We start from the raw sequence: 114,199 nt of genomic DNA on the forward strand, positions 1-114,199 counted from the left end.
TTGCGGTGGCCTTTGCCTCTGCCGCGGACGCTTCGGCATGGGACATGGCTGCAACCACGATTGCGCCTTCCTTCAGGATCAGAAGCTGTCTGGCAACGCGATGCGGGTCTGACAGCCCGGCGTCGCGTGCAAGCTTCTCGAAGTGATCGACCAGCAATCGCTTGTGTTCATATGCCTGCACGTTGATGGCATGTTCGCGTTCCTGGAACTCCGCACTCGCCTTGATGAACATACAGCCCTTGAAACCGTCCTCGACAAACCATTCACCGAGTGCGTCGAACATCGCCAGCAGCTGGTCGCCCGGCGTCTCCGCCAACTCCTCCATCCGCCTGTAGAGCCAATTGCGAAAGTTCTCGTCCCGCAAACGAAGCACGGCCAGAACCAGCTCTTCCTTGGTCCTGAAGTGTTTGTAGATTGATGTCTTGGACACCCCCGTTTCCTTGGCCACCAAGTCCATCCCGGTGGCGTGAAATCCGTTTCGATAAAACAGAAGCAGTGCTTTTCGAATCAATTCGGCGCGCTTGTTTTGGCTCATGAGGCTTCTCCGGTTAACTGATCAGTAAATATTTTTCATGCACAAAGAAGTCAAGCAACACACTATACATGAATGGTTTTTATTCAAAATCACTGCAACGCAGGTGTACCCTCGCACGCCACTTAGCTAAAATTCCCTTGATTTCATTAACAGATCGGTCCACATTCATCTCACGACATTAACCGACCTGTTAACCTCGGGAGCCTCGCCATGAAAAAACTCCATATTGCCTTGCCCGCTGTCTTGGCCTGCGCCGCGTTTGGCGTGGCCGCAGCCATTGGCTCGATGGAGACTGACGGGCTTGAAGGCTCCGGTGCCGACTGGCTGGCCCAATACAAGCCGTACATCGAGGATGGCGAAACCATGGTCACCGGTCCCCACAAGGTGTTTGGCCCCGAAACCAACGATCTGGTTCCGCAGCTGCGAAAGCGTGGCATTGACAAGGTCGTCCTTGCCGGAATGTCGGCCAACCTGTGCACCGAGAGCCACATGCGCGAACTTCAGGAACAGGGGTTCGAGGTCATGGTCGTGACCGATGCCACGGCGGCAGCACAACTACCCGATCTTGATGGCTATGCCGCCGCACTCACCAACTTCCGCATGATCGCAAGCCATTTCGCCGACACGGACACCGTTGTCTCCGCCCTGCGAAACGCCCACTGATCCCCCCGGGGTTCGCCCCGTTCCCAACCGGCTGATCCTCTGCCTCCCTCGTCGCCGGTTGGGAAAAAACCGACAGGAAAACAATATGCCAGATCGCCCCCCCTTGCCGCCCTTCACACACCAGTCCGCCCTGAAAAAGGTGCGCGCCGCCGAAGACGCCTGGAACAGCCGCAACCCCGATATTGTCACGCCCGCCTATTCCGACGACAGCCGCTGGCGAAACCGGGCTGAATTTCTCTCCGGCCACGACCAGATTCACGCGTTCTTGACCCGCAAATGGTCGCGTGAACTGGACTACCGCCTCATCAAAGGATTGTGGACATTTGCGGACAATCGCATCGCGGTGCGCTTCGCCTATGAATGGCACGATGATAGGGGCCAATGGTTTCGGTCGTTTGGCAACGAAAACTGGGAGTTCGCACCCGATGGCCGGATGCGCCGCCGGGTCGCGTCAATAAACGACCTGTCGATCCGCGCACAGGACCGCCTGTTTGACTGGCCTCTCGGGCCGCGACCCGAAGACCATCCCGGCCTTGAGCAACTCGACCTTTAGGAGGTGTCACATGGCTGTATCCTTTGCAAAACTCGCCTTCACACCGGACGTACGCGACCAGCAGGACCGCCTCGGGTCGGGCCACTACGCCAAGTTTCTGTCGCCGGATCGGGTCGGCGGCTCCTGCCTTGGCGCTGACGAGACGGCGTTCATTCAGGCGCGTGACGGTTTTTACCAGGCCACAGTATCCGCAACCGGCTGGCCCTATGTGCAGTTTCGTGGCGGCGCTGCAGGCTTCCTGCGGGTGCTCGACGACAAAACGATCGCCTATGCCGACCTGCGCGGCAATCGCCAGTACATCAGCCTGGGCAATCTGTCCGGCAACGACCGCATTTCACTGATCCTGATGGACTATCCGAACGCCCGGCGGCTCAAGATCTGGGGGCGTGCAAAGATGCTTGAACCGATCCCGGCGGACTGGGCGGACCAGAGCGCTGAAGGGATCGCCGCCAAGGCAGAGCGGCTTGTGGTGATCCATGTAGAGGCCTTTGACTGGAACTGCCCGCAGCATATTCCCCGCCGTTTCACGGATTCTGAGGCTCTCCGAAAAGTCGAGGAACTTGAGGCCGAGGCAGCCGAGCTCCGCGCCGCGCTGATGTTGGCGCATGTTACGCCGACGCGCCCCACCTAACCCTTCAACCGCGGGCCGCCTGTTTTAGAACAGGGCTGCAAAACAGCTGCTCCATCAGGGCGTCAGGTCACCATACCGGAGGCCGGGGGCGCACTTGTTTCGGTCGCGGAAAGCGCCCGCGGCACTGCCTGATCAACCTGCGAAATGCGATGTTTGCCCGTGCCGGGACATAGCTGCTGGCCGCTATCTTTCGGCGGGCAGCGTGCCAGCTCCTGAATGGTCGGCTGTCATGGCCCCAAGATCACAGAGACCGGTCTGAGCCATAGCGATGCTCATCTCTTCGCTCAACACATCCCACAATTGCGCCAACCCGGCCTCTCCGCCCGCGGCCATTGCAAATTGCAGGATTCGACCGAAGAAAGTGAAATCCGCGCCGGCGGCCATTGCTTTCAAGGCATCCTCTCCGGACCGAAGCCCGCTGTCAAAGAACAGCGGGTAGTCCGGGCCAAGCGCTGCGCGCATCGCAGGCAGCATGGCAAAGGGCGACGGGGCGCTTTCCAATTGGCGGGCACCGTGACTTGAGACCTGAATACCATCAACGCCTGCGGCTTTCAGGGCCACGGCGTCTTCGACATCCAACACCCCCTTCACAACCAGATTGCCTGACCAGGTATCCCGCAACCGGTTCAGCGTGTCCCACGTTGCGCGGGCCCGGCTTTCGGTGCGGTCGAATTCAAATCCGTCCATCTCGAAATTCGCCATTTGTGGCTTGCCGTGCAGCAGCGCGGAAACGGACCAGCGGGGATGCAGCGCAAAGTCGATGAACTGGCGCGGGCCGATTTTAAACGGCATCTTGAAGCCATGCCGTAGTTCGCGCGGGCGGCGCCCTACCTCGGGGACATCCACGGTCAGGACAAGCGTGTCGTAGCCAGCGTTCTTGGCCCGATCGACCAGCTTGAAGGTTCCCACGCCGTCGCCGCTGAAATAAAGCTGGAACCACGCATTTCCCTGAGCCACCTCGATGATCTTTTCCATCGGTGTCGAGGCCACGGTGGAAACACCGTGAGGCACTTGATATCTGGCCGCAAGCCGCGCCAGCATCAGGTCAGCACCGGGGGCAGAGAGGTTGCACATGCCCATCGGCGCAATCCCGAACGGGCGCTTGGTCAGCTTGCCAAACACGGATATGCCAAGCGCCCGCGCGCTCACATCCCGCAGGATGCGGGGCCGCAGGGTTGCCTGATCGAGGGCGGCACGATTGCGTGCCGCACCAGTTTCCTGCCCCGCGGCCCCGTCGATGTAATCGAACACCATCCACGGCAGACGACGGCGTGCCAGCCGGCGGGCGTCCTCGGCGGAGTGGATGGCGTCGGCGCTCATCAGGCCTGAACGGCCTTCATGAAGCGATCCCTTATCACGACCGGGTCCATGGTGATCACCGGCAGCTTGATATTGCCGCTGTCACACTTGCAGACGATGATCGTCATCTCGTCACTGTCGATGGCGCTTTGCAGAACGGGCCCAAGGTCCTTGTCCTGCACCTCGATCACGTTATCGCAGCCGCAGGCTTTGGCCACGGATGTCAGCGATGTCTTGCGCCCCGCATAGGTCGGCTGGTCGCCGGTGGACCCATATGATCCGTTATCGATGATCAGCAGGGTGTAGTTGCCCGTCGCGTTATTGGCGATGGTTGGCAGGGTGCCCAGATTGGTCAGAACCGAGCCGTCCCCATCGATGGAAATGACAGGTTTGTCCTGTGCAAGGGCCAGACCGAACCCGATTGAGGATGACAGCCCCATCGTGCCCAGCATGTAAAAGTTGGTTGGCTGGTCGTCGATCATATGCAATTCCTGGCTGGGCAGGCCGATATTGCAGACGACAAGGTGATCACGGATGATCGGCGCAATTTCTTTAAGAATTTCAGAACGGATCATTGGTCGCCATAGCCTCCCCAGAAGTTGGCATCCGTCAGGATCGCCACGGGTTTGTTGCACATGAAGGTGTATTTCAGGATCATGTCGAACTCTTCGACATCCGACTGCTTGTGGAAATGGTACGTCGGGATATTCATCTGGGCGAGCAGCGCCTTGGTGTGCACTGCCATTTCCACCTGACAGGCCACCGGCTCACGCAGTTCCCCCCGGTATGAGATCAGCATCGGCAGCGGCATCCGGTAATACTGGATCAACGTGGCGAGCGTGTTGATTGTCACCCCGATGGCCGTGTTCTGCATGATGATCGCCGGCCGTTTGCCGCCCATCCATGCACCCGCGCAAAGCCCCATACCCTCGTCTTCCTTGTTGGAAGGGATGTGGAAGATATCGTCACGTTGATCGATCTCCTCGATCACACCGGCCAGCTGTTTGCATGGCACTGTGGTGATGAAAGAGACATCATTCGCAACAAGATCGCCCGCGATCTTCTTGTCGATATTCATAGTGAGGTTGCCTTTCTGATAAGACGCCAAAAGCGCCTGTTTGGGAATTAAGAGGTTCGGTGCACGTGCACAGCGCAGGGCGCGTGGCGAACGACACGTGATGCGGTCGAGCCCAGAAAGTAGTCGCTGAGCCCGGGCTTGTGAGATCCGATAACGATACAGTCAAATCCATTGGCTGCCGCGTAATCGATAATGGTGCGGGCTGTATGACCGGTCACAAGTTCACCGGAGACACCGCTGACGTCTTTCAGTTTTTCGTTAAGCTGGGCGCGGGCCCGTTTTAGGCCCTCCTCGATGGCATTCTCGTCTAGATAGGCTTTCACCGATCCTTGCGGCGCCTCGTGGACGTGAAGGGCCGCGATCTCGCCGCCCTCGGCGCAAAGCGCTTCCGCGATTTTCAGTGTCTGGGGCGAAATGCCGTGATCGAGCGCCATCGGAACCAGAATTTTCTTGTACATCGTCGGTCTCCCGTTAGTGGATTTACTTCAGCCCCAAGGGGTCAGGATGATTTTCGGAGCAGCCACCTGACCTGCGCGCAGGTCCCTGAAAGCGGTGAACCCGTCGGACAGGGCGCGGGTTTCGAACCAGTTCAGGGGTCCCAGCCGACCGTCGAAGATGGCCTGTGCCGTATCGCGAAAATCCTGCGCGGTGTAGGTATAGGTGCCAATAAAGGTGATTTCCTGCAATGTCATTCGGCGAATATCCAGTCCTCCCAAATCCTCGCCCAACCCAACATGTGCGATCACCCCGCCCGGCGCTGCCAAGGCCGAGGCCACCTCGCGCGTTGCGGCATAGCCAACCGCGTCGATGATCAGATCATAGGCGCCATCCGCTTTTGCCACCGCTTTCTGGCCGCAGTTTTCGGCAAGGAAGGCCCGTCGAGCGTCGTTCGGTTCCGCAATCGTGATGTCCGTGACCCCCATGGCCCGCAGCGCCAGCGCCGCCGCCAGTCCGATGGCACCCCCGCCGATCACCAGCGCCGGCACATCCGGCGCGGTGACCAGCGCACCCAGGGCAAGGCGCGCGGCATGCCAGCTCACGGCAAGGGGTTCCGCCAGGGCCGCTTTTGACAAGGGCACATCGTCCGGGACCGTCACAAGATTGCTGTCCGGCATCGCGATGTATTGCGCAAACGCCCCTTCGCGGGGCGGCATGGAGATGATCTGCCGGTCGGCACACAGGTTTTCACGCCCCGATCTACAGGCCCGGCATGTACCACAATTGACCAAAGGGTTGACCGTGACACGCGCGCCGTCGCGCGGCCCGCCCGCAATCACACCAGCGGCTTCGTGACCAAGAATAAGCGGTGCCGGACGCCGTGCATCATGCCCCAGATAGGCATGCATATCCGAGCCACAGACGCCAACGGCCTCGACCTTGATCAGGTGTTCGCCATCACGCACCAGGGCATCGGGCACATCGCGGAATGCCAACTGCTCCACACCCTCGTAAACCAGAGCTTTCATTTTGCCGTAAACCCCCCATCAACCATCAGGATTTGCCCGGTCACATAGCTGGATGCATCGGAACATAACAACAGCAAGGGTCCATCGATATCTTCCAACCGGCCATTACGCCCGACGCAGGTCTGGCTGGCATTGCGCGCCGCCCGCTCTGGGTCTTCGAAAACAGCCTGTGTCAGTTCGGTAGGAAAGAACCCGGGCCCGATGGCATTGACCGTGATGCCATGCGGGGACCACGCTTCGGCCATAGCGCGCGTCAGTTGCCCGATCCCGGCTTTGGTTGCCCCGTAAGCAATGCCGCCGGGAAAGGCCCGCGTGGTCTGAAGCGAAGCGAAATTTACGATCCGGCCCCACCCCTTGTCTTTCATTGTGGGCACCATGGCCTGACTGATGAAAAATGGTGCCGACAAATTGAGCGCGAGTGTCTGGTCCCATCCCTCGTCCGTCACCTCATCGGCGGCCTGGCGTGTGTTGATGCCCGCGGCATGGACCACGATGTCCGGCGGACCGAAGGGCGCCGACACTGCATCGCGCAGGGCACCAACCGCTGCACGGTCCGCGACATCCGCGGTTACCGTCGCCGCGCGCGCTCCGATTTCTTCGGCCAGGCTGTCCAACGGGTCCTGTCGCCTTGCGACACCGACAACACGCGCACCGGCACCGGCAAGTGCCAGGGCGGCACGCCGTCCCAACCCGGAACTTGCCCCGGTGATGCAAGCCACCCGACCTGTGAGGTCGAAAAGCGAGCGTGGATCAGCCATCTGCGGACAGATCGAAGTTTTCGCCCGGGAAGTATTTCGCCAGCCGAACGTCGGCCGCGCGAGCGTGACCTTCCATACCCTCAAGGCGGGAGATACGGGCCGTCGCTTCCGCCACCGCCTTGGACCCGTCGCGCGTGGCCTGCTGCCACGTGACGATTTTCATGTACTTGTGAACGCTGAGGCCCCCGGTGTAGCTGGCGGCCCCGGACGTCGGCAGAACGTGGTTGGTGCCGGTTGCCTTGTCGCCGTAAGACACGGTGGTCTCTTCCCCAAGAAAGAGCGAGCCATAGCACGTCAGCCGGTCGAGCCACCAAGGAAGATCCCCGGCCTGCACCGTCAGGTGCTCAGGTGCGTATTCATCCGAACAGGCCGCCATGTCTTCCCGGTCCGCGCAGACAATCACTTCGGCATAGTCACGCCACGCGGCAAAGGCGTTGTCGCGGTTCACTTGTGGCAGATCGTCGATCAGGCCCGGCACAAGTTCCATCACCTTTTCGGCCAGCCCGCGATCATCGGTAACCAGCCAGACAGGCGAGTTGTAGCCGTGCTCGGCCTGGCTGACGAGGTCCGTCGCGACAACATGCGCATCCGCCGAGGCATCAGCCAGAACGAGGCTGTCGGTGGGCCCAGCGATCATGTCGATACCAACGCGGCCAAACAGAATGCGCTTGGCCTCGGCCACGAACTGATTGCCCGGCCCAACCAGAATATTCGCCTTCGGCAGGCCGAAAAGGCCGAAAGACATGGCCGCCACGCCTTGCACGCCACCCAGCGCGAGGATCTTGTCCGCGCCGCAGATATGCGCTGCATAAACGATGGCCGGTGCAACGCCGGTATCGGGCCGCGGCGGCGAACAGGCGGTGATATGGCCACAGCCCGCCACCTTGGCGGTGGTCACGGTCATGATTGCACTGGCAATGTGGCTGTAACGGCCTCCCGGCACGTAGCAGCCTGCGGCATCCACGGGGATCACCTTCTGCCCGGCGGTGAAACCCGGAACGATTTCCATCTCGACATCCGATACGGTCGACTTCTGGATTTCGGCGAAGCGGCGCACGTTGTCGTGGGCAAAGCGGATGTCCGCCTTGAGTTTTTCCGGAACAAGCGCGCAGGCCGCCTCGATCTCCTCTGCGGTCAGCATGACATTGCCGTCGTATTTGTCGAACTTGGCCGCGTATTCCATCGCCTTCGCATCACCACCCGCTTCAATGTCGTCGAGGATGGATTTCACCGTCTCATGCACCTGGGTTGCATCCGATTTGGCGGTGAGGGTCGCTTTTTTCAGGTAGTCGCGTGTCATTGTAAGGGGCTTCCTACTTATAAATATCGGGCAGTAGTGTTGTCGAGATGGCCGGGACATAGGCGATCAGAAGGACGACAACAAACATGCACAAGACGAAGGGCACGGCTCGGGCCGCGATTTTCAGGATACTTTCACCGGTAATACCGGACACCACAAAGAGATTCAGCCCCAGAGGCGGCGTGATGAAACCCACGCCCAGAGCTGTAATCATCATAATGCAGAATTGGATCTCATTCATACCGATATTATCGGCAAGTGGTTTCAGGATCGGTGCGAGGATGACGATGTTCGGGGTTGTCTCCATTACACAGCCGGCAGCGATCAGGATACCGATCATCAGCAGGATCAGGAGCCACGGCTCGTCCGTCAGCGAGGTGACGGATGTAACAAAGCCCTGCGGCACGCCCATGATTGCCAGCGCTTCGGCCAAGGGCGCCGAGAAGGCGATGATTGGCAGGATCACGCCATTCACCTTGGCAGAGCTGACCAGCATGGCCGGGAAATCCGCCAGCGACAGGGTACGCAGGATGAACCCCATCGCGATGGTCACAACAACGGCGGTCGCACCCGCTTCTGTCGGCGTCAGGCGCCCAGAGAAGATGCCGTAGAAGATGATGCCGGGCACGATGAAGGCATACCAGCCCGATTTCAGGGACCGGCCCAGATTGGCGAACCATTCGCCCGCCGTCATCATGCCGCCGCCTTCATAGTTGTAGATGCGGTTCACGATCAGGTTGGTGATCAGGATCGAAAGCAAGATGGCAAGACCCGGGATCAGCGCGGCAAGAAACAGGGTCGAGGCCGATATGCCCAACACCAGACCAATGATGATATAGGCGATCGACGGAGGGATAAGGATGCCGGTGCAGGCACCCGCCGCAACCAGCGCGCAGGCGTAGGGTCGCGGGTACCCGCTTTCGACCAGGCGGTCGATTGTCATGCGACCGACGGCTGCGGCCCCTGCCGCGTCAGACCCGGAGATTGCCGCGAACATGCCGCAGACCAATACCGTGGCCGAACCAAATCCGCCCTTGGCGAAACAGGTGAGCGCTTCGGCCACATCCAGAAATTTTCGCGACAACCCGGTGCGCACCAGCACGTCACCCGTCAGGATAAAGAGCGGTACAGCAGTCAGCGCGAAAGCATCAATGCCCGCAAAGAGGCTTTCGCCTACAAGGCTGAGAGGCAGATCGCCCGACATGAAGAGCATTGTGATGGCGGCAACACCGATGGCAGCCCACACGGGCACCGCCAGTGCGATGAGAGCCACGAACAATATGACGGGCAGATAGAAATCCCACCCCAGTTCAACTGTTTGATTAACTGTATTCCAAAGCATTTCAGGTATCCTTAATCAAACAGCTTGTCGCCCTCAAAAACGGGCTTGCCGTCGATGAGGGATCTTAAATCGCGCCGGAAAGACTGCAGCAGCCGCCAGATCATCAGCGCAAAGCCAGCAGGGACGGCCATCAGGAACCAGACCTTGGAAACACGCAGCCCGTCGGTGACGGAGCCAAATTTGGCGGAGACATGCACCGCTTCGTAGGACCAGTAGAGTGCGATGACGGCGACAAAGAACATCACCATGTCGCCAAAGATGTAAAGCAGCGCCTTGGGGCGCGGTCCGAGGTAGTGCATCAGAACATCGATGCGGATGTGGGCGCGCTCCTTTACGGCTGCGGCAGCGCCGATCCATGCCAGATAGATGAAGGAATACCGAACGATCTCTTCGCCCCAGATCGACGAGTAGGCAAACAGCTCTCGTCGCAGCACTTCGATCGCCATCGTGATGACCAACATCACGTAGAAGACCAACAGCAGCCAGCGCTCGGCGTCGCGGTCAATTGTTTTCAGTATTCCCATCTCTTTCGCTCCGGAACCCGGCATCATGATACCGCCCGGCCGAAACCGGCCGGTGGCGTGTGATGCAATTTGAGGAAAGGCCGGACGTCGACAACCGACGTCCGGCAGATCAGATTATGCGTCGTGTACGTAGTATTTGCCTTGCGTGCTCGCAGCTTCCTCGAGTTTGGCGAAGGCATCCATCGACCCGGCGAGGTCTTTCTTGAACTCGTCCCACTCGGGCCGCTGGTAACCGCCCGCGGCCTGCCACTCGCCCAGCTGGTCGTCGCTGAGGCTGTGGAATTCAACACCGGCCTTGGCCAGCTCCGCCATGGCGTAGGCCCGGGCTGACGGCACCTTGGACAGGTTCTGGTGCGCGGTCATCTCCGCCCCCCACATGATGCCTTCCTGCACGTCGGCCGGCATCGAGTTGAACCATTCGAGGTTGCACGAATAAACCTGGCTGTCGGGGACCGCCTGTGTGAAGGTCACATGGCTCAGGATATCCTTGAAACCGAAGACAAAGAGCGCACCCACGGATGGATCGAGCGCATCCGCTACCCCTTGCTTGATGGCAGAGGGCGTTTCACCCCAGGCGACCGGTGTCGGGTTCGCGCCGACCATGCGATAGTACTGCTGCAACATCTTGGAACCGGGTACGCGGAATTTGATTCCAGAGAGGTCCGACGGGCTGAGAACAGCACCGGCGCCACCCTTGCGCACAGCGACAACACGGGGATCGATATTCACGTAGAACAGGGCCTTGAAACCCGCGGCCTCGATCTTGGGATGGACTTCGCTGTTCCAGTGGTCGGAGTTGACAAGGTTCGTGAAACGCTGGTTGGAGCCACACAGGTAGGGCATGTTGATCAGGTCAACGGTCGATGCGAACGGAGCGAAGTTGGACAGCGAGTGCTGCGCCGCCTGAATCGTCCCACCCTGCACTTTCTGCACAAGCGAGCCACCTGCGCCCAACTGGCCACCCGGTGCCAGCTTGACATAGACTTTGCCACTCGTGGCGTTCTGAATGTTTTCCTTGAGATCCAGCTGCATGATCGGGTAGCTGCGTGACGCACCCAGCACGTAGGCCGTGGCAATCGTCATCACGTGGTCTGCGGCCTTTTCGCGCTCGCGCTCTTCATTCGCGGTCTGCGCGGCAGCTTCAGACGACCAAAGAACGCCGCCTGCACCCGCGACAACAGCCGCCGTAAATGCGCCGCTGGCACTCAGCTTAAGGAAGTTGCGGCGCTCGGCAGAGGCAAGCTCGCGTTTCTCATTATCCATTCAGTAATCCTCCCGGTGGGTAAATTTAGCTGCCGTTCTTGTTGTCGCGGTCAGCTTCTCTTTTCAGAATCGCAACAACGAACAGGATCGCGGCCACGAACAGAACCAACATTTCACCTACGTCACCCAGAAATGCGCTGCCTGCAAATGCGCCCAGAACAACGTTTGCAAAGTAGATCACAAAGACGACGATGGAAGCTGCAAGAAACATGGCCGGGTCCTCCCGAGGCGGTCGATTCTGACCTTAGTGTAAACGCTTACATTTTAAATGCAAGCGTTTACACTTGATGTGCCGCCGTTATCCTTTAGTTTCAGCGGCAAGCCCTTTACTAAGCAACTGAGCACAAATCGAAATATAGGTTCGGAATGACAGACACCGCCGCCCCTCCCACATTGGACGACGTTGCACGCCTTGCTCGTGTTTCGACGGCAACGGTGTCACGGTGCATCAACAGCCCTGACCGGGTCGCCGCTTCAACCCGCGCCCGCGTGGAAACCGCAATAAAAACATTGGGCTACACGCCAAATTTCGCCGCGCGTTTCATGGCCGCCAAGAGGACGTTCACGATCGGCGCGATCATACCCACCATGGAAAACGCGATCTTCGCCCGCGGTCTGCAGGCTTTTCAGGAAGAGCTGCACCAGCGTGGGTACACCCTGCTGGTTTCTAGTTCTGCATATAAGGCGGAAGCTGAAGAAGAGCAGATCCGAACCCTTGTCGCACGTGGGGCAGATGGGCTCTTGCTGATCGGACATGACCGTGATCCGCAGATTTACGATTATCTGGCGCAACAGCACGTACCGGTCCTGGTGGCATGGTCTTACAGTGAAACAGCGCGTGTCCCCTCGATCGGCTTTGACAACCGCGCGGCCATGCGCAGTCTGGCCGAACGCATGATCGCCCTTGGGCACAAACGGATCGCCATGATCTCGGGGATCAGCGAGCAGAATGACAGGGCCCGATTGCGTATTGAGGGCGTCAAGGATGCCATGGCGGCGCATGGGCTTGATCCGGAACGGCTGGCCCCGGTGGAGCTGCCGTATGATGTACACAGCGGGGCGGCTGCATTTGTGGACCTCATGTCGCATAGTCCGCGCCCCAGCCTCGTCCTGTGCGGAAACGACGTCCTGGCAGTCGGCGCGCTGCGCGGGGCACACCAGCTGGGACTCAAGGTCCCAGAAGACGTTTCCATCACCGGCTTCGACGACATCGAATTGGCCCAGGTTGTCACACCTGAACTGACAACGGTGCATGTCCCCCATCGCGAGATGGGACGAAAGGCAGCTCAGGAACTTGTCGGCATGGTGGAGGAAAAACGCCAGGGTGTGTCCGAGAAACTGGAAACAACCATCATGGAGCGTTCTTCGGTGAGCATCCTTCGGGATCAATCCGAGTAATATGCTCCGGCAGTAAGTCATCACGCTTGCTGACAGAACCGCCGGGCACCGGGACATAAGCGGGTGGTATGCGTGTCATTCAATCTTTGTCCATCGGCGCAAAGCTCGGTCACGGAGCGCCGGGCCCAGACCCCGGGCTGCGCGACACGCACTTTCCGCTGGGCCGTTATCATCATTTAAAGGGCTCTTCATAAAGCGATAGACGTCTGGCCAACAACGGACGGCAGATAGTCTGGTTCCTCGAAAGCCTACTTGCAAGCAGGGTCGAAAATGCGGGCTGATATCACCGCGTATCATGACGCTCTCGCCCGGCTGCTTTCGGATCGCTCACATCATGCCATCTTGGGGTATTGGCGCGACCTGTGGACATCGCGATGCCCTTCAATGATGGAAATATCGTTGGGTGGACACCATCGAGAGGCTCAACTTGGCGAGTTGGCCTTGCCCCCCATAGTGGATTGTATGACAGGGGAAACTCGCGCACAAACGCAGGTTGAAACGTTGGGGAGTTTATTCCCGTCCCAGTCTGTGATTTACGAAGATGGAAAACTTGAGGACCACGAAGATGAAGTTCGATCTTAAAACCATGTCGCGAAAGCAACTCGAAAAGCTCCGCTCCGACGTCGATGCCGCCCTTGAAAAAACGATCGAAAGAGAACGAAAAGCAGCGCGCATTGCCGTCGAGAAAGCGGCAAAGGCACACGGCTTCACCCTCGCGGAAATCGCAGCAGATGCAAAACCCGCCAAGACAAAGCGTAAGGTTTCAACGAAAGCCAAGGCGACGTCCCCTGCGAAATATGCGAACCCCGAGGACAAGTCTCAGACCTGGAGCGGCAAGGGACGCCAGCCGGTTTGGTTCAAGACGGCACTCGCATCCGGAAAAAAAGCCGAGCAACTGTTGATCTGAGGATCGGCGGCCCAAGCGGCCCTCCGCGACTCTATTCTTCGCAGTTCCGCAGCGTTCGCATTGCTGCTAATCGTGCATCGCCGATCGGCGAGTGCGAGTCTTTATTGGGTGAGAGTGCGGCTTTCCACATCTGCGGCTGCGTGTGAAGTTGTCGATGGAAATGACGTGCCGACGGCGGGCCGTGACGGTCTTGCACGCGAACCGGCGCATTAAAACCGGTGAAGTCGCTGCTGCTGCTTGGGCAAGTCGCGGTTATTGGACCTGCGCGACCTGAAGCAGTTTCCGGGCACGCCACAGGCTCATTCAATAGCCCATCGGCGACCGCCCCAGCAGACGCAAAGCCATGTTTCGCCCGGCGCGGAGCACCGGATACAGCAGGCGGGACCGAGCCTCGTTTCGGAAAACGGCATATGTAAAACGGTTAAAGAGACCGGACCGGGAACTCATCAGGGCCAGACGGTGCAGGCTATCCGCGCCATGAAAAAAAGCGCCATCCATGTGCAGGACGAACCCTTCGTCCAACTGGTAACCGAGGTCCCGCACATGCGCCACCTCCGGGCCGCCGTCCCGGGCATTGATAAGGCGAAGCTCACCCATCACCGCCCGCAGACGGGCCATGCGAACGTATTGTGTGCAAAACGGACACTCGCCATCATAGATCAGATATGCGTCGCTCACTGCGGGCTCCCATACGGGCAAGGGGCAAAACACGCGGCCCCGGGTTCGCACTCAAGATAGGTCACCGAAGGCCTCAGGTGAAGGGACCGGAGGCCGGGCGGTGACTTTACCACCGGCAAACTGTCCTCTGTCCGCATGCTGCGCGTTGGCGAGACAGATAAAACCCTGCTAACGTTCCAACTGTCTGCGGTTGCAATGCGTCACCGTTGTGCGGGGAGATTAAATGCGGATGTTTCGTATTCGGGCGGCGAGCGAGATTGAGCCAAGCCACTGTTTTCTGGTGTTCTATACGGTTGCGCTGCTGGCGGACGTCGATGACATCATCCTGCGCGCTTCGGGCCTGATCATCGCGGCTTTGTGCCTGTGGGTAGTCCTCTGCCTGAACAGGATCAGCTTTCTCGTCTTGCTCTTGGCCACGACTGCCCAATTCGTGATTTTCGAACTTCCCGATACCGAAAACCACACGAATCTGCTGATTTTTACCAATATCAGCATGATCCTGTGCATCCTGTACTCATACACGCGGGCGGATCGGGGCAACATGGATGTATTCGCGGCGGCAGCGCTTCCGATTGCGCGGTTGTCGATTATCGCCGCGTTGTTTTCCGCCGGGCTTCACAAATTCAACTATGACTTCATCAACCCCGCTGTGTCCTGCATCCGGCAGTTCGGGGGCGACATATTCCAGGTCTTCACAAGCGATTTTTCCGGGTTCGGACCCGCGCCCCTGACCGTGCTTCTGGGAATGCTGCTGGTTGTTGCGGTACTGCTCTGGCTGCAACGTCCGCATCTCGCCATGCCACCTGTGGACTGGCCGGGCTTGCTGCCGCCACTGGCGATCATCCTGCTTGGCATGGTGGGCCTTGCCTTCCTCTCGGGCGGGCTCGGCACCAGCGCGTATGACTATCTCATTTTCGTGATCGCGGTGGCCGTTCTCAGTTGGCAACTGGTCGAGGCCCCGCTCTTGCTTTTGCCAAAATTCCAATGGTTTGCCTTGTGTTTTTCCTTGCTGGTCCACCTGCAACTCGCCGTGCTCAGGATCGTCGATTTTCAGGCGATTGCGATCGCGCTTATCATTGCCTTTGTGCCCGCAACGGTCTGGGATGCATGGAAACGCCAGGCACTGGCGCGGATCGGTCCGTTTCAGGTTCATCGCCTGCGTCTGTTCTTTGCGATGAACCTTGCAGGCACGGCGATCATGTTCGCGCAGGGTCTCGACCTTATCGACTGGCCGCGACCACTGACCGCGTGGGGGCTCCTGTTCATTGGCGGGCTGCTGGTCATGCTCTGGCCGGTGATCAGTGACCTCTTTTCGCCGGCGCGCGGTTGGAGATGGGAGGGTGTGCCGGTTCTCCAGGGACAGGTGCCGACATGGCTTTATGTGATGCCGGTGCTTGTTTTGATGTTTGGCCTGACATCACATATGGGCCTGCGGACGGCGGGCAACCTGTCGATGTACAGCAATCTGCGGACCGAGCTTGGGCAGAACAACCACATCATTCTTGGTGCCAGCCCGTTGAAATGGGCGGGCTATCAGGAGGACGTGGTTCATATCATCGATATCGGTGACACCGCGACCATCAGTGGCGTGCTTGACCGCTGGGGTCCGCTTGAAGGCAACTACCTGCCTGTCGTTGAGTTTCACAAGCTAATGTGGCGATGGCGCGAACGCGGTGAAACCGTCCCGATGACCGTCGAATATGCGGGGGTCACCACGACCTCGGACAATCTGCCGCTCGACCCGGCGTGGCGGGTGGACAACTGGGATTGGGAGATGCGCGTGATGGATTTTCGCGTCATCGAAAGCGGAGACGGCCCGAACCACTGCCGCTGGTAGATGCGACGAGACGCTCAGTCGTTTGGCGTGACATCAAAGCGTTCGCGGATCGCGCGCCCCATTATCTGACCAAAGTCTTTGGTGACCTGCACAAGTTCTTCCTCAACCGCATCACCCAGTCGCTCGAACCGCAGAGCGGTGGCCCGCTTCAGAACAAATGCGTCATGTTTGCCCAGAAGGCCGTTCTCAAGGGTTTCCGGGAGTTCCTGCCCGGCAATCAGCCCATGGGCGGAGAGAAACCGGTTGCCCAGCGGCGAGACAAAACCGTGAAGACGGATGGAGCGAAGCCGTCCCTCGACGATCTCCGCCGGGGCGAAACCCTGATAGTTCACCCGACGCTTTCCATCGAACAACCCCAAAAGCCAGTTCCCGGCGACATCCCGGAACACGTCGGGTACCGCCTCCCCGCTGTCGGGGAGGCCAAGCGCCGCGCGCGCTTCGGCTTCTGTATCGAAGCGGCCGATGACCACCGCGCGGCCCTTGTCGATCTCGGCGAGTTTGACAACAAGGTTGGGCCAGCGATCCCCGCGATGTGGTGGGATGAACAGCGACCGGCCCCATTCCACCGTGGCAAGCCGGGTGTCGATGCTGTCCACCAGCCGGGAATACCAGACCTGCACCAGCTCCTTGTCGTGCACCCAATGCATCATCGGGGTCATGAATACCGGGCGGTAGATCACATGCAGGCTGTCTCTCGGCAAGGGATCGGGCATCCGTGACACAAGACGAACACCGGGGATGGGCGGTAGTGTTCCATAGCTTTGAACCGGCTCGATCTGGACGCCCAGTTCTACCGACGCCAGGCGCACTTCCTCTAACTGTGCCTCTGACCAGCGCCGCGCATAGAGAGTGATTGTACGAAATCCGTGCTCGTCGGCAACTTCGGCCAGACCAGAGAGCACCGGGTCAATCGGCTCCGGATAGATGGCGCGCCGCATTTCGCGCATCGCCGGTCCGATGTTGTTTTCGATCAGGTAATAGCGCCCGTCGAACCGGTTGAGATCGATGCCGAGATGGAGGCCGATCAGAGCATTGCGTTCAGGGTCATGCCAGTAGTTCCGGTAAACGGGCTTTTCGCGGAACCTCAGGTCGGTCTGCAGCGCCGCAAGATGGGCGCGTCCGGGATGTTGGGGCCAGTGTCCGGCGCCGGCGCCTTGCAGAAGGTCATTCAGGAAATTGCCCGCGCGAAATAGATGTTTTCCCCACCCCCCTCGCGTCAGCCCGAACCGCATGAGCGGAACGTCGAGCCGTTCGCGCCAGGCCTGCGCCAGGTCCACGCGACGTGCAATGGAGCGGCTGATCCGCGGGGGCAAAGGTCGCTGATCTGAAAACTCGAATGGCACAGGTATTGCTCGGCACTCCGCTTGCAGGGGCAGGCTATCACGCCGCCGGGTGAATTGCGCGCGAAAATTTGTCTGGTCAGATGTCGCCGCTCTGCGCCGCTGTCGATTTGTGGCGCAAGGACCGCCATGCAGCGCGGATTTCACGAACCGTTGCAGGCGCAGCAATGGGCAGCGCCACCCCAAACGCGGCCGCGCCAATCACCACAGAGGCAATCAGCCGCCAGAGCGGCAGAACGTCTGCGAGGATCGTGTACTGCGCCAGCAGGACCGTCGCTGCCATGACCAGCGCCGCAAGCAGGTTCGGCAGGACGCTCCGGCCCGCCGCCTGAAGGGTGAAACCCGTGGTTCGCCGTAACTGACGCAGATGCAGGGGCAGCATGACGTAGGATCGGCACAGGAGAATCGCAACGGCCCCGGCAGCCGTTGTCACAGGCAGAACCACCAGAAGCGTGCCAAGCAGCGCGGTCGACGTCAGTGCGAGGCGTGCGACGGTGCCCGCCTTGCCGAAGGCATACTGTGCGCCCATGTTGACCCGCATTATGGCCATGGCAGGGATCGCGAGGGCCATCATCTGAACGAGCGGGATGGCGGGCATCCACTGCGCGCCCAGAGCGAGAGGCACGAGATCGCCGGCCACAAGGCAGAAACCGATGGCGGCCGGACAGGCAACGCTTGTCAGCAGGGTAAGACCAATCCCAAGCGCATTGCGTAACCGCGGCAGATCGCCCCGGAGTTCGCGCACGGATGGCAGTACAGCCTGACCGGCGGGATTGATCAGCAGGCTGCGCAGCAGGCCGCGAAGATCGACCGACAATGTATAATGCCCCACCGCTTCAGCGCCGGCGCGGCTGCCAATGAACACGCGGATCATGTAGAAATCGGCGAATTTGCTCAATTGCGCAAGGAGCGCATTGGGAACGAAGTCGCGAAGGCCTGACAGTCCTGCCCGCGACACCTGAAAGCCCGGCCGCCAGCCAGCGTGCCACACAAGACCGGCGGTCATGAAGAGCCGTGAGACAAGCTGGTTGGCGACCAGCGCCCAAACCCCGGCGCCCCCAAAGGCAAGCGCTATGCCCGCCATACCTCCGGCTATGGCCCCGGCATTGGAGGATAACGCGATCGCGCGAAAGTCAAAGCGCCGGATCAGGATCGCGCGCGGCACCGTTCGCAGGGCGGCAAGGGGATAAAGCGCCAGCAGCCAGAGCGCCAGTTGGGCGATCTGGGGCGTGTCGAACAAGGCCGCGTGATAACGCGCACCAATCGCCATGCCGCCCGCCACGAGAACCGACACCGAGAGCACGAGCCAGAATACGCTGTCGTAATGCGTCTGGGCGACCGTATCGCGCCGAACAAGCGCCTGTGTCCAACCGCCCTCGACAATCAGGAAGTCAGCGAGGATCGTCAGGGTCAGGGCAAGCGCGACAAGGCCGAAATCCGCCGGGCCCAGAAGACGCGCGAGCACTATGAAAACCGCGATCCTGACGCCCTGATTGACAAGCGTCTTCGAGACGCCCCAGAACGCGCCGCGCATCGCAAGTTGCAGTGAAAAAACAGGATCTTGTGGCATCGGTCACGGTGTTCAGTTCAGGCATTGTACCTGTCCGGCCCATGTCAGACCAGCCTCAAGCCCGCAAAAAAGTCGAAATCAGCCAGTCACTGTGCCCTTATGGCCGGTATGTCGATAACGAGGATCGGCATGACACAACCGGGCACAGCGGTCAGGTGGCCGCGGTCGATCCGACTTTTCACAGCCTTGCCGACCGGATGCGCGCGCTTTTTCCGGACGCGCAGAATCCCTATGGGTCTCGGCAGACCGAGGGGGTCGACGGCGGCGTGTTGCCCTGCAAGCTCGTTTGTTTTGTTTTCCGGTTGTTCGGCAGAGAGCGTCCGGGACATCCCACACGCAGCGCTTTGATGCCTGCACCTGATACTCCCGCGCGGCCGTTTTCTGGGTGCCCCACACGCCACCGCCTGCCGTCATCCATCGTTCCGGCCTTATCCGGGCCACACCGCCCAAGAGTGGGGCGCGCAATGTGTCCGGGGCAAGCGCGACCATGTATCAGCTCTCATTCTGCCGGCCCGGGTGGCAGACAGTCCAGCTATCTTCGGCGCAGGCATACTACTGCCGACTCTGTGACCCGGCGATCACTGCGCCCCGGTGTCAGGGCGGCAACGGCCCGAACATTATGCTTGCGCCACTGCCGCGATGCCCAAAGGTTTCTTTTTTGGAACCAGAACGTTGACATGGTCACCCGCACTCCCCACCATTGGCCCGGAGGGGAAGCCCGGGGGATTGCTAAGCTGCGGTATCGACTGCGAACCGCATGCCGTTCCAACCCGGGATCGTTTTTGTGTGAGGGTGGTCGCATCGACACGACAATTGCACATTGCCGCGATCGGCCGGATGACTGAGCGTCGCCCGGCCATTGTCATCGGCGCTCATGCAAACGGCACGGGCGTTATCCGGTCGCTTGGCCGGTGTCGCATCCCTGTCTATGCGGTTCAGACGCTGCGTTCGGATATGGGCCACTATTCGAAATACGTAAAGCAAAGCTTCTCGCTTCTGGAAATTGCGTCCGACCCGGATGTTTTGGTGGATTTTCTGGAGAGCCATCTGGACCTTTGGAAAGGAGCTGTGCTGATCCCCACCAATGACCACGCGTTAACCGGAATGGCGAAAAACCATGCCCGGCTGTCAGAGAATTTCCGGCTGACATGTCCGCCCTGGGAGATCGTCGAGCGCGTGATCGACAAATCGCAAACCGTCGCCTCGGCGCGGGAGGTGGGTATTGCGGTGCCCGAGGTTTACGGAAAGGCAACCGCCGATTTTCAAGGCGCGTCCGAACTGGACTATCCGGTTCTTGTGAAACCCATCCAAGGGCATCAGTTTGCCCATGTCTTCAACAAAAAACTGTTCCAGGTCGAGAATGCAGAAGAACTCGCCGGGGTTATCGCAATGGTGGAAGCGGAAGGTTTTGACTGCGAGATCGTGGAATTCGTCGTCGGGCCGGAAACCGCGATTCAGCACTTTCAGGTGTTCATCGATGCGAATGGTGCGCCGCGGGGGGCTTTCACCTATCGCAAGCTGCGGCAGGAACCCCCTGTTTTCGGGGTCGCGCGGGCCTGCGAAACCTACGACGCGCCCGAGCTTCATGACCTCACGCTCGCGCTGCTGGAGCGGATCGAATGGCGGGGCATTGCCAGCGTTGCCTTCAAGCAGGACATCCGCAATGGCCGTCACTACCTGATGGAAATCAACGGACGCAGTCCGCTCAGCCACGGTCTGGCGCTCAAGGCGGGTCACAACTATGCGCTTATGGCCTATTGCGAGGCGGCGGGCCAAGAGATGGAAGGCGACAATCCGAACGGCTGGCAGGGTGTCTGGATCCACCTGCATGCTGATTTTTTCTCGACCGTCAAAAGCCTGAGACGCGACGATTTCAGTTTCCGGGAGCTTTTGGCAAGTTACAGGCGCCCCAAGACATTTGCCGTCTGGTCACGTGACGATCCAAAACCGTTTGTTCAGCAATGGTGGTGGTCCCTGAAGAAAACCCCCAGATGGCTGGTCACCCAGGCCAGCAAAATCGGCGCTTTCGCGCGCGATGAACGCGGGAGCTTTCCCGGTCGTCTGCTGGAGCAGACAGGCGCGGATTGCGCGCAAGGGGATGCCGCGCTGAGTGCGTCACTTGCACGGCGCACGCGCTTCGCAGATTCCTGCCGGCTGGGGATTGACCGGATCAGGATGAAGCTGCGCCTCCCCCGCCGTATGGCGGAAATCCAATGGGGGTATTACGGCGCCGTGACGGCCTTCGACATCATCGAAGCGCTGCGCACCCTTGGCCCGGTGCCCAGTCCCGGACGGCCGCACGCGGCCGCGCTGGCGTCATCCGCACGGCTTGATCAGACGCCCGAGTACCGGGCCTATTGGTACGACCGTGATAAACATGCGTTGGTCGGCACCCTGGTTGGTCTTGATCTGCATCGCTTCAACGGGCGGTACTATGCGCTTGAGTGCAATCTCACCGCGGGCCTGATGCCCGAGCGACGGGTGTTGTATTCCGAAGACATCGATCCCTTCATCGTGGGCCTGGCCGAAATGGCCAAGCGCCAGAAGTTCAAAAAAATCGTCCTTCACCGCCGGTCGTGGCGGACTGAGCACTTGCGCGAATTCGAAGCGGCGGCCAAAGCCTATGATATCGAGATCATGCCCTGCTCAGCGATGCACGAGACCGGCGACCCCCTTGTCAATCCCATGATAGGCTTGCCGCGCGATCTGGAGCGGGACACGCTTTACGTTGTCTCAACCGCGTTGAGTGAAAGCGCGACCTTCCAGTTTTTGCATCAGAAAAGCCAGTTTGACCGCTGGTTGCCCGAGGCCCTGGACCGGCGCGTGGCCAAGGGCGGCAGGTTGGCACCTGTTCCGGGCGGTCGCGGGCCGGAGGTACCGGTTTTAACAGACGATCCGCGCTGGCCAAACCTCGTCGTCAAACTCGCGAATTCCGACGAGGGCCGCGATATTCTGTTTGGCCGCTTCACATCCCCGGTGGCCGCGCGGCGCGCACTTGGGCTAAGCGCCGACGGGGCCGGGGTTCCGCGCCAGTTCCTGCGGGGCCCGGTCCGGAACATCGCGCAACGGGTTTTCCCCCACGCGCTCTCCGCCGTTTTTCAATCCTTCGTGCCGCCGGAAGATGAAGACGGCTATCCCAAGATGATGCGCATGGAAGCCTTCATTTCGCCTTTGGAGGATCTGTTCCTGTCAGCGCATGGCACGGTCGGGGGGGAGTTGATACCCACATCCATGCCGGTGGATCAGCCCGTGATGAAATCGCCGCTCAACGTCAGTGTGCCGCCCGGCAGGTTCGTCAGGCTTGATCCTGGTACAGAGGCGGAACTGGCAGATGTCGCCCAGGAATTCGGTGGCTGTGCACGCGCGGCGATCTCCGGCAGATTTCATATCGTTCCGGACGACTGAGCCATGCCCATGCCGCCGACGGCGATTATTCTCGGTGCCCGGTTCCCTGCGCTCGGCATTATCTCGTCTCTCTCGGCAGAGGGCATCCCCTGCGTTGTCTGCGAAACCCGGCGGCTGCAGGCGGCTTGGTCGCGGCGGGCGTCGTTCCGGCGAATGCCGGATCCAAGGTCCGATCCGGAAGGTGCCGCGGCACGGGTCGCCGACATTGCCCGGGAAGTCGGGCGCGATGGGCAGGTGCCTGTCCTGATCCCGACCGACGACCATTTTGCTCAGCTTCTTGCCACATTTTCAGAACAGCTCGCCCCGGTTGCGACCATCTGTGGCGCTGCATCGGACGCGGTTGCGCTGATCACCGATCAATTGCGCTTTGCATCCTGGGCTTTGGAGCGCGGTCTCGATGTACCGCGCTCCGTGATGGCCAGCGCTTTCGAGTGCCAGCTACCCTTCCCAATCATCGTGAAACCGCTGAATTTCTCGTGTTTTCTTGCGCTGGACGCAGAACTGCCGACGGGCGTGCGGCATTCGGATTTGCGCTTCCGCAAGATCGAAAGCGCCGAAGACTGGGCAGACTTCAGAGCGCGACACGCCGGGATACTCGAGCATTTCGTGGTTCAGGAGTTTGTGCCCGGCAGCAGCGAGGACATGTACTCGATCGGCATCTATGCAGACCGGACCGCCGCGGTACGGGGAATTTTCGTAGGCCGAAAACTGCATGGGTTTCCCGCCGCTTACGGGAATACGATCCTTGGGCAAAACGATGAGGTACCCGACACGCTTCTCGACGAGGTAAGATGGATCGTGTCACAGCTTGGCTATAACGGGATTGCCGAGTTCGAGTATCGGCGAGAGCCAGGTTCGGACCGGTTTCGGTTGATAGAAGTGAACCCGCGCGCATGGAGCTGGATTGCCGCCACCAAAGCGTCACAGGCTGACATCCCGCTAATGGCCTATCAGGATCTGACGGGAGCGCGGATCGTGGATGCCGTGGATAATTCTGATCCCGGACGCATCAAGGCGGTGCGCGCCTTTCCGGATCTGATCAACGTCCTGTGGCGTTACCGTGCGGATGCGCCGGATTGGGTTATGTCGCCTCTCGCCTGGAGAAGAAAACTCAAGGCACGAAATCTGGTCGTTATGGAGTTTAATGGCTTCGACCCCCTGGTGTCGCTCTATTGCGCGGCTCTGGCAATTCGGGACCTCATTAAGAATGAGCGCTAGGGGCCGCCCTTTCCGACCATCGTGTCCGCAGCGGCCCCGGGAAATCGACGCGTGGGTAACCGGTTTATACTGTCACGAAATTGCGCCAACCTGAGAATAGATCCGCCTCGCCGCGCGTAATGCAAGTGTAAGCGGCGTATCTGGCGCGGCTCAAGCATTCGCAAAGGATTCCAATATGAAGTTAATTACCGTGCATCTCTTGCCGATGGCGACCGCAGCCTGACACTGCCCGGATCCGGATGCAAGCACGGCAATTGAGGCACAGACGAGAATTGCCACAGATCGCTGAGCGGTTCGTGTCAGAGCCGTCACGCGGTGGGAGCCCGACCCTTTCACCAACCCGCATCAGCAATTGCCCGCCGAAAATGCCAGCAAAGGAATATCCATCTACTGTTACCGCGATCATCATGATTTGACCGCATCAGATTTTAGCGACAGACATTTTCATAGTGGAGCCCGGCTTCGGAAGCGCAATGACATTCGACCAGTTCAAGACCGAGATGATAGGCCTTTTGCCCCGGTTGCGCCGGTTCGCCCGCAGCTTGACGCGGTCCGGCCCGGATGCCGACGACCTGCTGCAGGACGCATGCACAACCGCGCTGCAAAGGTGGCAGCAATACGACCCGGCCCAACCGCTTGATCGTTGGATGTTCAGGGTTGTGCGGAATTTGTGGATCAGCGAAATCCGCAAGCGAAAGGTGCGCCATGGCGAGGGTCAGGTGCCTGCCGAGGAAGCTACCGAGTTGCGCGCCGAAGATACCGTGAACGAAAGAATCGCCGCTCAACAGGTGCGCGGGAAGGTAGAGGACCTGCCCCAAGATCTGTCGCAACCTTTGATGCTGGTCTGCGCGGAGGGCTACAGCTACCGCGAAGTATCGGAATTGCTGGGTATCCCGATAGGCACGGTAATGAGCCGCATCCATCGCGCGCGCAAGTTGCTTGTCTCCAGCCTGTCGGCGCCGGGGTGTGTTGCGAAATGACAGACATATCATTGAAACTCAGCGCTTATCTGGATGGTGAACTGGATGTTGCCGAAGCCGCAGCCATTGAAACCCGCCTTGCAGCGGACCCCGAGGCACAGGCCGAACTGGATGCGCTGATCAGCGCCCATGCAGCCGCGCAGGAGCAATACGACGCTGAACTCAGCCACCCGGTGCCGCTGACACTGGCTAAAAAGATTAAGGCGGCCCGGCCAACTTCAGGTCCGCGGCCCTCTCGCCCGATCTGGGGAACACTGGCGGCAAGCCTTGTTGTGTTCATGATCGGCGGCGTCGGCGGATATCTCCTCAAGGATCAGACAGCGCCGCCCCGGACGACCGGATGGCTCAGCGATATCGCGGATTACCATGGTGTTTACGCCAGCCAGACGCGTCACCTTGTCGAAGTCGGGGCAAATGAGGCCCAGCACATCGAGACATGGCTGGGAAAAACGGTTGGCGTGAGCTTCACGATTCCTGACTTGTCCGGGTTCGACCTGACGTTTGAAGGGGCGCGTCTGCTGGTTGCAAATGGAAAACCCGTCGCCCAGCTGATGTATCGCCAAGGGGATGGCACGGTGATTGCATTGTGTTTGCAGCGCAGCGGCGCGCCAACGGCTGGGGCACCGACATTCACGGATCGCACCATCAACAACTTTGATTTCGTGACGTGGAGCGCAGGCAATGCCGATTACGTCGTGATCGGACCAAGGGGGCTGCCCGGGCTGAAAGCAATGGCAAGTGAGGCATCCTTGGCGCTCTGAATATTTTTTATTTATTTTCAAATGACTAAACATTTTTTTACATTTCAGAAACACCCGCCTGGACGCCAGGAACTCTCTCAAACGATGCGGGGGCAATGGCGCGACGCGACCAAACGCGCGTCTCGGGTGGCTGCCGGTCGCTGGCGGAGCGTGCAGGTGCTGTTGACCAAGAGTGCATTGAAAGAAGGAAATTGATACGTATGAGCCATCTGCTTTTCTCCAATCCGGCGCAGATGCGCGGTCCAGCCACCTCCAAACAGATCGCATCCCTGGACCCGGAGCAGGACTACGAAGAAATCGCACGTTTTCTCTATGCATATGAGTTTTCATGGGACATCGAACGCGCCCTCGAATTCGCGTTGTTCCGAACCTACGGCATACCTGCCATCTCCGGGTTACTGGCAAAAACCGGAGAATTCGAAACCCGGCCGCGCAAACGCTATGACGACACCGAACTGATCCTCGCCGAAACCATTGAAAACGGGCTCGACAGTAGGCGGGGCAAGCGGGCAATCGCTCGGATGAACGCCATGCACAATAGGTTCAGGATCGACAATTCTGACATGCTCTATGTGTTGTCGACTTTCATCTGCGAGCCGATCCGCTGGCTCGACCGTTATGGCCGACGGCCCATGACCCCGCGGGAGCAACGCGCATGGTTTCTGTATTACCGGGGTCTCGGGGAGCGCATGGGAATCAAGGGTATCCCCATGGAGCTCGAGACCATCATGTATTGGAACGAAGCATACGAGGTCACCAACTTTCGATTTGCCGAGACGAACCGACGGATTTCGGAGGCGACCATAAGGCTGTTGTTGGGCTTTTACCTGCCCCGGTGGCTCTTTTGGGCGGGCAGGCCCGCTGTCCGCGCGCTTCTGGATCCGGCCTTGCTCGACGCCATGGGGTTGCGCCCCGTGCCAAGGTGGTTCAGTCGGGTGACGGTCGCAGCCCTGCGCATGCGCGCGGGTATTCTGCGGCTGTTGCCGCCCCGGCGGAAGCCGCGATTGCTGACGCAACGCCCTCGACCGACCTATCCGGAAGGCTACCGGATTGAAGATCTGGGCACGTTCAGGGTTATGGAGGCCGCCTCCCAAAAGTCCTGCGCCCATGATCCGCACTAAGTACGCGGGAAGGCGTGCCACGCCTTGCACCCGAAGCCTGCCCCTTGTTCTCTCAGCCAAATCGCGGTCACCGCGGTGGGCCGGGCGTCCACACACTCCAAACGGTCACCCTGCACCGAATTGGCCCGCGCATCGTCAAGACCCTTTATGACAAGGTTGCCGATGCGTGGCGATCACGACCGGTCGCTACCCGTCCCACGGCCCTCTTTGCCCGCTGCAACCTCCCGGCCACGGCTCACGGCGTGATGGCAATTTTCAGGACGCCGTCTGATTGCTCGGCGAAGAGTTCATATGCTTTTTCAATGTCATCCAGCCGGTAGCGGTGCGTCACCAGCCGTGTTGTGTCCAACCGGTTGGATGCGACGATGTTCATCAGGCGGCGCATCCGCTCCTTGCCGCCGGGGCATAGTGTTGTGCGGATCGTGTGATCGCCAAGACCCGCCGCGAAAGCATCAAGCGGTATCTGAAGATCACCGGAATAAACGCCAAGGGAGGACAAAACGCCACCGGGCCGCAACACGCGCAACGCCGCTTCGAATGTCTGTTGCAGACCCAGAGCCTCGATAGCGACATCCACACCGCGACCGTTGGTGATGCGCCGGATGGCCTCAACCGCGTCCTCCTTGTGAAAATCGACAACAACGTCCGCACCCATTTCCTGTGCGGCTTGCATCCTTTCGGGAACGGTTTCGACCGCAATGATCTGCGATGCCCCCATCAGTCGCGCGCCTCCCGTGGCGCAAAGCCCGATGGGCCCCTGTGCAAACACAGCAACGGTATCGCCGATCCGTATGTTACCTGATTCTGCGCCCGAAAACCCGGTGGACATAATGTCGGGACACATCAGCACCTGCTCATCGCTCAGATCATCCGGGATGGGCGCAAGGTTCGCCATGGCGTCCGGCACATGCAGGAACTCCGCCTGGCATCCATCAATCGTATTGCCAAAGCGCCAACCGCCGATGGCCTCATAACCATGCGGCGCCGCCCTGCCGCACTGTGCATGGTGTCCGCTCAGGCTTGCGTTGGACCAGCCGCACGGCGTTATCGCACCGACAATAACGCGCTGACCCTCCTGATATCCCGTTACTGCCGATCCCAGCTTGTCAATCACGCCGACCGGTTCGTGCCCGATAATAAGACCGGGTGCGACCGGGTATTCGCCTTTCATTATGTGGATGTCGGTACCGCAGATCGTCGTGGTGGTAATCCGGATCAGCGCATCGAGAGGCCCGATGTCCGGAATGGGCCGATCGTCAAGCGCAATGCGTCCGGGTTCCACGAATATCGTTGCTTTCATCATCTTGGACATGCGTTCACTCCTTTGGGATGGGGTCCTGCAGAAAGGACCACGAAAGAACCCGGCGGGCTTGACATCGGTCAATGTCTCCAAGGTGTTTTCCGCAGGCTTCAGCAGATGCCTGCCGCGTCGTTTGGGGGTCTTTGGCCGGGCCGCGCGGGAGTGCTCTGCACGTCCCCGCAATCACAGACCCGGTCGGCGCGCCTCGGACAGACATGGGGCGACGGCACGTGGTCGAAATGAAATTGTTGGCGTGTGGGGCAGAGTATCGTACTCTGTTTGCATTCAATTTTCGCATCGTCCCGAAGCAGATTTCTTGATGAGACCGACCGATGTATTTGACCAAGACAGAGCTTTCCGAACTGATTGCGCAACCCGACGAAGACGACGAAGCTGTGTTCGACGCCCTCGTCTCAACGATCCTCGAGAGGTCGGAGCAACCCTTCAGCGACAGCGCAAAAAAGCAGATCAGGGCGGCTCTGCTCAACCCGGAATTCGGCTACGTGGAAGACTTCAGAAATGCCCGGTTGATGGGTACCATCCTGCAGACCGCCGCAACACAGGCAGGTCGGACAAAAAAATCGACAAACGTCCTGCTTCAGCAACTCGCTCACGGCCCGATGACCGATGCTGCGGCGGATATGGGTTTAGACCTTGATCATGTGCTCAGCATCCAAGGGTCTGCATCCCGGATGATGCAGGGCGTCTCGAAGGCGGCGATGGCCAATCAGGTAGATGCCGTGACGATGGTGATCAACGCGTTTTCATCCTGGATTTCACCGCTCAGTCCCCTGGTAACCTTCACCCTGACCCTGCAAAGCGGCACCAGCGACACGCTCGTCGATCACGCCTTTCCCAACAATCGCAGTTGGAAGCGCGGCGGGAAATCCAACGCCAAGGGCGTTGCCAAGATGAAACTGAAGCCGCAGACCTATATTTTCCGCGGGATCTACAAAGGCGCGCCCAAGCCGGTGCTCGATCACACGAAAATTCCGGTATCGCACAGTAATAACAGCAACTCAGTCGCATTTTAGGCCGCGGATATGACCACCGATCCTGCCATTCTGATCGAACAACTGGGGCCGCTGCAAGGCACGTGGCTGATGATGTTGGCGATCCTCAGCCTTGCCGCTTTGCTCTTGATGACATTCGACTTTCTCGCCCCGCTTCTCGACAGGGGGGCGTCACGGTTGCTGGGGATTTTCACCGCCGTATTTTCAGCTTTGGCAATCGCCTATCTGTACTGGCAGGTTCACGAGAACCCGTTTTGGCTGGACTTGAACAGATGGGTGCTCTGGCTGTCGGGCGCGGCGATAATCGGGTTGCTGGCATACTTCATCATCGCCGGAGTGTTGAGCGTCGAAGATGCGACCGGGCGGAAAACCAATCGTGGGTTTCGGCTGGAGCCCGATTCCCGGGCGGTTCTCAACGGCACCTATACTGGTCAGGACGCGCGGCGCATATTGGAAGTGCCGCCCGCAAATGAACGCGAGTACTTTCGCTATTCCGGCAATGATGAGCGGTTTGTGTGGACGCGGGGGTCTCGTCTGGCATCCTCTTTTCTGGTGGGCGCTGCTTACGTTTTCGCAACGGGTGCGCTTATCCTTGCGATTGGCGTACAGGCCATCGCCATGTCCCGTGGGCCGGTCAAGATCACCATTGGTGACGTCGTTCAGTTTGACACCGGTGAGGCGCGTGTGACGGACACAGGCAAAGCTGTGTTGCAAACCGTCGCAGACGATATTCGCCGGTTCCGGGCCAGCCGCGTCATGATCACCGGTTACGCGGATTCGCGCGGTGACGCGGCTTCCAACCAAAGCCTGTCCGAGGCCCGTGCCAGAGCCGTTGCAGCCTTTCTGCGCGCGGCCGACACGGGTGCAACATACATCACGCGAGGCAAGGGAGAGGACACGGCAGCAGGCGCGGAGGAAGGCCTGAAAGGCGAAGCCCGTGCGTTGGCACAGGCCTGGAACCGCCGGGTTGAATTCGAAGTCCGTCCCTGACGGCCCCGCAGGCAGGCATCGCGAAACGATGGTGTGGCGTTCGTCGTCAACCGTGGTGCACCGATCAGTGAAAGGGGCGCGGTGATGTCAGTGCAGGCGCATATGCCCTGCGTGACCCCGCCGCCGAAAGCCCGCCGCTTTCACTCAACCCATACCCGACTTCGCTGCAAACCGACGCTCCAGGATCTTTCCGAACGCGCGGGCTGCATCATTGGCCGTGCTGCGCATCGGCACAAAGTAACCGAACTCGATCTTGAGGTCCTGCTCCCATGGCACCAAGGCAATCCCGTCCGACAACTCAGGATCAAGCGAAACCGGATCGGCAAAGGTAAAGCCGAGCCCGCGATGAACCAGACGGTAGGCCGCCGCCCCGACAGAGACCTCATGCGTTATGCTCAACGGTGTGTTGAGACGCTCCATTTCGCGGTCGATCAGCCGCCGTAAAACCGTCGTCTCGTCGAGTGCGATGTAGGGAACTCCCTGAAGGTCCCTGATGCCCAAAACCTCGCGGGTGGCAAGCGGATGATCGCGGGCCAGGGCAACGCAGAGCCGCGTCGCCCCCAACCTCTCGGGATCAAGATTTTCCACCGGCAATGGCAGCGCCGAGACGCACAGATCGAAACGGTGGTTCATGATGCGCCGCGCCAGATCGCGTCGCAAATGGATTTCCAGCTTGACCGGCTGTGCGGGCAGAAGCGCGGCGAACTCTCCCAAGGCAGGCAAAACCAACCCATTGGCGATGCGTGTCTGAGAAACGATGCGCAGCGGCTCGCGCAGGTCCGAGGCCATCTGATCGAAGAAGGTCGGCAACTCATCGATTTGCGCCAATATGCGCAGCGCTTCAGGGTAGAAACGTTCTGCATATGGCGTGGGGATCAGGCGTTTCTGGTCGCGCCGGAAAAGGGTGATGTCGAATTCCTGTTCCAGCAGACTCAGCTGGCGACTTGCCGCGGACTGGCTCAGATGCATCCGGTCGGCCGCACGGGCCAGGGTTCCCTCTTCCATCACATAGGCAAATATCTTAAGGGCGCGCAGGTTCATTGTTCTGATTATTCGATTTATACATCTGATAATTGCGTTTTTTCTACGACGAAATCGGAGATAGGGTCCAGAGAGTTTAGTCTCGACGCGCCAAGAGACGCGCTCAAGTCTGTGGGAGGACACCATGAAACGACGCGACTTTATCAACTCCGGGCTGTCAGCGACGGCGGTGCTCGCCGCCGCTCCGGCTTGGGCGGAATGGACACCACGGCGACCGATCAACGCCATCCTGCCATATTCCGCAGGTGGTGGCACCGATGCGCTGGCACGGGCAGCGGCCGCCGCCGCCGACGGCATTCTGCCGGTACCCCTTGTGATCGTGAACAAGCCGGGGTCATCGGGGATCACCGGGGCAACCGAGGCAGCCGCTGCCCGCCCCGATGGCAGCACCGTCATGGTCACCTCGGCGGGTTCTTTCCTGCTGACGTCCATGCTGCGCGGCACCGACGTAACCCCTTTCGACAGCTTCGAGATCATTGCACAGATCGGCAACCTGACGCCCGCCGTTATCGTGCCCGCAAACAGCCCGTTCCAATCCGTCCAGGATCTGGTTGAGGCCGCAACGGCGACCCCGGGACGCCTGAGATGGGCGCACAACGGGCGCGGCGGGTTCCACCAGGTGGCGGGTCAGAGCTTTCTCAATCGCAACGGGCTTGAGGCACAGGACGTTCCGTTCAAGGGCGGCGGGCCAACCCGCGCTGCGGTGATCGGCGAACAGGTCGATTTTGCCTTTGTCGGTATTCAGCAGGCGGCTGGGTTCGAGAATGAGTTGCGTGTTCTGGCGCTTGTCGCACCGGAGCGCGACGCAATCCGCGGTGACGTGCCAACCCTTGCGGAACTGGGCTTTGACTATGTCGCCGTATCGTCGCCCATCGTATTCTTTGCGCCGAAGGGAACAGACCCAGAGATCATCGCGGGGATGGAGGCCGCATTGAAGGCAATCACGGAGACCCAGCAATTTGCCGACCTGATGCGCGAACGCGGCAATGTGCCCGCGTTCCTCAACGGTGCGGATACCGCAGCACGCCTGCGGCAGATGCAGATCGACACACAGCCCGTGATTGACGCGCTGAAGTCGCAGGGCTGAGGCGGTGACGCCCGGGGGCTCCCCTGCGCCGCGGGCTGTGGGCATCGCGCTGATCCTGCTTGGGGTCGGCGCGGCGGCCACCAGCATGGGGATTTCGCTGGATCAATATGGTCGCTGGGGTGCGCGGGTCTTCCCCCTCGCCGGGTCACTTTCACTGATCGCAGTGGGCGCTGCCGAGCTTTGGGGGGCCCGCAAGGCAGCGCCGCTTGATCACCGCCACGTCCCCGCGATCTTCGCCCTTCTGCTGGTGTCGTTTGTCTATGTCTGGACCCTGTCGGCCTTCGGCTACCTGATCAGCACAGCGCTTGCGGCACCCGTGGTGTTGTGGATCTTCGGCGTGCGCCATCCCATGGGCCTTGGTGCGGCCGCAGTCCTGTGCCCCCTCGCCTATCACGCGATCTTCTTTGAGCTTCTGGGCGTGTTCCCGCCGCTGGGCCGCTGGTTCGACCTGCTTGACGTGCTGGGGGGGTACTGACGCGGTGGATATTTTCGCTGGCCTTGCAACCGTTCTGAGCGACCCGATCCTGCTGGGGTGGGTTTTCCTGGCCGCCGTCGTCGGGATGATCGTCGGCGCCATTCCCGGACTGACAGCATCGGCAGCCATTGCAATGCTGCTGCCCCTGACCTTCTACATGGAACCGCTGCCGGCCCTTGCCTTCCTCTATGTCATCGGCAAATCAGGGCGTTACGGTGGATCGATCGCAGCCATCCTGTTTAACACGCCCGGCACCGCAGCGTCGGCGGCCACCCAGATCGATGGCTACCCGCTGGCCCGGCAGGGTAAGGCCGGCAAGGCGATGAAAACCGCCACGCTCTCCTCTGTCATCGGAGATTTCACCGGAGAAATCCTGCTGATCTTGGGTGTGGCATGGATCGCCGCACTCGCGCTCAAGCTTGGACCACCCGAACTGTTTGCGGTTTTCTTCGCTGCCTTCATCGTGATCGGCTCGGTGATCGGCAAGTCGGTCACACGGGGGCTTGCCTCCGCCGCGCTGGGGGTGCTGGTCAATATGATTGGCCTCGACCCCATCAGCTCCACCGAGCGCTTTACCTTCGGCAGTTTCGATCTGACAAACGGGATCAGCCTTGTGCCGCTGATGATCGGGATCTTCGTGTTGGGCGAGGTCTTTGCCCAGATCGAGGCGCGCGGCACTAAGACCGCGTTGGTTCCCGATGGCGATGATGCCGCGCGCAACAGCCTCAGCTGGTCAGAATACAAACCCTGCCTGCCGCATGTGATCCGCTCGTCCTTTATCGGCGCATTCATCGGGATGCTGCCGGGCCTGGGGTCGGCCATAGCGGCCTTCGTGGCCTACGGTGAAGGCAAGCGTCGCGCTACAAATTCCAGCGATTGGGGCAAGGGCGCGCTGGAAGGCGTCGCCGCCCCGGAGGCCGCGAACAACGCGGTCAGCGGACCATCCATGGCGCCCCTGCTGACCCTTGGTATCCCCGGATCAACCATCGGCGCCATCCTCATCGGGGTCTTTCTGATCCACGGCATCCAGATCGGTCCAACTCTCTTCCTCACAAGCCGTGACCTGATCTATGCGCTCTTTGCCTGCGGGCTGATCGGAATCCTGATGTATGGGCTGATCGGTTACTATGGCGCGGCGCTGGTCGGTCGCTTCATCACGCGCATCCCGACACAAGTGCTGTATCCGATCATTTTTTTGACATCCTTTGTCGCCGCCTATACCTCGCGGGGAAATCTCTTTGATGTCTATGTCATGGTGACGGCGGGCTTTGCCGGGTGGGCCATGCGCAAGCTTGATTTCAATCCGGCCGCCTTTGTCATTTCATTCGTTCTGGCCGGCGGCGCGGAGGAGACATTTCGGCAGGCCCTGCTGCTCAGTGACAATGGCATGATGATCTTTGTCACACGTCCCATCGCCCTGCTCTTTCTGGTGATCGGCATCGCTGCGCTTGTCCTGCGCGTGCGCGGTCGGAGACGGCAGGCGCGCGATCATGCGCTGGAGGACGCCTGATGCCAGCCCCGCTTACCGGCATCCGCGTCATCGATTGGACCCATGTTCTGGCGGGACCGGCCTGCGCCTATTACCTCGGGTTGCTCGGGGCGGAGGTCATCAAGCTGGAGCGGCCCGGTCGCGGGGACGCGATGCGCCACCGTGGTGGCTCTGACCGGGATCGCGCGGGCAATGGCAGGAGTACAGCCTTCCTGACGCAGGGTGCCGGCAAAAGATCCCTGGCGCTTGACCTGTCGACAGCAGCCGGGCGTGACGTCTTTGGGCGGCTTCTGAAATCAGCTGATGTTCTTGTCGAAAACCACCGTCCGGCCACGTTGGAACGGCTGGAGGCGACCGAGGCCCGGACGCGCACCCTCAACCCCCGGCTGATCCACTGCGCCATGACCGGGTATGGCCGCAATAACGAGATGGCCAACGCCCCTGCCTATGACGTGAACATTCAGGCCATCAGCGGCCTGATGTCGCTTACCGGAACGGGTGAGACGGGGCCGACGCGCACCGGTGCCCCCGTTGTTGATTATGCCACGGCTCTGGCGGGCGCGCTGGGTGTGCTGGCCGCACTCCTGGCCCGACGCACCAGTGGCAAAGGTGCCTTTGTCGACGTCTCGATGCTGGAGACGGCCTTTGCGCTGATGGGGTCCACCGTCGCGGATTACCGCTTGACGGGTACCCGGCCAAAGCCGCGGGGCAACGCCGCCAACAGCCGCTCACCCTCCTCCGGCACCTTTGCGTGCAAAGAGGGCCACATCAGCCTTGGCGTGAATGAAGAGGCGCAGTTCCGCGCGCTTGCCGGGGCCCTGAACAAGGAAGACTGGCTGTCCGATCCGCGCTTCGCCCACGGGACTGCACGAGATCGTCACCGCGCGGCACTGGAGGCGGAACTGACCGCGATCCTGCGCAGCAAGACGGCGGCGGATTGGGAGGCCAGACTGATGACCGCGGGCGTGCCCTGTGCCCGGCTGCGCACCTTGCCTCAGGCCCTTGAGCTGCCACCCGCAGCACAGCGACACTACGCGGAGCGCGGTGCAGCGGGGTTTGCGGGATTGCCCTTTCTGCTCGATGGCGATGCCGGCAGCGCTCGAAACACTGAGCCCGGGCGCGTCGGGGCTGACACATACGACATTCTCAGTGCACTGGGATATGACGACGGCGAGATAGACGCGCTGATTGCGGCAGGCGTTGCCGAATGCCCGGGGTCACCGCACAAATGATCCACATGGGCTTGTGTTCGGTGCGTTACAAACCATTCGGAGCTGATGACTTAAACCATTTTTCACCGAAGGCACGCGGACAAGGCGGGGGCCAGACCGCGCCCGGTGTGCGCGCCGGATCATGGCACCCGGTCACGGACCGGACATATGTCTGCCAATGCGAGTGAGCACTGAAACACGTTGATGTCTTGGCCATCTGTCGCGGAAGGGGCTGCTTGCGAGGTGCCCTCTCCCCGCGAAGCAGGCTGCTGACATGAAAGCATTCTTATTCTAGGGTTGACCAGACTGATCACTTAACGGAGGCGGCGCACACCCTTGCGCACTGGGACATACTTGCCAAAAGACGCCAAAACGCCTTTTGAGAAATGGTACGATGATCTGCATTCTGTGTGTGGTCATTACGATGGGGTTCCCCACAGGCGCCAGCAGGATGTGAACGGGCGCGTCGATCTTCATCGTTTCGGTCTTCTGGATGTTGCCGATGTGTCCGGGGATGTCGCGATGATTTCGCGGGACCGGGCCGGTATTCGGCGCGACGAAAGCGAGTATATTTTCTTTGTGCTCGACGTCGCGGGCATTATGAACGTCGATCACAGGGACCGGCAAAGCGCCCTGCGACCGGGCGACAGCATCCTGCTCGACAGCACCCGGGAAGCCTCTCTGCATCTGGCGCAGTCGTCAAGTCGGCTGCTGTCGGTACATCTGCCGCGCCAGAGCTTTCTGTGCCGGCGTCGGGGCGGTCTGGAACTGGGCAAACGCCTGCCGCGGGATCATCCGCTTGCGAGCGCTCTGATCCGCCGCATAAGGCCGCTGGCAGCCGGCACTAGCGACGAGACACGCCTCATCAGCCCATCGCTGCTTTACGATACGATTCATGCCGCATTTTCAGGTGCGGGACGCGCGATCTCGGACATCGACCTGACGCATGACGCGGACAGGTTCGAGCTGATCACCGACCTGGTCGACTGTCATCTGGCTGACGAATGCCTCACGCTGGACTGGCTTGCGGCACAAGTCGGGTTATCTGCCCGACAGCTTCAACGCGTGCTGCGGGATCATGATACCAGTTTCACCACCATGGTGCGTGAAAAGCGGTACCGCTACGTGACCGAGCATCTGCAGCAGCACGCTGATCCTCATGGCCGGATAGCAGAGATCGCCTTTTGTGCGGGATTTCGGGATCTGTCGAATTTCAACCGCGGTTTCAAAGCCTTCTTCGGCATGTCCCCCCGGTCGTATCACCGCACGCGGCAAGAGGCCGCCCGGCGCATGGCGTGAAATACAAAGAACGCCTGAGTGGTTTCTGCTATCCTGACGTGTAGCCGTGATCTGCATGGAACCAGGAGGAGAACGAGGCTTGGCGGACAGATCGTTACCGCATCCGCTGCCACCCGCACGGTGGGGGGCGCACAGCAAGGTATCCGGCAATGCCAGCCAGCCATGACCACGGCACACCAGATTTTAGATCTTACGGGAGGAACATCATGAAGCACATGTACTTGGCCTTAAGCACACTCTTGATCGCGGGCGGCGTTTCCGCGCAGACGATCACAGAGGATGACATACGTCAGGCAACCAGGGGGATCGATACGCAGGCCATCATTGCCAACGCGGGCGAGACGCGGAACTGGCTCAACTACGGGCTGGATTACGCCGAAACCCGCCATTCGAAACTGGACAGCATCGACACGAGCAACGTGTCAGAGCTGGGACTGGCATGGTCGCACGACATGCAGTCGCGGCGCGGGGTAGAGGCGACGCCCATTGTCGTGGACGGTATCATGTATGTGACCGCCTCGTGGTCGGTTGTGCACGCGTTGGATGCGGTCACCGGCGAAGAGCTGTGGGTCTACGACCCGGAGGTGCCGCGCGAATACGCTCACAAGGGGTGCTGCGACGTGGTGAACCGCGGCGTGGCGCTCTATGAAGGGGCGGTGTTCGTTGGCGCCTATGACGGGATGCTGCACGCAATTGACGCGGCGACTGGCGAACGCCTGTGGGTGACCGACACGATAGAAAACCGCGAGATGTCCTATACCATTACCGGTGCTCCACGGGTGATCGATGGTCGCGTCATCATCGGCAACGGCGGTGCGGAATTCGGCGTACGCGGCTATGTCAGCGCCTATGATGCGACGTCCGGAGAGATGGACTGGCGCTGGTACGTGGTGCCCGGCGACCCTGCCAAACCCTATGAGGATGCGTCGATGGAAGCGGCCGCCGAGACGTGGGATCCATCGGCGGAATACTGGAAGGCCGGCGGCGGCGGCACGATCTGGGACGCGATGGCCTACGACCCGGACCTGAACCTGCTCTATGTCGGCACCGGCAACGGCTCGCCGTGGAACCGGCATTTGCGGTCGCCGGGCGGGGGAGATAACCTTTATCTTGCCTCGATCGTGGCGCTCGACCCGGCAACCGGAGAGTACCAGTGGCACTATCAGAATACGCCCGGTGATACGTGGGATTACACTTCGACGCAGCACATCATCCTTGCCGACCTGACCATCGACGGCGCAGAACGCAAGGTGCTGATGCAGGCGCCCAAGAACGGGTTTTTCTACGTCATCGACCGCACTAACGGCGCGTTTATCTCTGCCGAGCCCTTTGTCGAGGTGACATGGGCCACCGGGTATGACGAGAACGGCCGCCCGATCGAAGCTGAAGGCGCACGGTCCAAGACAGAACCATGGGAGACGATCCCTTCCGCCTACGGCGCGCACAACTGGCACCCGATGAGCTTCAACCCCGAAACCGGGCTGGTCTATATCCCGGCGCAGGGCGTGCCGCTGGTGCAGTCGACGGACCCCGCGTGGGAATTGAACAGCCACAAGCCGATGTCGACGATGTCAGGCGTCGGCTGGAACCTTGGCTACCTGTTCAACGCGGTGGCACCAGAGGCAACGCCTTTTGGTCATTTGTTGGCATGGGACCCCGTGGCGCAGAAGGAGGTCTGGCGGGCGGAATATGTCTCCCCCTGGAACGGTGGTACACTTACGACAGCGGGCGGGCTGGTCTTTCAGGGTACCGCCGATGGACGGTTTATGGCCTATGACGCGGCCACGGGCGAGGTGCTGTGGCAAACTCCCGTCGGATCGGGCGTTGTAGCCGCACCTGCAACCTGGGAGCACGAGGGCGAACAATATGTCACCATCGCGGTGGGCTGGGGCGGCGTCTACGGCATGATGCAGCGCGCCACGGACAAGGTGGGCCCGGGCCGGGTCTATACCTTCAAGGTGGGTGGCAAGAGCGCGCCGCCCGACACGGTGTCGACGGAGCGGCTGGAGCTGGTATCCGGTGTGCCCTATGACCCGGACCATGTGGGCGACGGGCTTGCGATATACGTGTCGAACTGCTTGTTTTGTCACGGTGTACCGGGCGTCAACAACGGTGGTGCCGTACCCAATCTGGGATATTCCGCGCCCGAAGTCCTGACAAACGCGAAAGACATCGTGCTTGACGGCGCGATGGTTCAGGGCGGCATGCCCGCTTTCGCGGATAAACTGAGCGAGGATGATCTTCAAAAGGTCATCGCCTTTGTACAGGGGACGGCTGACGCGATCCGTCCCAAGTAAGCAATGTCAGTGTCCGCACAGCCCGCACCCCGGTCAAACCCGACCTGGGGTGCGGGCTTACGTTTCTTTTGAAGATACACCTGAAGTCCCGCAAGACACCGGGCGGTCCATGAGGCTGCTGCGCGATGGTCGCGCCGACAGGATGGTACGCACACCCGCGCACATGCAGGCATCACGCCCCACCCCGTGCCCTCATCGACGAGAATCGCCGGAATAGGTATCCGGGTGCCCTTGCCGGCAAGCCGGGCCACGCCAAAGGCCATTGCGCCCCGATCTGTTTGCAACCGGCAAGTAGTACCCCATGAACGCCAAAGGATTTTGGGGCGGCGCACCGCCAAAAGTGCCTGTACCTGCCGCTTGCCCGATATTAAAGCTTGCAATAATTCCAAAATATCTCATCATTCGAGAAAGTGTCTCACTAAATGAGAGATTTCCAATAGGATGCATCTCGAACGTCTGATAGGTCTTCTGGAAGTCGTTGCCGTGGCGGGGCGACCCGTTTCCGTTACAGAAGTGCAAAAAGCGACACGCCTGCCCAAGCCGACATGCTACCGGCTGATCCAGTCACTGGCGGAGCAGAAGCTTCTTGACCAGCCGTCCGACGACGGCAAATTCGTCATCGGCGAACGCCTGATCCGGGTCGCGCTTCTGGGGAAATCCGACGTCGATGTGCGGCGCTGCGCGGCGCCGCTTTTGAAGGCGGCGGCCATCAGCTTCAACGAGACCGTTTTTCTGGCCCGCCTGCGCGACAGCGTGGTCGAGATTATCCATGTGGAGACCCCCGATGATCCGGCGCGGGCGTTCATTCATCCCGGTCTGGGGGTGCGTCCGATGCATGCCTGTTCCTGTTCCAAGGCAATCGCCGCGTTTGCAGAACCCGCGTTTCAGGATGCCATTCTGTCAAGCGGTATGAAACAATACACGGAACACACGAAGGTCACGACGGACGACCTGCGGGCCGAATTCGCGTCAATCGTGGCGCGCGGGTATGCGGACTGCGATCAGGAAATCGACCTTGGCATTGCCAGCGTGGCGGCACCGATTGCGATCGGAAACATCGGTGCCACGTTCAGTGTCGGCGCTGTCGGGCCCATACGCCGGTTCACCAAGGAAAACCGCGGGCGGATCGGTCAGAAGCTGACTGGCCTGTCCACCAAAATCAGCGGTGCCATTCAGCTTTGCAACGTAGCGGAGGTGTAACTGAACTGCTGAAATCCATGACCCTCAAACGGGTCAATCACGCAAGACCAAAACGGGCATTCATTTCAATTTGGGAGGAAAGACATGAACCTGAGACCTGATCCAACTTTTCACGCTTCGCCAAAGCTCGCGATGCAGGCACCAGTGGAGAACTATGCGTTTACGGTGATGCTCAGTCCGGACGGCTCACAATCGGACGGTATTGCCGTCGTCGATCTCAAACCGGACTCGGACACCTACGGACAGATCGTGCATCAGGTCATCGTCCCCAACAAGGGCGATGAGTTTCACCACTTTGGCTGGAACGCCTGTTCCTCATCGCTGTCGCCCCTGTCCGGCCACGCGTTTCTGGAGCGCCGGTACCTGATCGTGCCCGGCATCAGATCGTCGCGCATTTACATCATCGACGCCAAGGAACCGCTCGAAGCAAAGATCCACAAGATCATCGAGCCCGAAGAGGTGTTTGCCAAGACCGGGTATTCACGCCCGCACACCATCCATTGCGGCCCCGAGGGCATTTACGTCTCCACCTTGGGAGGTGGCGGCGAAGATGGCACAGATGGCCCGCCGGGCATCTTCATCATGGATTGCGAAACCTTCGAGATCATCGGCCGCTATGAAATGGACCGGGGCAAACAGGATAAGCACTACGATTTCTGGTGGAACCTGCCGCAGGACTACATGGTCTCTTCTGAATGGGGGCTGCCGCCACAGTTCGAAAAGGGCGTGGTACCGGAGGACTTGCTTTCCAACAAGTACGGCCACTCGATCCACTTCTGGGATCTGCGCGCGCGCAAGAACATCCAGACCATGGATTTTGGCGAGAACTACCAGATGGCGCTGGAAATCCGGCCTGCCCACGATCCGACCAAATCCTACGGGTTCTGCGGGGTCGTGGTGGATACAACCAACCTTCAGGGCGCGATCTTCACATGGTGGCGCGATGATGACGGCACGTGGAAATCCAAGAAAACGATTACAATTGATCCGCGTCCGGAAGACCCCGAAAACCTGCCTCCGCTGCTTCAGGGCTTTGGTGCGGTGCCGCCGCTGGTCACTGATATCGACCTCAGCCTCGATGACAAATATCTTTACGTTGCCTGCTGGGGACTGGGCGAAATGCACCAGTATGACGTGAGCGACCCGATGAACCCCGTGCTTGCGGGCAAGGTGGAACTGGGCGGCATTGCGCGTGGCACCAAACACGTCAATGGCAAGGATTTTGCCTATGGCCCGCAAATGGTTGAAATCAGCCGCGACGGCAAGCGGGTCTACTGGACGAATTCGCTGTATTCCACTTGGGATGACCAGTTCTATCCGGACAATGAGGGCGGCCAGATGGTGATGGCAAACGTCGGCGAAGATGGCGGTCTGACCCTGGATAAAGACTTCTACATCGATTTCCCAAAAGGTCTGCGTGCGCATCAGATCAGGCTGGAAGGCGGCGATTGCTCGACCGACAGCTTCTGCTACCCGTCGGTCTGAATGGCGCCCGACGTGACATCTTTGACGGCCCTGTGGTGGGCCGTCATTTTTTCTGGCTTCTACCACGGCATCAACCCCGGCATGGGCTGGCCTTTGGCGGTTTCCGCCGCGTTGATGGAGCGTCAGCACTCCGGGCTGCCCAAGGCCCTTGCCTTGCTTGCACTTGGGCATTTCCTCGCCATGATCGGGATCCTTCTGCCCTTCTCGCTCATGATCTTGCTCGTTGCATGGGAAGTCGAGATCCGCATCGGAGCCGGGCTTCTGGTGATTGCGATGGGGGTCTATCTGGTGATCAACCGCAGGCACCCCAAGATCTTGGCGCGTATCCACCCCGCCCGCCTCGCACTCTGGTCGTTTCTTGCCGCCATGGCACATGGGGCGGGTCTGATGCTGGTTCCAATCTACCTGGGGCTTTGTGCAATTGGCGCCGACGAAAGCGGCCATCTGGCCGCGCAGGCGCTGATGGGCAACAATATCATCACGGCATTCAGCGTCGCGCTGGTCCACACCCTGTCCATGACCGTTGCCGGTGGTGTTATTGCCTATGCGATCTATGTCTGGCTCGGCCTGAAGTTCCTGTCGCGGACATGGTTCAACCTTGACCTGGTCTGGGCCTTCAGCCTGATCGTCGTCGGTGTCTTCGGCATCTATTTTGCCTATTCCGGTCACTAGGATGGCATATGTCGGCGGCATGGCGGCAGCGCGCCGGCGCCAGATCAGCAATCGATCCACCTCCTGTGATGAAAACCCGTATCGCGCCATCATCTCGCGGTGCCTTGGGCTGCCGATGTGGGCGTCGAGTATCCGGTTGACGTCGCGCAGCAGGTCGTGATCGGACTTATTGACCGCGAAAGCCCCAAACGCCGGTGGTTTTTCATCGTCATGGATCATCACGACATCGAGCGGCAAGGAGCCGTTTCGCTGCATAAACCCGACATGCGCATGCGCCACGCTTGCATAGGCATCAACCCGCCCTTCGACGACTGCCGCTGCTGCATCGCGATAGGCATCGAAGACATGGATACGATCACCGGACACGCCGGACGCGGTCGCCGAAGAGCGCTGAAACTGGTCGCGGATCACAGCAAGACGCGCATGGGGGGTTTCGGCGACAGACCGATACCCTGCCAGTCCCAGCGGGTTACCCCGCGCCACCAAAAGCCCGTCCGGCAGCGCCCAGATCGCGCGGCTGAACAGCACCGATTTCCGGCGCTCCGCCGTGACGAAGAGCCCGGTGCACATCCGCCACTTTCGCGAAGTCAGGCCGGGGACAAGCTCGGCAAATTCGGTTTCGATCGGCTCGAACGGTAACATGCCGAGTTCTTTGCACACATGCAAAGCCAGTTCGACGTCGCACCCCACGACCGCCCCGGTGGGATCTACATCATTGAAAGGTGGTTCTATCAGATAGGCAAATCTCATTGTTTCTCGCACTTCCGCTTCCGCGCTGACAAGCTGCCTGCAATGACAGCAAAGCCACCTCACCGGCTCACTGAACCGAGATGACTTTGCCGGTACCGGCCCCTTCGACACTTCGTGCATAGGCCAGACCGACGCGATGTGAGGACACGGGTTCGTGGCCGGGAAACCAGTCGCCATATCGTGCCACGGACACGTCCAGCAAGCCCGGAGACACCACGTTGATCCTGATCCCACGGGGCATTTCCACTGCCGCGCTGACGACAAACCCGCCCAGTGCACCATTGGCCAGTGCGGCACCGGAGCCCATCCGGATCGGGTCGCGGTCCAACACACCACTTGTCAGGGTGAAGGACCCGTTATCGCTGAGGCGCGTCAGGCCAGCCAGCACCACGTTAACCTGCCCCATGGCCTTGTGGGCAAGGCCCTCCATGTAGTGTGCCGGCGTAAATTCCATCAGCGCGCCGAAATGAACATCCCCTGCCGTCACAACGACCGCGTCCAGCGGTGCGGTTCTTGCGTACATCGCGTCAATCGATGCGGGGTCGGTCATGTCAGCGATGATATCGCCAGAGCTGCGACCGACCTTGATCAGCCGGTGGCGTCGCGACAGTTCACAGCAGGCCGCTTTGCCGATATCCCCTTCGGCCCCGATAACCGCGATCTTCATGGCGTGCCCTTTTCAAATTCTTCATAGATCGCAAGCTTATGCGCGAGGACTACCTCGCACCGGTCAAGCTCTTCGCGCCGCTTGGCCAATTGTTCGGCATGGGCCATAAGCACCGCTTTGCGGGCTGGCACGGTTTGGCCGCCCTGCGCATAAAGCGTGGCGAAACGGCGCATGGTTTTCAAAGGCATGCCGGTTTGCCGCAGCCAATAGAGCAGCGTCAGCCAGTCGATGTTCTCAGGGGTGAACCGCCGCTGGCCGTCCGACCCGCGATCAATGCAGGGGACGATCCCCGACTTCTCGTAATAGCGGATCGTGTCAATGCCCAGCCCGCTGATCGCCGCAGCTTCGGAAATGCGCATGTGCCCCTCCCGGATGACTATGTGATGACCCGAGGCCTACCAACCTGAAGCTACATCAGGTCAAGATGTTTTTAGTGCAAGGCCATCAATCGGAAGGAGGCGTCAGTGCCTGTCGTGACCAAAACACGACCGCACGGGATGGCGTGCACAACAGGATTTACGCCCCGTGATGTTCCGGCGCCCCGCATTCCCGGCGCAGCCCGGAAAGGCGGGGATACGCGCAAAGACCGCAGTATTCATGCAGGATGGTGACGGGATGCCTGAACCGTCAGCTTTAGCGGTATTTGGGTGAGGTGATTACTCCATTGACTGCGATTGCGCACCCGTCGGGCCCGCGCAAATCGGGGCAAACTGCACAAGGCCCGCCCCAAAGACCTCGTCAGGTCCTTCCTCTCCCAGATCCAAAGCCGTGGCGCGCAGGAAATCCTTGACCTCGGCCACCGTCAAATCGGGCCGCTCTGACATCAGCATCGCCGCCGCCGCCGTCGCAAAGGGAGTGGCAAAAGAGGTTCCGGTTTTGGTTCGGACCCCGCGAACCGACGCGGCGGTCCAGACATCAACGCCCGGGGCTGCCAGATCCAGATGCGGGCCGCGGCCCGCGCGGCGATATACCCTGCCGGAGGCATCTACTGCCGTGACGGTCAACACCGGCCCGTATGCGCCCGGAAACACCGGTGCTGCACGCGCGCCCCCATTGCCGGCGGCTGATACGATCAGGATCTGGTCGCTGTACAGGCGCATGACCATGCGCTCCAGCAAACTGTTATGAGGACCGGCAAGGCTCATGTTGATGACATTGACACTGGCAGCGGCCAGGCGATCCATTGCCTGCACGAGGCTGAAGACATCGCTGCGTTCATCGCGCCCGTCGGCATGAAAAGCATCAACCGCGACGAGCTGGGCGTCCGGCAGCAACCCATGTGTCCGACCGCCGCGCGACGCGATCAGGATGGCCGCAACCGCAGTGCCATGCTGCGCACCCGAGGCTGCCTTGTCCCCGCGCTTGACGTCGAGCACGGACAACCGGCTGTCGGCAAACGCCTCGTGATCCGGGTTGACGCCAGTGTCGATCAATCCGATTCGCGCCGTTGGTTGCCCGCAAGACGCCAAGGCAGGGATCGGCGGTGCCCAGGCAACCTGCTCGAAAGAGGTGCAGTGTAAACCTTCACAGGATGGGGTGATGCCCTCGCTGGTCCGGTAGAAGTGATTGAAATCAGCAGCCTGACCCGATGCCAACTGGCGAACCTCTTCAAGCGCCGCTTCCGGGGTGGTACCCGATGGGATCTCCAAACGCCTGATCGTGGTGCCGAGCGTCGCCACCTCCGCCGCACCGCGTTCCTCGAAACCGCGCGCAATCAGAGCCTGCAGATCGCCTTGCGACAGATCGAGGACCACGATTTCATCCTCGGCACGGGTGGCCAAAGGTCCGGCGGCTGGCGGCTGCGCCCCGCGCGGGCGCGGCGTGCGACCCAGAAGCAGATCCAATAGGCTCCCGCCTGGTCGGGTTCGATCGCGGGTGCCGTTGCCGTCTGAATTTCCGCTACGGTCCGGTTTGTCGTCGTCATCCCTGTCATCATCTCCATCATCCCCATTGTCGCCATCGTCATCCGCCATGGCCACCGACAAGAACGGCCCCTTAACCGAGACAAGCGGCAATGTCGCGATGACCAATAGCGCCAGCGCAAGCCGAAACAGAAACCTTGCCATCTTCAACCTCTCCATGTGGGCCACAATCGGCGCATTTCGGCACTCGGGTGTGGTACCTGATTGCACCACGGCTCCGGGATACCGTAAGGATAACGATGCGGACGGCATAATATTCCACACCTTGAAGCAAGAGCACAGACAGACGATGTCAGACAAGTTTGCAGATGACATCATCGCGTTTCTGCCCAACCTCAGGCGCTTCGCGCTGTCGTTGTGCCGCGCCCCGGACACGGCGGATGATCTGGTTCAGGTCACGGTTGAGCGAGCCTTTGCTGCCCGGCATCAGTTTGACCCGACCACCCGGCTCGATGCATGGTTGTTTCGGATTCTGCGCAACGCATGGATCGATATGACGCGCCGGGCCAGAACACGCGGAACCCAGATCGACATAGAAGACGCGCCGGACGCCAGCACGGTTGACGGCACCCGGATCACTGAAACAGCATTGATGTTGCGCTCGGCCAAGGCGGCAATCGAAACCCTGCCGGACAACCAGCGTGACGTCATCATGCTGATCTGCGTCGAAGAGATGAGCTACAAGGAAGCAGCGGAGATCCTGGCATTGCCGGTCGGCACCGTCATGAGCCGCCTGGCAAGGGCGCGGCTGGCAATTGCCAATAAATTGGGAATAAAAACCGGCGAGCCGCGTTCTTCTGGCAGTCAAGGAGACAGCTGAGATGCAAAAGCCTGAATTCACGGATGAAGAACTTATGGCCTATGCCGACGGTGAACTGCCCGAGGACCGCGCCGCGGCGCTGGATCTGGCCTTGATGAACAGCACCGACCTGACTGACCGCCTTGCCCTCTTCATGGACACCAAGGCCGCCGCAAAAGAAGCGATGGAACCCCTGCTGCGTCAGCCTGTGCCCGACCATCTTGTGGAGACGGTGCGCGCGCTGTCAGCCGCGGATCAGCAGGCGCGCATGTCATCGGACGACACGGTTGTTGCGTTTCCTCAAGACACCGCTGCCCCGGCGCAGAGCCCTGTCTGGAAATTGCCGCTGGCGGCGGGTCTCGCACTTGCGGTCGGTCTGGGCGCCGGGCTGATGCTGTCTCCGGACAGTTCGACCGGGCTGGGCAGCATCGAAATCGCCGCCCTTGCCGATACCCGGATCATCGCGGCATTGGACACCCTTCCCTCGGGCGAGGATGTCGTGCTGCCCGATGGCGCCCGTATCGCGCCGATCGCTACTTTCTTCGATGGCGCCCGAACCCTGTGCCGGGAGTTCGAATTTGACCGCGCCGACGGCACGACTGTTGTGTCTGTCGCCTGCCAGAGAAATGGACAATGGGATGTGCAGATGGCGATTGCGGCCGCCGCCGCATCAGACACCGGGTATGCCCCGGCGTCGTCGCTGGATACTCTGGATGCATATCTCTCCGCCAATGATGCCGGGCCACCCCTTGATCCTGATGCCGAAGCTGCAGCCCTGTCCACCCTGCGCTGACACAGCCAGAAAACCCCGCCACCAATGAAAGCCCGCGTTCTGAACGCGGTTTTTAATAATTACAAACAATACGTTAAACGTTCATCTTCCGTTCATGACCATTTATCGTATGGTTCATTCCCCCAACAGGATACAGACAGTCTCCCCCCTTAGATTGATCCTCGGAACACAAACCCATGAGGATGATGACCATGACAATCCATAACTATGATTTCGATCTGACGATGCTGCACCTTAATGCGAAATGGGCATTCACGACCCGGCGCGTCAATCACGACGATGTCGCGGGTCTTGATCCTGCCGTGGCGCTCGGCGTGGCCGGCGATCTGGTCCTGTGCGAGATCACTGAAATCAACCAGCACCAGAAAATCCAGCTGTCGAGCGGTCGCGCCGCCACCAGTTATCTGGGCGACAGGGTCGTCTTGTGTATCGGGGATCGTTATGCGCCGGATCAGTTTGAAGGTGCCGCCCGGATCACGGCCAGAGGGGCCGACCTGCTGGCAGGTGGCGGTGTCGTCGGCACAATGGAAAACGCGCATGCGCGGATGGAGGAACCAACAAAGCTGCGGCCTGTTGGACTTCTGACCGACCGCAGCGGCGAGGTGATCAACATCGCACGCTACGGGTTGCCGACCAAGGAGATTCCGGATGATGTCACGGTCATCGGCGTATTCGGCGCCTCGATGAATGCGGGCAAGACCACGGCTGCCGTCAGTCTGGCACACGGTCTGTCGCAGGCGGGTTTCAGCGTCGCAGGGGTCAAGGCAACCGGCACCGGCGCATTCAGCGATTTCAACGCTTTTGAAGACGCGGGCGTCAGTGCGATGGACTTCACAGATGCCGGGATGCCCACGACGTACCGGATGCCCATGGACAGGATCGAACAGGGGTTCGAAACACTGGTCGGCACCGCCGCAGCGAACGGTGCCGAAGTCGTTGTGGTCGAAATCGCGGATGGCGTGTTTCAACAGGAAACCCAGGAGATCCTCGCCGGTTCCGTGATCTGCGACAGGTTGGATGCCATTCTCTTTGCCACGCCTGACGCGCTGGGGGCCGTTGGCGGCGCCAGGGTTCTGGCCGATCATGGGCTGCGGCCCTTTGCCATGTCGGGCAAGCTTACGCAATCGCCCCTTGCAATGATGGAAGCGAGGATCGCGACGGGCATACCGCAACTGTCACGCGAAGATCTCTGCACGCCATCGGCGGTGATGGCTGTCGCGCGCGGTATCTTGCGCACGGCTAAACTGCTGCAAACAGAAGACACCGCGAAGGTTGAAGAGATGACCGCTGCGTGAACCAGCCCCCCAGCTTAGTCATGACGGGCCGCATGTTCCATGCGGCCCTCATTGCGCGTAACATGGTGCTGTCGATTTGTGTGAAAGTCGCTGAAGATGTCAAAGACCGCCGTGCCATCATCGACGCATCGGACCACATGAACCCGGCGTTCAGGAGATCGGACCATGAGTATCGCTAATTTGCTGCGCGCCCTTGCTGCGCTCATGTTGATGGTCGCCCTGAGCGGCGCCGCGCTGGCCTACTGGTCGGCAAAGCGAGCGGCGTTCTTCAACGAGCGGATCAATCTGGCGCACCAGTCCTACGAGATGCATCTTCAACTCAGCGGCAACACCTACCAGCTTTTCAAACAGTACGGCGATGCGATGCTGATCGGGGATCGTGATCAGGGCATGGGCGAGGCCGAACTGATCCGGCTTATTCGCGAAAATATCCGCACCATAAGGGGACTGATCGGTCAGGAAATTGAGCTGGTTGGCGATGAAGAAATCGAGGAACTTGAACTGCTGTCACAGATCGAACGGAAAATCGAGGATCTCATTGCGCGCTTCGAGGTTGTGCGGAAGGACACCGCTGTCGAGCAATTCGGCCGCAACTGGACCGGCCTGTCCGTCATGCTCGACGATGAGATTGATCGCGATTTTCACTCGATGATCCAGATGGCCCTCGAGGAAGAACTGGAAGAAGTGGAGGAAACCAGAACCGCTGCCGCGCATTACCTGCAGATGGCCAACACGGTGGCCGTCTTTCTGGTCGTTCTGGCATTGGGTGTCGTGGCGGGCGCGCTGTGGATTTACACCCGTGCCATCCTGCGCCCCATGCGGCGACTGATGCAGGGTGTCAGCGCGCTGGCGGATGGCAAATTCGCCCAGCGCATGAATTTCGAGGGCCGTAACGAGATCGCTGAAATCGGCGGCGTCATGGATGGTATGGCCGCAATGGTCGAGGCGCGCACGCAATCGCTGACGACCCAGAACACCGAACTGGAAGAAGCCGTACGGGTCCGTACGGCAGAACTTGAGGAACTGCTGGAGAAATCCCGTGTGGCCGAAGAGGCACGCAGGCAGATGCTGGCCGATGTCAGTCACGAATTGCGCACTCCGCTCACGATCATACAGGGCGAAAGCGATGTGGCCCTGCGCGGCGCCGACAAAACGATCGACGAATATCGCGAGGCCCTGCGGCGCACACGAGAAACGGCGAAACACACTAATCTCCTGGTCAACGACCTTCTGTTCATCTCGCGCGAGGAAGCCGGGCAGACCCGTCTCAAACGCGAACGCGTCGATCTCAAAAAACTTCTGCAGGAGGCCATTGCGGTTTTCGACCCCGATATCCCCGTGATCACCGATCTAGACAGCGCCGAGATGTCGCTGGACATCTCTCGAATCCGGCAATGCCTCGCCGCGATGATCCAGAACGCCCGGCGCTACGGCGGGCCGGATATCTCGGTACGCTTGCTTCGGACCCCGGCGGGGTACCGGGTGTCTGTGGAAGACAACGGTCCCGGCCTGCCCGACGCAGAAAAGGAAAAAGCGTTCGAACGCTTTTTCCGGGGGTCGAATGCGGCGGGCCAATACGAAGATGGTGCCGGGCTTGGTCTGCCCGTTGTACGCGCCATTGCGCAGGCACACGGCGGAAACGCGCTGCTTCAGGATCGCGACGGCGGCGGGCTTTCGAGCATCATGGAACTGCCCCTGTCATCACCCTTGCGGGTCGTTTCGGAATCGTGACATCTGGTCTCAACAAAAAGCAGGCAAAGAGAAATAATTGGGAATAACCGAAGGTCCGGCCCGTTTGTCTATTAGTGGGGCGGCAGCAAAGCGCCCCGATGACAACGAGAAGGCGCAAAGACTATGAACATCCTGCTGATAGAAGACGAGGCCCGCGTGGCCGATTTTATTCGTCGGGGCCTGAAAGCTGAAGGCTGGGTTGTCGAGCACGCAGGTGACGGTGAAACCGGGCTTGAGATCATGCAGGACCGGACCTTCGATGTGATCATCCTCGACCTGATGTTGCCGGGGATCAGCGGTCAGAAGGTGTGCCAGAAAATGCGTGCCCGGTCGAACACAACACCCGTACTGATGCTGACGGCCCTCGACAGCACCGATGAGCGCGTCGCAGGGCTTCGCCTTGGTGCCGACGACTACCTGCCCAAACCATTTGATTTCGACGAGCTGATCGCGCGCGTTCAGGCTTTGCACCGCCGTGCCACTGGCTACAACAGCGATGCGGACGACGGCAAGCTGCAACATCGGGGTCTTGTGTATGACAGCGCCGCGATGGTGCTGACGGTGGATGGCGTTACGGTGGAGTTATCCGCCAAGGAACGTGACCTGATCGCGATATTAATGACGAGCAAGAACAAGGCATTGAGCCGTGAACGGATCCTGAATTCCGTTTGGGGCACACATGAAGACCCCATGACCAATGTCGTTGATGTGTACATTGGTCGCTTGCGCAAGAAGCTTGGGCCCTACGGACAGCTCATTACCACAGTCCGCGGGGCGGGCTATCGCTTCGGCTGAGCGTCCCCGGGGGTCTGCCTCTTTCATGGCACTCAGGAAGCGACCCCAATGCCAGGGCACTGCGGGTAACAACTGTACAATCGCCCAAGTGGTAAGAGCAAATCGCCCGACTTGAACATCCGCACGCCCGCCAACCTGCATCGACGACAGCCCAAGACCGGACGAAGACGGCAGGTCGCGCGCCTTGAGGTCGGGAGCATCCCTCAAAGCGCGCTGGCGCCAGACCTCAGCCGTTGATGTTGAGATTTAGCAACACGGCGTCGGGCGTTCCGGTCTGAACGATTCGGCCATCTTCGATCACCCAGAGTTCATCCATCATCTTGGCAATTTGCATGTTGTGCGTGATCAGGATCGTTGTCGCGTCACAACTCTGCACCAGAGCGCGAACCAGTCCGGGGCCCTCGTGATCCAGTGCATCATCGGGCTCATCCAGCAGCATAAGACTGGGCCTGGACAGGGCTGCGCGGGTCAGCAGAACCCTGCGGATCTCGCCCGCCGACAGGTTGCGCCCACCTTCTGACACCGTACCGTCCAATCCGCCGAGGCGGGTCATGACCGAACCCAGCCCGAACACCTTGGCTTGACGCTGAATTTCAGCATCCTCAGGTCGCCCCTGTACCCCCATCGTCAGGGCCCGACGCAACGACCCTTTCAGGATCGGAGAGCGTGTTCCGATGAAGGCGATCATCTGCCGCCTTTCCCGAGTGGTCAGCGCCATGGGTGAGATATCTCCCAGCATCACACTGCCGCACCGCGGCGGCTCAAGACCAGCGGCGAGGCTCAACAGGGTCGATTTGCCTGCTCCGTTTGCACCAATCACACCGACTTTCTGCCCTGGCAACACCGCTGCGTTGATGTCCGTCAGCGCACCGGCGGATATATCCGAAAACATCAGCGGCGGTGGCCCCTCTGGCACCACCGCATCCTTCGACCGGTCTGTGGCAAGTTTCGGCAAGGCGAGAAGGTCGAGACACTTTTGGCGGGCATTTTGCCACGCGCGGTGGCGGTCCCAAACACCGGCAAGATCACGCATCGGCTGGATCATGAGACCGACGGCAGCCAGCGATCCGGCGGCTTCGGCAGCGGGCAACCCACGATGCAGGGCAACGCCAAAGACGCTTGCCGCGGCGATGCCGGAAATCACGTCCGGTATCGCCCGCAGCAGCGCCACTCCCCGGGCGCGCGCAAGGGCCGCATCCACCAGTCTGTCCGTCTTGGCCCTGATCCTGCGGGTTTCAATCTCGACCCGCCCCATAAGACGCAATTCCGGCGCATGCGGAATTCGCTCACTCATGTCCGCCGCCACCCGGGCGCGACGGGCACGCAGACGCCTGTGCGCCGGCCCCAGCCGCGGCCCGAGCATGACCGACACCAGCAAGCCCGCCGCAATCGGCAGCGTCGCCGCCAGTCCGATTTCAAAGTTCATGTAAAACAGGGCGCAGGTTGCAACAGGCAGCACGATCAGCGCCGAGATGAGCCGCGCCAGCCCTATGCTGACCCATGCCCTCACCGCTGTCAGGTCTCCCACGAACCGTAGCGCAAGCGACCCGTTGCGCCGCGCCGCGATATCACGTGCGGATACCCGTGCCATATGTTTGAACAACCTGATCCGCAGCGCCGCTGCAAATCGCTGGCCCGCTTTTTCAGCCACCGAGCGTTCGAAATACCTCAAACCGCCGATGGCAGAACCGGTTGCCGCCAGAACGATCAAGGCTGAGATCGGCAGCCCGGGCGCGGTCTCGCGAAAGGCGGCAAATACATCCCGGGTTGCAAACGCGGCCAGTCCGGTTGCGGCGGCCTGACCCAGCGCCATGCCGACCAGCAGGCCGATACTGCGCCCGCGTCCGCCCCCCGTAATCTTCGGAAAGGTACTCATCTTTCCCCCTCCACGACATGGGCCGGCCCAGTGCTGCGCGTCACGCGGTCAAGACGGTTCACGCCCTGTTGCGCATCTATCGCCGGACCGGTGCGGGTGTTTCTATCCCGGTCGCAATCGTTCTGACCAACGCTGACGGTCATCGGCAAGATCAGAAACCGATCAAGGTTCGAGATCATGCCATGGCTCCATTCATCGCAGTGTTCCCGTTGTGGCCACAGACCATACGGATAGGTGGCGTTGTCCGGGAAAGTGTACCACCCCGGCGAGGCGATATTCAGCCGCGACACCCGTTCCGGGTGCAGCATGGCAAAGCGATGAGCAAACTGCGCGCCACCCGAAAAACCAAAAAGATCGAGCTTTTCCGACTGTACGATTCCCGCCGACCTAAGCCCGAGGATCAGATCCAGCAACGCAAGATCAGCCCGCCCGCATAAGACCACCCGCTGATAGCCGAGCCAATTCGCCCGATCAAAGACCGGTGCAATTACGGGCCGTCCCGACGCAGTCGCCTTGTCGGCAAACAGCGCCGCCTGCAACTTTGCATCCCGCCGTACACCGCGAACCGCCACCAGTGGCGGCACATTGGGCGTGATCGGCGAAGGGCACGCCAGCCAGCAGTCCAGTCCACCGCGGGCGGAAGCGGGTCGAAATGTCAAACGGTACGGCTGCGCGCCGGCACCGGGATCGTCAGGTAGGATGCACATTGCGATGCTCCTTTCGTTCAAAGGTTCAGGCCGCAGCGCCCGGAACTTCCTCTGCAGGATGGCCGGTCTGCATATCGAAAAGCATGTGGATGCGGTTCTGATCGCCATCGTCATTCGCCCCGTACATCTGGTCATTGTCGCACCACCACAACTCGCCCTGCCGCATACGCACCTCTTCGTCTCCGGCCTTCATTCTCGACCCGTGCGCCGCGGTCAGAAGCAAGTGGTATCGGTTGCGCACGCGGTAATAACGGCCGCGATCAATGTGCGGACAGACACGCTTGCCCGCGGGCAGGCAGACGATTTTCGCGCGCCCAAGAATGCCGTCCTGCCGCTGCGCGACGTGCTTAAGAAAGGCCCGCGCCGCAGGGCAGTTCTGCGAAACGGTCGTCCATCTGCTCTCATGGACATCGTACCGTTTTCGCCCACCAATGGCCGAGTTGCGCAGACCACGCCGCGAAATGCCTTTCGCTTCACGTTGGTCCGGGATCTTGTCTTGCCGGCCGGTTGACGTATCCCAAGCATGAGCGACACCGCTGATCTCTTCGAGAAATGGTTCGGGATCGTGATCTGATTTGAGGCGTTTGGAATACGTCACTCCGGTCTCCTGCTTCTGGACGTGTCGGACTTGCACTGACCGCCCCCATGCCTTGCCAGGATGACCGTCAGGCCGCTATCCTTCAAACCTGGCCCAGTTCCTCGCTATTATCAATCAACATATTGTTTTTTAACATAAAAATTAGAAGCCCTTAACCGCGAATTCATCAAACATTCATCTGCTGTTCAAGACAGGCACCGACGACGCTCGACCCCGCGGAAATACGCCCCGCCCTCGGATCACAAAGGCCCGTGACCGTCGGCGGTTTCGGGGGTCAGGATGGTGCGATATAGTGGCTTTGCACCGAAATGTTGCGGGCGCGGCGTCGCGAAAGAAATTGAGGCGGGGGTTAAGTGTGACTTGATGGATGCGCAACATCCGCTCATTCTACCGCCATTACCACCCAGTGTCAGAATGCATACTACCGGACCCCCATGGCTTTTCTAATAACCCTTTCACGCAATTTCCGGGACGGCATCAACAGTATCGCGATCGCGGCGTGTTGCCCGTTTCTGGTGATGCTCTTCGCCTTTATCGGCCAGCCGGTTCACGCGCAGATTACCGCGCAGAACGGGCAGAGCGTGATCCTGCTGGGCGATACACCTTTCGAAGAATGGCCCGGGACGCGGATCTGGGGCGAGGATGCCAGCGCTTCCATGGGCATATCCCATATGCTGGACCTGTTTGACATCAACGAATGCGCCGCAAAATGCGTCGGAAGCGGCTGGTGCGAGGCCTTCAGCTTCGGAGGACCGCCGCCTCTGTGTCGCTTCTTCAAAAACGTCTCGAAGGGGCTTTACACCGACGGATATTACGCGGCCATTCGCACCGACAACTCCCTGATCGCGGGTCGTGAACAGATCGAAGAGCAAAAGCTTACCGATCTTCAGCGCACGGCCCTGAAAATCGTATTGCAACGCGGGATTGGCCAGACCGCCACGCGCACCCCTGACTTCGATGCGATCACACGACAGGCCATCGTCGCCTATCAGGCGCGCATAGGAGCGAAGACAACCGGCTACCTGTCGCGGAAACAGATCGGCGCGTTGGTGTACGCGGTCGGTTCCTCAGAGGTGTTTCAAGCCGTTTATGACAGTCTGAACCGCCTTCCTGACAATCCATGGCTCGCGCCGCAAAACTGCACGGGCGCGGTTGACGCCTTGAACGGCCTGACGCAGCGCACGGCCTTTGTTGACGACCAGCTGGTCCGGTCCGGATCGACGCGCGCGGGGGAGGCATTTTCCCTGCGCGCGACCCTGCCTGCCGCGCCGGACAGGTTCCCGGCCTATCTGGTGATTGGCTTTTCGCAACCGGTCCGGGTGGCAAGTGACTTTGGGTATGTCTTGCAACCCAAGGCGCGCTTTGCTTTTGACCTCAATGTCATGCCGGAGCGGACGCGGCTGGTCATTCCGCTTTTCACCTCTGATCGTCCTGACCAACTGCGGCTCGCAATCACGCCGCTGCGCGTGGGGGAGATGAGTGTTAAGGCGATGCTGGTCGCCCCTTCCGCCTGCGGCATGGTCAGCGCCTCGTCCCTTCAATTCTCCACCCATGTAAAACCGGGCGCACCGCGGATCGTTCTGAGCAACCCTGTGGGGCGCGGTGTCGCCGACAAGGTCCTGATCAATGCCACTCAGGATCGCCTTGCCGAGATTCACAAGAGTTCCTTCAGGCTTGTGACCTTGCAGGGGCAGGTCGTGTTGGAAAGCGAAGGCACCAATGTGGCGTTCTCGCCGACGGGGAGATTTGTCGCTGCCTTCGTCAACAAAGAGGTCACAATATGGGACGTTATAGATGGCGCGCGTCTTGGCGGCGGCTTTTCGTTTTCGCTCGGATGGCAGAACGAAGACAGCTTTGCTCATGTTGTGAGCGGCGGCCTGGGGAGGACTTCAGTCTTCAGCACCGGGATCGACCGCGTCCGCATGATCGACACTGAAATCGGGTCGGCCTGCCGATCATGTATCGCGCATCAATTTCCCACCCATTTCAGCCTCGAGAACGACTACTTTTCCGGCTACGGCCTGTCATCGGGCAAGGACCTGACATCACGCGACGGATTGGCCGACGCGTTGCGCCGCCATGCCAGTATTCTGCCCGTGACAGAGGCAGATGCGGTGATCTACGAGGATCTTTTGACATTTACGCACAATGGCGGCGTTTTGAACCAAAGGGAAATCCCGCCCGATTACGCGGGGCAATTCTCCGCACGCGCCACGGCCCAAATCGCCATGAACGATTTTGTCTCGAAGGGCGCGGCCACCGGCGCGGGTCAGCCAGACGGCCTCGATATCCCCCGCGCCCTGACACGGCTCAACGAGGAGTTTGGCCTTACCGTGCTGCCGTCCGTGCATCTCCGTGTGCTGGATAAACCAGTCAGGGAGCCGGGTTCCTTTGACGAACCGATCGAGGAACTCATGTCGGTGGTCGACCCCACGCTTTCAGTCACCAGAGAGGAGAGTTGCTATCCGGACAGTGTGGGCCGGTTAAACAAGCACCAGACTGGGCTCTGCGCCAAATCGCTTACGGTTTGGCAGGCCAGATCCCAAGGCGTTGTGCACTCGCTGATCGGCGGCGGTGGACACGGTGGAAGTGCTGGGATCAGGTATGCAATTTTCGGGGCGCACCGAAGCGACAGGCCCGGACATATCAATTACCATCCCGGGTCCGTGCCTTTTTGGGGAACCGAAGGAAATGTCTGTAGCCTGGGATGCGATACTGGCGTTACCCTGATCGGCGGATCTCATATCGCCAGCTTTTCGGATGGCGCCACCGGCTTCGATGTCTACAACATCACAACCGGTCAGCTGCGCAACTTCGCCGCCTATCGCGGCAATCTGACTCAATCCGTTCACATGCTCGCAGACCGCCGTCACATCCTGCAACTGAACTCTGACGGAATCTTCGCCGTGCACCGCCTTGACGCGGGCGCGGCGATGCGCTCGGACGAGATTGGGAACCCGGAGACTGTGGACACCCCGCAATCTCCCGTGTTGTACGGCAGCTACCGCGACGACGAGGTCATTATCTGGACGGATGAGTTCAACTTCGACGCGTCTTTCGAGGGCGCGCATCTGGTCAATGTCAACTTTGCCGGGACCCATGATCTGCATACCTTCGAACAATATGCCCCGCTGCTGCGGCAGGCAGGGCTGCTGGAATATGTCCTGCAGGGCAAGCCCGCGCGTATCGCGCCGCCGCTGGTGTCCCCGCCCAAGATCGAAGCCGTCTTGACCACCGCATCCGATGGCGCACTTTCCCTGACCATCGGACACGCGCCGGGAACCCTGTCTGACAAGGTGTGGATATATCAGGATGGGCAGTTATCCGGTTCTGTCACGACCGCCGGCACACCGGCCTTTCAGCTCACTGTACCGCGCCTGCCCGGTGCCCGGAGCGTCACGGTCGTCCCACAGGACAAGATCGGTATGGTCGGGCAGCCCCAGACATTCCCCCTGACGCCAGATGGCACCCAGTCGACCATCCGCGCGGTTCTGCTGGGGGTCAACGGCTTTCAGGATCACAGGCTGACTGATCTGCAGGCCCCGGCCATAGACGTGTTCCGCTTCGGTCAGAGCCTTACCTCATTTGCACAGGAAAATGCGCAGCTGACCGTCGGGACACTGGCGGAAATAGGTGACGCCTCCGCCACTCCGGCACGTATTCTGTCGGAGCTCACAGCCGCCGTCGATGCCGCCTCGGCAAATGATACGACCCTGTTGTTCGTGTCCTCACACGGCGTCCGCGACACGGACGGGGAACTCTATATCGCGGTGCCCGGGTCCGATCTTTCGCTGCTGCCGGAAACGGCCGTGAACTGGAGAGATGTCAGCGACATCGTGGCTTCTGCCAAGGGCCGGGTGATGATCTTCCTCGACACCTGTCACAGCGGCCAGGAAAACTCGCCCTATTTTGCGACAACCGATGCGATTGTCGGGTCCGCGCTGACGCAAATTGCATCGAACGTGCTGATCATTTCCGCTGCGAAGGGACGGGAGGTGGCCTTTGAAGGTGTCGCCGGGACGGTTGGAAGCGTGTTCACGGATTCCGTTATTGACGTGCTCTTTGAAGAACGCGACACTTACGATCGTGACGAAAGCGGTCTGATCGAAGTCAGTGAACTTTACAGCGGTCTCAAGGGCCTCGTTCTCAACCGAACGAACAATCGCCAGACGCCTTGGATCACGCGTAACAGGATGATCGGCGATTTTCCGGTTTTTTGAGATGAACTAGACACTATGAAGAAGATCGCCCTCACATGCACACTGGCCACGGCACTGGGCTGGCCGTTGCCGGGCCTTGCCTGTGAAATCTGCGCACGTGAGATCGTTGTTGATCAAAACACCCTCGCCTGCCTGACAGACAGATTGCACGACGCATTGAAAAATCAGCCCGGCCCCCGCAAGATCGTGGAACTCTGCGCACCTGCCGACGAAGTTTCAAAAGGTGTCATTCCCACCCTGGATTCTGGTGCACAGGCACGGGCGAAACTAAAGGTCACCCGCGCCTTTGTCATCGAAACGGCGCGTGTCGACTGCCTGATTGATCTCGCGACTGACATGAGGACTAAGGCCGATGGCCCGTTTCCCATCGCGGTCTCTTTCGGGGACGACGTCTGCCCGGCATCTCCATGAACACCCAGCCCGCAGAAGAAGATGTACCCGACGAGAAGCCGGAGGAGTTCAAACCGTCGTTTGTCTGGGGTCGGCTGGACTTTTTCGTCAAGTTCGTTGCATTCACCTTTTCCACTATCGCGGGCACAACCGCCGTGATGTCTTTTCTGAACAGTCAGGATGCCAAGCTGACCGACCGCTCCTTTGACATTGTCGGGCTGTGGGAAGAACCGGTGACTCAGAGAGCTAACGCAGAACTGCGCGCGCGGGTTGATGTTGCCCGAGACGAGCTGGGTTTCGCCCCCGCCGACGAACAGATCGGCGCGCTGATTATCGCGCGGATGATCAGTGGCGAAGACCCTGATCTTCTGGCACCGTTCGAGCGTGTCTGGTATGTGCTGCGCCGGGTATCGCACTGCCATGAGAGTGGTCAGTGTGACAACGAGGTGCTGCGGGAGTTTTTCTGCGATTACGCCCAGTCGTTCTGGAGTTATTTCGGCAAGCAAATCACCGAAGTCGACCAATGGGACACAGGGGCATTCCAGGCATTCCTGGATGGCGGCGCGGCCCAAAAACAGTCTTGCGCAACCGAATGACCGGCGGGCGCTACACAAGCCATTCAAAGCTGTATCCCGCCGCGAGCGACCCCAAAACCGCGAGCGTGAGATAGAGCATGAATGGCTTCAGCTTGAGAATAGGCGCGATGGCCATGGCCCCCCAGATGCTGACAACACCTCCCGAGACGAGGAAGGCCATGGCAGCCCCGCTGGACATGCCGTTGTCGATCAGGCCCCGGGTCAGCGGCAGTGCCGCGTAGCCATCGATGTAGGCTGGCGCCCCCACGAAAACCGCCGCCGGGATCGCCCACCATTGATCTTCTCCGACATAGGCGGCCAGCGACCCGGGCGTGAGTGCTGCGTTCAGCGCGTATTCGGCGGCAAAGGCCGGGATCAGGCATATCAGGATGAGCCGGGCGGTGGCGCGGAACTGCCTTGCGAAGGCCCCGCGGCGGGCCTTGGTCTTCCACACCCGGGGATCGAAGGGCTGGCTTGCACCACAGCGCTTTGCGCTCAAACGTTGCGCCAGCCCGTTGTCACGCAACGCGTGCAACGCCCAGGGCCGCCTTGAGAAAATAGCCGTTACAGCGCCACCCGAGACACCAAGTGCAAACGCAGCGGTTGTCTTACCGACAGCGAAGGTCAAACCCAGCGTCGCCGCCGTGGTGGCCAGCATGGCCGGGTCCGTAATGGGCGACGACAACCAGAATGCCATGATCGGCGCCAGCGGCACTCTGGCCGCGAGCAGCCCGGCCATCAGCGGCAACACCGTGACACCGCAGACAGGTGTGATCGCCCCAATCGCCGACGCCGCGATGACCGCGCGCAATGTCCTGCCCTCGAACGCCCGCGCGATATGGGTGTCTGCGCCGCTCGCAATGATCCACGCGGCCAGGACGATCCCCGGCACCACGATTGGTGCGACCGCCACCAGACCCCACAGAACAAACCCGGTGACAGAGAGCGCGTGACCCGGCCAGACGACAGTGGCCAGAGCAAGAACCGCTGCCCCGCAAACCTTCAGCAAAAGCGCCCTGTTCGATCGATTTTCTACTGCTGTGTCATAGGCCATCGCGCTCTCCCTTGGCTTGCAAGTTAGCGAGGCGAATGTCATATATAAAACGAATAGTTTAAATTTCTGATATTGAGTATACAAATGGAAAACCTGGACAGCGATCTGTTGCGAACCTTTGTTGCCGTTGCCGAGGCGGGCAGCGTCACGGATGGCGCGGCGCGCATCCACAGATCGCAATCAGCAACCAGCCTGCAGATCAAGCGACTGGAAAATATCTTGGGCCATCCGGTTTTCGAACGACATGGTCGGGGCGTTGTCCTGACAGAAACGGGCCGTCGCCTGTTGCCCGTTGCCAATGAGGTCACAGACCGATTGGACAGCGCACTGCGCGACATCTCCCAAAGCGTCATCCAGGGTAAGCTGAGGCTTGGAATTCCCGATGACCATGGCAAGGCAAGACTGGCCGAGATTGTCGCGCGTTTCACCCGCTTGCATCCGCAGGTCGAATTGGAGGTGACATGCGCGCTGAGCACCGGCTTTCCAAAAGCACTGGAAAGAGGTCAAATGGATCTTGCGGTATACGAAGTCGAGCATCCGTCGCCGGGCGAAGAGGTCCTTTTCGAAGACCCGACGCGTTGGGTCTCCTCCGCCACCCGGGATTTTTCGGATGCAGACACCCTGCCCGTGGCACTTTTTGATCACGCCTGCTGGTGGCGGGACGCTGCGATCAGGTCACTAAAAGCCCGCGGCAGACCCTACCGCGTTATCTATTCCAGCCAGAGCGTTTCAGGCGTGACCGCCGCGGTCAAAGCCGGTGTGGCGGTCGGGCTGCTGGGAAAAGCCTCTCTTGAACGCGGCCTGTCGGTGATGGCGGCCAGCCATGGCTTTGGTCCCACACCGCCCTCCAAGCTTGTGCTTGCCCATGGTTCCGGGTCCGGCAGGGCGCCGCTTGCCGCAATGGCAGATGTTATTCGCGCCGCGTTCATGGCGTCAGCGGACAGAACCGACAGCCAAAGCAATTAGGCCGCAATCAGCGCATCAAGATGGGGTGCCGCGATCCTTCTTGCACCGCAATAGCCCGAACTATGGCCCGGTACGATTTCATACGCAGGCGGAGGCGTTGACGTCGTCCCGCGCCATAATCACACTTCAGGCCGGCAAGACCGTCTGTCGACGTTCAGCACGATCCGAACCCCTCAACAAGAGGCATCGGCATGCCAGGAGGCAACGCAATGCCCGCAGGCAGATGCGCGAGAGCAGCCGCGTCACCGGAAGTGGGATACTTCTGTGCATGCCCCCTCTTCCGCTCAACCAAGGCGCGCCGAGGCAATTGCCAGCCCATCGGTAACGGCGGTGAAGACGTCCGAAAACACGTGCCGGGCAACAGGAAATTCTACCCGCATGGTGTTTGAGACCATCGACATCAGGCTGGAACCGCCAACGTAGACGACCCGCGTGACCTGCCGGGGGTCAATGCCAGCCATCTGCAGCGTCGCCCGTGCGCCGTCGCGCAACATGCCGGCATGCGGCAGCAGTATCTGATCGACGGCTTTGGCAGGCAGCGCAACCGACAGGTTTCGCTCAACCTGGTCAAGCGCAATGACCGACTGATCGTCACCGGCGTTCGCTGCGATCTTGCCCCGCTCGACGGCAAAGGCAAGCTCGTGCCCCAGTTCGTCCCGCAGGACAGATGCAAGACGTTGCAGCTTGGTCGGTTCATAGGCCAGACGGGTCATCTCCTGAACCATGCGCCGGTTTTGAGCGGTGTAGAGGAACGGGATCTTTTCCCATGTGGCCAGATCGTTGAAAAGGGCGTTGGGCACGGGTGAGGCACCCGGTCCGATCACCTTGCGCAGGTCGGTACCCTTGCCCAGCAGCGGCATCACCCGCGCGATGTTGATGGCGCGGTCAAAGTCCGTTCCTCCGATCCGAACCCCATGATTGGCAAGGATCTCCACGCCGGACCCGCGGCTCCGAAACAGCGAAAAATCCGATGTCCCGCCGCCGATATCCACGATCAGCCCGATCTCGCCCGCCTGTTCCGACGCGCCGCTGGCGATGGCCGCGGCCTCGGGCTCCGGCATGAAAGACACTTCCGTGAAGCCTGCGGCCAGATAGCAGGCGCGCAGGTCGGCCTCGGCCTGTTCCTCACGCGGGTCACCAACCCCATGGAACACCACCGGGCGACCTGAAAGCGCCCGATCAAAGACCATGCCGGTCTTCGCTTCGGCGCGGGCTTTGATCTCCTTCAGAAAACGGCCAATGATTTCGACGAATGTTACGCGCTCGTTCAGAATTTGACGCTTCTCGTGCATCAGCGATGTGCCAAGCACACGTTTGAGGGCGCGCATGAACCGCCCCTCGGCACCCTCCAGCAGCGCCTTGTTAGCCGGTTCACCAATCAGGGTGTTCCGCGTTTCGAAGTCAAAAAAGAAGGTGCTGGGCAAGGTACTCTGGCCGGTCGCCATTTCGATCAGCCGCGGTTTGCCGGCGCACAGGTACCCGGCTGCGGAGTTGGAGGTGCCAAAGTCGATACCCAGTACCTGACCCAGCTGCGCCATGGCTGATCCCTCCTGCTGCCGAAAAAGAAAGCTGCGGGTCTAAGGCTCAGGTGCTCCAAGGTCAAGCCATGTCGGAAGGGGCTCAGCGACCTTCGGTATCGCAGCGCCGGGGCGATCACCCTTTGGCAGGCGGCAGCCCCTGCCGTTTGCTGCTTGATCGAAAGCCCATGCCGTTGCAGAGTCATCAAAAAATACGGGGCGCGACACAGGCATGACTTTGAACCGGGTTCTTTTTGCGGTGGCGCTTGGGCTGCTCGCGCATTGCCTGATTGGATATGAGGCATTCCCGGTCGGCGATGACTTTGCCTATGCCCCGCTGACGGAGCACCGCGCCAACCCGGCGCTGTTTCCACGCGATGATCAGTTGCGTCTGTTTGAAAACCACGCTCGCGTTTATGAATGGGTTTACCTGCTTGGCGACGCAGGCCCGGGGGTGGCGCCGGTGTTTCGCCTTGCCATCTGGGTACAGGCGGCCGCGACGGCAGTGGCCATTCTTGCAATCCTTCACTGCCTTGGCGCGCCAATGGCGGCCCTGCCGCTGGTCTTGGGGCTGGGCGTGGTGGTTCGCCTTGATGGGTTGGGGCGGGGCGACTACGGCGGCCTCATTTCAACCTTCTTCCACCATCACAACGTCGCGCTGGTTCTGGTGCTCGGTGCCGTGGCCGCCGGGTTGATGCGCAAAAGCTGGCTGGCAGGGGTACTGCTGGGCATGGCCGCGTATGGCCAACCGATGACCGCGTTTCACGGGGCCGCCATTGCAGGGCTTGGCGCGATGGCGCGCGATCCGGCCGAAGCGATGAAGATGGCTGTTGCGGCCCTCATCGTGGCGGTTCCCGCAGCGCTTCCGATCCTTGGCGCCCTTGCCGGAACACCGGACAGCAGCGCCACCCTTGACCTCGTGCGGGAGGCCTACAGGTTCCGTGCGCCGCTGCATTACGACCCCTCGTGGTCAGATATCGGGGTGACCACGCTCTATCTCATCGCAGGCTGTGCCGGCGTTGCGCTGCTGGCCCGAACAGACCCGCGCGTTGCCCGTTTCTGCGCCGGAATGATGCTGGCCTTCGTGGCGCTGCACCTTGTGACGGTTGTGGTTTACAAATTCGGGCTGTTCGAATGGGTCGGCTTCTTCATTCTCGATGCCAACCGCTCGACACCCGCCGTGTTCGTCATTGGCCCGGCGCTGGCGCTTGCAGGGATGTGGCGCGCGCCCCGCAGTCCGATGACATGGGCCGCAGGGATCTTCCTTCTCTGCATCGTCACGATCAACACGGAACCGGCAGGGTTCAGCTTGCTGGCGCTCGGTCTCATCATGGTCCGGTTCCACGATGTTGCGCGCTTGAAGCCGGTAGTGCTCATCGGTCTTGCAACAGCGCTGGTTGTTCTGTTTCCGCCTGCGCCGTACTCGCCGAAAATCGCAGCGGCGACCCGCGTGGCGCTGGAGCGTATTCGCGCCGAAACGCCACCCGATGCGCTGTTCGTGATCCCGGTCAGTTTGTCGATTTTCCGCCACTACGCTCAGCGCAGCGCCTATGTGGATTTCAAGCTGTTTTCCGTTGCGCAGCCGGATCAGGCAGCGCTGACCCGCGCAAGGATCGAGCAGGTCGCGCGCCCGGCGCCCGAGCATCGCGACAAGCAGGGATGGCCTGCGGCGCGCATCTGGGACACCGATCAACGCCGCGCTGCCACATGCAGCAGAATGGCGGAAACGCTGGCGGAGACTGGCGCCGATTATTACCTGCGCCGCGTTGTTCCTGACGAGGTCCCTCCCACGTGCAGTGATTTGCCGCGCACGATCACAACCGGGACGCTGGCGCTTTACGGCCCTTCCAGGTGAGGGGGCGAGAACACCCAGAACCTGCACAGCAGGAAGGTTGCAGCAGGCACCGCCACGGCGACCACGCCCATTGCAACCACGAAGGGCGCTTCGAGATGCACGGCGATGATCTGGGTAAGCCCGCTTGAGACCGCAAGACCGGCACCGGACACCACCAGAAACCGCGGCGCGTGAAATCGGTGCTCAAGACGCGCGTTGAAGGTGACCTTGCCGTGCCCGAGGTATGACAGCAGGACCGCAACAGCAAAACCGCAGAGATTGGCCCCCTGTGGCGAAAGCCCGAAGCCCATCGACGCCGTGAGCGCCACGAGGACATGCACGATGGTTGCAACCACGCCGACGCCGGCAAAACGGGACAGCTGCGCAATCACGTCGCGTCTTTTTCAGCGACAAGTACCGCGCAAAGTGACAGTCCGACAGGCATGGCCATCCGCCCGACGAGGTGTCTTTCCGCGCCAAAGACGGTGCGCAGCACCGCATTGACAGGACGGGCCGGCAACGTGTCATCTGCCCGGTTCACCCCAAGCAAGGCCTTGATCGCCCGCGCCAGGACAGCCACGGGAAAGAGCGCGGTGTTGAAGTAGAACCCATGTTCCATGCGCAGCCCCGCTGCCGCGGTGACCTGCGCGAGATGCGCGCGGGTATAGCGACGGAAATGGTGATGTCTCTCATCATGGCGCGACCACAGCCATGGGAATGCAGGTACCGTCATGACGATGCGCCCGCCGGGTGCCAGCCGCGCTGCGAGAGCGGCCAGCGCCCCGGCATCGTCCTCTACATGCTCAAGCACGTCAAACAGCGCCACAAGGTCAAATTGCTCGGCGGTGAAAGGCACCGCATCCGGCAACGCTCCTTCTGTCACAGCAACGCCGCTTTTGGCCTCGGCCGTGCGCCGCGCCACGGTGTCCAGTTCGAACGCCCGGACCTGACCGAATTGTGACAGCATGCCTAGGTTGCCACCTGTGCCGCAACCTGCTTCAAGAATTCGCGCGTTCCGGGGCAATGTCAGAAGACGCGAAATCACCGTCGCCAGTATCTTGCGACGCGCCGCAAACCACCAATGCTCTTCTTCCTGTTCCGCCATACGGTCAAAGACTGCACGATCCATCAGGTTTTCTCCCACCCTTTGTGAACCGACCGCAAAACATACAGCGGTCGCTCGCGCACCTCTGAATAGATGCGGCCGATGTATTCGCCAAGAATGCCAATGGCGAACAGGTTAAGCCCGCCGAACAGCAGGATCAAAATCAGCGTCGAGGCATAGCCCGGCACGTCCACACCGATGATCAGCGTGCGCAACAGGATGGCCGAGGCGTAGAGAAACGACATCAACGCAAGCAGGCCACCGGCATAGGTCCAGACGCGAAGCGGCGCTGTCGTGGACGAGAATATCCCGTCCAGTGCAAAGTTCCAGAGCCGCCAGTACGACCAGGTGCTTGAACCGTTTTCACGTTCCGGCCGCGTGAAGGTCACCTCGGCGGTTTCAAATCCAACCCAGCTGAACAGGGCCTTGTTGAAGCGCACTCGCTCGCCCATGTCGCAGACCACCTCGACAACCTGTTTGTCGAGCAAGCGGTAGTCACCCACGTCGCGGGGGATCTGATGATCCGCCATTGCGTTGAAAAGACTATAAAACCCGCTGGCAGTTGTCCGCTTGATCCAGCTGTCTCTGGCGCGGCAGATGCGCTTGGCGTTGACCACAAGCGCGCCCTGCTCCCAGTGTTTCAGCATATCGGGAATGAGTTCCGGCGGGTCCTGCAGATCCACGTCAATCGGAATGCAGGCGTCTCCCCGTATGTGGTCAAGACCCGCCGACAGCGCGGCTTCCTTGCCGAAGTTGCGCGACAGGTTCACCAGACCAAGGCGCGGGTCTGACTGCATCCGGCTGCGGATCGCGAACTCAGTCGCATCACGGCTGCCGTCATTTACGAAGATGATCTCGTATGAATAGGTCGGTGCCAGCGGCGCAAAGACCGCCTCGATCCGGTCGAGGAAGGGGCCGATTGACTGCTGTTCGTTGAAGACGGGCACAACAAGTGACACAAGCGACCGTCGCCCCTGCGAAGGATCATACGGTCGCGTCTTTGCGATCTGCACAATTTGCCCTTTGTTTTTCATATGCGATCCCGTCGAATACCGGACTTGCGGCGTACCGGTACCAATATCGGAACAATCAGGCCAAAATTTGACGATTTGGAGTAACGCGGGAGAGAGTACGGTAATGGCGGCTGCGCGGTGCCAAACCCGGCAAACCATATGAAAACGACAGTATTGAGTTGCGGTTCGCATCATCTGGCGTTCAAGTGGAGCCACCATGAGCACGGCAACAGTTTCAGTCGAAAACATTGATGGCGGACCGGTTTTGCGTCTTGGCGGCGATCTCGTGACCGAGGCGCTTGGCGCGGTCGAGCAGAGTTTCGCGCGCTTCACGACCAAGGCCCCCCGGCTCACGATAGACCTTTCCAACCTGACATCGCTGGATACCGGTGGCGCCTGGATGATCGCCGATCTGCAAGCCAGATTGCACGACGCGGGCGTGGCATCGGAGCTTGTCGGCGGTTCCGCCGAGCGCACTGCCCTGATTGAAACCGTATCCCGCGCCCGCCCGCACGAACGCGGTGTCGAAGCCCCGCCAAGCGGTTTTCTGCCCTGGCTCGCCGGGCTTGGCGCGAACACCGTCGATCTCTTCAAGGCCATTGTGTCTTTACTGAATTTTGTCGGTCTTGTACTGCACCGGCTGGCCGGAACCCTTGTCAGACCATGGCGGCTACGCGCGATTTCGCTGGTCAGCCAGATGCAGGAAATCGGTCTGAACGCTGTTCCTATCGTTGCGTTGATGGGTTTTCTCATCGGCATCGTGCTGGCCTTTCAGGGGGCAGTGCAATTGCGACAGTTCGGGGCTGAGGTTTTTGTCGTCGATCTGATCGCCGTTTCGGTCCTGCGGGAACTGGGGATCTTGCTGACCGCCATCATCGTGGCCGGTCGCTCTGGCTCGGCTTTCACTGCCTCCATCGGCTCCATGAAGGTCCGCGAGGAGATTGACGCCATGCGAACGCTTGGGCTTGATCCGATCGAAGTGCTTGTTTTACCGCGGGTTCTGGCCCTGATTGTCATGCTGCCCATCCTCGGGCTCATCGCCAATATCTGCGCGCTGATCGGCGGGGGCTTGATGAGCTGGGCCGAGCTTGGGATCAGCCCGGGCATGTTCCTGACGCGTTTTGTGGACAACACCGATGTCTGGCATCTTGGTGTCGGAATGATCAAGGCGCCGTTTTTTGCTTTCATCATCAGTATCGTGGGCTGCTGGCAGGCGCTTCAGGTGGGGGGATCTTCCGAAAGCGTTGGGCAAAGAACGACCCAATCGGTTGTCCAGTCGATCTTTCTGGTGATCGTTGTCGATGCCGGCTTTTCGATATTCTTCGCGGAGGTTGGCGTGTGAAGGGCAACCCTGGGTCCCCCGACGCCGCCAAGGTCACGCCCGCGCGAGAGGCCATCATCCGCGTGCGGGGGCTGCACACCGCCTTTGGCCCGCAGGTCGTACATGACAATCTCAACCTTGATGTCTGGAAGGGCGAGGTTCTGGGCATTGTTGGCGGATCGGGTACCGGCAAATCCGTCCTGCTGCGGACAATTGTCGGGCTGATCCGGCCCGTCAGAGGCGAGATCCAAGTATTGGGCACAGACGTGATCAACGGTCCCGAGTCTGACCGCCGCGCAGTTGAAAAACAGTGGGGTGTGGCCTTTCAGGACGGGGCGCTCTTTTCCTCGCTGACCGTGCTGCAGAATGTGATGGCGCCGATGCGTGAGCACCTGCGGCTGTCGCATGGGCTGATGAAAGCGCTGGGTGAGCTCAAGATCAGCCTTGTCGGGCTGCCGCCGCTGAGTTGTGGCAAGTTCCCATCGGAGCTTTCAGGCGGCATGCGCAAACGGGCGGCACTGGCCCGGGCGCTGGCGCTCGACCCCAAAATCGTTTTTCTCGACGAGCCCACCGCCGGGCTCGATCCCATCGGCGCTGCCGCCTATGACGATCTGATTGGCGAATTGCAGCGCTCGTTGGGTTTGACGGTCTTCATGGTCACGCATGACCTCGACAGCCTCTATGCGATCTGCGACCGTGTGGCAGTGCTTGCCGAAAAGCGGGTGCTGGTAGAGGGCCCGGTGGATATGATGGCTACGGTCGATCACCCCTGGGTTCAGGAGTATTTCACGGGTCCGCGCGCGCGGGCGGCGACGGCGGCTGACTGAAGGGACGATCATCGATGGAAACCAAGGCCAACTATATTCTGATAGGCGCTTTCACGCTTTTCGGAATTCTGGTGGGTTTCGGCTTCCTGCTGTGGCTGGCCAAGGTCGAAGTCGACCGCCAATACGCCTACTACGATGTCCTGTTCGACAACGTGTCCGGTCTCAGCGAAGCCGGCGACGTCCGGTACAACGGTCTTCCCGTCGGCCAGGTGGTTGATCTGGCGCTGGACGCGGATGATCCGTCGCAAGTGCGTGTCAGGCTAGAGGTCGATGCCGACACGCCGGTCAAGACGGATACGGTCGCCACGTTGCAGTCACTGGGTGTGACCGGCGTCAGCTTCGTGGGATTGTCAGGTGGCAGCCCGGGTGCTGACACCATGCCGGAGGAAGGTGTTATCCGATCGCAGACCAGCGCGCTGCAATCCGTCCTGCAAGGCGCACCGGAACTGTTGCAAAAGGCGGTGCTGCTGCTTGAAGATATCAATGACGTGGTCAATGTGGACAACCGGCAGGCCGTGGATACGATCCTGATGAACCTCTCTTCCGCTTCGGGCCGATTGGACCGCACACTGGCAGATGTTGAAACGCTGTCGGATGACATCGGCCTTGCGGCGCGTGAAGTGGCCGGTTTTGCCGGACGGCTCGACGCCCTGTCCGACACCGCCCAGACCACGCTCGAGACCGCCACGGACACGCTGGCCGCTGCAAAAGGCGCGGTCGAACGATCCGATGCCATGATCGAGACCGCCAATGCGACTTTGTCCACGATGGATCGCACATTTGCCGCCGCGAATACCCTTATCGACGGGGACCTGACCGATTTCGTGCGGCAGGGCACGGCAACCGCTGCAAGCATAGAAACGACGCTCGATGCGCTTGAACCCACGATGACCGACACACTGCAAGCGGCCCGCGGCGCCCTGACGGAGGCGGAACAGACCTTCATCACGACCAACCGCGTTCTGGACGAGGATATCGACGCCATCCTGACAGACGCAAGGAGCGCGGTGAACGCCTTCAAAACCACGGTGGAAAATGCGTCGGGCGACATCGGATCAATCTCAGACGAGGTACTGCAGGCATCGCAATCAGCGTCTCGGTTCATGGCCACGCTGGAAACCGTCGTTACACAAAACCGGCGCCAGCTTTCGAATTTCCTGAGGGTCGGGTTGCCCGAGTTTCTGCGCCTGACCGAGGAAGCGCGCATTCTTGTCAGCGACCTTGATCGCTTTGTCGAACAGGCGCAGCGGGATCCGGCGCGGTTCCTGCTGGGCACCCAGGGGTCGGAGTTTCGCAGATGACCCGGTTCCCGTCGACACTGGCGATCTCTCTTGTGGTGACCGGGCTTCTGACCGGATGCACGGGCCTCAGTACGCTGACCTCGGCCACGGCCCCCACGGATCTCTACACGCTGACACCCAAGAGCACTTTTGACCCGTCACTTCCAAGGTTGAAAAACCAGATTGTCATTGGCGAGCCGACGGCCACGGCAGCCGTCAGCAATGATCGGATCGCGGTGCAGCCGTCTCCGCTTCAGGTGGAGTATCTGCCGGGCGCACGTTGGGTGGATCGCGCCCCTGTGATCGTGCAGGCGCTGTTGCTCGAAAGCTTTGAAAACAGTGGCAAGGTCGATGCTGTTGGCCGCTCCGCGGTCAGCCTGCGCGCAGACTACCTCGTGGTCACCGATATCCGCGAGTTCCAGGCACGCGTGCCCCCCGAGGCCTTGGAAAACGATCGCCTTCAGGTGCAGGTGCGGCTGAATATCAAGGTGGTCAATGCCGATCTTGACCGGATCATCGCTTCGCGCTCCTTCGAAGAAATCGTGGAGGCGCAAAGCGACGCCGCCCCGGACATCGCCGAGGCCTTCGACGAAGCTCTCGGTGACGTGATGCGCGACGCGGTGGAATGGAGCATTCGCAGCATGCACGCCGACGCACGCAAAAGACCGGCCACCTCAGACTACTGACAGCGCAATATTAACAGAGCTTGGTAAATCGCGACCAGGTGCCGCACAGGATGATCCAGCAATGTGCACCGTGCAACGATCCCTCGCCCCGTCGACAAAGGTCGCGTCCCTGAGTTGGAGGTCCGCTCCCACGAAACCACCCTCGACAGATCTTCTGTTCTGCTGGGAATGCTTGCAGGTCGCACAGCGGATGTCTTTGACAACCTTCTCACCGTGGTTCCGCTTGGTTCCGGGTTTCTGAATCATCTCCACTCCTTGGTGGTTACGATGTGCCAGAAACCCTCTCTTATCAAATCGACCTAATCTGTCCCATTGGCGCTGACGTTAGACACATCGGAGAGGCGCAAGCGCAATCGAAATTGCGGAACATCGTTATCGAGGCGCGCGGACTTCGGGACGACAACGGCAATCCATTGGCCGACACCGTAGCGAAACACCAGAAGGGCTCGGTGGTGCCTATCCTGCTGGACTTACGAAACAGGCTAGACGGTCAAGTGATCGCACCCGAAAGAGCTCTGAACGAGATAGCATCAATGCACCGGTCTGTTTTGCAGAACAAGGAGGATGGAGACAGGGCTGATCTCACGACGATCTATGGCGGGCTGACATCGGTACCCTACACATTCCTGACGGGTGTATTGCTCGACGATGAAGGAAGCATCATCACGTATGACTGGGACCGCGCTCAGGAAAAGTGGCGCAAGATCGAGGGCCCAGGCGATGGCGCACAATTTCATGTGGACGGGGTCGAAGCGATCGGGGGTGTGCCAGAAGTCGTGTTTGCAACGGCATTCTCATACCCGATCCAAGATGACGATTTGGCGACCACGTTTGATCTCCCGAGTGTCAGACTAACCCTCGATGGCATGTCATCGGACGCACGTTGGTCGCAACAAAAGCAGAACCGCCTGGCGCAGGAATTTCTGGAGGTCGTGAAGAATCTTGCCGGGAAAGGCGTAATGCGGTTGCATCTGGTGTTGGCCGCACCGAACAGCGTGGTTTTCACATTTGGTAGGCGTTACGATACGCGGAACCTGCCGGAGATCGTAGTATATCACTATCAGCGCGGCGCGCCTGTCGCCTATCCGTGGGGTGTATCCATGCCCATCGCTGGTCTTAACGATGCCAAAGTAGTGCGGGACGCAGAGCCGGTTGCAAGAGCTGATGAGTAGGACAGAAATCGTTGCGGTTGCAGCGAACGGCCGGTCTTACTTTCTACGAGCGCTAAATGGATTCTGACGGCTAAAGTCCGGTTTTGGCCGTCAGAGAAAACGGTTCTTAGGTTTAGGCAGTTGCGAAGCAAGTTTAGCGAATGCTAACGATGTGCGATTGGCTTCCGTGAAGTAGGCTGCCAATTTTTCAACTTCGAAGCTATCGGGGTCTGGCGCGGATGCATTAAACTGTTCCAGATTGGCCCTCGCTGCCATCTCAAGCTGTCGTATCTCTTTTTGCTCTTCTGAGGAGTGTAAAGGAGAACGAAGTTGTGGCCCATTTCGCCATTCGTGGTCGCGCCAGGCGCTTCGAGAGGCGTGGCACTGCAATTGAAATGCGCCGAAGCTCCGCTCAACGCTTGCTTCAGTCTTTTGTCTTTCCAATCGCAAGGCGTTGATCTCGGCGCTTTTTGTTGCTTTGAGTGCCAGCTTGATTGATCTACGATCTAGCATCCAGAATGCGACACCAAGCGTCGCGACGATGGCTGTGTAGAACTCCAGCGGATTTGTCAGCATCAAGTATTGAGCATAATCAATCATCAGCGCTCCCCCTATATCGTTCAGCAAAAAAGCGTGTCCACAACATGTGGCTGTTAGATGGCGTCCATTCAACTGTTGGGGCCGACCGCACCCCGACGCGGAAATCATTTTCCATACGAATGGCTGCTTTGACCGGCAGCGCCGCAGCATCGGAAAACCGTACCTAATGGCAGGAATGGGCAGTTGCCGAACACTGGCCGTCTACGGCGGTCACACCAAGGAATTGAGGAGAAGCATAGGGTTGATGGTGCTGCTGGAGAGAATCGAACTCTCGACCTCTCCCTTACCAAGGGAGTGCTCTACCTCTGAGCTACAGCAGCGCCGACGTGGCGGGTGATTAGACGCTAATGCGGATCGGTGCAAGCCTAATCTGGACCCCCCGCGCGGCCTGCGTTAGACAGGCGGCATGGCTCAGAAAGACCAGTCCCCAAAGCCCGGAAAACCGGGTACTTCCCGTGATGACCGGCTGAAAGCCGCGCTGAAGGCAAATCTTGCCCGACGCAAAGCACAAAGCCGCGCGCGTGCGAAGGATCAGGGACCCGATACAGGCACACCGGCGCTGGCCGGTAAAAACAAGGACGCATAAGCGCATGGACTCCATTCTTGTCAGAGGTGGCGGCCCGCTCGCCGGGCAAATTCCGATTGCGGGGGCAAAGAATGCCTGCCTGACCTTGATGCCGGCAACTCTGCTGTCCGAGGAGCCGCTGACCCTGATCAACGCGCCCCGCCTCAGCGACATTCGCACGATGACCCAGTTGTTGCAGTCCTTGGGGGCGGAAGTGACATCGCTGCAGGACGGGCAGGTTATCGCGCTCTCAAGCCACGATATCAGCAATCACACAGCGCATTACGACATCGTTCGGAAAATGCGGGCCTCCATACTGGTACTGGGCCCGATGCTGGCGCGCGAAGGCCATGCGGTTGTATCTTTGCCCGGAGGGTGCGCCATCGGGGCGCGCCCCGTCGACCTGCACCTGAAGGCATTGGAAGCGATGGGGGCAGAGCTGGAACTGAAAGACGGCTATGTGCACGCGAAAGCGCCCGGCGGCCTGAAGGGCGGCAACGTCGATTTCGACTTCGCCTCCGTCGGAGCGACGGAGAACGCCTTGATGGCGGCCACGCTTGCGAAAGGAACGACCGTGCTGAACAACGCGGCGCGCGAACCCGAGATCGTTGATCTCGCACAGTGCCTTCGGGCCATGGGCGCGCATATCGAGGGTGAGGGGACTTCGGTCATCACGGTCGAAGGGGTTGATCGGCTCGGCGGGGCGACCCATACCGTTGTGACGGATCGTATCGAACTGGGCACATACATGCTGGCGCCCGCAATCTGCGGCGGCGAAGTGGAACTGCTCGGGGGCCAGATGACCCTCGTTGAGGCCTTTTGCGAAAAACTGGACGCGGCCGGCGTCGATGTATCGGAAACTGCCGGTGGGCTATCCGTCAAGCGCCGGACCGCAGATATTCGTGCGATCAATGTGACGACAGAGCCCTTCCCCGGTTTTCCGACTGATCTGCAGGCGCAGATGATGGCGCTGCTCTGCACGGCTCAGGGCACGTCGGTGCTGGAGGAAAAGATATTCGAAAACCGCTTTATGCACGCGCCTGAACTGATGCGCATGGGGGCCGACATCGACGTTCAGGGCGGCACGGCGACCGTCACCGGTGTGCCTAAACTCAAGGGGGCGCCGGTCATGGCCACCGATTTGCGCGCGTCGGTGTCGCTAATCCTTGCCGGGCTTGCGGCAGAGGGTGAGACTCGTGTCGGCCGGGTGTATCACCTCGACCGCGGGTATGAGCACGTCGTGGCCAAACTGTCCGGCGTTGGGGCCGACATCGAACGGATTTCAGAGTCATGACGGATGCACGGTTTGAAGACAGCCGCGAGGCCCCGCTGAACCTGGGGGCCATGGACGCCGATGACCTCGCGGTGATCTCGGCACTGGTGCAGGATGCCGTGTTCCCTGCGTCAGAAATGCGCTGGGACCGGACAGCCCACCGCTTTGCCCTGCTCCTGAACCGGTTTCGCTGGGAAGAAGGCCCCGCACGCGCGGCCTCACCCGAGCGGGTCCAGTCTGTGCTTGTTTTCGAGGGGGTGTCCGGCGTTGCCAGCAACGGTATTGACCGCAAGGACAAGGACACCGTTCTATCCATCCTGTCGGTCACCTTCGACGCCACGGACGCGCCGGCGGGCCATGTTCTTCTGACCCTAGCGGGCGATGGCGCAATCCGTCTGACGACCGAGGCGCTGGAAGCCACTTTGAAAGATGTGACCAAGCCTTATGTAGCCCCGTCAAAGAAGACACCCGACCACCCTGATTGAGTGCTCTTTCTGCTTCTGAACACCCCGCCGGAGCAATACGCGCCTCCGGTGACCCGCTAAAGGTTCCATCATGCCCGTCTTTCTGAATGCCGCCGACACCGACTTTGAAGCCGCTTTCGAAACCCTTTTGTCCGCAAAGCGCGAGGACAGCCCGGATGTGGACGAAGCCGTGGCCGCGATCATTGCCGATGTGCGCCATCGGGGCGATGCCGCCCTGATCGACCTGACTCAGCGATTCGACCGGGTCACACTGACGTCCGGGACGCTGCGGATTTCAGGGGACGAGATTGACGATGCCGCCGCGCGTGTTCCCGAAGACCAGCGCGCCGCGCTGGCGCTGGCGGCGGACCGCATACGGGCTTATCACGAACGGCAGCGACCCGAAGATGCGCAATGGACCGACGACACCGGTGCCTCGCTGGGCTGGCGCTGGACAGCTGTTGCTGCAGCCGGGCTTTATGTGCCCGGGGGTCTGGCATCCTATCCGTCCTCCGTACTGATGAACGCGATCCCGGCCAAGGTTGCGGGCGTGCCGCGCCTTGCAATGGTGGTCCCCGCACCCGATGGCGCGCTGAACCCGCTGGTGCTTGCCGCCGCCAAGCTGGCGGGTGTGGACGAGGTCTACCGCATCGGCGGCGCACAGGCGATCGCCGCGCTGGCCTACGGCACCAAGACCATCGCGCCCGTCGACAAGATCACCGGTCCCGGAAACGCGTTCGTGGCGGCCGCCAAGCGGCGGGTGTTCGGCAAGGTCGGCATCGACATGATCGCGGGGCCCTCGGAAATCCTCGTGATCGCGGATGCGGCGAATGACCCCGACTGGATTGCGCTCGACCTGCTCAGCCAGGCCGAGCACGATGAAAGCGCGCAATCCATCCTGATCACCACCGACGCAGGGTTTGGTCAGGCCGTCGGCGACGCCGTGGACAGACGCCTGCAAACCCTCGAACGCCGGGCCATCGCCGGGGCCAGCTGGCGCGATTTCGGGGCCATCATCACGGTGCCTGATCTGACCACCGCCGCGGTGCTTTCCGACCGGATCGCCCCGGAACACCTGGAGCTCTGCGTTGCCGACCCTGACGCCCTGAGCGCGCAGATCACGCATGCCGGTGCGATGTTTCTGGGCCAGTGGACGCCGGAAGCCATCGGCGATTACATCGGCGGGCCGAACCATGTGTTGCCGACAGCACGTTCTGCGCGTTTTTCCTCCGGGCTGTCGGTGCTTGATTTCATGAAGCGCACAACCCTCGCCCGCATGACGCCCGCCGCCCTGCGCACGGTTGGCCCCTCCGCCGAAACGCTCGCACAGGCGGAGAGCCTCGAAGCACATGGGCTGTCTGTCACAGCCCGGTTGCGCAAGCTGAATGATCCCGGTTAACGGGGTCTTGGTCATTGCCCTTCGGCGCGGACCTGCGTTAAGCAATGTCAGTTCGCTATCCGAGTAAAGAATCCATCAATGTCCCGCATTTCCCAGATCATCATTGACGACTCCGGCCTGCCGCCGCCCACACCCGAGATCGAACAGGAGCGCCGTGTCGCCATGTTCGACCTGCTTGAGGACAACACTTTCGTGTTGCCTGAACGCGACGGACGCGACGTCCCGCAAGGTCCCTATCACGTGGGGCTCGCGATCCGGGAAAAACGCCTTGTTTTCGATGTGAGCACCGAGACGGACGAAAAAGCGGCCGAATTCCATCTGTCGCTCGGTCCGTTTCGGCAGGTCGTCAAAGACTATTTCCAGATATGCGAAAGCTACTTCGAAGCGGTCAAGAAGCTGCCGCCAAGCCAGATTGAAACGATCGATATGGCGCGTCGCGGTATTCACAACGAAGGGTCTCGCGTCCTGCAGGAACGTCTGGAGGGCAAGGCAGAAGTGGATACCGACACCGCGCGCCGCCTGTTCACACTGATCTGCGTCCTGCATTTTGGAGGCTGAATGAGCCAGGAAATGCCAGGGTCCGTTCTGTTTTGCTGTGACCACAACGCGGTGCGGTCGCCCATGGCCGAGGGCATCATGAAAAAGCTGTATGGCACCGGCACCTATGTCCAGTCGGCCGGTGTGATCAACGATATGGAGATCGACGGATTTTCCATCGCGGTCTGTCAGGAAATCAATGTCGAACTGTCGCGCCACCGCAGCCGCAGCTTCGACGAGATGGAAAACTGGGGCGATGATCTGGGCTCGTTCGATCTGGTGATCGCGCTCAGCCCGGCATCGCAGCGCCGGGCACTGGACCTGACACGGTTTTATCATCTGGAAGTCGAATACTGGCCCATTCTGGACCCCACGGGGCTGGGGGAAGGACGCGATGCAAAACTGGCCAGCTACAGGCAGGCGCGGGATCAGATCAGGGAAAGACTGCTGGCGCGTTTCGGTCCCCCGACGGAGATGATGTAACTGAAGGCCCGAGCGCCTCAGACACCATCAAGCGTCCCCAGGAATTTCTTCAGCAAACCGTCCAGCGCCTGTCGTTCCGCAACTGTCAGGCCCGAGACGATTTTTGCTTGCGTGGCGACGTGGGCAGCGACCCCCCGGTCTATGACCTGAAAACCCTTGTCGGTCAGTGATATCAGAAATCCGCGACCGTCATCGGGGTTCGGCACGCGCTCGACGAATCCGGCCCTGACCAGTTGATCGATGCGGTTCGTCATTGTTCCCGACGTCACCATCGTCGATGCGATCAGATCGCTGGGTGACAAACGGTAAGGCGCACCCGACCGGCGCAGGGTCGCCAGAACGTCAAAGCCGGGAGCATTCAGGCCAAACGCCAACCACGTCTTTTCCATTTCCCGCGTTGCACTGACAGCAGCCCTTTTGAGCCGCCCCAGCAAGGCCATCGGTGCCACATCGAGGTCGGGACGTTCCTTGCCCCATTGCACAGTGATTTTGTCAACATGATCCATATTTCCATAATTACAGTTTTTATCTTGACGTCAAGGCAATTATATATATCTTGATATCAAGACACTATGGAGTCGATCATGCCACGTACAACAGACATCCTGCTGACCGGGATCGCCCCGGCAATCTGGGGCAGCACCTATATCGTGACAACCGAATTTCTGCCGCAGGGGTATCCGCTCACGGCAGCCATGCTGCGCGCCTTGCCTGCCGGTCTTTTGTTGCTCATCATCGTGCGGCGCCTGCCAGAGCCTGCGCTATGGGCCAGGATTCTCGTACTCGGCGCCCTGAATTTCTCTGTGTTCTGGTCGCTTCTCTTCCTTGCGGCCTACCGTTTACCCGGCGGTGTTGCGGCAACCCTGGGCGCGCTGCAGCCGCTCATGGTCATATTCCTTGCACGCGCGGCACTGAACAGGCCGATCTTGCCGGTTTCCGTGATCGCAGCGGTTGCGGGCGTCGGCGGGGTTTCTTTGCTGGTCCTGACCTCCAAGGCGGCATTGGAGCCCTGGGGCATGGTCGCGGCTCTTGCAGGCGCTCTGTCCATGGCCGCTGGCACGGTTCTGAGCCGAAAGTGGCAGCCGCCGGTCTCCGCGCTGACCTTCACGGCATGGCAACTGACAGCCGGGGGCGCCCTTCTGTTGCCGGTTGCTTTCTGGGCGGAACCCGCGCTCCCAAAACTGAGCACAGAAAACCTGCTGGGCTTTGTCTACCTGGGCGCCATCGGTGCCGCGCTGACCTACGTGTTGTGGTTCCGGGGCGTCCGCAATCTGGAACCTGCCGCCCTCTCGACACTGGGATTTCTCAGCCCGGTGTCAGCGGTTCTGCTTGGGTGGATATTTCTCGACCAGAACCTGAGCGTCCTGCAATTGATCGGATTCGGCGTCGTCCTGGCAAGTATCTGGCTCAGCCAGAGGCCACATGTGCCGTTTTGGAAAGGCCCCCCGCTCCCCGCCCGGTGACATGCGAAATGCAGGTCGAAGGGCAACTGCCAACCTGCTCGCTGACAAAGGGCGACACGGCGCTTGGAAATCTTCGCCGCGCATGTTCTTTCGCGATAAAGCTTGGGGATGAATACCCACCGCGTCACATTACCGAAACAAACGTCTCTTACCAAAGCGTAGTCAAAAACCCGAGGATATCCCATGAACAGATTACTACCCATGACGGCGCTTACGGCACTGATGTCCACCACAGCTGGCGCTCAGAACGTCTCGCAAGCCGATAACGAATGGTTCAGAGCGGGACAAGCCGCCATTGCACAAAAAACGGCGGTCCAGCCGATCACATCGCAAGCTAAAAACGTCATCATCCTGATCGCGGATGGCAATGGTGTCGGCACCAATTATGCAACGCGCCTCTGGCACGGTCAGCAGAACGGGAACATGGGTGACGAAAACGTTCTGCCGTACGAAACATTCCCGCATCTTGCGCTGGCGAAAACCTACAACGTGAACGCCCAAACACCTGACAGCGCCGGCACGGGCACCGCGATGCACTCGGGCATCAAGACGAAAGCAGGGGTTGTCGGCGTGGACGAAACGCTGAACCGCGGCGATTGCGCGCAAACAGAAGCGGCGTCTGTCACCAACATGTCTGAAATCATGACTGCGACAGGCCGGTCCGTCGGAGTGATCTCCACCGCGCGGATCACGCATGCCACCCCGGCCTCGGTTTATGCGCATTCCGCCGACCGGAACTACGAATCCAACGACGGGTTGCCGGAAGGCTGCGCGCAGCCGGACATCGCCTCACAGTTGATCGAGGCCATGAAGGCAGGTCATGTCGATGTCGCGATGGGCGGTGGACGCCGCCACTTCATCGGCAAGGATGTCACGGACGAAGAGGGCAAAACCGGCAAGCGCACCGACGGGCGCAACCTGCTGGAAGAGGCCAGAAGCATGGGTGCCCAGTATGCATGGAACGACGAGACCGCCAGCGCATTGGCGCTGGATGGCTCCTCTCCGATCCTCGCCTTGTTCGAATCCAGCCACATGAAATACGAATATGACCGGACAGGTGAGCCCTCGCTGGCCGAGATGACAAGCACCGCGATCAGGGCACTGCAAGGCAATGAAGGCGGGTTTTTTCTCTCCATCGAAGCCGGACGCGTGGATCACGCCAACCATGACGGCAACCTCCACCGCGTTGTAACCGATGGGGTCGCCTTCGCGGAGGCCGTCGCGATTGCCGACGAGCTGACCAGCGACGAAGACACTCTGATCGTGGTCACCGCCGATCACGAGCATGCAATTGCCTTCAACGGGTATTGCGGGCGCGGCACACCCATCACCGGCCTGTGCTACGGCATCGACGGCAATGGCGTGATGCACAACGGAGAGCCGCAAACCGGTGCTGACGGCAAACCCTATACGGTTGTCGGATATCTCAACGGTGCCGGTACTGTCCTGCGGGAAGACGTCAACTGGGTCGGGGCGCGTGGCGATATCACCCAGGATGAGGCCACCGATCCGGACTACCTGCAGCAGGCGCTTATCCCACGCTCTTCGGAAACCCATTCGGGTGAGGACGTCGCGATTTATGCGAAAGGTCCCTGGGCGCACCTGTTGAACGGTACGGTTGAGCAGAACTTCATATTCCACGTGATGCATCACGCCGCCACGGTGGAGTAACACCATCATTTGACGTAATCTGGTGTCCCGGTCCGCCGGGACACTCCCGTATCTTCCAAGGGGCCCCCGATGTTGAAAAGGCGAAACCTTCTGATAGCTGCGATGGCTTGGACACTGCCTTTTCCGGCCTTCGCGACCCCGTCTGCCATCAGGATGCGCGACCTCTACAACAAGGATACCAGCTTTTCAGAACTCGCCCTGTCCCTGCAAGACCAGAGGATCGATGTCGAAGGGTTCATGGCGCCGCCCCTCAAGGCCGATGCCACCTTCTTCGTGCTGACAAAGAAGCCAATGGCCGTCTGCCCGTTTTGTGAAACCGACGCAGACTGGCCGGATGATATCCTCGCCGTCCACACAAAGCGACGGATCAAGGTAAAACCGTTCACGTTGCGTCTTCGGGTGTCAGGCGTTCTCGAACTGGGGTCTCTGCGCGATGCCGAGACAGGCTTTGTCAGCAGGGTGCGGCTGACAGATGCGACGTATCGCTGACCCATGTCCCTGGCTCTCGAAGTGACTGACCTGAGCGTCCGAACGGCGCGCCACAAAGCCCTGCTTGAGGTCGGAAATCTGAAGATTGACGCGGGCGCTGCGGTCGGCATTCGCGGTCCGTCCGGCGCTGGCAAGTCGACCCTGCTGTCCGCGCTGGCCGGGTTGACCGATCGCACATCCGGGACAATCCGTTGGGGCGACACCGACATTTTGTCCCTGTCCCGTGCCGGCCGGTCCGATTTCAGGGCCAGCACCATCGGCTTTGTCTTTCAGGACCACCGGTTGTTTGAAGAATTGTCGCCTTTGCAGAACGCCAGCCTGTCACTGATGTATGCGCCGAAGTCCGAACGCCGCCCGGTACTGGCGCGCGCCGGGGCCCTTCTGAGCACCTTTGGCGTGCCCTCCGATCATGCAACGGTTGCACCTATGTCCGGCGGGGAGCGGCAACGCATTGCCGTGGCGCGCGCCCTGACGCAGGATCCGCAGATCATTCTGGCGGATGAACCGACAGCCAACCTTGATCGCGTCACAGCGCAGACCCTTGGCAACGATCTGCTTGGCAGCGTGCGCAACGCCGGCAAGACCCTCGTGCTGGTCAGCCATGACGATGCGCTTCTGGCGCGGATGGACACGATCCTTACCCTGGAACACGGCAGGCTGCTATGATGGCGCTCTGGAACAATCTGCCGGGCGGCCTGCAGGATACAGTGTTTGTTCTGGCCCTTCTGGTGCCTGCTGTGGCGCTATGTGCGGGGCTTTGGCGCGGCTTTGCCCCCGGTCCGCTGATCCGCGCCCTGCTCTGGCGGTACCGCTGGACCAATCTGGGCTACGTGATCCTGATTGCCATATCCATCGGTCTGAGCATTGCGATCGTTATGGCGGAACGGGGCCTGCGCGAAGGGTCTGCGACAGCGGCGGACAAGTTTGACCTGATCGTCACAGCGCCCGGCAATGAGACCACGATGATGCTGGCAACCGTGTATCTGAGACCCACGGCAATGCCACTTCTGTCGGGCGACGTGTACAATGACATCGCCAGCGCCGAAAACGTGGCCATGGCCGCGCCACTGTCATTCGGCGACAGCGTGAACGGCATGCCGATTGTCGGTACGATTGCGGACTTTGTCTCCCATCTTGGTGACGGGCAGATCCAGGGCCGGATGTGGCAGGATGAAGCAGAAGCCGTGGCGGGAGCCTTAAGCGGCCTGCACATCGGGGACGAGGTCGCACCGGCCCATGGTATCGGCGATGATGCCGACAATGACGCCCACGGGGATTTTCACATTGAAATCGTCGGGAAACTGCCCCCCACGGGCAGCCCGTGGGATCGCGCGGTCATCGTTCCCATCGAATCCGTGTGGCACACTCACGGGCTGGCCTCCGGTCATCCTCCGGACCGCGCCAACCAGATCGGCCCCCCGTTCGACCCGGCGTATTTTCCGGGCACACCGGCCATTGTGGTGCGCGCCGATGCGCTTTTTGCCAATTACGCCCTGCGATCCGCTTTTTCGCAAAGCGAGCAGACGATGGCATTCTTCCCGGGCACCGTTCTGGCCAGACTTCACAGCATTCTGGGCGATATACGCCGCGTTATGTCGTGGCTGACCATCGTGACACAATGCCTTGTCGGAATGAGCGTCCTGCTCGGCCTCTTTATTCTGTCGCGCCTGTTCAGCCGTCAGATTTCATTGCTCCGGACGCTTGGTGCGCCGTCGCGGTTCGTTGTCTGCGTCGTCTGGAGCTATAATCTGACCCTTGTCGCGGCGGGGACGGTTCTGGGCATTCTGGTAGCATGGGCGGCCACGGCGGGCATCGCATACCGGGTGTCAAACCTTATGGGGTTCACGATCACGACCCGGTTTGAAAGCATGGATTTCGCCTTCATCGCGGCATTTCTGTCCGGTGTCACGATATGCGCCCTGCTGCCGATCCTTGTGTCACTGAACGCCACGCCCGTGCAAAACCTGAACGATTGAAAGCGCGAGGTCTGCAACCCGTCACCCGCTAGTGCACCGTCGGCACCAGGTCAGTGGCCCCGGCGAGCGCCCGCGGCTCCGCCAGATGCATCCGCTTCAAGGCAAGGCCGAAGTCGCACGCCAGTGACGTGATCATCGGCGCAATGTCGGCACGGACCAGCAAGGTTGCGATCAACAAGGCATCCTCCCGATCGCCATCGGTCGCGGCAGCAACGAAATTCGCAAAACACGCCTCATCCGCGCCGATGCATTTGCAGTCTATGGCATGGCGCATCAGCGGGCGCCGCCCATGTCGGGCGCAAAGCCCGACAAGCTGTTCGAAAGACTTCATCGCGGCGCGCCCCCGGGCAGGCCCCAGCGCCTGTGTCAAATCCGCCCAGACATCGGCCTGGCGGCCGGGCCCGTCGCCCCACAACCTCAGGTACAGGACGCTTGTGGCCTCTGCCCCGGTCAGTTCCGTCAGATATCCCACGGGGGCACCACCCCGCTTGCCCGCAGCGTCGATCATTTCGTGAGGATCAACTTGCCTGCGCGGGTGATACGCAGCACGTAGATCTTGTCTTGATATACGATTTGAGCGAGCCCACCGCCCTTGGTCAAGTCGCTGGCATCATATGCAGGCACCGTTTGAACGGGCGTATGCGTGCTCTCTTTTGCGGCATGATAAGACATCACGAACGCACCTCATGTTGATCGAACCGGTCTATGATCCATGCCACATCGAACACAGCCAGATCCTCTGACTGATGCAGCAGCTCGATAAGCATCGACCTGTCGCGCGGTGCCGCATTTTTCGTGGTGTGACCGTCTTTCAGATTTCGGGTCGCGTGCTGCATGTCGGAAGTCCTTTCATCGCTACAATGTCGGGCTTCCCCTCCTGAAATCGCGGGGTGGCTGGAACTTCCCTATTCCTGATTGATTTAATCAGGTATGTCAATCAGGCATTTTTATTTGCAGGGGCAACGACGTTTTTTCGCGGAAAGCCCGCCCATGACAATCGAGCTGCCCTGAACGGCATGCCGACGGCTGTCACCCGGTTGCAAAGCGGTTGGGGCTGTAAATATCGAGGTCCAGGTTGGATGCGCGGCCAGTCAGCATCTCTGCCACCAGACGACCGGTCTTCGGCCCGCCGGTCAACCCTATGTGGTGATGTCCGAATGCGGTTAAAACGCCGGTCCGCGCCACCTCACCGATCAGCGGCAGACTATCCGCCGGTGCCGGGCGGTGGCCCAACCACTCCTGCTGGCCGGAATAGATCAGGCCAGGATAGGCTTCACTGACCTTGCGGCGCAACAGCTCTAGCGGTGCCCGGGACGGCCCGGCCTCAAGACCGCCGAATTCGACAACCCCGGCGCATCGCATGCCCGCTGCCATCGGTGTGGCGACAAATTTCCCGCTGGCCACCATTGTCGGCGCCCGTGGGCCCTTCTCGGCACCCTCGAAAACGATGTGATATCCACGCTCGCTTTCCTGCGGCACCGAAATCCCCAGCTTCTTCATCAGCGGTTTCGACCACACACCCGTGGCCAGAATGGCCGCGTCACATCGCAATGCGCCCTCCGTTGTGATCACCGCATTGACACGACCCTGTGACAGATCAAAATCGACAACCTCGCCGGTCCGGATCACGCCGCCACCCTTCTGAAAGATATCGGCAAGGGCCGCGACATAGCTCCCCGGATCACGAATGAAGCCGTGATCTTTCATCGTCGCCAGACACCCGATGGCCGGTGACAGGTTGGGCTCCACCTCCTGTACCGCGGCCCCGATATGGACTTCGGGCGCGAACCCGGCGTCGCGGCGCAAAGACCACGAATAGCTGTCCGCCTCGAAGGCCCCGCGATCGGCATAGGCGAAATGGTAGTCGCTGTCGGTAACCCAATGCGCGGCATCCGTACCCTTGGTCAGCGCCTTGTGCTGGTCGACCGCATCCCCGACAATCGGGGTCAGGCCCTTTGCAATCCGGCGGGTGTCGGCATCATTTGCATGGCGAAGATACCGCATCAGCCAAGGCGCCAGCCTGGGCAGGTACCCCCATTTGAGGAACAGCGGAAAGTCACGGTTCATCAGCATGCCCGGACCCTTGCGCACCAGTCCGGGCGCGGTGACCGGCACCATCGAACAGGCCGCAAGGACGCCGGCGTTCCCGTATGATGTGCCCTGCCCCGGGGCTGCGCGGTCGATAAGGGTTACATCCGCCCCGAAACGTCGCAACCAGATGCCGGTGGACACCCCGACAATTCCGGCCCCGATGACAATGATCTTTTGCGTCACACCACACCCCGATGACCCGTGCAGCGATCTGAGATGATCGCTGGCTTGCAGGTACTGTCGCTACATTGCGGCCAATGGGGGGCGGGTCAAATGGTTTCTGACGCGCTGGCTGTCACCCCATCCATCGTCGCACCGGCGCGTTGCTTTCCTCCAGCGGTTGGGTCAGCACATCCACCAGCGTCGGTCCGTCATGTGCGATCGCTCTGCGCAAGACGGTTTCCAGCTCGTCCGGTGCCGCCACCTTCCACGACAGAACGCCATAAGCTGCCGCAACCGCCGCCTGATCCACGCGGTTGAAATCCACGTTGTGATACCGCGCGCCCTTATCGTCCTTCTGGCTTGCCTTGATCCATCCGAAACTGCTGTTCGAAAAGACGATGTAGGTGATATCCGCGCCGGCCCGGCAAACGGTTTCCAGCTCGCCGCAGGTAAAGCCAAAGGATCCGTCACCCATCATTGCGACGACCTTGCTGCCGGGGCGTCCGAACCAGGCGCCCAATGCTGCCGACATCGCGTATCCCAAAGCGCCGTGCGCCCGGTTGGTAATGAAATGGCGACCGGCTTTGGGCAGTTGGTAATAGGCCGAGAAATACGGGCAGCTGGTGCCGGGATCAGACAGGATTGTCGCTGCCTCCGGCAGCACGCGTTGCAGCGTGGCAATAACCCGCTCCGGACGGATAGGGGTGGCGTCGCTTGATGCCAGTTGGTGGAACTGGGTGAACTTGCGGCGTTTGATCTCTTCGACCGCGGCGGCGCCTCCAAAGGTCGCATGCCCCTGCCCCCGCTTGTCGAGCAGGGCGTTGACCTCACTCAGTGCCAGTTTGAGATCGGCAACAACGCCCACTTCGGCCTCGTAGTTCGCGCCGATCACCATGGGGTCACAGTCGAAGTGGACAACGCGGCTGCCCGGTTTCGGGGCCTCCCACCGCGCTGTGGTCGTGGAGCCGGCACGGCATCCCATGAACACCACCAGATCCGCCTCCGCCATCGCCTCCCAGGTGTCATCGGTGCCGCCGTTCGATCCGACGACGCCGACGGCACAGGCATGTGTCTCTGCCAGCGACCCCTGCCCCGAGATCGAGGTGGCCACGGGGATATCCAGCCGTGTCGCCAACCTGTCGAGCTCTTCCATCGCGCCCGCAATCACCACGCCGCCTCCGCAGACGATAACCGGTGATTTTGCCGACAGGATCGCATCGGTCGCCGCCTCAACCGCACCCGGCGCAGGGGCCGCCCGGTAGGCCGGGTAACTTTGATGGTTGGGGTCCGCCCAGACATCGCCGGGATCAACCGGATCGTACTGTATGTCGTAGGGCAATCCCAGATGGGCCGCACCGGGGCGCCCCGTTGTCATCGCCCGAAAGGCCGCGCGCATCATCCTTGGTATATGTGCCGACTGCTTGATGACCGTGTTCCACTTGGTGACCGGGCGCATCAGCGCCTCCTGGTCCACCTCGGTCAAAGGATACTTGCCGTATGTCCCAACCGAGATATCGGTCGTAATGCCCAACACGGCGTAAGAGCTTTCGCTCGCCTCGATCAACCCCGGCAGAATATATGTGGCACCACCGCCTGATGGCCCTTCGCAGACACCGGGCCGCCCCGTCACACGCGAATAGCCATCCGCCATATAGGTTGCCGAGCGCTCGTCCCGCGTCAGCACATGGTGAATCCCGTGCTCCATGCCGCGCATCGCATCATAAAGCGGTAAGCTGGTGTCGCCGCACAAGCCGAACACGTGCCGGACCTTATGCGCGTCCAGCATGCGGATCACTGCCTCGGCGCCAGTAAGGGTGTTCGACATGGGCATTCTCCCGACACTACGCTGAACCCAGACTGTACCCACAAATCGATGCCGTGTACGAGGCAAAGATTTCTCCCCCTGTTGGTGATGCCCGTGCCATGCTAATCGACATGCAGTGACGCGGCGGAAAGGGTCAGAAATGGGCGTGCAAACAGGGGGCAAAACCGTCTTTGGCGCGACGGTCGGCATATTGATGCTGGAAACGAAATTCCCCCGCATCCCCGGCGACATCGGCAATGCGACGACGTGGCCGTTTCCCGTGCACTACCGCATCGTCGAGGGGGCCACGCCGGATCTGATCGTGCGCCACGATGCGCGCGAGATGCGACAGGCGTTCATTGCAGAGGCGCAGGCGTTGGTGCGCATGGGCTGCGACGGCATCGTGACCAACTGCGGGTTCCTGTCGATCCTTCAGGACGACCTGAAGGCAGCCCTGGGCGTGCCTGTGGCGAGTTCGTCGTTGATGCAAGTTCCCATGATCGCGCAGACCCTGCCACCCGGCCAACGGGTTGGCGTGCTGACCATTTCCAAGGACAGCCTGACGCCCGACCACCTCAAGGGTGCAGGCGTTCCGCTCGACACGCCCATCATGGGCACCGATGGCGGGCGCTGTTTCTCTCAGGCAATCCTGTCAGACCGGGCGGAGATTGATTTCGATGCCTGCCGGCTTGATCTGCTGGACGCCGCAAGGGTCCTGACATCGGCGCATGACACTATCGGTGCCATCGTTCTGGAGTGCACGAACATGGTGCCCTATGCGCGGGACATCAGAGTGGCAACCGGGCTGCCCGTCTACTCCATTTACACCCTGGTGACATGGTTTCAGGCCGCGCTGTCGCCGCGTCGTTTTCCTGCAGAACTGGACGATCCGCGCTAACCTGCATCAGAACGCACCATGCTCCGCATAGGCAGATCCCGTTCGCGTTGCAAGAAATGCCGCGAGAGGCACCTCTTCCTGCTTGAGGAACCCTGCGCCCGGCAAGGTCCCGTTGCGCACCATCTCGATAATGCCGACGACGGATGACGCGGTTGTCCAGGCGATCGCCGTGCGTTGCCGGCCCGCCAATATGATCGGTTTATAGCCGCGAACAAACTCGCGCCGCGCCAGCCTGCCCTCCACAATGCCCTCGGCCGATACGTGAACATAGACGATATCGTCGTTCACGGGTGGTTTCGCATTGACGAGGATTTCACCGGCTTCCGCGCGCCGGTCGCGCATGAGCAATTCATGAAAGAAGAAATTCATCAGGGTCACATGACCGGGGTACCGCATTGTCTTGTAATCCATGTTGGGCACGCGACCCAGGTAGGTTTCACACATCGTGCCTAGCCCGCCGGAGGTCGTAAAGGCCTCCAATTCGGTTCCGTCGATGTAAAGCTTTTCGATCCACTCCATCGGCGAGACGGATTTAATCTCACCTTCCTCCAGCACTTCGCAGTCATTGAGGTATTCGTTGACAACGCCCTCCGGTGACCAGTTGAAGGAATACCCCATCAGCCCGGTCGGATGCTGCGGCAACGCGCCCACCCGCATCTTGCACGCCCGGCATTCCGCAAACTGGCCGATCAGATCGGCGCCAACGATACCGACAAACCCGGGCGCGAGACCGCATTGCGGTGCCATCAGGCCCCGTGCGGTTTTTGACAGCTCCATAATGGCCTTGGTGGTGGGCACATCCTCCGTCAGGTCAAAGTAGTGAATACCGGCAGCGTGCGCGATCTGCGCCACGCCGATGTTCAGATGGTATGGCAGGCACGACAGGACGGCATCTGCGGACTGAAGTTCAGACGCGACCTGCGCCGGTTCGGAGAGGTCAAGCGTCCTGGTTTCATAGGGCAGTTCCACGGACTTTTTACGCACGTCAATGCCGGTGACTGTAAACCCAGCGGCATGCAAAAGCTCTCCGGCCAGTGTGCCGACCTTTCCCAAGCCCAAGACCACGATGCGTTCCATGCTGCTCCCCCGCTAATGTCCGTGTCGCGCAAAACCGATGCGCCCATGCAAATCCGGTTCGACGCCGGATGGCAATCGCGAAATAGCCGCGGCGGGCAGGTATCTCGCCTTGGGGTACGCTGGCTGCGGCACGGCGATGCGCGCGGCCTCTGTCGCCCGGTCGCGCGGCGCCACCGCACCCGCCGCCTCGCAGCTCTGCCGGGCGTGGACCAACTGCACGTGACGGGCAGGCGCGATACGTCGCGGTGTCCCGACAGTGCCAGCATCTGCCTGTGAAACTCTTCTACTGGCTGGCCAGACCTTCGACCGGGACGTCATGCCTCCAACCTGGGTAAGTGTCGTCAAGAAAACCCCTTGCGGCCCGCGTGACGGGGCCCGAAGCTGGTGATGTTGTCAGAAAATGGCCGTAAAAAACCCCGCCCGGGACGAACTGCCACAATCCCCCCGGCTGAAAGACGAATGAGCGCGACCTATGCCCGACGTCTCGCCAGCTCCATGTCGTCGATGTGCGCGCCGGGCTTGAAGGCGAGCGCAATCGCCAAGTCGCGGACCGATTGGCAGGCTCGGTCGACACAGGATGTCGCGATTGTCGTGCCCGCAGGTTTGCGTGAATGCTGGCGCAGAAAACCCGTCTCTGAGTCCCCGCATTCGCATCCTCCCGGCCATGCCACGAATTTTCAGGTATGGTTGCGTTTCACAAAGCCCATCGATGGACGTCAGGCCACGGCTGGCAGGTTTTTGAACTCCTTGACCAGCCAGTCGAACACAAGCCTGACGCGTCGGCTGGTGTTGACCTCCCGGTGCGCCACAAGCCAGGTCTCGAACTCGAACGCGGGCAACCACGGCGTGGCCCGGCATACCAAAGGGTCGGCATCGCCGATACGGGACACCATGACCCCGATCCCGAGACCCTGGCGCACCATCTGCCACTGTACCAGATGCGCGCTGGTCCGCACCGGAAACTGGTGCTCAAAGACCGTCAGACCCTGGGCGTTCAGACCTTCCAGGAACTGATCGTTTTCTTCAAAGCCCACGAATTGCGCCTGCGCCAGCGCGCCCGGTGTCTCGAAAGGACCATGCACGGCCAGATAGCCCTTGCTTGCATAAAGACATGCTGTCTCTTGGCTGAGCTTGCGCGCGATCAGCTGTGGGTCCGTCGGTCGCACTCCGCGAATGGCGATATCGGCTTCCCGCCGACGCAGGTCGCGCAGGTTGTTTGTCGCCACCAGTTCTATCTCGATCCCCGGGTGCGCCGCACGCAATCCGGCAATCATCGCTGGCAGCACATAGGCGGATGCCACTTCTGTCGCGGTGATCCGCACCGTCCCCTCGATTGTTGTCGACTGGCCCGACGCGGTCATGGAGACGTGGCTGGCTGCTTCTCCCATCGCCCGCACATGATCCACCAGCTTCAACCCGTTCGCTGTCAGGGTCAGGCCGCGACCAACGCGGTCGAAAAGTAGCACACCCAGTTCCTCTTCCAATGCAGCGACCTGCCTGCCCAGTGTCGGTTGCGTCATCCCGAGGGCACTCGCCGCGGCAGACAGCGACCCCTCTTCCGCCGTTACCAGAAACGCGCGTGCGCGATTCCAATCGAATTTCATCGAGCGCCAATCCATACAAAAATGCATACCAGTAAGGAATATTTCGTCAATTCCCTTCCCATACGCGCAGAGATATGCAGGCGCGAGAAAAACGCATTCAGAGGCAACCCGATGACAGATGTCCCCACCAAAATAGCAGAACCGGCCCGCGATGCCCGCTTCTGGAACCGCATGGCCGCGGGCTACGCCAAGCGCCCGGTCGCCGATCAGGCCAGCTACGACCGCAAGCTGGAGATCACCCGGACGTATCTTAAACCGGAAATGGAAGTCCTGGAGTTCGGGTGTGGCACCGGCTCCACCGCTTTGGTGCACGCCCCCTTCGTCAAGCACATCCTGGCGTTCGATTTCTCCTCTCAGATGATCGACATCGCCCGCGAGAAAGCCGATGCGCAGGGGATCGGGAATGTCACCTTCAAGATCGATCGGATCGAGGATTTTGCATCACCTTCAAATCACTATGACGTTGTGCTTGGGCTAAGCATATTGCACCTGCTGCAGGATCAGCGCGCTGCCATCACCAAGACATACGATATGCTGAAACCGGGTGGCCTGTTCATTTCAAGCACCGCCTGCTTGCGGGGCGAGATGTCGTGGTTCAAACCCATTCTGGCTGTGGGTTCGGCAGTCGGCCTCCTGCCGAGAGTTGCGTTTTTCACGGTGAACCATCTGGAGACACTGCTTCGCGAAGCCGGGTTCAGACTTGAATCCTCCTGGAAACCCGGACCGCGCAAAGGGGTGTTCATCGTTGCGCGCAAACCTGAATGAGCGGAGCGCTGAATCAAATTCTTGACGGGTGACCCGCTTTGCTCTTAGCGTCCGGACAGCAATGTACAGTACTGTCCAGTACTCGCGCTCGGGGCATCGGGAGGAACCGTCATGAAATCGCATTACCGTGTTGTCGTCATCGGGGGCGGCGTTGTCGGCGCCTCGGTGCTGTACCATCTGGCAAAACTGGGGTGGCGCGATGTCTGCCTGCTAGAACGGTCGGTTCTGACCGCAGGGTCCAGCTGGCACGCAGCGGGCGGCATCCACGCCTTGAACGCGGATCCCAATATCGCGCAGTTGCAGGCCTATACCATCGATCTGCTGAGCGAGATTGAAGAGGAAAGCGGCCAGAACATCGGGCTGCACATGACCGGCGGCCTGACGATGGCAGGCACGCCCGACCGGTGGGAATGGCTGCAATCTGCCTATCGCACTTTCCAGTCGATCGGCATTCACGATTGCCGCCTAGTTTCCGTCGAAGAAGCGGTCGACCTGAACCCCATCATGTCGGGCGAGGGGTTGCTGGGCGGCATGTGGGCCGACCGCGAAGGCTACATCGACACCACCGGCACGGTGCATGCCTATGCCGGGGCCGCCAAAAAGCGTGGTGCCGAGGTGATCGAACACAACCGCGTGCTGGAACTGAACCAGACCCTGCAGGGCTGGGAGGTTGTCACCGAAAAAGGCACGGTCAGCTGCGAACATGTGGTCAATGCAGCGGGCCTTTGGGCCAAGCAGGTGGGGCGCATGGCCGGGATCGAACTGCCCGTGTCGCCGCTGAACCACCACTACCTGATTTCCGACACGATCCCGGCGCTTGAAGAACTGGACTTCGAAGTCCCGATGACCGTGGACCTCGAAGGCTTCACCTATCTGCGGCAGGACCAGAAGGGCGTGCTGCTGGGCATCTATGAAATCGACCACCAGCACTGGATGATGGATGGCGCGCCCTGGGAATACGGGTTCGAGTTGCAGCAGGAAGACCCGGACCGCATCGAACATGAACTGACGCTGGGGTTTGAACGCTACCCCTGCCTGCAGGAGGTCGGCGTGAAGACATGGGTCAACGGCGCTTTCACCTTCTCGCCCGACGGCAACCCGCTGGTGGGTCCGGTGCCGGGCAAGCGCGGCTACTGGTCCGCCTGCGCGGTCATGGCCGGTTTCCTGCAGGGCGGAGGCGTCGGCAAATCGCTGGCGGAATGGATAATCCACGGCGCGCCGGAAGCGGACGTCTACGGCATGGACGTCGCGCGCTACGGCACCTGGGCCGAGAACAAGCAGTACATCAAGGAAACCACCGGCCAGTTCTACACCCGCCGCTTCGTGATGACCTACCCGAACGAACAGCTGCCCGCAGGCCGCCCGCTGAAAACCGCCGGGGCTTACGCGGATATGACCGCCGCAGGCTGCCAGTGGGGCCAAAGCTGGGATCTGGAGGTGCCGCTCTATTTCGCCGGACCCGGGTTTGAAGAAACACCCTCGCTGAAACGTTCGAACGCGCATGACATCGTCGCCGAAGAATGCAAGGTCGTGCGCGAAAGGGTTGGCCTGCTCGACATCACCGGGTTCTCCCGTTTCGAGGTTACGGGGCCAAATGCGGAAGGGTGGCTCAACCGGATCATGGCCTCGACGCTGCCCGAGCCCGGGCGTGCCCGGCTGGCCCCGATGCTGGCCGAAGATGGCCGGCTCAAGGGTGATCTGACCATCTTCAACTGGGGTGACGGGACCTGGTGGATCATGGGCAGCTACTACCTGCGCGCCTGGCATATGCGCTGGTTCAACGACCATATGGAAGACGGCGTGACCCTCCGCGACCTTGGGGAGGATACCGCCGGGTTCTCCCTCGCCGGCCCGGCCGCGCGGCGGGTGATCGAAAAGCTGACCGACGGGCGGGTGGGTGATCTGCCTTTCATGGGCTGCGGGGCCTTTGATATCGGGCTTCTGCGCTGCAAGGTCGGGCGGCTCTCGGTCGCCGGTGAGCTGGGCTACGAGATCCACTGCCGCGCGGGAGATCACGCCACCCTGCGGCGCAGTCTGCTGGAGGCGGGCGCCGGGGACGGCATTCGTGAATATGGCTTCAACGCGCTCCTGAGCCTGCGACTGGAAAAGAGTTTCGGCATCTGGAACGCGGAATTCACCCAAGGCTACACGCCCGGCATGACCGGGATGGACCGCTGGATCGACTGGGATAAATCCTTCATCGGCAAGGCGGCTGCGCTGGCCGAACGGGACGGCAATGGCCCCGCACAGGTGCAGGTTACCCTGGAAATTGACGCAGAGGGGGCCGACGCCAGCGGGTATGAGCCGATTTGGTCTGAGGGGCAGCAAGTGGGTTTTGTCACCTCGGGCGGATATGGTCATACCATCGGGAAATCCCTCGCAATGGCATTGATCAATGTGGACAAGGCGGCAGCGGGAACGGATGTGTCCGTTCATGTCGTGGGTGTTGAACGCAGCGCGCGTGTCATTCCAGCCTCTCCTTACGACCCCGGGGGCAAGGTGATGCGGGCATGACCTTGAGAGAAAACGCAGGCCGCAGACGTACACGTCGCGGCAATGCAGCCTCTGCACATGAAAAACGCAAGGTCGACTACCGCCGCCTGCGCAACCCCTTCCCGCCCATGAATGTCTTCAGCGAGGACCGGATCGAAGCGATCCATGACGCGGCCCTCAACGTTCTGGAGACGCTCGGCATCAAGGTGCTTTTGCCTGACGCCCGCCGGTTCCTGCGCAGCGGGGGCGCACGCGTCGATGAGGCGACGGAGATGGTCTACATCGGGCGCGATATGGTGGTTGCAGCGCTCGAAACGGCCCCCGCGTCCATTCCCGTCACAGCCGGTGCCCGGCACCGGGACATCACGCTTGAGCTTGGCAACCTTGTCTTTCAGCCCGGCGCCGGGGCACCGCATGCAACCGACCTTACGCGCGGCCGCAGACCGGGAACCGACAGCGACTTTCGTGAGCTCATCCGGCTGACCCAGCACTTCGATGTGCTGCACATGGTTCCGCCCCTGATCGAGCCGCAGGATGTGCCGACGCACCTGCGGCACTACGCGACGATGGATGCGCAGCTATCCTTGTCGGACAAGGTGCCATTCATCTTTTCGAGGGGCACGCCACAGGTCGAGCAAAGCTTTGAAATACTGCGTGACTTCAGGGGATTGTCGGACAGTGCTTTCCAAGCCGGCGCGCATTGCTACACGATTATCAACACCAATTCTCCACGTACGCTCGACATTCCGATGGCGCAGGGCCTGATTGATTTTGCAAAAGCCAATCAAGTCAGCATCGTGACCCCTTTCACGTTGATGGGCGCGATGGCCCCCATTACGGTCGCCGGGGCCATGACGCTCAGCCATGCCGAGGCATTGGCGGCAATCACGCTGACGCAACTGGTGCGACCGGGTGCTCCGGTCTGCTACGGCACTTTCACCTCCAACGTGGACATGAGATCGGGCGCCCCCGCCTTTGGCACGCCGGAGCATTTCAAAGCCAGCCTTGCCGCCGGGCAGCTTGCGCGCAGACTAGGGTTGCCGTGGCGTTGCGCCAGCGGGTCAGCGGCCAATCTGAACGATGTTCAGGCCGCCAATGAAACGCAGTTCGGCACCTGGGGCTGCCTGATGGCCGGGGCCACGGTGATCATCCACGCCGCCGGGTGGCTCGAAGGCGGGCTGACGGTCTCTTACGAAAAGCTCATCACGGATCTGGAAGTGCTGCAGATGGTGGCGGAACTCTGCGCCGAGACACCGGCTCAGGAAGCCGAGATCGGACTGGATGCCGTGGCGGAGGTGCAGCCCGGAGGCCACTTCTTCGGGGCGGCACATACGATGGAGCGCTACCAGACCGCATTCTACGAACCGATCATCGGTGATTTGTCGAATTTCGGCACGTGGGAGGAACGCGGCGCGAAAGATACCACCACGCGGGCCTGCGAGATGTGGCAGCGCATTTTGGCGGATGCGCCGGGCCCGAAAATGGACGATACTGCGGTGGCACGGATGCGCGACTACATACGCGCGAAATCGGAAGCCGGCGGCGCGCCGCCAGAAAGCTGACAGGTGGATCAGACAGACATCACGCCCGGTGACGACCCGGAAGCACCGCCCCTTGTTGGCAATATCAAGGTCACGCGCCAGGACTGGCTGGACGCCGCCCGCGAAGCGCTGATCGAGCATGGCGTCGAAGGTGTGAAGGTTCAGCTTCTGGGAGAACAGCTGAATGTCTCCCGCTCCAGTTTCTACTGGTACTTCAAATCCCGGCAGGATCTGCTGAACGCGCTGCTGGATCACTGGCAGCAAACCAACACGGCCGCCCTGATCGCAAAGGTAGAGGCCCCCGCAACCACGATCACCGAGGCGGTCGGTAATATTTTCCGGTGCTTCGTGAACCCGGAGTTATTCAACACCCGGCTTGATTTCGCCATCCGCGACTGGGCGCGCCGGTCGGAGGATGTAAAGCGTGTTTTGCGGGCCTCCGAAGCCGAGCGGCTGGAAGCCCTGCGGGCGATGTTCGTCCGGTTTGGCTATCCCGACCTTGAGGCCATCGCCCGTGCACGCATCCTTTATTACATGCAGATCGGCTATGACGACGCCCAACTTGACGAGCCGATGGAGGCACGCAGCAAGTTGAATGCAAGCTATATTCTCGGCTTCACGGGGCAGGAACCCTCATCTGACGAGGTGGCGGCCATGGCAGCTTACACACGAGAGATTGAAGTCCGGAAGCTGTCGAAAACTGGTAAATAGCACATCGCGGCGGCACTTTACTGGGGGTGAGTGCCGACTTAAGTGCTATATGAACACTCATAAATTTTGCTACCCTGCGACTCGGTCCAATCAGTTTGCTGTTTAAAAAGGTTCCGCATGACTGCCCAGTCCACTTTCCTGCCTGTATTGAGATTGCTCAGCGCCGGTCTGCTGGCGGTGGCCGCCGGCATGGCGCTGGCACAGGGCGGTCCCGCGTCGGTCGGCGTTGAAACCGTCGAGACCCAGAGCATCGCCGAGACGGTGCCGCTTTTCGCCGAGGTCGTGACATCGCGTGAAGGCACAGTGGCCAGCCGCATTGCGGGCACCGTCGAATTTGTCCACGTGCTGGAAGGCGACGCTGTGACCGAAGGGCAGGTTCTGGCGGAACTTGACACGGAGTTGCTGCAAATCCTGTCGCGGCAGGCCGAGGCCCGGTTGGCCGAGGCGCGTGCGGGTATAGAAACCGCCAGATCCCGCGTCGACAGATCGACCAAGGCCCTGGCGCGTGTCGAGGGGCTGCGCGGGACGACGTCTTTCTCCACCAGTCGTTTTGACGAGGCACAAAGCGACTTCTTCGAAGCACGCGGACAACTGGCCGAAGCGGAAGCCCGCGAGCAGACCGCGCAGGCCAATGCCGCGGAAACCCGCTACCAACTCGAACGCGCCAGCATTCGCGCGCCTTTTTCGGGCATCGTGCTGGAAGTGGATACGAACCCCGGTGAATACATCAGCTCCGGCGCATCCGTCGTGTCCCTGCTGGACACGCAATCCTTCGAAATCGAAGCCAGTGTGCCCTCCAAATACATTCGGGTTCTGGAACCGGGGCTTGAGGTGTCCGGCGTGACAGAGGCGGGCGAAGAGATGGCCCTGACGGTACGGGTATTGCTGCCCGTCGAAAACACGTCGACCCGGACGCGCCCCGTGCGTTTTGCGGCGCCGCTGCTGACAGAAATGCGCACGGTTGCCATTGGGCAATCAATCACCGTGTCGATCCCGATCAGTGCGCCCCGTGATGTGCTGGCCGTGCCCAAGGATGCTCTGGTTCAGGCGCGCGGCGGATGGATGGTTTTTGTGGCCAAGGATGGCGAGGCCCAGCCGCGCCCTGTCGAGATCGGCGTGGCTCTCGGCGACCGTTTCGAAGTGCTGAGCGGATTGAAGGAAGGCGACGTGGTTGTGACCCGCGGGAACGAGCGCTTGCGCCCCGGGCAAGCCATCGCCCCCATGACGGCAGGAAACTGAGGAGGACGTATGGACGTAATCCGTTTCGCGATTGATCGCCCCGTTGCCGTCATGGCCGCGGTCGTCATGGCCGTTCTATTCGGCATCATTGCCGTTACCCGCATCCCGATCCAACTGGCCCCGGATGTCCGCAAGCCCATCGTTGTGATCAGCACCAGTTGGCCCGGAGCGGCGCCATCGGAAATCGAACGTGAAATCATCAACCCGCAAGAAGAGGCGCTGCGCGGCCTTGAAGGGCTGGATATCATGACCTCCCGTGCGCGGTCGGGTGAAGCCGAGGTGACGCTGGAATTCGGAATTGGCACGGACATGAGCCAGTCCCTGCTCCTGGTGTCGAACCGGCTCGACCGGGTGGGCGATTATCCGGATGAAGCGGGGGAGCCGTCGCTGGACACGTCCGGGGCGGATGACAGCCCGATCGCCTGGGTCCTGCTGACGGCCGAGGCCGGTAACACGCGCGCCATGCCGACCTACGGTGATTTCGTGGAGGACATCATCAAGGACCGGCTTGAACGGGTCGAGGGCGTCTCTGCGGTCAATGTCTTTGGCGGGGTAACACGAGAATTGCAGGTGGTCGTCGATCCGCGGCAACTGGCGCGCTTCGGCCTGACCGTTCCGGATGTTGTCCGCATCCTGCGCAGCGAGAACATATCGGTCTCTGCCGGTGACGTGGAAGAAGGCAAACGCCGCTACGTCGTCCGGGCCGAGGGCAACCTCAACACGGTAGCCGCCATAGAAGAAGTGGTTTTGCGCTCCGAACGCAGCGCCGGCGGTTCAGGCCGGGTGCGGGTTGGCGATGTGGCCGACGTCGGGTTCTCCTATCGCGACCCCACCGCGCGGCTGCGGTTTCGGGGGGAGCCCGGATTGGCCTTCAACATCGTGCGGGAACCCGGCGCGAACGTCATTGAGACGATGGACGCGGTGCGTGAGGTTCTTACCGAGCTCAATGATGGCCCTGTCGCAGGCGCGGGCCTGAAAATGCGTCAGGTCTACGACGAGACCGTCTACATCAACGGGGCGATCGAACTGGTGACGCAAAACATCTGGATCGGCGGTATTCTGGCCGCCACGATCCTGCTGGCGTTCCTGCGCAGCCCACGGGCGACGATTGTGGTCTCCCTCGCAATCCCGGTCAGCATTGTTGCAACCTTCGTGGCCATGGCGGCAACCGGGCGTACACTGAACGTGATCTCGCTGGCGGGTATCGCCTTTGCGGTGGGCATGATCGTGGACGCCGCCATCGTCGTTCTGGAAAACATCTATCGCCTGCGCGAACAGGGCAAATCACGTCGTGAAGCTGCCTATCTCGGGGCCAGGCAGGTGTGGGGGGCCATCCTCGTATCCGCGCTGACCACCGTTCTGGTCTTCATCCCGATCCTGATCATGCAGTTGGAAGCCGGACAGCTATTCCGGGACATCGCGGTGGCCATTTCGGTGTCTGTTCTGCTGTCGCTGGTGGTGGCCGTCACGGTCATTCCAGCCCTTGCCAGTCGCCTGCTGCAGAAGGGCAAGCAGACCACGATGAAGATCTGGGGCCTCGACCATCTGGCGCGGGGCTTTCACTCCCTTGTCATGTCCTACGTGCGGATGACCGTGCGGTTGCGCCTCGTCGGGCTGATAATGGTTGCCGCGATTGCCGGCGGCGCGGCGGCGGCCACGTTTTTCTTCCTGCCGCGGCTGGAATATCTGCCGGAAGGCAACCGCAACCTCGTTTTCGGCCTGATCATTCCGCCACCGGGGTACAACCTTGATACCACGCAGACCATTGCGCAGCGCATCGAAGCTGTTGCCCGGCCGCTGTGGGAAGCGGCCCCGGCGACGCAGATGGCAGACGGCACCCCCACCATCGAGAACTTTTTCTTCGTGGCCACGCCCGGGAACAGCTTCGTTGGTGCCGCAGCGGTGGACGGCACCCGTGCAAGAGATCTTATCCCGGTCCTCTCCGGGCCGATTTTCGCAGAACCGGGGACCTTCGGGTTCATGACCCAGCCCTCCCTGTTTGGCCGCGGTGTCGGTGGCGGGCGCACGATCGAACTCAATATCTCCGGTCAGGATCTGGATGACATCCTTGCGGTCGCCGGTCAGGCGGCGGGAACGATCGCCGGCCTGCTGCCGCGTGCCGAGGGCCACCAGTTTCGTCCGATCCCCGGCCTTGAGCTTGGCGCGCCCGAGGTCCGGCTGGTACCGGACCGCCTCAGGCTGGCCGATGCCGGGCTGACGGCCTCCGATCTGGCGCTGACGGTCGACGCTTTCAACGACGGTTTGCGCGTGGCGGAGATCACCGTTGGGGCGGAACGGCTCAACCTGATGCTCAAGGGCGATGCCGGGCTGCAACTGGCGCAACGCACACAGGATATCGGCAATTACCCGGTGGTCACGCCGTCCGGCCAGATTGTCCCGGTCACGGCGCTGGCCGATGTGATCGTGACAGCGGGTCCCACGGAAATCAGGCATCGCGACCGGCTGCGCACGGTAACGCTCGAAGTGCGCCCGTCAGATGCTCTGCCCCTCGAAGCAGCGGTGGAACTGCTGCAGAACGAGGTCGTGTCTGTCCTGCAGGAACGTGGCCTGCCGAACGGCATCCGCATGAGCGTCTCGGGCACCGCCGACCAGCTCAGCCAGACCTGGGATGCGATCCAGATCAATCTCGCCGTGGCCCTTATCATTGTTTTTCTGGTCATGGCCATTCTGTTTGAAAGTTTCGTGCTGCCGCTGGTGATCCTGATCTCAGTGCCCGTGGCGGCAGCTGGGGGTGTTGGCGGGCTCGCGCTCCTGAACGTTTTGGCAGATCTCGAATTTGGGGGCGTTTTCGAGTTTCTCAATGAATTCGAAAAACAGCCCCTCGATATGCTGACGCTTCTGGGGTTCATCATTCTGGTTGGCATCGTGGTGAACAACGCGATCCTGATCGTGCACCAGACACTCTATCACCTGCGGGACGAGGGTATGGCGCCGATTGACGCCATTGAAGAAGCAACCAGCAACCGCATCCGGCCGATCTTCATGTCCACGCTCACCAGCGTGTTCGGCATGTTGCCACTGGTCGTTTTCCCCGGAGAAGGGTCCGAGCTTTACCGTGGGCTGGGCGCTGTGGTCGTGGGCGGGTTGTCGATGTCGGCCTTCCTGACATTGCTGACCGTGCCGCCATTGCTCAGTTTGTGTGTCTGGGCGCCAAAACCGCAGGAAGACATGCCGGGAGCGCCCGCGCAGTAGCTTATTTGCGCCAGTGAAACGGCACGATGATCAGCGCGCCGATGGACGACACGATCGCATTGAGACCCGGGCTGCCAAAGCCAAAGCCGAACATCAGCCGGACGAAATAGAACAGAAAAGCGCCGCCGATACAGATGATGATGCTTTGCAGGATACCGTTGTGGGTAAAACCGGATTTTTCGCACAGGTAGCCAACCAGCCCTGCAATCACCACTGTGCCAATCAGTGTCGGAAACATCGCGCGTTCTCCTTCAAAACTGCTTTCCGACAGGCATCGGCCAGCCGCGCAGGAACTCCGTCGCATCCTGAACAGCTTTGCCCGCACGCTGCAAGCGGATCAGCTCCACCGCGCCCTCCCCGCAGACCACCCGCAAGGGATCGTGCAGCACGCAACCGGGTGCCCCGCGCCCGCCTGTCGCCACACGCGAGGCCAGCAGCTTGATGCGTGTCTCTCCGTCCATCGTCCACGCCCCCGGGAAGGGCGACAGCCCGCGGATAAGTCGGTCGATGTCCGGCGCGGGGCGTGTCCAGTCCACCCGCGCCTCCGACTTGTCGATCTTGTCGGCGTAGGTGATGCCGTCCTCGGGCTGAGGTTCCGGCACCAGGTCTCCCAGTTGCGCAAGCGCCTTGACGATCAGGTCGGCCCCCAGCGCGCTCAACCGGTCATGAAGCGATTGCGCGGTGTCATCGGGCTCGATGGTCACCGCCTCGCGCATCAACACCGGTCCTGTATCCAGTCCGGCCTCCATCTGCATGATGCACACGCCGGTTCTGGTATCGCCCGCCATGATCGCCCGCTGGATGGGGGCCGCACCCCGCCATCTGGGCAAGAGACTGGCATGAATGTTCAGACACCCGCGTTCCGGCGCGTCCAGAACAGGCTGCGGCAGGATCAACCCGTAGGCGACGACAACCGCCAGATCCGCCTGCAACGCGGCGAATTCAGAATGCGCCGTCTCGGTTTTCAGCGACACCGGTGTTCTCACGGGCAGCCCCAGGGCCGCCGCGCGCCGGTGCACCGGGCTGGGACGATCTTTTTTGCCCCGTCCCGCAGGACGCGGCGGCTGGCTGTATACACAGGGAATTTCATGCCCCGCGTTGACAAGTGCGTCGAGTACCGGGACAGAAAATTCCGGTGTGCCCATGAAAATGATACGCATCAGTATTCTCCCGGCGGGTCATTGTCCCACTGTGGCCCTGCCGCCAGCGATGGCATGCGGGCCAGTTTCGGCAAGGTGGTGTTCAGGTCGCCGTCAGTTCTTTCCCTTGCGTGCCTTGCGCAGCAACATGTCCCGTTTGACCTTGCTCAGGTGGTCAAAATACATCTTGCCGTTCAGGTGATCGATCTGGTGCTGAACGCTCGTCGCCTCCAGCCCGACAAAATCCCGGCGCACATAGACACCGTTTTCGTCCATGAACCGAACCGCCACGCCCCGTGGCCGGGACACTTTTGCGAACACGCCCGGCAGGTTCGGGCTGGCTTCTTCGTGATCGTTCAGGATGGCCGACGCATCGATCACCGTCGGGTTGGCCATGCGGATACGGCGGTCGCGCTTGTCAGACGCATCCACAACCGCCAGCCGCAGCATGACCCCGATTTGCGGCGCCGCGAGGCCAACACCGGGCATCGCGTCCATCGTGTCGATCATGTCTTCCCACAGTGCCCGCACATCTTCAGTGATCTCCGCCACTTCGGTCGCGGCGGTGCGCAGGCGCTTGTCCGGCCAGAGCAGGCATTTGCGAACCGTCATGGCAGCGCTCCCGCACAGGCCTCTTCGGCCTTTTGTCTTTGATCTGCGGGAAGGTGATCAAGCGTCACGACGCCGTTAAGATGGTCCAGTTCATGCTGGACGCAGGCCGCCGCAAAGCCGGAAAAGCTGCGCGATTGCTCTGTGCCATCCAGAGCGGTCCATGTCATCGTCACCGTGGAGGGGCGCCGCACGTCGACACTCACGCCCGGAATGGACAGGCATCCTTCGGCCTGCACCGTTGTCTCTTCGCTGGCGCCGGTGATCCTGGGGTTGATGAAAATGATCGGGCTGGCCGTTCCGTCCTTCCACGTTGTATCCGTCACGAACACCCGCTGAAGCACGCCGATCTGCGGCGCGGCAAGGCCACGCCCGGGCGCGGCGTACATCGTGTCCAGCAGGTCACGCGCCAGGGCGGCCACTTCCGGTCCCGTGACCGCCACCGGATCGCAGACCGCGCGCAGATGCGGATCAGGCCAGCGAACAATCTGCCGCACCGTCATGCGCGGGCAAGCTCGCGCTTGAATTTCACCATTTTCCGGGTGATCATCTGCCGCTTGAGCGGTTTCAGGTAGTCGATGAACAGCTTGCCATCCAGATGGTCGATCTCGTGTTGCGCGCAGGTCGCCCACAAACCGGTGAACACCTCGGTCTGTTCCTTGCCGTCGCGATCCGTCCAACGCACTTCGACTTCCGACGGCCGGGTAACATCGGCGAACTGCTCGGGGATCGACAGACAGCCCTCTTCGTAGACGCTGGTTTCGTCGGAGGCAGACACAATTTCCGGGTTGAACATGATCAGCGGGCGCGCCGGTTCGGTATCCCCCTTCACGCAATCCAGCACGATGAGGCGTTGCAAGACACCCACCTGTGGCGCTGCAAGGCCGACCCCCGGCGCGTGGTACATCGTCTCCAGCATGTCGTCGGCCAGAGCGCGCAACTCGTCTGTCAGGTCCGTCACGGGCGCACAGAGCTTTTTCAGCCGCGGATCAGGATGAAGCAATATGTTTCGTTTCATGCGCTTCATGTATGACAGGAACCGCCTGCCTGCAATAACCGGGGCTTGCAGCCGACCAGAATCTCGCTAGCTATATGGCAGCACTCAGGAGACCCAAATGAGCTTAGACACCAGCCCCGACGCCCGTTTCCATACTGTCATTGATCGTCGCGGCACCCAGTCAAGCAAATGGGACTACATGGAAAAATACTACGGTGTTTCGGCCGATGACGGTCTGGCGATGTGGACGGCCGACAGTGATTATCCGACACCGGCCTGCGTGACCGACGCGCTGAGGCGCGCGGTGGATCACGGTATCTTCGGCTACTACCCGGTGAACGACGAATACCTCGCCGCAATCCAGTGGTGGATGGAAAACCGTCATGACTGGAAGATCGATAGAAAATGGATTCTCACCGTTCAGGGCCTTGGCAACGCCATCGCGCTTGCCCTTGATGTCTGGAGTGACCCCGGCGATCACGTCGTCATCTTCAGCCCGGTCTATCACGAGTTCCGCATCAAGGTCGGCAAGGCCGGGCGGAACGTGACCGAGTGTCCGTTGCGCCGCGACGGCGACACCTACATGCTTGATCTGGAGGATGCCCAGAACCGTCTGACCGGGCGCGAAAAGCTTCTGCTGTGGTGCTCCCCTCAAAACCCGTCCGGGCGCGTCTGGTCACCGGATGAATTGCGCAGCGTTGCCGAGTTTGCGGCGCGCAACGATCTTGTTCTTGTGTCGGACGAGGTGCATCACGATCTTGTCTTTCCCGGCAGCACTTTCGTGCCGATGCATGTCGCCGCGCCGGAGCATGAAAACAGGATGGTTATCCTGACCTCGGCCTCCAAGACATTCAACATCGCCGGGCAACGCACGGGAAACATGATCATCCCCGATGCCGCATTGCGCCGGGACATGCAAAACCGCCTCAACGCGCTTGACTACAAACCGGCGGGCCTGAGCCTGCTGATGATCACGGCAGCCTATTCGCCGGCGGGGGCGGAGTGGGTTGATGCTCAGGTTGCATATCTGGAAGGCAATTGCGCGCTGTTTGACGCGGCGATGGCGGCAATCCCCGGCGTTCATTCCCTGCCCCTGAAATCCACGTATCTTGCCTGGGTTGATTTCGCCGGCACGGGCATGAGCTATGAAGAGATATCGCGGCGTGTTCTGAAAGACGCGCGGATCGCCCCCAGCGCGGGCCCGGAATTCGGCGCAGGCGGCGAGACATTCCTGCGATTCAACCTGGCGGCACCGCGCGCGCGCATTCAGGACGCCTGCGACCGTCTGGCCGCGGCTTTCAGCGATCTGCAGTAAGAGCCGGGCGTCAGCGCGCGTCTTCGATCAACCCGACAGGCGCATCGTCTTCGATTTCGAAATCAACCGCGGGTTTCTGCGAGACCGCAGTGGCGCGTTTGAATTCGTAGCGACGCTCGCCCTCTTCATCGTCGCTTGTCACGATCAGGCATTGAAACAGATGCACACTGCCATCGTAAAGGTCGATGAAACCGCGCAGCGCGGGCGTGTCCGCCTCCATCGCGAAGCCGGTTTTCCACATCCGTAGCACCGGGAAAATCTGACCATCCACATCGACGCGCAACCGCGACGAACGTTTCAGGCTTTCCAAGCGCGCCTGATCCAGACCAGCTTGAATCTCTTTGGAAAAAATCGTTTCCATATCGTTACTCCCGTACAAACCCCTGCACCAGAAGATGCACGGATCATCCAAAAATCAAGTTAAGTTTTTGTGTCGCTTCACCGGTTGTGTGCGCCTGCGCAGAGACCGTGCGCGAGGGCTTGCCTGTGAAAACCGCCGTGTCCGACCTAGGTTAGGTCCAATGCACAAAGGAGAATGGGCATGGGCTTGCTGGTTGACGGCGTGTGGCACGACAAATGGTATGATACCAAATCCACGGGGGGTAAATTCAAGCGTTCCGACGCGAAATTCCGTAACTGGATCACCGCGGATGGCAGCCCGGGCCCCTCCGGCACGGGCGGTTTCAAGGCCGATTCGGGGCGGTATCACCTCTATGTCAGCTATGCCTGCCCCTGGGCGCACCGCACCCTGATCTTCCGGAAACTCAAAAATCTCGAGGACTATATCAGCCTGTCGGTGGTGCACCCGGACATGCTGGGCGACGGATGGACATTCGCGACAGACGACAAGGGCGCAACCGGCGACACGCTCTACGGCCTCCCGTTTGCACGGGACATCTACCTCAAGGCGGACCCGCGGTTTTCAGGGCGCGTGACGGTGCCGATCCTCTGGGACAAGGACCGTGAGACCATCGTGTCGAATGAAAGCTCGGAGATCATCCGCATGTTCAACTCCGCCTTCGATACGCTCACCGGCAATACCGAAGACTACTGGCCGGAAGAGCTGCACGACCCGATTGCACCGGTGAATGACCGTATCTACGACACGCTCAACAACGGCGTCTACAAATCCGGATTCGCCACGACCCAAGCCGCTTACGACGCGGCGGTCGTGCCGCTTTTCGACACCCTCGAATGGCTGGAGGAGCGACTTGAAAGCAACCGGTATCTGATGGGCGACACGCTGACCGAAGCGGACTGGCGCCTGTTCACCACGCTGGTACGCTTCGACCCGGTGTACCACTTGCACTTCAAGTGTAACCTAAAGAGATTAATAGATTTTCCAAACCTCTGGGCGTATACCCGCGCGCTCTACCAGATGCCCGGTATCGCAGAGACCGTCAATTTTGACCATATCATCCGGCACTATCATTACAGCCACGACAGCATCAATCCGCACCGCATTATCCCGGTCGGGCCGGCACTGGACTTCACCGCGCCGCATGGGCGCGGATAGGTTACGCCGCTCCGCTCTGCTCCGACCCTGCCCCATAGTGTTCGACCATCGCGGCAAGATCTTCGGGCGGTGTCGCACTTTGCACGAAGGCGCAGGCGTTGGGGGCATGTGAAAAAATTGAGCCGTCCGAGAAAAACGACGTATTGGTGACAAAGATCACCTGCGCTTTGGGCTGGCGATAGCTTGCGTAATCGGCGACCGCCAGTGCAGACCCCTCGCCAAGTACAAGGTCCATAATGATGATATCTGTGTGATGGGTGCTCAGATGGCGGATGGCACCAGCCTGACCCGCGCAGCGCGCAACGTTCATACCCATGCGTTCGAGGTGATTTTGCCAAATTCTAGCCAGATCGCTTTGGCTCTCAACAATTAGAACCCTCATCTGTCCTCCATTCCGAAAAATACCGGAATTGTTTCACACTGTAATACTGTCGTCTGCTTCAAAGGTTAACAAACGATTAAGCGACTCACGACAACTTTATCATTTGGGATCAGACTTGATTAACCGGCTACTTTCCGCTTTTAGCAAATGGCAAAGGCGCGGAATTGCGCCACGATCATGCTCAGATGGACAGATTGTTGACGAACATTGAACGCGATCATGGGGGGGGACTCGATGCGGCAATTCTCCGGTATGGCGGGTCTCGAATCGGCTGGTGCGACCTCTCGACCGGTATCAATCCACACCCCTATCCGGTGGGCACCCTGCCGCAGGATGTCTGGACGGCGCTGCCGGACAAGGCCGCACAGGCACGCCTGATCAACACGGCGCGGCAGCTCTGGGCAGTGCCGGAGAGCGCCGGGGTAATCGCGGCATCGGGGGCGTCAGCCCTGATCGCGCAAATCCCCCGGCTCCGTCCGGCCCAACGGGTCTGCATCCCGGGTCCCACCTATAATGAACACGCCGCCGCCTTCGGCACCGCGGGCTGGTCGATCACGGACACAGCGCCCGCGACCGCCCAGGTGGTTGTGCACCCTAACAACCCCGACGGTCGCCTGTGGACAGCACCGGACCTGCCGCTGGAACAGCCGGGACTGACGGTTATCGATGAAAGCTTCTGCGATGTCGCGCCCGGCCGCTCCCTGATCGACCTGACCCGCACGCCCGGCGTTCTGGTGCTCAAGAGCTTCGGGAAGTTCTGGGGGCTGGCGGGCCTGAGGCTGGGCTTCGTGATCGGCGATCCTGACGTGCTGAACCAGATGACGGAGGCCATCGGTCCCTGGGCCGTGTCCGGGCCCGCGCAACACATCGGTGCGGTCGCGCTTGCAGATCATGGCTGGGCCCGCCGGACGCGCGAACGCCTGGCCGAAGACAGTGCCCGGCTGGATGCCCTGATGCAGATTGCAGGAGCTAAGGTTCTGGGCGGCACAACGCTCTTTCGTCTGTACGATGTGGATGACGCGGCCACATGGCAGGACAGGCTTGCCCGCCACAAAATCTGGACGCGCCGGTTCCCGTATAACGCCAGATGGCTACGCCTTGGCCTGCCGCATGCGCTGCACTGGCCCCGTATCGAGGCGGCCCTGAAATGAGCGCGGCAGCCCTCCTGATAGTCGCGATGCTGCTCGACGCGGTCGTTGGAGAGCCGCGGTGGCTGTGGCGCCGCATACCCCACCCGGCCGTTCTGATGGGCAGGCTGGTGCACCTGCTTGACGCCCGCCTGAACGATGGCGACAACCGGCACGCCAGGGGCGTCGCGGCCGTGCTCGTTCTGGTGATCGTCGGCGCGGTCCTGGGGTCGGTGTTGAGCGGGCTGGGCAGCGTCATCGAATGTGGTGTCGCGGCCATTCTTTTGGCGCAACGGTCGCTGGTGCAGCATGTCAACGCCGTGGGCGACGGCCTGCGCATGTCCATCCAGGAAGGGCGGCGCATGGTCTCACGGATTGTCAGCCGGGACGTCGCGCAGATGGACGGGACCCAGGTCGCGCGCTCGGCCATCGAAAGTGCGGCGGAAAACCTGTCCGACGGTGTCATCGCCCCTGCGTTCTGGTTTTTGGTCGCCGGTCTGCCGGGGCTGATGGTCTACAAGCTTGTAAACACCGCCGACAGCATGATCGGCTACCGTACGGAGACATATGCGGCCTTCGGATGGGCGGCGGCGCGGCTGGATGATCTGCTCAATCTGGTGCCGGCGCGGCTGACCGCCGCGCTGATCGCCCTGCCTGCGCGTTGCTTTGACTGGCAGGGCATCTACGCCGATGCACGGCTGCACAGATCCCCCAACGCCGGATGGCCCGAGGCGGCGATGTCCCGCGCGCTGGGGATCGCCCTTGCCGGACCACGTGCCTATGACGGCCAGATGCGCGAGTTTCCCTTCGTCAATGCCGAAGGACGGCGCGATCTGACACCGGTGGACATCGACGCCAGTATCGCGATGCTGTGGAAAGCATGGGCCGGGTTTCTGGCCCTCTGCGTCCTGATTGTTGTTCTGTAACTCAGCCCTGGAGAAGTTAATGCGTCTGACCGCCCCCCTGTTGGCCCTCTGCCTGTCCGTATTGCCCGCCATGTCATCGGCCTGTGGGGGCTCCTTTTCAAGCTTCGTTGATGGATTGAAGGCGGAAGCGCGGGCAAAGGGCCACGGGGCGGCAGTGGTCGACCAGTTCTTTGCCCCTGTCCGGCAGGATCCCAGGGTTCTGAAAGCCGACCGGTCACAGGGTGTTTTCCAGCGCCCGTTCCTGGATTTCTCGCAACGTCTGATTTCTGCGGATCGCGTCAAGCGCGGCCAGAGCAACGCCAGGAAATACGATGCCGTCTTCAACCGGATCGAACAGCAGTATGGCGTGGATCGCGGTGTGCTGCTGGCCTTCTGGGCATTCGAGACCGACTACGGCGGCTTCCAGGGGGACTTCAACACCGCCAACGCCCTTGTGACGCTGGCGCACGACTGTCGCCGTCCGGAGCTTTTCCGCCCGCAGGTCTTTGCAGCCCTTGAGCTTTTTGAACAGGGCGACTTCGATCCGCGCACCACAACCGGCGCCTGGGCCGGCGAGATCGGCATGGTACAGATGTTGCCGCGTGACATCATCGAAAACGGGGTGGACGGGGACGGGGATGGTAAGGTTTCATTAAAAACCTCGGCCACCGACGCGCTGATGTCCGGCGGCGCCATGTTGCAAAGCCTGGGCTGGCGTGCGGGCGAGCCCTGGATACAGGAGGTCAGCGTGCCGCAGCGGTTCGACTGGTCGCAAAGCGGGCTCACCGTTGTCAAACCGACGTCGGAATGGGCCGCCCTGGGGGTAAAGCCGCGCAACGGCCCCCTGCAAAACCAGCTCCCTGCCGCGTTGATCCTGCCGCAGGGTCATAAGGGGCCGGCCTTTCTGGCCTACCCCAACTTCAATGTCTATTTTGAGTGGAATCAAAGCTTTACCTATGTTCTGACAGCGGCGTATTTTGCCACGCGACTTCAGGGCGCACCCGTCTACAACGCGGGCAACCCCGATGCGGGTCTCTCCGGCGCGCAAACCAAAGAGCTGCAGCGCAAGTTGCAGGCCCGGGGTCATGACGTCGGCAAAGTGGATGGTATTCTGGGTGCCAAAACCCGCGCTGCGGTTCAGACAGAGCAGAAGCGACTGGGGCTGCCCGCCGACGCATGGCCGACACCTGCCTTGCTGGCGAGGCTTTGACGTCCTCGCCGTTAACCATTCTTTACCGGCAAAAATGTAGTTTTATGGGCGAAACATACATTCAGGTTTGTTTTCTACCTAGTTTGACCCTGCGCGCCGAGGCTGCGCAGGGTCTTTTTTCGCCCCCTGCGGGTCGCGCAGCGGAAACCGCTCGCCCTTTTGCGTCAGCATGACAATACGCGCCCCGTTCTGAACATAGCGATCACATCGCCCAAAACCGTTGCGAAACGCGATACAGACCGTGCCATCAGGCGCGATCCGGTAGCGCCCGAATGCAGATCGCCCACCCGGGTAGGTGTAGGAATAGGCCCCGCCGACAGAGAACTTCGACTGACCACCGTCAAAAAAGGTGAGCGTCTGCCCGTCGACCAGCAACCCGGTCTCTTCGGACGTCATCAGGCGGTCGGCTTCCCAGACCGCCCAGCCCTGTGTCTCCTGGGCCGATGCAGCCTGCGCCGACATCACAATGAAAAGCAGTGTCACCCTCATCATCGGGTCAGTATAGTCTGAAAAACACCGGGCACCGCGCACGATCCGGTGAAGAGGCCGCGAGCCTCAAGCTACAAGCGTTTCTGCTTTCTTCAGATCGACCGACACCAGTTGGCTGACGCCCTGCTCGGCCATCGTGACCCCGAACAGACGGTCCATGCGGGACATTGTCACCGCGTGGTGCGTGATGATCAGGAACCGCGTTTCCGTCTGGCGGCACATCTCGTCCAACAGATCGCAAAAGCGCGTCACATTTGCGTCGTCCAGCGGCGCGTCAACCTCGTCGAGCACACAGATCGGCGCCGGGTTGGCCAAAAACACTGCGAAAATCAATGCCATCGCGGTCAGGGTCTGCTCGCCGCCGGACAGCAGGCTGAGGGTGGAGAGCTTCTTGCCCGGGGGCTGGCACATGATCTCCAGCCCGGCCTCCAGCGGATCATCGCTTTCGACCATCACGAGGTTGGCCTCGCCACCGCCAAAAAGATGCGTGAACAGCATGGAGAAGTTGGCATTGACCTGCTCGAAGGCGGTCAGAAGCCGCTCCCGGCCTTCGCGGTTCAGGCTGGCGATACCGCCCCGCAGCGTCTTGATCGCTTCTTCGAGATCCGCCTTTTCGCTGGTCAGCGTGTCGTGTTCCGTCTGCACTTCGCGGGCGTCTTCCTCGGCACGCAGGTTCACGGCACCAAGGGCATCCCGTTGCCGTTTCAGCCGGTTGACATCCGCTTCCAGCGTGTCGGCACCGGGCATGTGATCGGGTGTTGCGTCCAGCTGCGCCAGCAACTGGCTTGGTGTCACCTGGTTTTCATCCGCGATGCGCTCCGCCGCCGCCGCCACTGTTTCACGCGCCGCATCGCTGCGCGCCTCGGCCCGGGCGCGGGTCTCGCGGGCTTCCGAGGCCAGCCGCTCCGCGTCCCGCTCCGCCGATGTCGCCTCGCGCAGCGCCCCTTCGGCAGTCGACAATGCGTCGGCGCTTTGCGCCTTGCGGGCTTGGGCCACCGTGATCGCGTCGCCCATTTCCGCACGCTTGGCCGCAATCTCCCCCGGCGCGGCGCTGGCGTTTTCCAGCTCGCGCTCCGCTGCGGTCTTGCGGTCCACCAGCTCGGCACTGCGTTTCTCGGCGGTCTCCAACCGGTGCCGCCAGCCGCTGACCTCCTTGGTGACCTCCTGCACACGCCGTGTGCGCGCCTCGCCTTCCCGGCGCAGCTCGTCGTGCCCGGACCGGCGCGACATCATGGTGATCCGCGCCGCTTCCACCGCCATGCGCACCGCTTCGACCATGTCCCGGGCCTCCGTGAGGTCACCCAGGTCTGCGAGGGCGCGCTCGGCTTCCTTCAACTGGGTGCGCGCATTCATCGCTTCTTCCTCGTGACGCGCCACCGCCAACCCGAGGGATTCCAGCTTGCCCTGCGCAAGATTGCGATCCGCCTCGGCGCGGCTCAGGCGGCGGCCTGCTTCCGCCACCAGCCGGTCCGCGGCCCGGCGGGCTTCGCGCGCCATGGCATCGGCCTTGGTCAGTTCAGCAAGCTGCGCGCCCAGAAGATCATGCGCCGCCTTCGCCCCCTCGGCGCGCTGTGTCGCGGCTTCGAGGCTTTGTTTCAACTCTTCCAGACGGTTCAGCTGCTGCAACCGCAGGGCGGCCGCCGACGGCGCGTCCTCGGCCCAGGCGCGGAAACCGTCCCATCGCCACAGGTCGCCTTCGGGCGATACCAGACGTTGTCCGGGCCTGAGGGCCGCCTGCAGGCGCGGGCCGTCATCCGGGTCCACCAGCCCGATCTGCCCCATGCGACGCGTCAGCACGCCGGGCACATCGACGAACAGCGACAGCGGTTTGACCCCCTCGGGCAAGGCCTGATGCTGGTCATAGGCGGGCAAAACGGCCCAGCCGGACGGCCCGTCCGCCGCAACTTCCGGCGCCCGCAGATCATCCGCCAACGCGGCACCCAGCGCCTTTTCGTACCCGGGCTTGACATGCAACTGGTCAAGGATTTGCCCGCCTTCCGCGGTATCGCGCGCCACCAGCTTGGACAGCGCCCCCGCCTCCGCACGCAGCGCATTCATCTCGCCCTCGGCCTCGGACCGCTGCGCCCGCGCCTCCGCCTCGCGCGCTTGCGTCTCAGCGCGGGCCTCATCGGCTTCAAGCAGCGCGGCTTCCGCTTTCTCTGCCGTGGCAACGGCCTCCGCCTCCGCCCCTTCGGCCTCGGCAAAATCCTGTCCCGCACGCGTCAGGGCGGCTTGGCTGACGGTGACGGCTTCCCGCGCCCGGATCGCCTCGGCCTCCGCCTTGGACAGGGTCTTGCGACTGTCCTCCAGCAAGCGTTGCGCAGAGCCGTGACGGGCCGAAAGCCGTGCCATATCCTCGGTCTGCTGCGACATCTCCCCCTCGCGGGTTTGCAGAACGGCAGCCGCCTCCCGGGCGGCCTCTGCCGCCTCCGCCAGCCTGTCCTCGTGACCCTCGGCGGCCTTGGCGAGTTCCGCCGCTTCCCATTCCAACCGCTCGATGGTCTCACCGGCATCCCGGTTCAGCCCCCCCTCGCGGTCGATGTCGTGACCCAGTTGCGCAATCCGGCCGCTCAGGGTTTCGATCAGCGCCTGCGCGCGCGCCTCCTGATCGGTCAGGGCGTCGCGCTCCACCGTAAGGCGCTGAAGCACGGCTGCGGCAATCGCCTCTTCCTCGCGCAAGGGCGGCAGTGCTGTTTCCGCGTCTTCCCGCGTTTTGGCGGCTTGCCGGACCAGCGTTTCCGCCTGTGCCGCGGCGGTCACCTGAGCGCGCAGGTTTTCCTCTGCCGCCGCGCGGGCATCATCCGCCTCCCGCCACCGACGATAGAGCAACATGCCCTCGGTCCGGCGTAATTCGTTACCGATCTCGCGGTAGCGTGCGGCCTGGCGTGCCTGACGCGCGAGTTGCGCCAGCTGGTTGGCCAATTGCTCGATCACGTCATCGACACGCGCCAGATTGGTTTCAGCACCTTTGAGCTTCAGTTCCGCCTCGTGACGCCGCTGATACAGCCCGCTGATACCCGCCGCCTCTTCGAGGATACGGCGCCGGTTCTTGGGTTTGGCGTTGATCAGCTCCGCGATCTGACCCTGACGCACCAAGGCCGGGCTGTGCGCCCCGGTAGAGGCATCGGCAAACAGCATCTGAACGTCGCGCGCCCGCACATCCTTGGCGCCTACCTTGTACGCGCTGCCCACGTCGCGCGTGATGCGGCGCACGATCTCCAGCTGATCGTGATCATTGAACCCGGCGGGCGCCAGCCGCTCCGAATTATCCAGATGCAGCGCCACTTCGGCGAAATTCCGTGCCGGGCGGGTGGCAGCCCCGGCAAAGATGACGTCTTCCATCCCGCCGCCACGCATGGCCGTGGGCCGGTTTTCGCCCATCACCCAGCGCAGCGCTTCGAGCAGATTTGACTTGCCACAGCCGTTTGGCCCCACAACGCCCGTCAAACCATCCGCGATGATCAGATCAGTGGGGTCAACGAAGCTTTTGAAGCCTGTCAGTCTGAGTTTGGAAAAGCGCAAGATGGGGCTTTCGATGATTCCTTTGGTTCAGCAGCGTGAAGGGCAGAGGGGGCGAAAGTCAACCAAAACACCCAACAACGTGGGGCCTCCAGGCAGTTATCCACAAGATATTGACGATGCAACAGGGTGATCGGCACGGGATGGACCGCTCGGCATAAAGCTGCCCGGGCCCTGCTCAATAAAGAGTTTACCCGCCCGGGCGAGTGGTCATATAATTTGACCAATGAGGTGAAGCGATGCCCTTCCGACCGGTACAATCCGAGAAACTGTCGACAGCCGTCGTGCGCCAGATCGAACAATTGATCCTGCGCGGCATTCTGCGTCCGGGCGAGCGTCTGCCAGCGGAGAGGGAGCTGGCGGAACGGCTCAACGTCTCGCGCCCAAGCCTGAGAGACGCGATCGGCACCTTGCA

General features: G+C 60.9%; 109 protein-coding genes, 1 tRNA gene and 1 pseudogene (2 of these 111 cut by a window edge). 62 read left to right on the forward strand and 49 right to left on the reverse strand.

From position 1 onward, the window contains the following. Positions 1-535 carry the 5' portion of a TetR/AcrR family transcriptional regulator gene (locus KX928_RS15315; protein ID WP_219504390.1) on the reverse strand. Its footprint begins 20 nt before the window's first position, so 535 of the gene's 555 nt are visible here — the first part of the coding sequence; it begins with the start codon at positions 533-535; the stop codon falls past the left edge of the window. A 210-nt stretch (positions 536-745) separates the two neighbouring features. On the opposite strand from KX928_RS15315, the gene KX928_RS15320 reads away from it, so the two are divergent. From KX928_RS15320 to KX928_RS15330, 3 genes are all read left to right on the forward strand, one after another. Further along, a complete protein-coding gene (locus tag KX928_RS15320) occupies positions 746-1,198 on the forward strand; it encodes a cysteine hydrolase family protein (protein ID WP_219504393.1) in 453 nt (150 codons plus the stop codon). Positions 1,199-1,283: 85 nt separating this feature from the next. Further along, positions 1,284-1,751: a nuclear transport factor 2 family protein gene (locus KX928_RS15325; protein WP_219504395.1), complete on the forward strand. Its 468-nt coding sequence runs from the start codon at positions 1,284-1,286 to the stop codon at positions 1,749-1,751. A gap of 10 nt (positions 1,752-1,761) precedes the next feature. After that, on the forward strand, positions 1,762-2,382 hold the full coding sequence (locus KX928_RS15330) for a pyridoxamine 5'-phosphate oxidase family protein (RefSeq protein WP_219504397.1): 621 nt from the start codon (positions 1,762-1,764) through the stop codon (positions 2,380-2,382). Positions 2,383-2,565: 183 nt separating this feature from the next. Here the strand turns inward: KX928_RS15330 and KX928_RS15335 are convergent, their stop codons facing one another. The 11 genes from KX928_RS15335 to KX928_RS15385 all read right to left on the reverse strand — a co-directional run bounded on the left by KX928_RS15335 (position 2,566) and on the right by KX928_RS15385 (position 11,623). Further along, positions 2,566-3,702 (reverse strand): alpha-hydroxy acid oxidase, encoded by a 1,137-nt coding sequence (locus KX928_RS15335; protein ID WP_219504399.1) that lies wholly within the window; start codon positions 3,700-3,702, stop codon positions 2,566-2,568. Beyond that, positions 3,702-4,256, reverse strand: coding sequence for a sulfopyruvate decarboxylase subunit beta (gene comE / locus KX928_RS15340; RefSeq protein ID WP_219504401.1), 555 nt, complete (start codon positions 4,254-4,256; stop codon positions 3,702-3,704). Before comE ends, KX928_RS15335 begins: the two co-directional genes overlap by 1 nt. After that, positions 4,253-4,759 carry a sulfopyruvate decarboxylase subunit alpha gene (locus tag KX928_RS15345; protein WP_219504403.1) on the reverse strand — a complete coding sequence of 169 codons (507 nt, stop codon included), beginning with the start codon at positions 4,757-4,759 and terminating at the stop codon, positions 4,253-4,255. The genes comE and KX928_RS15345 overlap by 4 nt, the downstream gene beginning before the upstream one ends. Positions 4,760-4,806: 47 nt before the next feature. After that, complete coding sequence (locus KX928_RS15350) at positions 4,807-5,217, reverse strand: universal stress protein (RefSeq protein ID WP_219504405.1); 411 nt, start codon at positions 5,215-5,217, stop codon at positions 4,807-4,809. A 27-nt stretch (positions 5,218-5,244) separates the two neighbouring features. Further along, positions 5,245-6,225: an alcohol dehydrogenase catalytic domain-containing protein gene (locus KX928_RS15355; RefSeq protein WP_219504407.1), complete on the reverse strand. Its 981-nt coding sequence runs from the start codon at positions 6,223-6,225 to the stop codon at positions 5,245-5,247. Further along, a complete protein-coding gene (locus tag KX928_RS15360; protein ID WP_219504410.1) occupies positions 6,222-6,983 on the reverse strand; it encodes an SDR family NAD(P)-dependent oxidoreductase in 762 nt (253 codons plus the stop codon). Before KX928_RS15360 ends, KX928_RS15355 begins: the two co-directional genes overlap by 4 nt. Then, positions 6,976-8,283, reverse strand: coding sequence for a histidinol dehydrogenase (gene hisD / locus KX928_RS15365; RefSeq protein ID WP_219504420.1), 1,308 nt, complete (start codon positions 8,281-8,283; stop codon positions 6,976-6,978). The genes KX928_RS15360 and hisD (KX928_RS15365) overlap by 8 nt, the downstream gene beginning before the upstream one ends. A gap of 13 nt (positions 8,284-8,296) precedes the next feature. Next, positions 8,297-9,625: a TRAP transporter large permease gene (locus tag KX928_RS15370; protein ID WP_219504421.1), complete on the reverse strand. Its 1,329-nt coding sequence runs from the start codon at positions 9,623-9,625 to the stop codon at positions 8,297-8,299. Between the two features lie 11 nt (positions 9,626-9,636). Next, positions 9,637-10,149, reverse strand: a complete 513-nt coding sequence (locus tag KX928_RS15375) for a TRAP transporter small permease (protein ID WP_219504422.1) — start codon at positions 10,147-10,149, stop codon at positions 9,637-9,639. Between the two features lie 114 nt (positions 10,150-10,263). Next, positions 10,264-11,412: a TRAP transporter substrate-binding protein gene (locus tag KX928_RS15380; RefSeq protein WP_219504429.1), complete on the reverse strand. Its 1,149-nt coding sequence runs from the start codon at positions 11,410-11,412 to the stop codon at positions 10,264-10,266. A gap of 25 nt (positions 11,413-11,437) precedes the next feature. Continuing rightward, a complete protein-coding gene (locus KX928_RS15385; RefSeq protein ID WP_219504430.1) occupies positions 11,438-11,623 on the reverse strand; it encodes a hypothetical protein in 186 nt (61 codons plus the stop codon). A 155-nt stretch (positions 11,624-11,778) separates the two neighbouring features. On the opposite strand from KX928_RS15385, the gene KX928_RS15390 reads away from it, so the two are divergent. Continuing rightward, entirely contained in the window at positions 11,779-12,810 is a 1,032-nt protein-coding gene (locus KX928_RS15390; RefSeq protein ID WP_219504432.1) for a LacI family DNA-binding transcriptional regulator, read from the forward strand. A gap of 565 nt (positions 12,811-13,375) precedes the next feature. Beyond that, positions 13,376-13,717, forward strand: a complete 342-nt coding sequence (locus KX928_RS15395; protein ID WP_219504434.1) for an H-NS histone family protein — start codon at positions 13,376-13,378, stop codon at positions 13,715-13,717. A gap of 303 nt (positions 13,718-14,020) precedes the next feature. Here the strand turns inward: KX928_RS15395 and KX928_RS15400 are convergent, their stop codons facing one another. Next, positions 14,021-14,395: a DCC1-like thiol-disulfide oxidoreductase family protein gene (locus tag KX928_RS15400; RefSeq protein ID WP_219504436.1), complete on the reverse strand. Its 375-nt coding sequence runs from the start codon at positions 14,393-14,395 to the stop codon at positions 14,021-14,023. 223 nt (positions 14,396-14,618) lie between these two features. On the opposite strand from KX928_RS15400, the gene KX928_RS15405 reads away from it, so the two are divergent. Then, positions 14,619-16,232 carry a hypothetical protein gene (locus KX928_RS15405; RefSeq protein ID WP_219504437.1) on the forward strand — a complete coding sequence of 538 codons (1,614 nt, stop codon included), beginning with the start codon at positions 14,619-14,621 and terminating at the stop codon, positions 16,230-16,232. Positions 16,233-16,246: 14 nt separating this feature from the next. Here KX928_RS15405 and KX928_RS15410 read toward each other — a convergent pair whose 3' ends face one another. Beyond that, positions 16,247-17,575 carry a hypothetical protein gene (locus KX928_RS15410; RefSeq protein WP_219504438.1) on the reverse strand — a complete coding sequence of 443 codons (1,329 nt, stop codon included), beginning with the start codon at positions 17,573-17,575 and terminating at the stop codon, positions 16,247-16,249. Between the two features lie 76 nt (positions 17,576-17,651). Further along, on the reverse strand, positions 17,652-19,142 hold the full coding sequence (locus KX928_RS15415; protein WP_219504439.1) for an oligosaccharide flippase family protein: 1,491 nt from the start codon (positions 19,140-19,142) through the stop codon (positions 17,652-17,654). An 837-nt stretch (positions 19,143-19,979) separates the two neighbouring features. Here KX928_RS15415 and KX928_RS15420 point away from each other — a divergent pair. From KX928_RS15420 to KX928_RS15440, 5 genes are all read left to right on the forward strand, one after another. Beyond that, complete coding sequence (locus KX928_RS15420) at positions 19,980-22,547, forward strand: carboxylate--amine ligase (protein ID WP_219504440.1); 2,568 nt, start codon at positions 19,980-19,982, stop codon at positions 22,545-22,547. A 3-nt stretch (positions 22,548-22,550) separates the two neighbouring features. Next, positions 22,551-23,765 (forward strand): carboxylate--amine ligase, encoded by a 1,215-nt coding sequence (locus KX928_RS15425; protein WP_219504441.1) that lies wholly within the window; start codon positions 22,551-22,553, stop codon positions 23,763-23,765. Between the two features lie 473 nt (positions 23,766-24,238). After that, complete coding sequence (locus tag KX928_RS15430) at positions 24,239-24,745, forward strand: RNA polymerase sigma factor (RefSeq protein ID WP_219504442.1); 507 nt, start codon at positions 24,239-24,241, stop codon at positions 24,743-24,745. After that, positions 24,742-25,506, forward strand: coding sequence for an anti-sigma factor family protein (locus tag KX928_RS15435; RefSeq protein ID WP_219504443.1), 765 nt, complete (start codon positions 24,742-24,744; stop codon positions 25,504-25,506). The genes KX928_RS15430 and KX928_RS15435 overlap by 4 nt, the downstream gene beginning before the upstream one ends. Before the next feature lie 200 nt (positions 25,507-25,706). Next, entirely contained in the window at positions 25,707-26,627 is a 921-nt protein-coding gene (locus KX928_RS15440; RefSeq protein WP_257883831.1) for an oxygenase MpaB family protein, read from the forward strand. Between the two features lie 235 nt (positions 26,628-26,862). Here KX928_RS15440 and KX928_RS15445 read toward each other — a convergent pair whose 3' ends face one another. After that, positions 26,863-27,939, reverse strand: coding sequence for an NAD(P)-dependent alcohol dehydrogenase (locus tag KX928_RS15445; protein WP_219504445.1), 1,077 nt, complete (start codon positions 27,937-27,939; stop codon positions 26,863-26,865). Positions 27,940-28,259: 320 nt separating this feature from the next. Between KX928_RS15445 and KX928_RS15450 the strand changes: the two genes are divergently transcribed. Both KX928_RS15450 and KX928_RS15455 read left to right on the forward strand, forming a co-directional pair. Beyond that, positions 28,260-28,961: a hypothetical protein gene (locus tag KX928_RS15450; RefSeq protein ID WP_219504447.1), complete on the forward strand. Its 702-nt coding sequence runs from the start codon at positions 28,260-28,262 to the stop codon at positions 28,959-28,961. Positions 28,962-28,970: 9 nt separating this feature from the next. Further along, a complete protein-coding gene (locus KX928_RS15455) occupies positions 28,971-29,930 on the forward strand; it encodes an OmpA family protein (RefSeq protein ID WP_219504449.1) in 960 nt (319 codons plus the stop codon). 144 nt (positions 29,931-30,074) lie between these two features. On the opposite strand, the gene KX928_RS15460 is transcribed toward KX928_RS15455, so the two are convergent. Next, positions 30,075-30,971: a LysR family transcriptional regulator gene (locus tag KX928_RS15460; protein WP_219504450.1), complete on the reverse strand. Its 897-nt coding sequence runs from the start codon at positions 30,969-30,971 to the stop codon at positions 30,075-30,077. Between the two features lie 124 nt (positions 30,972-31,095). Between KX928_RS15460 and KX928_RS15465 the strand changes: the two genes are divergently transcribed. From KX928_RS15465 to KX928_RS15505, 9 genes are all read left to right on the forward strand, one after another. Next, positions 31,096-32,058: a tripartite tricarboxylate transporter substrate binding protein gene (locus KX928_RS15465; protein ID WP_219504452.1), complete on the forward strand. Its 963-nt coding sequence runs from the start codon at positions 31,096-31,098 to the stop codon at positions 32,056-32,058. 4 nt (positions 32,059-32,062) lie between these two features. After that, a complete protein-coding gene (locus tag KX928_RS15470) occupies positions 32,063-32,533 on the forward strand; it encodes a tripartite tricarboxylate transporter TctB family protein (protein ID WP_219504454.1) in 471 nt (156 codons plus the stop codon). A gap of 4 nt (positions 32,534-32,537) precedes the next feature. After that, a complete protein-coding gene (locus KX928_RS15475) occupies positions 32,538-34,043 on the forward strand; it encodes a tripartite tricarboxylate transporter permease (RefSeq protein WP_219504456.1) in 1,506 nt (501 codons plus the stop codon). Continuing rightward, positions 34,043-35,254 carry a CaiB/BaiF CoA transferase family protein gene (locus KX928_RS15480; RefSeq protein WP_219504458.1) on the forward strand — a complete coding sequence of 404 codons (1,212 nt, stop codon included), beginning with the start codon at positions 34,043-34,045 and terminating at the stop codon, positions 35,252-35,254. The genes KX928_RS15475 and KX928_RS15480 overlap by 1 nt, the downstream gene beginning before the upstream one ends. Before the next feature lie 333 nt (positions 35,255-35,587). Beyond that, on the forward strand, positions 35,588-36,532 hold the full coding sequence (locus KX928_RS15485) for a helix-turn-helix domain-containing protein (protein WP_219504459.1): 945 nt from the start codon (positions 35,588-35,590) through the stop codon (positions 36,530-36,532). 206 nt (positions 36,533-36,738) lie between these two features. Next, a complete protein-coding gene (locus KX928_RS15490) occupies positions 36,739-38,829 on the forward strand; it encodes a PQQ-dependent dehydrogenase, methanol/ethanol family (protein WP_219504460.1) in 2,091 nt (696 codons plus the stop codon). Between the two features lie 441 nt (positions 38,830-39,270). Then, positions 39,271-40,029 (forward strand): IclR family transcriptional regulator, encoded by a 759-nt coding sequence (locus KX928_RS15495; protein WP_219504461.1) that lies wholly within the window; start codon positions 39,271-39,273, stop codon positions 40,027-40,029. An 84-nt stretch (positions 40,030-40,113) separates the two neighbouring features. Continuing rightward, positions 40,114-41,514, forward strand: a complete 1,401-nt coding sequence (locus KX928_RS15500) for a selenium-binding protein SBP56-related protein (protein WP_219504462.1) — start codon at positions 40,114-40,116, stop codon at positions 41,512-41,514. Next, positions 41,515-42,186, forward strand: coding sequence for a hypothetical protein (locus KX928_RS15505; protein WP_219504463.1), 672 nt, complete (start codon positions 41,515-41,517; stop codon positions 42,184-42,186). Positions 42,187-42,324: 138 nt separating this feature from the next. Here the strand turns inward: KX928_RS15505 and KX928_RS24330 are convergent. The 4 genes and pseudogenes from KX928_RS24330 to KX928_RS15525 form a co-directional block, all read right to left on the reverse strand. After that, a pseudogene (locus KX928_RS24330) lies at positions 42,325-43,113 on the reverse strand (transporter substrate-binding domain-containing protein); the annotation flags it as partial. Further along, complete coding sequence (locus KX928_RS15515; RefSeq protein WP_219504464.1) at positions 43,004-43,603, reverse strand: short chain dehydrogenase; 600 nt, start codon at positions 43,601-43,603, stop codon at positions 43,004-43,006. The pseudogene KX928_RS24330 and the gene KX928_RS15515, both read right to left, overlap by 110 nt. Continuing rightward, entirely contained in the window at positions 43,600-43,962 is a 363-nt protein-coding gene (locus KX928_RS15520; RefSeq protein ID WP_219504465.1) for a MerR family transcriptional regulator, read from the reverse strand. The genes KX928_RS15515 and KX928_RS15520 overlap by 4 nt, the downstream gene beginning before the upstream one ends. 297 nt (positions 43,963-44,259) lie before the next feature. After that, complete coding sequence (locus KX928_RS15525; protein WP_219504466.1) at positions 44,260-45,669, reverse strand: S8 family serine peptidase; 1,410 nt, start codon at positions 45,667-45,669, stop codon at positions 44,260-44,262. Positions 45,670-45,814: 145 nt separating this feature from the next. Between KX928_RS15525 and KX928_RS15530 the strand changes: the two genes are divergently transcribed. The 6 genes from KX928_RS15530 to KX928_RS15555 all read left to right on the forward strand — a co-directional run bounded on the left by KX928_RS15530 (position 45,815) and on the right by KX928_RS15555 (position 50,938). Beyond that, positions 45,815-46,345, forward strand: a complete 531-nt coding sequence (locus KX928_RS15530; protein WP_219504467.1) for an RNA polymerase sigma factor — start codon at positions 45,815-45,817, stop codon at positions 46,343-46,345. A 1-nt stretch (position 46,346) separates the two neighbouring features. Next, positions 46,347-47,117, forward strand: a complete 771-nt coding sequence (locus tag KX928_RS15535; protein WP_219504469.1) for an anti-sigma factor family protein — start codon at positions 46,347-46,349, stop codon at positions 47,115-47,117. A gap of 191 nt (positions 47,118-47,308) precedes the next feature. After that, complete coding sequence (locus KX928_RS15540) at positions 47,309-48,412, forward strand: P-loop NTPase family protein (protein ID WP_219504471.1); 1,104 nt, start codon at positions 47,309-47,311, stop codon at positions 48,410-48,412. A gap of 32 nt (positions 48,413-48,444) precedes the next feature. Further along, complete coding sequence (locus KX928_RS15545; protein ID WP_219504473.1) at positions 48,445-48,591, forward strand: hypothetical protein; 147 nt, start codon at positions 48,445-48,447, stop codon at positions 48,589-48,591. Next, positions 48,578-50,143 (forward strand): HAMP domain-containing sensor histidine kinase, encoded by a 1,566-nt coding sequence (locus KX928_RS15550; protein ID WP_219504475.1) that lies wholly within the window; start codon positions 48,578-48,580, stop codon positions 50,141-50,143. Before KX928_RS15545 ends, KX928_RS15550 begins: the two co-directional genes overlap by 14 nt. Before the next feature lie 123 nt (positions 50,144-50,266). Beyond that, entirely contained in the window at positions 50,267-50,938 is a 672-nt protein-coding gene (locus tag KX928_RS15555) for a response regulator transcription factor (protein WP_219504478.1), read from the forward strand. Positions 50,939-51,164: 226 nt separating this feature from the next. Here the strand turns inward: KX928_RS15555 and KX928_RS15560 are convergent, their stop codons facing one another. The 3 genes from KX928_RS15560 to KX928_RS15570 are packed head-to-tail and all read right to left on the reverse strand — an operon-like array spanning position 51,165 to position 54,119. After that, positions 51,165-52,814, reverse strand: coding sequence for an ATP-binding cassette domain-containing protein (locus KX928_RS15560; protein ID WP_219504480.1), 1,650 nt, complete (start codon positions 52,812-52,814; stop codon positions 51,165-51,167). Further along, complete coding sequence (locus tag KX928_RS15565; RefSeq protein WP_219504482.1) at positions 52,811-53,521, reverse strand: alpha/beta fold hydrolase; 711 nt, start codon at positions 53,519-53,521, stop codon at positions 52,811-52,813. The genes KX928_RS15560 and KX928_RS15565 overlap by 4 nt, the downstream gene beginning before the upstream one ends. 25 nt (positions 53,522-53,546) lie before the next feature. After that, positions 53,547-54,119 (reverse strand): aspartyl/asparaginyl beta-hydroxylase domain-containing protein, encoded by a 573-nt coding sequence (locus KX928_RS15570; protein WP_219504484.1) that lies wholly within the window; start codon positions 54,117-54,119, stop codon positions 53,547-53,549. Positions 54,120-54,553: 434 nt separating this feature from the next. On the opposite strand from KX928_RS15570, the gene KX928_RS15575 reads away from it, so the two are divergent. The 3 genes from KX928_RS15575 to KX928_RS15585 are packed head-to-tail and all read left to right on the forward strand — an operon-like array spanning position 54,554 to position 59,325. Continuing rightward, on the forward strand, positions 54,554-58,339 hold the full coding sequence (locus tag KX928_RS15575; RefSeq protein WP_219504485.1) for a caspase family protein: 3,786 nt from the start codon (positions 54,554-54,556) through the stop codon (positions 58,337-58,339). Positions 58,340-58,354: 15 nt separating this feature from the next. After that, positions 58,355-58,750, forward strand: coding sequence for a hypothetical protein (locus KX928_RS15580; protein WP_219504487.1), 396 nt, complete (start codon positions 58,355-58,357; stop codon positions 58,748-58,750). Beyond that, positions 58,747-59,325: a hypothetical protein gene (locus KX928_RS15585; RefSeq protein WP_219504489.1), complete on the forward strand. Its 579-nt coding sequence runs from the start codon at positions 58,747-58,749 to the stop codon at positions 59,323-59,325. Before KX928_RS15580 ends, KX928_RS15585 begins: the two co-directional genes overlap by 4 nt. A gap of 10 nt (positions 59,326-59,335) precedes the next feature. On the opposite strand, the gene KX928_RS15590 is transcribed toward KX928_RS15585, so the two are convergent. Continuing rightward, positions 59,336-60,358 carry a permease gene (locus KX928_RS15590; RefSeq protein WP_219504491.1) on the reverse strand — a complete coding sequence of 341 codons (1,023 nt, stop codon included), beginning with the start codon at positions 60,356-60,358 and terminating at the stop codon, positions 59,336-59,338. 84 nt (positions 60,359-60,442) lie between these two features. Between KX928_RS15590 and KX928_RS15595 the strand changes: the two genes are divergently transcribed. Beyond that, positions 60,443-61,324, forward strand: coding sequence for a LysR substrate-binding domain-containing protein (locus KX928_RS15595; protein ID WP_219504493.1), 882 nt, complete (start codon positions 60,443-60,445; stop codon positions 61,322-61,324). Between the two features lie 284 nt (positions 61,325-61,608). On the opposite strand, the gene KX928_RS15600 is transcribed toward KX928_RS15595, so the two are convergent. After that, the gene (locus KX928_RS15600) at positions 61,609-62,862 is read right to left on the reverse strand and encodes an Hsp70 family protein (RefSeq protein WP_219504494.1); all 1,254 of its coding nucleotides are present in this window, start codon (positions 62,860-62,862) and stop codon (positions 61,609-61,611) included. 211 nt (positions 62,863-63,073) lie between these two features. Between KX928_RS15600 and KX928_RS15605 the strand changes: the two genes are divergently transcribed. Next, positions 63,074-64,696, forward strand: coding sequence for a DUF6798 domain-containing protein (locus tag KX928_RS15605; RefSeq protein WP_219504497.1), 1,623 nt, complete (start codon positions 63,074-63,076; stop codon positions 64,694-64,696). On the opposite strand, the gene KX928_RS15610 is transcribed toward KX928_RS15605, so the two are convergent. The 3 genes from KX928_RS15610 to KX928_RS15620 are packed head-to-tail and all read right to left on the reverse strand — an operon-like array spanning position 64,678 to position 66,814. Further along, a complete protein-coding gene (locus KX928_RS15610) occupies positions 64,678-65,067 on the reverse strand; it encodes a GtrA family protein (RefSeq protein WP_219504499.1) in 390 nt (129 codons plus the stop codon). The two genes, KX928_RS15605 and KX928_RS15610, sit on opposite strands and share 19 nt — an antisense overlap. Continuing rightward, entirely contained in the window at positions 65,064-65,804 is a 741-nt protein-coding gene (locus KX928_RS15615) for a class I SAM-dependent methyltransferase (RefSeq protein ID WP_219504502.1), read from the reverse strand. The genes KX928_RS15610 and KX928_RS15615 overlap by 4 nt, the downstream gene beginning before the upstream one ends. Further along, entirely contained in the window at positions 65,804-66,814 is a 1,011-nt protein-coding gene (locus KX928_RS15620) for a glycosyltransferase family 2 protein (RefSeq protein WP_219504503.1), read from the reverse strand. The genes KX928_RS15615 and KX928_RS15620 overlap by 1 nt, the downstream gene beginning before the upstream one ends. A gap of 196 nt (positions 66,815-67,010) precedes the next feature. Between KX928_RS15620 and KX928_RS15625 the strand changes: the two genes are divergently transcribed. The 5 genes from KX928_RS15625 to KX928_RS15645 all read left to right on the forward strand — a co-directional run bounded on the left by KX928_RS15625 (position 67,011) and on the right by KX928_RS15645 (position 72,079). Next, positions 67,011-68,135 carry an ABC transporter permease gene (locus tag KX928_RS15625; RefSeq protein WP_219504505.1) on the forward strand — a complete coding sequence of 375 codons (1,125 nt, stop codon included), beginning with the start codon at positions 67,011-67,013 and terminating at the stop codon, positions 68,133-68,135. After that, complete coding sequence (locus tag KX928_RS15630; protein WP_219504507.1) at positions 68,132-68,941, forward strand: ABC transporter ATP-binding protein; 810 nt, start codon at positions 68,132-68,134, stop codon at positions 68,939-68,941. Before KX928_RS15625 ends, KX928_RS15630 begins: the two co-directional genes overlap by 4 nt. A 14-nt stretch (positions 68,942-68,955) precedes the next feature. Continuing rightward, complete coding sequence (locus KX928_RS15635) at positions 68,956-70,242, forward strand: MlaD family protein (RefSeq protein ID WP_219504511.1); 1,287 nt, start codon at positions 68,956-68,958, stop codon at positions 70,240-70,242. Further along, complete coding sequence (locus tag KX928_RS15640) at positions 70,239-70,907, forward strand: ABC-type transport auxiliary lipoprotein family protein (protein WP_219504513.1); 669 nt, start codon at positions 70,239-70,241, stop codon at positions 70,905-70,907. The genes KX928_RS15635 and KX928_RS15640 overlap by 4 nt, the downstream gene beginning before the upstream one ends. A 269-nt stretch (positions 70,908-71,176) precedes the next feature. Continuing rightward, a complete protein-coding gene (locus KX928_RS15645; protein WP_219504515.1) occupies positions 71,177-72,079 on the forward strand; it encodes an SAVED domain-containing protein in 903 nt (300 codons plus the stop codon). Positions 72,080-72,169: 90 nt separating this feature from the next. On the opposite strand, the gene KX928_RS15650 is transcribed toward KX928_RS15645, so the two are convergent. Continuing rightward, positions 72,170-72,658 (reverse strand): hypothetical protein, encoded by a 489-nt coding sequence (locus KX928_RS15650; RefSeq protein WP_219504524.1) that lies wholly within the window; start codon positions 72,656-72,658, stop codon positions 72,170-72,172. Positions 72,659-72,903: 245 nt separating this feature from the next. Next, positions 72,904-72,978, reverse strand: a tRNA-Thr gene (locus KX928_RS15655). Between the two features lie 86 nt (positions 72,979-73,064). Between KX928_RS15655 and KX928_RS15660 the strand changes: the two genes are divergently transcribed. The 6 genes from KX928_RS15660 (at position 73,065) to KX928_RS15685 (ending at position 77,379) form a co-directional block, all read left to right on the forward strand. Beyond that, the gene (locus KX928_RS15660) at positions 73,065-73,244 is read left to right on the forward strand and encodes a hypothetical protein (protein ID WP_219504526.1); all 180 of its coding nucleotides are present in this window, start codon (positions 73,065-73,067) and stop codon (positions 73,242-73,244) included. Positions 73,245-73,248: 4 nt separating this feature from the next. Further along, a complete protein-coding gene (gene murA / locus KX928_RS15665) occupies positions 73,249-74,517 on the forward strand; it encodes a UDP-N-acetylglucosamine 1-carboxyvinyltransferase (protein WP_219504527.1) in 1,269 nt (422 codons plus the stop codon). Beyond that, entirely contained in the window at positions 74,514-74,981 is a 468-nt protein-coding gene (locus KX928_RS15670) for a DUF2948 family protein (protein ID WP_219504529.1), read from the forward strand. Before murA ends, KX928_RS15670 begins: the two co-directional genes overlap by 4 nt. 70 nt (positions 74,982-75,051) lie before the next feature. After that, entirely contained in the window at positions 75,052-76,359 is a 1,308-nt protein-coding gene (gene hisD / locus KX928_RS15675) for a histidinol dehydrogenase (RefSeq protein ID WP_219504531.1), read from the forward strand. Positions 76,360-76,437: 78 nt separating this feature from the next. Next, positions 76,438-76,917, forward strand: a complete 480-nt coding sequence (locus KX928_RS15680; protein WP_219504533.1) for a UPF0262 family protein — start codon at positions 76,438-76,440, stop codon at positions 76,915-76,917. Next, positions 76,918-77,379, forward strand: coding sequence for an arsenate-mycothiol transferase ArsC (locus KX928_RS15685; protein ID WP_219504534.1), 462 nt, complete (start codon positions 76,918-76,920; stop codon positions 77,377-77,379). It abuts the gene before it with no gap. A gap of 17 nt (positions 77,380-77,396) precedes the next feature. Here the strand turns inward: KX928_RS15685 and KX928_RS15690 are convergent, their stop codons facing one another. After that, positions 77,397-77,885: a MarR family winged helix-turn-helix transcriptional regulator gene (locus KX928_RS15690; RefSeq protein WP_219504536.1), complete on the reverse strand. Its 489-nt coding sequence runs from the start codon at positions 77,883-77,885 to the stop codon at positions 77,397-77,399. 78 nt (positions 77,886-77,963) lie between these two features. Here KX928_RS15690 and KX928_RS15695 point away from each other — a divergent pair, with 78 nt between their 5' ends. The 5 genes from KX928_RS15695 to KX928_RS15715 all read left to right on the forward strand — a co-directional run bounded on the left by KX928_RS15695 (position 77,964) and on the right by KX928_RS15715 (position 82,978). Then, positions 77,964-78,842 (forward strand): EamA family transporter, encoded by an 879-nt coding sequence (locus KX928_RS15695; protein WP_257883841.1) that lies wholly within the window; start codon positions 77,964-77,966, stop codon positions 78,840-78,842. Between the two features lie 183 nt (positions 78,843-79,025). Continuing rightward, the gene (locus KX928_RS15700; RefSeq protein ID WP_219504538.1) at positions 79,026-80,513 is read left to right on the forward strand and encodes an alkaline phosphatase; all 1,488 of its coding nucleotides are present in this window, start codon (positions 79,026-79,028) and stop codon (positions 80,511-80,513) included. A 69-nt stretch (positions 80,514-80,582) separates the two neighbouring features. Then, positions 80,583-81,002 (forward strand): hypothetical protein, encoded by a 420-nt coding sequence (locus tag KX928_RS15705; RefSeq protein ID WP_219504539.1) that lies wholly within the window; start codon positions 80,583-80,585, stop codon positions 81,000-81,002. A gap of 21 nt (positions 81,003-81,023) precedes the next feature. Beyond that, positions 81,024-81,668, forward strand: coding sequence for an ABC transporter ATP-binding protein (locus KX928_RS15710; protein WP_308342354.1), 645 nt, complete (start codon positions 81,024-81,026; stop codon positions 81,666-81,668). Next, entirely contained in the window at positions 81,665-82,978 is a 1,314-nt protein-coding gene (locus KX928_RS15715) for an FtsX-like permease family protein (RefSeq protein WP_219504543.1), read from the forward strand. Before KX928_RS15710 ends, KX928_RS15715 begins: the two co-directional genes overlap by 4 nt. A 28-nt stretch (positions 82,979-83,006) precedes the next feature. Here the strand turns inward: KX928_RS15715 and KX928_RS15720 are convergent, their stop codons facing one another. The 5 genes from KX928_RS15720 to KX928_RS15740 all read right to left on the reverse strand — a co-directional run bounded on the left by KX928_RS15720 (position 83,007) and on the right by KX928_RS15740 (position 87,056). Then, positions 83,007-83,486, reverse strand: a complete 480-nt coding sequence (locus tag KX928_RS15720) for a hypothetical protein (protein ID WP_219504545.1) — start codon at positions 83,484-83,486, stop codon at positions 83,007-83,009. After that, complete coding sequence (gene hemP / locus KX928_RS15725; protein ID WP_219504547.1) at positions 83,483-83,650, reverse strand: hemin uptake protein HemP; 168 nt, start codon at positions 83,648-83,650, stop codon at positions 83,483-83,485. Before hemP ends, KX928_RS15720 begins: the two co-directional genes overlap by 4 nt. After that, positions 83,650-83,814, reverse strand: coding sequence for a hypothetical protein (locus KX928_RS15730; protein WP_219504549.1), 165 nt, complete (start codon positions 83,812-83,814; stop codon positions 83,650-83,652). The genes hemP and KX928_RS15730 overlap by 1 nt, the downstream gene beginning before the upstream one ends. Positions 83,815-84,007: 193 nt before the next feature. After that, positions 84,008-85,252 carry an NAD(P)/FAD-dependent oxidoreductase gene (locus KX928_RS15735; RefSeq protein WP_219504550.1) on the reverse strand — a complete coding sequence of 415 codons (1,245 nt, stop codon included), beginning with the start codon at positions 85,250-85,252 and terminating at the stop codon, positions 84,008-84,010. A gap of 112 nt (positions 85,253-85,364) precedes the next feature. Further along, a complete protein-coding gene (locus KX928_RS15740) occupies positions 85,365-87,056 on the reverse strand; it encodes a thiamine pyrophosphate-binding protein (RefSeq protein WP_219504552.1) in 1,692 nt (563 codons plus the stop codon). A gap of 145 nt (positions 87,057-87,201) precedes the next feature. Here KX928_RS15740 and KX928_RS15745 point away from each other — a divergent pair, with 145 nt between their 5' ends. After that, complete coding sequence (locus tag KX928_RS15745) at positions 87,202-87,933, forward strand: aspartate/glutamate racemase family protein (protein WP_219505082.1); 732 nt, start codon at positions 87,202-87,204, stop codon at positions 87,931-87,933. 6 nt (positions 87,934-87,939) lie between these two features. On the opposite strand, the gene KX928_RS15750 is transcribed toward KX928_RS15745, so the two are convergent. From KX928_RS15750 to KX928_RS15760, 3 genes are all read right to left on the reverse strand, one after another. Continuing rightward, a complete protein-coding gene (locus KX928_RS15750; RefSeq protein WP_219504554.1) occupies positions 87,940-89,010 on the reverse strand; it encodes a saccharopine dehydrogenase C-terminal domain-containing protein in 1,071 nt (356 codons plus the stop codon). 12 nt (positions 89,011-89,022) lie between these two features. Beyond that, the gene (locus tag KX928_RS15755) at positions 89,023-89,355 is read right to left on the reverse strand and encodes a hypothetical protein (RefSeq protein ID WP_219504556.1); all 333 of its coding nucleotides are present in this window, start codon (positions 89,353-89,355) and stop codon (positions 89,023-89,025) included. 371 nt (positions 89,356-89,726) lie between these two features. Then, positions 89,727-90,614: a LysR family transcriptional regulator gene (locus tag KX928_RS15760; RefSeq protein ID WP_257883843.1), complete on the reverse strand. Its 888-nt coding sequence runs from the start codon at positions 90,612-90,614 to the stop codon at positions 89,727-89,729. 111 nt (positions 90,615-90,725) lie between these two features. On the opposite strand from KX928_RS15760, the gene KX928_RS15765 reads away from it, so the two are divergent. The 6 genes from KX928_RS15765 to KX928_RS15790 all read left to right on the forward strand — a co-directional run bounded on the left by KX928_RS15765 (position 90,726) and on the right by KX928_RS15790 (position 100,576). Continuing rightward, the gene (locus KX928_RS15765; protein WP_219504561.1) at positions 90,726-91,379 is read left to right on the forward strand and encodes a class I SAM-dependent DNA methyltransferase; all 654 of its coding nucleotides are present in this window, start codon (positions 90,726-90,728) and stop codon (positions 91,377-91,379) included. A gap of 111 nt (positions 91,380-91,490) precedes the next feature. Beyond that, positions 91,491-93,893, forward strand: a complete 2,403-nt coding sequence (locus KX928_RS15770; protein ID WP_219504562.1) for a GcvT family protein — start codon at positions 91,491-91,493, stop codon at positions 93,891-93,893. Then, a complete protein-coding gene (locus KX928_RS15775; RefSeq protein ID WP_219504563.1) occupies positions 93,890-95,434 on the forward strand; it encodes a trimethylamine methyltransferase family protein in 1,545 nt (514 codons plus the stop codon). Before KX928_RS15770 ends, KX928_RS15775 begins: the two co-directional genes overlap by 4 nt. 3 nt (positions 95,435-95,437) lie before the next feature. Then, a complete protein-coding gene (locus KX928_RS15780) occupies positions 95,438-96,124 on the forward strand; it encodes a TetR/AcrR family transcriptional regulator (protein ID WP_219504565.1) in 687 nt (228 codons plus the stop codon). 117 nt (positions 96,125-96,241) lie between these two features. Beyond that, complete coding sequence (locus tag KX928_RS15785) at positions 96,242-97,363, forward strand: efflux RND transporter periplasmic adaptor subunit (protein WP_219504567.1); 1,122 nt, start codon at positions 96,242-96,244, stop codon at positions 97,361-97,363. A gap of 9 nt (positions 97,364-97,372) precedes the next feature. Further along, positions 97,373-100,576 (forward strand): efflux RND transporter permease subunit, encoded by a 3,204-nt coding sequence (locus tag KX928_RS15790; protein ID WP_219504569.1) that lies wholly within the window; start codon positions 97,373-97,375, stop codon positions 100,574-100,576. Between the two features lies 1 nt (position 100,577). Here the strand turns inward: KX928_RS15790 and KX928_RS15795 are convergent, their stop codons facing one another. The 5 genes from KX928_RS15795 to def (KX928_RS15815) form a co-directional block, all read right to left on the reverse strand. Beyond that, positions 100,578-100,814, reverse strand: coding sequence for a hypothetical protein (locus tag KX928_RS15795; RefSeq protein ID WP_219504571.1), 237 nt, complete (start codon positions 100,812-100,814; stop codon positions 100,578-100,580). A gap of 13 nt (positions 100,815-100,827) precedes the next feature. Beyond that, positions 100,828-101,736 (reverse strand): methionyl-tRNA formyltransferase, encoded by a 909-nt coding sequence (gene fmt / locus KX928_RS15800; protein WP_219504573.1) that lies wholly within the window; start codon positions 101,734-101,736, stop codon positions 100,828-100,830. Positions 101,737-101,829: 93 nt separating this feature from the next. Next, positions 101,830-102,327 carry a peptide deformylase gene (gene def / locus KX928_RS15805; RefSeq protein ID WP_219504575.1) on the reverse strand — a complete coding sequence of 166 codons (498 nt, stop codon included), beginning with the start codon at positions 102,325-102,327 and terminating at the stop codon, positions 101,830-101,832. Further along, positions 102,324-102,827: a peptide deformylase gene (gene def, locus KX928_RS15810; RefSeq protein WP_219504577.1), complete on the reverse strand. Its 504-nt coding sequence runs from the start codon at positions 102,825-102,827 to the stop codon at positions 102,324-102,326. The genes def (KX928_RS15805) and def (KX928_RS15810) overlap by 4 nt, the downstream gene beginning before the upstream one ends. Further along, the gene (gene def, locus KX928_RS15815; protein WP_219504579.1) at positions 102,824-103,342 is read right to left on the reverse strand and encodes a peptide deformylase; all 519 of its coding nucleotides are present in this window, start codon (positions 103,340-103,342) and stop codon (positions 102,824-102,826) included. Before def (KX928_RS15815) ends, def (KX928_RS15810) begins: the two co-directional genes overlap by 4 nt. A gap of 97 nt (positions 103,343-103,439) precedes the next feature. On the opposite strand from def (KX928_RS15815), the gene KX928_RS15820 reads away from it, so the two are divergent. Further along, positions 103,440-104,636 (forward strand): MalY/PatB family protein, encoded by a 1,197-nt coding sequence (locus KX928_RS15820; protein WP_219504581.1) that lies wholly within the window; start codon positions 103,440-103,442, stop codon positions 104,634-104,636. A gap of 10 nt (positions 104,637-104,646) precedes the next feature. On the opposite strand, the gene KX928_RS15825 is transcribed toward KX928_RS15820, so the two are convergent. Next, a complete protein-coding gene (locus KX928_RS15825; protein ID WP_219504583.1) occupies positions 104,647-104,997 on the reverse strand; it encodes a hypothetical protein in 351 nt (116 codons plus the stop codon). A 180-nt stretch (positions 104,998-105,177) separates the two neighbouring features. Here KX928_RS15825 and KX928_RS15830 point away from each other — a divergent pair, with 180 nt between their 5' ends. Beyond that, complete coding sequence (locus KX928_RS15830) at positions 105,178-106,152, forward strand: glutathione S-transferase family protein (RefSeq protein ID WP_219504585.1); 975 nt, start codon at positions 105,178-105,180, stop codon at positions 106,150-106,152. Position 106,153: 1 nt separating this feature from the next. On the opposite strand, the gene KX928_RS15835 is transcribed toward KX928_RS15830, so the two are convergent. Continuing rightward, positions 106,154-106,534, reverse strand: a complete 381-nt coding sequence (locus KX928_RS15835) for a response regulator (RefSeq protein ID WP_219504587.1) — start codon at positions 106,532-106,534, stop codon at positions 106,154-106,156. A 197-nt stretch (positions 106,535-106,731) separates the two neighbouring features. Between KX928_RS15835 and KX928_RS15840 the strand changes: the two genes are divergently transcribed. The 3 genes from KX928_RS15840 to KX928_RS15850 are packed head-to-tail and all read left to right on the forward strand — an operon-like array spanning position 106,732 to position 109,776. After that, entirely contained in the window at positions 106,732-107,685 is a 954-nt protein-coding gene (locus KX928_RS15840; protein ID WP_257883844.1) for a threonine-phosphate decarboxylase, read from the forward strand. Next, the gene (cbiB, locus tag KX928_RS15845) at positions 107,682-108,587 is read left to right on the forward strand and encodes an adenosylcobinamide-phosphate synthase CbiB (RefSeq protein ID WP_219504592.1); all 906 of its coding nucleotides are present in this window, start codon (positions 107,682-107,684) and stop codon (positions 108,585-108,587) included. The genes KX928_RS15840 and cbiB overlap by 4 nt, the downstream gene beginning before the upstream one ends. 19 nt (positions 108,588-108,606) lie before the next feature. Next, complete coding sequence (locus tag KX928_RS15850; RefSeq protein WP_219504594.1) at positions 108,607-109,776, forward strand: lytic murein transglycosylase; 1,170 nt, start codon at positions 108,607-108,609, stop codon at positions 109,774-109,776. A gap of 78 nt (positions 109,777-109,854) precedes the next feature. Here KX928_RS15850 and KX928_RS15855 read toward each other — a convergent pair whose 3' ends face one another. Both KX928_RS15855 and smc read right to left on the reverse strand, forming a co-directional pair. Further along, positions 109,855-110,265 (reverse strand): hypothetical protein, encoded by a 411-nt coding sequence (locus KX928_RS15855; protein WP_308342357.1) that lies wholly within the window; start codon positions 110,263-110,265, stop codon positions 109,855-109,857. Between the two features lie 66 nt (positions 110,266-110,331). Next, positions 110,332-113,787, reverse strand: coding sequence for a chromosome segregation protein SMC (gene smc / locus KX928_RS15860; protein ID WP_219504602.1), 3,456 nt, complete (start codon positions 113,785-113,787; stop codon positions 110,332-110,334). 236 nt (positions 113,788-114,023) lie between these two features. Here smc and KX928_RS15865 point away from each other — a divergent pair, with 236 nt between their 5' ends. Next, positions 114,024-114,199, forward strand: the 5' end (the start) of a protein-coding gene (locus tag KX928_RS15865) for a FadR/GntR family transcriptional regulator (RefSeq protein WP_219504604.1). 595 nt of this gene lie beyond the right edge of the window; only the first 176 of its 771 coding nucleotides appear in the window; its start codon is at positions 114,024-114,026; the stop codon falls past the right edge of the window.

The organism is Roseobacter insulae, from assembly GCF_019375555.1.
Taxonomy (GTDB): domain Bacteria; phylum Pseudomonadota; class Alphaproteobacteria; order Rhodobacterales; family Rhodobacteraceae; genus Roseobacter; species Roseobacter insulae.

What these genes read in the sequence shown, in the direction of transcription:
- KX928_RS15575 (WP_219504485.1), top strand. Translation starts at nt 54,554, where the DNA reads ATGGCTTTTCTAATAACCCTTTCACGCAATTTCCGGGACGGCATCAAC.
- KX928_RS15720 (WP_219504545.1), bottom strand. Translation starts at nt 83,486, where the DNA reads ATGATCGACGCTGCGGGCAAGCGGGGTGGTGCCCCCGTGGGATATCTG.
- KX928_RS15775 (WP_219504563.1), top strand. Translation starts at nt 93,890, where the DNA reads ATGACCTTGAGAGAAAACGCAGGCCGCAGACGTACACGTCGCGGCAAT.
- comE (WP_219504401.1), bottom strand. Translation starts at nt 4,256, where the DNA reads ATGATCCGTTCTGAAATTCTTAAAGAAATTGCGCCGATCATCCGTGAT.
- KX928_RS15550 (WP_219504475.1), top strand. Translation starts at nt 48,578, where the DNA reads ATGAGTATCGCTAATTTGCTGCGCGCCCTTGCTGCGCTCATGTTGATG.
- def (WP_219504577.1), bottom strand. Translation starts at nt 102,827, where the DNA reads ATGACGGTGCGGCAGATTGTTCGCTGGCCTGATCCGCATCTGCGCGCG.
- KX928_RS15370 (WP_219504421.1), bottom strand. Translation starts at nt 9,625, where the DNA reads ATGCTTTGGAATACAGTTAATCAAACAGTTGAACTGGGGTGGGATTTC.
- hisD (WP_219504531.1), top strand. Translation starts at nt 75,052, where the DNA reads ATGCCCGTCTTTCTGAATGCCGCCGACACCGACTTTGAAGCCGCTTTC.
- KX928_RS15730 (WP_219504549.1), bottom strand. Translation starts at nt 83,814, where the DNA reads ATGCAGCACGCGACCCGAAATCTGAAAGACGGTCACACCACGAAAAAT.
- KX928_RS15425 (WP_219504441.1), top strand. Translation starts at nt 22,551, where the DNA reads ATGCCCATGCCGCCGACGGCGATTATTCTCGGTGCCCGGTTCCCTGCG.
- KX928_RS15385 (WP_219504430.1), bottom strand. Translation starts at nt 11,623, where the DNA reads ATGTTTCTTGCAGCTTCCATCGTCGTCTTTGTGATCTACTTTGCAAAC.
- def (WP_219504579.1), bottom strand. Translation starts at nt 103,342, where the DNA reads ATGAAACGAAACATATTGCTTCATCCTGATCCGCGGCTGAAAAAGCTC.
- KX928_RS15685 (WP_219504534.1), top strand. Translation starts at nt 76,918, where the DNA reads ATGAGCCAGGAAATGCCAGGGTCCGTTCTGTTTTGCTGTGACCACAAC.
- KX928_RS15540 (WP_219504471.1), top strand. Translation starts at nt 47,309, where the DNA reads ATGACAATCCATAACTATGATTTCGATCTGACGATGCTGCACCTTAAT.
- KX928_RS15480 (WP_219504458.1), top strand. Translation starts at nt 34,043, where the DNA reads ATGCCAGCCCCGCTTACCGGCATCCGCGTCATCGATTGGACCCATGTT.
- KX928_RS15590 (WP_219504491.1), bottom strand. Translation starts at nt 60,358, where the DNA reads ATGGCCTATGACACAGCAGTAGAAAATCGATCGAACAGGGCGCTTTTG.
- KX928_RS15650 (WP_219504524.1), bottom strand. Translation starts at nt 72,658, where the DNA reads ATGATTGATTATGCTCAATACTTGATGCTGACAAATCCGCTGGAGTTC.
- fmt (WP_219504573.1), bottom strand. Translation starts at nt 101,736, where the DNA reads ATGCGTATCATTTTCATGGGCACACCGGAATTTTCTGTCCCGGTACTC.
- KX928_RS15765 (WP_219504561.1), top strand. Translation starts at nt 90,726, where the DNA reads ATGACAGATGTCCCCACCAAAATAGCAGAACCGGCCCGCGATGCCCGC.
- KX928_RS15830 (WP_219504585.1), top strand. Translation starts at nt 105,178, where the DNA reads ATGGGCTTGCTGGTTGACGGCGTGTGGCACGACAAATGGTATGATACC.
- KX928_RS15825 (WP_219504583.1), bottom strand. Translation starts at nt 104,997, where the DNA reads ATGGAAACGATTTTTTCCAAAGAGATTCAAGCTGGTCTGGATCAGGCG.
- KX928_RS15435 (WP_219504443.1), top strand. Translation starts at nt 24,742, where the DNA reads ATGACAGACATATCATTGAAACTCAGCGCTTATCTGGATGGTGAACTG.
- KX928_RS15415 (WP_219504439.1), bottom strand. Translation starts at nt 19,142, where the DNA reads ATGCCACAAGATCCTGTTTTTTCACTGCAACTTGCGATGCGCGGCGCG.
- KX928_RS15715 (WP_219504543.1), top strand. Translation starts at nt 81,665, where the DNA reads ATGATGGCGCTCTGGAACAATCTGCCGGGCGGCCTGCAGGATACAGTG.
- KX928_RS15325 (WP_219504395.1), top strand. Translation starts at nt 1,284, where the DNA reads ATGCCAGATCGCCCCCCCTTGCCGCCCTTCACACACCAGTCCGCCCTG.
- KX928_RS15635 (WP_219504511.1), top strand. Translation starts at nt 68,956, where the DNA reads ATGGAAACCAAGGCCAACTATATTCTGATAGGCGCTTTCACGCTTTTC.
- KX928_RS15345 (WP_219504403.1), bottom strand. Translation starts at nt 4,759, where the DNA reads ATGAATATCGACAAGAAGATCGCGGGCGATCTTGTTGCGAATGATGTC.
- KX928_RS15465 (WP_219504452.1), top strand. Translation starts at nt 31,096, where the DNA reads ATGAAACGACGCGACTTTATCAACTCCGGGCTGTCAGCGACGGCGGTG.
- KX928_RS15615 (WP_219504502.1), bottom strand. Translation starts at nt 65,804, where the DNA reads ATGGATCGTGCAGTCTTTGACCGTATGGCGGAACAGGAAGAAGAGCAT.
- KX928_RS15690 (WP_219504536.1), bottom strand. Translation starts at nt 77,885, where the DNA reads ATGGATCATGTTGACAAAATCACTGTGCAATGGGGCAAGGAACGTCCC.
- KX928_RS15500 (WP_219504462.1), top strand. Translation starts at nt 40,114, where the DNA reads ATGAACCTGAGACCTGATCCAACTTTTCACGCTTCGCCAAAGCTCGCG.
- KX928_RS15330 (WP_219504397.1), top strand. Translation starts at nt 1,762, where the DNA reads ATGGCTGTATCCTTTGCAAAACTCGCCTTCACACCGGACGTACGCGAC.
- KX928_RS15355 (WP_219504407.1), bottom strand. Translation starts at nt 6,225, where the DNA reads ATGAAAGCTCTGGTTTACGAGGGTGTGGAGCAGTTGGCATTCCGCGAT.
- KX928_RS15660 (WP_219504526.1), top strand. Translation starts at nt 73,065, where the DNA reads ATGGCTCAGAAAGACCAGTCCCCAAAGCCCGGAAAACCGGGTACTTCC.
- KX928_RS15450 (WP_219504447.1), top strand. Translation starts at nt 28,260, where the DNA reads ATGTATTTGACCAAGACAGAGCTTTCCGAACTGATTGCGCAACCCGAC.
- KX928_RS15390 (WP_219504432.1), top strand. Translation starts at nt 11,779, where the DNA reads ATGACAGACACCGCCGCCCCTCCCACATTGGACGACGTTGCACGCCTT.
- hisD (WP_219504420.1), bottom strand. Translation starts at nt 8,283, where the DNA reads ATGACACGCGACTACCTGAAAAAAGCGACCCTCACCGCCAAATCGGAT.
- KX928_RS15530 (WP_219504467.1), top strand. Translation starts at nt 45,815, where the DNA reads ATGTCAGACAAGTTTGCAGATGACATCATCGCGTTTCTGCCCAACCTC.
- KX928_RS15555 (WP_219504478.1), top strand. Translation starts at nt 50,267, where the DNA reads ATGAACATCCTGCTGATAGAAGACGAGGCCCGCGTGGCCGATTTTATT.
- KX928_RS15850 (WP_219504594.1), top strand. Translation starts at nt 108,607, where the DNA reads ATGCGTCTGACCGCCCCCCTGTTGGCCCTCTGCCTGTCCGTATTGCCC.
- KX928_RS15640 (WP_219504513.1), top strand. Translation starts at nt 70,239, where the DNA reads ATGACCCGGTTCCCGTCGACACTGGCGATCTCTCTTGTGGTGACCGGG.
- KX928_RS15505 (WP_219504463.1), top strand. Translation starts at nt 41,515, where the DNA reads ATGGCGCCCGACGTGACATCTTTGACGGCCCTGTGGTGGGCCGTCATT.
- KX928_RS15585 (WP_219504489.1), top strand. Translation starts at nt 58,747, where the DNA reads ATGAACACCCAGCCCGCAGAAGAAGATGTACCCGACGAGAAGCCGGAG.
- KX928_RS15835 (WP_219504587.1), bottom strand. Translation starts at nt 106,534, where the DNA reads ATGAGGGTTCTAATTGTTGAGAGCCAAAGCGATCTGGCTAGAATTTGG.
- KX928_RS15740 (WP_219504552.1), bottom strand. Translation starts at nt 87,056, where the DNA reads ATGTCGAACACCCTTACTGGCGCCGAGGCAGTGATCCGCATGCTGGAC.
- KX928_RS15380 (WP_219504429.1), bottom strand. Translation starts at nt 11,412, where the DNA reads ATGGATAATGAGAAACGCGAGCTTGCCTCTGCCGAGCGCCGCAACTTC.
- KX928_RS15375 (WP_219504422.1), bottom strand. Translation starts at nt 10,149, where the DNA reads ATGGGAATACTGAAAACAATTGACCGCGACGCCGAGCGCTGGCTGCTG.
- KX928_RS15565 (WP_219504482.1), bottom strand. Translation starts at nt 53,521, where the DNA reads ATGTGCATCCTACCTGACGATCCCGGTGCCGGCGCGCAGCCGTACCGT.
- KX928_RS15525 (WP_219504466.1), bottom strand. Translation starts at nt 45,669, where the DNA reads ATGGCAAGGTTTCTGTTTCGGCTTGCGCTGGCGCTATTGGTCATCGCG.
- KX928_RS15625 (WP_219504505.1), top strand. Translation starts at nt 67,011, where the DNA reads ATGAGCACGGCAACAGTTTCAGTCGAAAACATTGATGGCGGACCGGTT.
- KX928_RS15680 (WP_219504533.1), top strand. Translation starts at nt 76,438, where the DNA reads ATGTCCCGCATTTCCCAGATCATCATTGACGACTCCGGCCTGCCGCCG.
- KX928_RS15360 (WP_219504410.1), bottom strand. Translation starts at nt 6,983, where the DNA reads ATGGCTGATCCACGCTCGCTTTTCGACCTCACAGGTCGGGTGGCTTGC.
- KX928_RS15795 (WP_219504571.1), bottom strand. Translation starts at nt 100,814, where the DNA reads ATGTTTCCGACACTGATTGGCACAGTGGTGATTGCAGGGCTGGTTGGC.
- KX928_RS15580 (WP_219504487.1), top strand. Translation starts at nt 58,355, where the DNA reads ATGAAGAAGATCGCCCTCACATGCACACTGGCCACGGCACTGGGCTGG.
- KX928_RS15620 (WP_219504503.1), bottom strand. Translation starts at nt 66,814, where the DNA reads ATGAAAAACAAAGGGCAAATTGTGCAGATCGCAAAGACGCGACCGTAT.
- cbiB (WP_219504592.1), top strand. Translation starts at nt 107,682, where the DNA reads ATGAGCGCGGCAGCCCTCCTGATAGTCGCGATGCTGCTCGACGCGGTC.
- KX928_RS15790 (WP_219504569.1), top strand. Translation starts at nt 97,373, where the DNA reads ATGGACGTAATCCGTTTCGCGATTGATCGCCCCGTTGCCGTCATGGCC.
- KX928_RS15605 (WP_219504497.1), top strand. Translation starts at nt 63,074, where the DNA reads ATGACTTTGAACCGGGTTCTTTTTGCGGTGGCGCTTGGGCTGCTCGCG.
- KX928_RS15695 (WP_257883841.1), top strand. Translation starts at nt 77,964, where the DNA reads ATGCCACGTACAACAGACATCCTGCTGACCGGGATCGCCCCGGCAATC.
- KX928_RS15460 (WP_219504450.1), bottom strand. Translation starts at nt 30,971, where the DNA reads ATGAACCTGCGCGCCCTTAAGATATTTGCCTATGTGATGGAAGAGGGA.
- hemP (WP_219504547.1), bottom strand. Translation starts at nt 83,650, where the DNA reads ATGTCTTATCATGCCGCAAAAGAGAGCACGCATACGCCCGTTCAAACG.
- KX928_RS15350 (WP_219504405.1), bottom strand. Translation starts at nt 5,217, where the DNA reads ATGTACAAGAAAATTCTGGTTCCGATGGCGCTCGATCACGGCATTTCG.
- KX928_RS15455 (WP_219504449.1), top strand. Translation starts at nt 28,971, where the DNA reads ATGACCACCGATCCTGCCATTCTGATCGAACAACTGGGGCCGCTGCAA.
- KX928_RS15855 (WP_308342357.1), bottom strand. Translation starts at nt 110,265, where the DNA reads ATGAGGGTGACACTGCTTTTCATTGTGATGTCGGCGCAGGCTGCATCG.
- KX928_RS15520 (WP_219504465.1), bottom strand. Translation starts at nt 43,962, where the DNA reads ATGCGCATTTCCGAAGCTGCGGCGATCAGCGGGCTGGGCATTGACACG.
- KX928_RS15535 (WP_219504469.1), top strand. Translation starts at nt 46,347, where the DNA reads ATGCAAAAGCCTGAATTCACGGATGAAGAACTTATGGCCTATGCCGAC.
- KX928_RS15490 (WP_219504460.1), top strand. Translation starts at nt 36,739, where the DNA reads ATGAAGCACATGTACTTGGCCTTAAGCACACTCTTGATCGCGGGCGGC.
- KX928_RS15700 (WP_219504538.1), top strand. Translation starts at nt 79,026, where the DNA reads ATGAACAGATTACTACCCATGACGGCGCTTACGGCACTGATGTCCACC.
- def (WP_219504575.1), bottom strand. Translation starts at nt 102,327, where the DNA reads ATGACGGTTCGCAAATGCCTGCTCTGGCCGGACAAGCGCCTGCGCACC.
- KX928_RS15770 (WP_219504562.1), top strand. Translation starts at nt 91,491, where the DNA reads ATGAAATCGCATTACCGTGTTGTCGTCATCGGGGGCGGCGTTGTCGGC.
- KX928_RS15785 (WP_219504567.1), top strand. Translation starts at nt 96,242, where the DNA reads ATGACTGCCCAGTCCACTTTCCTGCCTGTATTGAGATTGCTCAGCGCC.
- KX928_RS15600 (WP_219504494.1), bottom strand. Translation starts at nt 62,862, where the DNA reads ATGGCGCAGCTGGGTCAGGTACTGGGTATCGACTTTGGCACCTCCAAC.
- KX928_RS15760 (WP_257883843.1), bottom strand. Translation starts at nt 90,614, where the DNA reads ATGAAATTCGATTGGAATCGCGCACGCGCGTTTCTGGTAACGGCGGAA.
- KX928_RS15395 (WP_219504434.1), top strand. Translation starts at nt 13,376, where the DNA reads ATGAAGTTCGATCTTAAAACCATGTCGCGAAAGCAACTCGAAAAGCTC.
- murA (WP_219504527.1), top strand. Translation starts at nt 73,249, where the DNA reads ATGGACTCCATTCTTGTCAGAGGTGGCGGCCCGCTCGCCGGGCAAATT.
- KX928_RS15595 (WP_219504493.1), top strand. Translation starts at nt 60,443, where the DNA reads ATGGAAAACCTGGACAGCGATCTGTTGCGAACCTTTGTTGCCGTTGCC.
- KX928_RS15405 (WP_219504437.1), top strand. Translation starts at nt 14,619, where the DNA reads ATGCGGATGTTTCGTATTCGGGCGGCGAGCGAGATTGAGCCAAGCCAC.
- KX928_RS15430 (WP_219504442.1), top strand. Translation starts at nt 24,239, where the DNA reads ATGACATTCGACCAGTTCAAGACCGAGATGATAGGCCTTTTGCCCCGG.
- KX928_RS15335 (WP_219504399.1), bottom strand. Translation starts at nt 3,702, where the DNA reads ATGAGCGCCGACGCCATCCACTCCGCCGAGGACGCCCGCCGGCTGGCA.
- KX928_RS15320 (WP_219504393.1), top strand. Translation starts at nt 746, where the DNA reads ATGAAAAAACTCCATATTGCCTTGCCCGCTGTCTTGGCCTGCGCCGCG.
- KX928_RS15515 (WP_219504464.1), bottom strand. Translation starts at nt 43,603, where the DNA reads ATGAAGATCGCGGTTATCGGGGCCGAAGGGGATATCGGCAAAGCGGCC.
- KX928_RS15820 (WP_219504581.1), top strand. Translation starts at nt 103,440, where the DNA reads ATGAGCTTAGACACCAGCCCCGACGCCCGTTTCCATACTGTCATTGAT.
- KX928_RS15440 (WP_257883831.1), top strand. Translation starts at nt 25,707, where the DNA reads ATGAGCCATCTGCTTTTCTCCAATCCGGCGCAGATGCGCGGTCCAGCC.
- KX928_RS15560 (WP_219504480.1), bottom strand. Translation starts at nt 52,814, where the DNA reads ATGAGTACCTTTCCGAAGATTACGGGGGGCGGACGCGGGCGCAGTATC.
- KX928_RS15495 (WP_219504461.1), top strand. Translation starts at nt 39,271, where the DNA reads ATGCATCTCGAACGTCTGATAGGTCTTCTGGAAGTCGTTGCCGTGGCG.
- KX928_RS15445 (WP_219504445.1), bottom strand. Translation starts at nt 27,939, where the DNA reads ATGTCCAAGATGATGAAAGCAACGATATTCGTGGAACCCGGACGCATT.
- KX928_RS15545 (WP_219504473.1), top strand. Translation starts at nt 48,445, where the DNA reads ATGTTCCATGCGGCCCTCATTGCGCGTAACATGGTGCTGTCGATTTGT.
- KX928_RS15750 (WP_219504554.1), bottom strand. Translation starts at nt 89,010, where the DNA reads ATGGAACGCATCGTGGTCTTGGGCTTGGGAAAGGTCGGCACACTGGCC.
- KX928_RS15420 (WP_219504440.1), top strand. Translation starts at nt 19,980, where the DNA reads ATGACTGAGCGTCGCCCGGCCATTGTCATCGGCGCTCATGCAAACGGC.
- KX928_RS15705 (WP_219504539.1), top strand. Translation starts at nt 80,583, where the DNA reads ATGTTGAAAAGGCGAAACCTTCTGATAGCTGCGATGGCTTGGACACTG.
- KX928_RS15670 (WP_219504529.1), top strand. Translation starts at nt 74,514, where the DNA reads ATGACGGATGCACGGTTTGAAGACAGCCGCGAGGCCCCGCTGAACCTG.